Origin of the sequence: Corynebacterium epidermidicanis, assembly GCF_001021025.1 — a bacterium.
GTDB classification, from domain to species: domain Bacteria; phylum Actinomycetota; class Actinomycetes; order Mycobacteriales; family Mycobacteriaceae; genus Corynebacterium; species Corynebacterium epidermidicanis.
In genome coordinates, this window is the sequence record NZ_CP011541.1 from 172,750 (window position 1) to 288,092 (window position 115,343).

Here is a 115,343-nt window from a genome sequence, read left to right on the forward strand (position 1 = left end):
TCCGCCACACGAACACGCGATAAAAGGTGGCGGTAGGCGAGCTGTGTTGCCATTTCTCGGTGAAATGCTGGCTCCAAAGCACGATCGAGTTGGTCAGCGCGCCCAAGGTGAACATGTGGATCAGGGTCCAGCGGTAGCTGGGGATCGCGATGTGGCTTAAACCTGCGATCACCAATGCAATGAGCCACCAAGTGATGAGGCGACTGGTCTTTGAGTGCCAAGTGGCAGGGCGTTTGGTAGAACGAGCACCCAATCGTTTAAACATGCATTTAGCATACATCTTTTCCAAGGGGGATTTTTGCAGGTAGTTGCCTAGTTTGGCTGAGGTGTTCCACGCCACAACCAAGCGCTCAACATCACGATGAGGGCAGCTAAGTCTGCGAGCCAGATGAGCAGCGCTGTCCAGGAATGGTGAAAGAAATACCCGGACAGCCAGCCAAAGAGTGAGCTGCCCACGTAATAGCAAAAGAGGTACATGCTGGACGTCTCCGCACGGTGTGAGGTGGCGGTGAGTCCCACCCAGCCAGAAGCCACCGAATGTAGCGCGAAGAATGCGGCGGTAAACACGAACAAGCCGAGCAGGATGAGGGTGAGGTTTGTGGCGACAAAGAGGGGTATCGTGACGAGCATCAAGGTGGCGCAACCGACAATGGTCGGGCCCTGGCCCCACCTGCGCACGAAATTGCCTGCTCGCGCGGAACTCCACGTACCGGAAAGGTACATGAGGAAAAGGAGACCTACCAGGCCTTCGGAGAGTCCGAACAGCTCGATCATCCGGAAGCCGATGTAGTTGTAGATGGACACCGAGGTGCCAAGCGCGAGCATCGCGATAAGAAACAGGGCAGCCAACCTGCGGTTCATCCAATGGCCGAGCATCACCTGCAGCTCGGTACGCAGCTCGATGCGCCTCGGCCGGAAGTTCTGCTGCGCGGGCAGCAGCACCCACACGCTCAGCGCCATAATCAGGGCGAACATTGCGTTGAGGCCCATTGCCCAGCGCCAGCTGGCGAGTTCCATGATCCCGGCGGGGATGAGTCGTCCGGAAAGACCGCCGAGCGAGTTGCCAGCGATGTAGAGTCCCATCGCGCCAGCTAGATCCCGCTTATCGATTTCCTCCGATAGCCACGTCATCGCCACCGCCGGGGCGCCCGCGAAACATGCGCCTTGCAGACCTCGGAAAACGATGATCCAGGTCATGGAATTCAAGAAGGGGATAGCTAGCCCAAACCCGGTGGCTAGCAGCAGGGATAGGATCAGCATGCGGCCGCGCCCAAACCTTTCGGAAAGCACCGAGGCGGGCACGATCATCAAGGCCATCGTGCCGGTCGCGGCCGATATGGTCAGGGAAGCGGTGGTCGGAGTGACGTTGAATACCGAAGTAAATGTAGGTAGCAGCGCCTGGGTGCAGTAGAGACCGTTAAAGGTCGCCAGTCCGACGGCGAGCATGGCGAGCGTCGCGCGTCGATAAGCGGGGTCGCTCTTTCGGATTCCAGGCATATTTCTATGGTGCCCGGCCTATAATGATTAGTAAAATGTCAAAAGTTGAAACAATAGATACGGAATCGGCATGAATTTTGGGACGGAAGACCTCCGCAGTTTCATCGCAGTCGCCGACGAAGGACACCTCACCGACACCGCCGACAAGCTGGGCATCCCGCAACCGACCCTGTCCCGCCGCATCGCGCGCATCGAATCCGCGCTAGGCACGGAGCTGTTTGACCGCGTCGGCCGCTCCCTCGTCCTCAACACGCGCGGGACTGCGTTCCTAGCCGCCTCGCGACGCATCATCCACGAAGTCGATGCCGCCACCACCGAAGTGCACCGTCTCATGGACCCCGAACTCGGCACCGTCCGCCTCGGGTTCATGCACTCGCTCGGCACCTGGCTAGTCCCGGCCCTGCTGCGCCAATACCGCTCCCAGCATCCGAACGTCCAATTTGAGCTGGTGCAGGCCGACGCCCTCAGCCTCGCCGAAGCCGTGCTTAACGACGCCCTCGACCTCGCATTCGTAGCGCCCGCGCCTCAGCTCGAAGGGGTCGCATGGCACGAAGTGAGCACGCAACAGCTAGCGATCGCGGTACCCGAAGACCATCGGCTGGCCGACGCGAAAAGTGTGTGCCTCAAAGATCTTGAAAATGAACCATTTGTAGGCATGTACCCCGGTTACGGCATTCAAATCCTGCTGGAACGACTTTGCGCTGCCACGGGATTTGCTCCCAAAATAGCGTTCACCACCATGGAAATGACGACCGTCGGCGGATTGGTTGCGGCGGGCCTAGGAATCGCCTTGCTGCCGATGGGAGACGACCGACTCATCCCAGATGGAGTGGCGCTCGTCCCGCTGGAACCCCGAACCGAGCGCGAAATTGGCCTCGTGTGGCGCGAAGCTCAGGCAGAAAACTCGCCGCCAGTGCGGATGTTCAAGGACTTCGTGTTGCGCTCGGGGCGCTGGTAGCAGGCGGGATTTTGATGCTTGGTTGTTGGTGCGATGGCTCGCTAGCTCACGTCGATTGCCTGTGAAGTGGTACAAAATCGCAGGGCGCATTCAACGGCGCTGTTCGTCGCGCCGGCAGGAAAAGTAGAAAGCCCCACCGGAGAGTAGGTCTTTCTACTCACAGGCGGGGCTCGACTCGGCCGATCTTGGCCAGCTCGGCCAGTTTCTGACCGATGTGCTTTTTACTTGGCGGCAGCGTAGCGCTTAGCTACTTCGTCCCAGTTGAAGACGTTCCAAACAGCCTTGACGTAGTCAGCCTTCACGTTCTTGTACTGCAGGTAGAAGGCGTGCTCCCACATGTCGAGGAGGAGCAGTGGACGCAGGTCGATGGAGAGGTTGCCCTGCTGGTCGGTCATCTGCTCGATAACGAGGCGCTCGCCAATGGTGTCCCAAGCCAGGACTGCCCAGCCGGAGCCTTGCAGGCCGAGTGCGGCAGCTTCGAAGTGAGCCTGGAAATCTTCGAAGGAACCGAAGTCGCGCTCGATAGCTTCCAGCAGCTCGCCGGTTGGCTTGCCACCAGCGTTTGGAGCAAGGTTCTTCCAGAACAGGGAGTGGTTGGTGTGGCCACCAAGGTTGAAGGCGAGGTCCTTAGACAGCGCAGTAACGGCAACGCCGATGTAGCCGTTCTTGCGGGCATCTTCCAGCTTCTCCAGCGCCGTGTTGGCACCGTTGACGTAGTTCTGGTGGTGCTTGGTGTGGTGCAGTTCCATGATCTCTGCGGAGATGTGTGGCTCGAGAGCGTCGTATGCGTAGTCGAGCTGTGGCAGTTCGTACTTAGCCATGTGAATTGTCCTTTCCATTGATGGTGTGTCCCCCATGATAGGCGTGTTTGTAGATTTCGCAACGAATTACGCAACTAGACTGTTGTGTATGGGATTTTTGTTTGGACCGAAACCGGAAATGATCACCGCTGAGCAGGCTCTTTCTGGGCGTGATGAATCGATCAATCCGACGCCACAACCGCATGCGGTGCTCAATGTTCCCCTAGATATGCAGGGTGAAAGCGTACTAATTGGCATTGGATGCTTCTGGGGTGCGGAAAAAATGTTCTGGCAGCTGCCAGGGGTGCTCGCCACGTCGGTTGGGTATGCCGGTGGCTACAGCCCTAACCCGACTTACCGAGAAGTGTGTACTGGTCTGACTGGTCATGCTGAAGTAGTCCGAGTTGTCTTTGACCCCGAGCTGACATCGTTGCGTGAGTTGGTGATCGCGGCACTAGAAGCTCACGATCCAACACAGGGCTATCGACAAGGTAACGACGTCGGAACGCAGTACCGATCCATCATCTCTAGCGACAATCCACAGCTCGTCCAGGAATTGGTTGATTCCTACGGGGCAACCCTAGAGCAGCACGGCTACCCTGCGATTACCACAGAGGTGGTCGGACCGGTCACGTACTACTTGGCTGAGGAAGAACACCAGCAATACCTGCACAAAAACCCGGATGGATACTGCCCTGTGCATTCCACTGGCGTGAAGTGCGGCTAGTGTACGCATAAAAATGCGGGGTTAGGTAGGCGAAAGCGTGTCTCTTATTCATGTTTTCCGCAGCGTTGTGGGCCTGAAGCCAGTATTTGTTGTTGTCTGGGGGCCGTAGCTCGCTCGATGTCGTCCCTTCGGTGTAGTCGGACTACCGCTGTGGGATTTTATTCATGAAAAAAACGCTGCTCTGCGTAGTCAGACTACGCCGAGGCGACGACATAGCACTTGTGCAGCAAACCCGCACGGCCGGCGACACGCCGACCGGACACACTGTTCTTTCCTTAACCCAAAATGCGGGTGCCCCGAAGCGTAACTTCGGGGCACCCGCATTACCGTCTTAGGCGGTGAGCTGCTCCATCAACTGGCTGAGCACCACACCGTGGTGGGTGCCTGGCTCAAAGGTGCCGTCGCGGAAATCCGTGTTCAGGTTGATGGATACCTGTGCGCGGACATCGTGCATGGAGAAGTTCGCGAGCACGCTGCGCAGTTGCTCTACGACGCGGATGCCACCGTCGTAGGAGTAGCTGATGAAGCCAACTGGCTTGCCGGTGAGCTCAGGGCCGAGGGAATCGATTGCGTTCTTCAGTGCGCCTGGGATGCCGTGGTTGTACTCAGGCGTGACGAAGATCAGTGCGTCGAACTCAGCGATCTTATCGCCCCATGCCTGCTGGGATGGCAGATCATACTTTCCACCGAGCATCATTGGGGGCATTGGGCTCTCCCAGATCGGCAAGTTGAAAGACTTAAGGTCTACGAGTTCAAATTCGTGGGTGGGATTGGTGGTGAGCTGGGTCATTGCCCAAGCTGCGACCTGTTCGCCGAGGCGAGTGGTGCGGACTGATCCGAGGATTACACCGATTTTCAAGGAAGCTCCCTAGTTTTTGTTGAAGTGTCGCCAATTACTATACCCCTGGGCGCCCAGAAACACGGCACCGAGGAATGCTTCCGCGAAAATGTGTGCGGACTCACTTGGGGAAGGCTGCGCCCCGGGGAGGGTTGCTTCGACAATATCCCTGGTCAACGTGCCTACAACTGCAGGGCCTACGAGGAGGTGTACGAGCGCGGGTAAAGGGAGATCGCGGATCTGGCCGGCAGCAATTTGCTTCTCAAACCACGGCCCAGTCGCCCGGTAAATATGGCGGAGGCCGAGATCGGAATACTTGGCATTTTCAACCAATGGTCGAGTGACTACTTCGGCGAAAATCGCCGGAAGCACCTGCGGTTTCTTTAAAAGCGCCTCGACGTAGACCTCGTAGAAGCCGAAAACTGCTTCGGGGACGTCTTCGGGTGGGTTCGTGAAAAACGCGTCGATTGCACCCAGTGGGCTGTATTTGGCGAAGGTTTCTTCCAGCAGCTTGCTGCGACTACCAAACGTGAGGTAGATGCTTTCCGTTGAGCAGCCTGCGCGTTCTGCGATTGCGCTCATTGGGCAGCTTAGCCCGCGCTCGCTGATGAGGTGGGCGGCAGCTTCGACGGCACGCTCCCGGACTGTGGAGCGACTTGATTTGATCCCTCTCGCAGCTAGTTCCTCATCCAGTGCTTTGCGGGTGCCGCCGAGACGTCGCAATGCTGTGGATCGCGACATGCCTGCTTCCTTGGCGATGGTCGCGATGGGAATGTCGCCGGCGCTGCATCCTTTGCGTAGGGATAGGCGGGTGGCGGCGTCGATAAGCGACTTCATAGGTTTGTGCTTTCCATGATGCTTGCCATCGTAGATAAGAAGTAGTCACCGCGCGCCACTAGGGTAAGGGCATGGCACTTTTCGACGACCTTCCGCGCCCTCCGCTGCATGTTGTGGCCGGTGTCGCCCATATTCCTGGTTTCCTTGACCTGGGGAAACAGGTAGAGATTACCGGGGCGTGTCGTGAGTTGGTGCGCGCGTTCCCGATGATCCAGCCTCGGGTGGCAACAGGCCGGATGAGTGTGCAGATGCGCCCTGCCGGATATGAATGGGTGGGGAATTTGAATAATTATCGGCCGAGCGAGGTGCCGTTGCCGGAGTGGGTGCCACCACTAGCGAATCGTGCGCTGCAGGCAGCGGCCGAGGTTGCGCCGGAGTTGGCCCCGTGGGTGCCGAGTTTTCGTCCCGAAATGCTGCTAGTTAATTTCTATTCCTCGACGGCTTCGATGGGGCTACACCAAGACGCGGGTGAGGAGGCTTCGGCGCCGATCATTTCTCTGTCGATCGGTGATTCGGCACTGTTTCGGCTGGGTAACACGGTTAATCGGAACAAGCCATGGCGAGACCTGCAGCTGCTCTCGGGAGACTTACTGGTCTTTGGTGGCGAACATCGGATGGCTTTTCACGGCGTGCCCAAACTGTTTCCGGGCACTGCGCCCGAGGGGTGTGGGGTGGCGGAAGGCCGGCTAAATCTGACGATCCGCCAAGTTCACCTCTAACCGCTAGCCTGCGTTTTCTGGGTCGGCCGCCTCCGGAAGAGGCTCTTCCCCGACTGGATCCTCAGCGGGAGCTTCCCCAGGCGTAGCAGCGGTCCCGGTGAGGTGGTCACGCGCGAGGTCTTGGGCGCGGTCCACGTGTTCAGCGTGCTTGCCATCGGTTTTCGCGTCGACGGCATCGCCGAGCTTCTCGACGCCGAGATCAACTTTATCTGGGTGCTGAGCAGCGAGGTCTTTAGCAGAGTCAAAAATTCCCATGAGGTGTCCTTTCTCAAGAATTGGTAGGTGGTGGCCAGTGTACGGCTTAGCTAGCTACTTGGTTCGAACATGTGTGCTAGTTTTTGGGGAAGTTGTCGACCCTGCCGGTTACACTTCGGGCCATGACAACTTTTGAATTAACTCCAGCAGGACTCGTACTCGGTGTAGATAATCGCTTGCGTCCCCAGTGGGCAACTACCTCGCAACTTTTGCAAGACTACTACGACTACGAATGGGGAAGACCGCCAAAAACCGAGAGCGAGATGTTTGAACGCATCGTCCTAGAAGGCTTTCAAGCAGGACTTTCGTGGGAGATAGTGCTTAAGAAGCGCCCAGCCTTTCGAGAGGCATTCTGCGATTTTGAGGTCGACCGGATAGCCAGCTTTGGCGAAGCAGACGTTGCGAAGTTACTGGCAAACCCGGACATCATCCGCAATCAAAACAAGATCCGCGCAGCTATCAATAATGCGCAGAGGGTACAGCAACTACGTGCCGAAACTGACTTGATAACATTTCTACAAAACTTCGCTCCGGTGGCCTGGGAACGCCCAACCAGCCTGGAGCAAGCTAAGACGAAATCGGCGGAATCTGCTGCAATGGCAAGAGAGCTACGGAGACGAGGATTCAAGTTCGTCGGTGAAACGACCTGCTTCGCGCTGATGGAAGCCACCGGGATGATCGATAATCGTATCGTCGGGGCAGCAGCGTTGTTGGACGTCCCCGACTCCAATGGGCTGCTGCAAACCTCCTGAGCTTATGTACAAACGGCGCTAAGCTCGAAACCATGACGAAGAAAATAGCTTTAGTAACCGGCGGTTCAAGTGGCATCGGCGCAGCGACCGCTTCAGCACTCGCTAAGGACGGCTGGCATGTCATTGTGGCAGCGCGTCGCGTGGAGAATATCAAAGAGATAGCCGCGGAAATCAATGGCGAATGGCGTGAGCTCGACGTCACCGATGAAGCCGCCGTCGTGGCGCTAGCTGCAGAAATCCCGAAGCTCGACCTGCTGGTTAACAACGCCGGCGGAGCAAAAGGGCTGGACAGCATCGCCGACGCCAACGTTGCAGACTGGCGCTGGATGTATGAAACAAACGTCCTGGGCACGCTCAATGTCACGCGTGCCTTCTTGCCGCATCTGCTCGAATCGGAAGGAACCATCATCAATGTTGGTTCGATCGCGTCATTCACACCCTACCCAGGAGGAGCCGGCTACAACGCCGCCAAATTCGGTGTTCGTGCCATGACAAAAGTGCTGCGACAAGAACTAGAGGGCCAGCCACTACGGATCACCCAGATCGACCCAGGGCGGGTGAAGACCGACTTTTCCTTGGTGCGCTTCAAAGGCGATGCGGAAAAGGCAGAGGCGGTCTATGCCGACAAGCTGAATCTGACCGCTGAAGATATTGCTGAGTCCATCCGCTGGGTGGCCGGCCTGCCTGCGCACATGAATATCGAAAACATGACTATCAAGCCACGCGACCAGCTGTGATTCCTAGAGACAGTAGACTTATCACCCATGGCAACATTTGATGTCGGAATCCGAGACGAATCAATCAAACTCGGACAGTTCGTGAAACTGGCCAACCTTGTTGAAACAGGCGGACAAGCCAAAGAATTCATCGCGGATGGCCTGTTTAGCGTCAACGGTGAAGTGGAGACTCGCCGTGGAAAAACGCTCCGACATGGCGATGTCGTCTGCATCGGAGAACAATGCGCACGGGTAGTTACCGGGGCAATCGAAGGCGACGACGATGACGATTACTTCGACGAAGCCACCGCAAACGACGATTTTGACCCCGAAAAATGGAGGAACCTCTAAACATGCCAGCTTTTAGTGCGCACCACGGAATGCCAATTTGGATCGAGTTATCGACCTCAGACCTGCGCAAATCCAGCCACTTCTATCGAGAGATCCTTGGCTGGGACATCGACGATACCGACAGCTACCGCATCGTTCGCGCCCAAGGCCTGCCTGTCGCAGGACTTGTGGAGCAAGTCGATTCCACGATGCCAGATACCTGGGTAACCTACTTTTACACCGAAAACCTCGACGAAACCGCACTTGCAGTATCGGAGCTCGGCGGCCGGGTGCTGGCGGAACCAACCGATGTCACCCGCGGCCGGGTAGCGCTGTGCGTGGACACCGCCGGCGCACTGTTCGGCCTGATGGAAACCGATGAAACCTTCGTCTCCGGAGGTGAACCGGGCACCGCGGTGTGGCATGAATTAACTGCTACCACCCATTACGCGGAAGTTGGGGAGTTTTACCGCCAGCTCTTCGGGTGGGTCACCACCGACACCGATGCCGACGATTTCCGCTACACCACCGCACTAGAAGAAGGGGCCGCCTTTGCCGGAATCTGGGACGCCCAAGCGCAATTCCCGCCACACATCCCGAGTTTCTGGCAAACCTACCTCGGCGTGAAATCCGCCGACGAAGCCGCAGCCCTGGTGCCGGAACTCGGCGGAGAAATCATGCGCCAACCATGGGATTCCGAGTTTGGGAGGATGGTCATCGTCGCTGACTCAACTGGAGCGACCATCACGCTGGCGGAAACCCCTGAACCAGTGGCGGAAGGGCGTGAAGAAGATCCCCTAGAAGGCATCGACCTCAGCCAATTCCAGTGAGTTCCCCCGAACTGGCTGACCGGGTCCTTGCCATCGTCGCACGCATCCCGCGTGGCCAAGTGATGACCTACGGCGAAGTCGGTGCCGAAGCCGGCTGTGGCCCGCGCCAAGTCGGGCGCATCATGCGCGAATGCGGGAGCGAAGTTGCGTGGTGGCGCGTCGTTCGTGCTGACGGCAGCTCCGCCCTCGCCGAACGCGCCCGGCCACACTGGCTTGCCGACGGGCTTCCGATGCGGGGCGAACGCGTCGACTTACGCAGCTTGGGCCCCGAATCACCGGAATGAGAGCAGCTGAGGCAACTAGTCTTTCATTAGCCTAGCCACAGCCTGCATTTCCTCGCGATAAGCCGCGGGGGTAGCCACATATTGCTGGTCAGGGCGGGTGAGGATCACGGTATCGAACCCAGCGTCCTCAATAAGCGGACAGCCTTCACCGAAACCCCAGCCGATCTCAGCCAGTGGACGAGCATCGGCGACACGCGTCGTCGCTAAAATGCGCTTGCCGGAAAGAGCAGCTACTGCGGCTACCAACGGGAGATAAAAATTATCTGTCGCAGGTCCAGGAGGACGGCCGAACGAAGCTACGACATCGGGCTCGCCCCCGACGCCCGACGGCGCGATGAGAGTACCGAGGGCGTGATCCTGCACGCTGACCCCGGCGGTGAATTCGGTGCCCGGCCACTCGTGCCCGACCGCGCTACCTAACTGCATCATCGCAGCGTGGACGAGGCGATCGGGCAGACGAGCGAGCCAATCCTCCAGATCCACGATCGGGTAATGCTCCTGGAAATACCAGTTGATCTGGTCGAATTGCTGCTGCGGGGTGAGCTCGCGGTCTTGGCCGCCGACCACAAAGTCGTCGTCAGACTCACGCGGAGGTGTTGAAGATGTCATGGCACCAGTCTAAGGACCAACGACACTTAGTGAAGTTTGTCCTTGGCCATTTCCTGGGCCTGATCGACCTGGTCGGAGAACTTGCCCCCGGTTTTCTCGTCAATCACATCACCGACTTTTTCGATGATCTGGTCAACCTTGTCCGGGTTCTGTTCGGCAAGTTCTTTCGCTTTATCAAGCAAGCCCATGAGCTCGTCCTTTCATTGAAGTATCGACGAATAGTGTACTGGCTGATCTGGGCAATGGTGCTAACAACAACAGATTTAGGCATCTGCCACGGTGAAACGGCGACCCTCGAACTGTGGGTTTTCCGCTTCATCGAGCATCGCGACAGCGAAGTTTTCAGTGGTGACGTGCTCGCCTGCAGGGGAGTCGGTGCCGAGTACGTGGCCAGTCGCCGGTCCTGGTTCGATAACAGGCGCAGGGGAAAGCATGGTCCAGTTCAAGCCAGTGGAATTACGGTACAGATCCAGAATCTCCACAAAAGCACGAGCCTCGGCCGCGTAAATTTCCGGGAAGTCGGGCTGATCGACGATCAAGGTGTCGTCGACAAGCAGGGAGCCGGCACCTCCGGTAATGAGGAGGCGCTTGGCAGGGGCGGCGTCGATAAGCGCGCGGTGAGCAGCGATGACCGGTTCCATGGAGCCGCCGGAACGATCGGTCGGCACGGCGATGATGGTGGTGTCGTGGGCATTGATGGCGTCGAGGAGGGCGGCGGTGTCAGTGATGTTCAGGCCGGTGCTGCGCGAGGCGCGGGTGACCTCATGGCCGCGGGCTTCAGCCTCTGCTGCGATGTCCTTGCCGACCATTCCGGTGGCGCCCAGTACGAGAATCTTCATGTCATGCTCCTTGGTTGTAGGGAATGGTTCCACCCTAGACCTGGTTACTCACTGTTGGAAAGTAACGAACCAGGGGTAAGCTACTAACCAAAAGGTATGATTCCAGACCAAGGGGAGATGCGCCATGACTTCTGTGACAAAGCTCACGTTTGATCCATATTCACGAGCCTGCCCGTCCCGTGGATTCCTGAGCCGATTAGGGGAGAAATGGACGGTGCTCGTTGTGCTCAAGCTTGCCGACGGCCCACAGCGCTACTCTGACCTGGCCAAAGAGATCGACGGGATCTCGCAGAAGATGCTGACCAAAACCCTCAAGTCGCTGCAAAGCGACGGCCTGGTGGAGCGGAAAATCTACGATGACTCTCCACCACGGGTCGAGTATGGGCTCACCGAGCGGGGCTATTCCCTACTGGGGCCGTTGCAAGGGTTAATGGATTGGGCTGTCACCCACATGCCTGAGCAGGAAATAAGCTAATGGAAATCTGGGTACAAGCAAGCGACGCCGTGGAGCAGATCAACTTCGGGCCAGCGCCCGAGGGGCATGTGTGCAACGAATTGGCCCGAGAAACCCTCCGGCAGATCGAAGAATACCTGCGCAGACAACGAACAACGTTTGACATTCCCCTGGCGTTGCCCGAGGGCGATGGTTTTCGGGCGCGCGTACAACGCGCGCTTCTGGACATTCCCCGCGGTCAGGCGTGGAGCTATGGTGAACTGGCAGCTCACGTAGGCAATCCCCGGGCGGTTCGGGCCGTGGGCACTGCGTGCGCTAGCAATCCCTTGCCCATTGTTGTCCCGTGTCACCGCGTGGTGCGTGCCGACGGAGCGATCGGCAACTACCTCGGTGGTTCCGAAATAAAACGGATGCTCTTGGGTGTGGAAGGTTACACTACGAAGGTATGACTCGAATTGCAGAAATCCACGACGCTACCCTAGAGCCGTCGAAACAAGAAACAGTTAATGCCTGGCTTCCCGACGTCACGTTGACCGGGGCCTACCGCCTTGTGGATACCGATGGAGAAGTAGGCATCGAAGGACACCTCGCCTCCGACGCGGATGGGCGTCTCGTGCAGATTCCGGTCTCTTATCGAGGCGAATCCCCAGGTTACGAATTTGCCACCATTGAGCATTCCACTCTGGGCACCCGCTATGTGTCCAAGGCGCTCGTCGATCCAGTAGCAGTTGCAGAATATGTCCGGCTTATTCTCTCCGGGGATCGCCACGCGGATTGCTCAGATGGAAAACCTACCGGGCTGGAGCTGCTCGGATCCGGACACAATGACAGCGTCACCGTCACTGACGTTCGTATCGAAGAAACCACCGAAGAGCGTGTACGCGCCAACGGAAAGATCAATGGCGTTTCGCGCTCCTTTGAGCTGCGGATCCCACGCCTGTTGCGGCCGGTCAAGGGAATCGTCGCTTCCCGAGTTCCGTCCGCGCGGCGAATTGAGGGCGTTATTCCGGGGACCGAGGAAAAGCTCCTGGTTGCCGAGTTAATCTGGCGCGACCTATAGAGCGCGCCTGTTAGGGCGCGGTCGCACCAGCACAGCGTCGCGCTTTACCAGATGCGCACCCGGTCCTCGGCCGGGATCGCCATTTCGCCCACCTCAAAGGCTTCGTAGAACTCGTCGATGTTCGCGGCGATTACGTTGCAACGGAATTCGGCTGGGGAGTGCGGATCAATCGCCAAGTATTGCTCCGCCAATTCCGGCCGGATTGCCGTGCGCCAGATCCGAGCCCAGGAGCGGAACAGCTCCGGGAGGTCTTCGCGGGCGCCACCGGACTGCAAGAACGCAGTGACAGCGATGCCGAGACCACCCAAGTCCCCGATGTTCTCACCCAAGGTGAATTCGCCGTTGACGCCACGGATCCCCTCGCGACCAGCCAAAACTGTGGGAACCAAGCCATCGAACTGCGTGACCAACTTAGCGGTCAGCTCAGTGAATGCTTCGCGATCCTCGTCAGTCCACCAAGAATTGAGGTTACCGGCGCCGTCGTAAAGCGAGCCTTGGTCGTCGAAACCATGCCCGATCTCATGCCCAATCACGGCCCCGATAGCGCCAAAGTTCGTGGCAGCGGACGCGTCGGGGTCGAAGAAGGGGGCGCGGAGGATGGCCGCGGGGAAAGTAATGTCGTTGACCACAGGATTGTAAAACGCGTTGACGGTCTGCGGGGTGGTCACCCACTCATCCCGATCCGCTGGTTTGCCCAGTTTAGCCAGCTCATAGTCGTGGTTGAAGGCGCTGGCAGCCCGCACATTTTCGAGCAGGTCGGGGCCGAACTCGAGCCCGGCGAAGGATCGCCACGTATCCGGGTAGCCAATCTTGGCCTTGAACGTCCCGAGCTTTTCCAGCGCGCGTTCCCGGGTTTCCGGTGTCATCCACGCGAGCTGGGAGATCCGATCCCGGTACGCCCGCAGCAAGCTATCGACGAGCTCTTCCATAGCTTCCTTGTGCGACGGCGGGAAATGCTGTGCCACATATTCCTGCCCGATTGCCTCGCCAACCAGAGACTCCGCCAGGGTGACACCGCGCTTCCAGCGATCGCGCTGCTGTGTCGCTCCGGTCAGCCGGCGGCCGTAAAACTCCCAATTGGCTGCGCTGATTTCGGACGTGAGATAGGCCGCCCGAGAATTGAGGATGTGCCAGGTGAGCCACGCTTCCCAGTCTTCGTTTTCGAGCAATTCGTCCAAGGCAGTCAGGAAGGAAGGCATCATGTTTACTACTCGGCCCTCCGGAATACCCGCAGCCCGCAGGATTTCTGCTACGCGAGGCGGCAATTCGCTGAGCTGGCACGGGTTATAGGTCTTCAGGGAATCACGGGCCGCGACCACATCCCAGTGGGCGGCTGCCAATTTCTTCTCCAACGCGATCGCCGCTGGGGCCAGGTCCGCTTTGCCCAAGAAACCCAGCATCCGGGCAACATGCTGCTCATAGGCGGCCAACACTTCGGGATGTTCCCGGTAGTAAGCCTCGTCGGGCAGGCCCAGGCCACCCTGCACCACGTAGAGCACAACTTCTTCCGAGGAAGAATCCTTGGTGATGTATGCCTCCACAGGGGAGGACACCCCGAGGCGGGACAGTTTGCCGAGAGCTTCGGTCAAGGGGAGGGAGAGAAGGGCGAAGTCGTCGTCAAGCGGGGCGATGCCAGCAGCGTCCATCCGGTCGGTGTCCATAAAACTGCGGAAAGCCTGACCCGGCAGGCCTGAGGAGGCTTCGAGGAGCGCGTGGACGTGCGCTTCGGAGTCGTCCCGGAGCTTGTGGAAAGTGCCGTCGACGCCGCGGTCAGCTGGGATGACATGCTCGGCAAGCCATTGGCCGTTTACTTCTTCGTAGAGATTGTCCATGAGTCCCTATAGTAGGCACTATGCCCGAGTATCGACTCAAACCCCGACTCCACCTGTGGCGGATCGGGGGAATCGCCCTGGCCTTGCTGCTATTGCCCGTGCCCATAAATGCGGTGCTGCCCAGCGTCGACGCGAACACCTCGCGGGTTGAGCTCGGCAGTGTCGAGCAAGGCTGGACGCAGGAACTGTCCTGGCCAGACGGCACCGCAATGCAGTGCCAGGAAGACGACGAGGCAGTCCTAGGGGCTGCGTGGGACTGCGACGGTACTTCGATCTCAACCATGGTGCTGGAAGGCTCTAGGGACGAAGCCGAGACTCTGCGTCGTGGAATCCGCACCGTCACGATGGTCGACGTAACAGGCCCCGTTTCGGTCACGCGTGGCGTTGCGCGCCTCCTCGAAACCGAGGACGCCGTGGGAATGTCGGTGGAAGGGCGCGACGACCACGCCGGACAGACTCTCGTCGCGGTGGTCACCGGGCCCAAGCGCCGCGAATACGGTCTCCTGCTGTGGACGACGCTGACCGAACCCGCCAAGCTCGACCGCATCGCGAACCCGATGGAGGAAGCATGAACCGCAGCGTGTGGTGGAAACTTCTCGTGATCTTCGGTCTACCCGCCTCCATCTTGTTTTCCCTCCTCAACGGGCTAGTGTCACCGATCGGCTGGGGGATCGGAGTGCTGTTCGCCGCACTCTATCTGGTGGCCGGCCTGCTGCTCTTTCGCGCCGGGCCGTTGTGGCCGAACGCGGGCGCCTGGTACGTGCTTTCGTGCCTGACCTGGGGGTCAGGCGTCTCGACTGCGCTGGTACTGTGGCCGTCCATGGCATGGTCGGATATCACCACCAAGCTCGGTTGGGATCCACTGCTGGCGTCATTTAGTGGTGCGATCCCCGAGGAACTAGCCAAGGCTTTGGGAGTGGTCCTGATTGTGTACGGTTTCCGCGCGCTCAACAGGCCCTGGCATGGGTTCGTTACCGGCGGGTTGATAGGACTGGGCTTCGAGATCAACGAAAACCTGGTGTACGGCGCAGTGGGCGCACTTTACGACGCCAACTCGGACCTCACCGGCGCCGTCTCCATGTGGGGGCTGCGTTCGCTGGCTGGCCCTGGCATCCACGTCGCCTTGGCGGCGCTGTCGGGCTGGGGGATCGGGCTCGCGATCTTTTGCGTTGGGCGACGTGGGGCCTTGGCCTGGCTGGGCTTTTCGACGTTCATCCATTTCGTCTGGAACATCATCACCACCTTCCCGCTTGAGCAAATGATTCGCCTCGGTGTGCTGATGGTGATTCTGTATGGATCGTTCATTTATGTGTATTGGAAAGCTGTGAGAATGCAGAAAGTTGACAATTCCTACGTGTTGCTGATGTGACTTGTGTGAAAGTTGTGTACTTTTGGGGTTATGTCTCATGCTCGACTTAACCCTGCCCGCCGTACGATTCTTGCCGCCTGTGCGTCGTTAAGCCTGGCTGCCACCCTGCTCATTCCGTCCGCAAATGCGGAACATGCGACCGCGCCTTCTGGCATCGATGTAGCCAGCTGGCAAGGTGCCATTGACTGGCACGGTGTCGCCGGAGCGGAACAGAAATTCGCGTTTGTCAAGGCCACCGAAGGTCTCGACTACACCAACCCCCAGTACCACGCCGACATCACCGCAGCCGACGCATCGGGACTAACCACCGGGTCGTACCACTACGGACGGCCTAACACGGACCCCATCGCCCAAGCGCGACACTACGCAGCCGCCTACAAAGCACACCCGCAAGACCTCCCGCCCGTGCTCGACATCGAGCAAACCGACGGTGTTGGAGTCGGCGAACTACAGAACTGGACGAGGGACTTCCTCGGTGAAGTCGAACGCCAGACCGGCCGCAAGCCGATGGTGTACACCTACCGATACTTCTGGGAACAAGACATGGGCAACACCACCGAATTCGCCCACTACCCGCTCTGGTTCGCCGCCTACCAATCCGAGGTGCCCACCCAACTTCCCGGCGGTTGGCAACAAATGGCCTTCTGGCAGCGCACCGGCGAAGGACGGGTCACCGGTATCAACACCCCAGTGGACATGAACCTCTTCAATGGAACCCCAGGTCAACTGCCAAGTTTCAATGGCTACGGCGGAGTCCTCGTGCCGGGTGAAAAGGTAGCGACTGACCACGGAATGGGAACCTCGGCTCGCGACATCGCGCTCGCGCTACTCGGCCTAGCAGGAGCGATTGGCATCATGCCACCAGAGGTAGCCGGAAACGTGGCGAACCAAGCAGCACTCGCCGCAGGTGTGGACAGTCTGGTTGCCGGCGCGCTCGGAGGGCAAGTCGCCGGGCTCGGTGGAAAATTACCAGTTGCTGAACTCAACCGAATCGTCCAAGGCAACTACTCCATCGGAGACTTGTTGCTGCTTTTGAACGCGGCTGGGCATCGTACCGAAGGGTAGTTTCTCGGCGGTTTCGCGTTGGGAGTGCGTGGCTCGCGGGTGTTGGTGCCTTGACGCCTAGCTTGCGGGCGAAATGAGCGCGGGTTAGGGCTGCAAATCAGCTAGGTGGCACTTCTGAAGCTCGCTCACTCCTGGTGACTAGACGTGGTGGTGTCCGAAAATGCGGTCCTATCGCGAGACGAGGCTGAGTTGAAGATGCTGGGCTCCACAAGTTGGTTCAACACCAACCCGCCAAAGGATAGCCGGAGCGCCGGCCCCTGCTTGGCACGCGGAATCCGCCGCAAATTCTGGACAACTTCAAAGGAAATCCGCGTCTGCCTTCCGGCCCGCGGCTCGCGCCCCAAGCACCATAAGTCACAAAAAGCCTCCCACACCAGCCTTGCGCACGGGTGGGAGGCTTCGCCGATTCAAGAACCTACTCATCGGTCTTCATCGGCCCTGGTGTCCAGAGCCCAGAACGCTGGATTACTTCGTGGTGGATTTCGGCTACGTCGGGGGCTTCGCCACGCAGGTTGGTGCGTGGGTAGTAGCGAGAGATGGAGCCCCAGTCGCGCTGCCAGTCGTTCTTGAGGTAGCCCGGGATCTCTACGGAGGTGTTCACGGCTTCGGTGACGCCGAGTACACCGCCGCCGGCGTAGTCCATCACTGGGGAGAGCGTCACTTTGCCTGGGTGGTCTGGGGAGATGCGGAAGTTCGCCATTTCGGCTACGCCTGCGAAGTGGTCGTAGGTGCGCTGGCATGGGAATTGGAGTGCGACGGCCCAGTCGAGAAGGCCGGCCTGTTCGGAGCCGATCACGTTGTTGAGCGAGTCTAGCTTCGGCACGCGCGGAGGCACGAAGGCCAGCCACTGGTTTTGCTCAAGGTTTTGGTCCTTGGCCACTACTCGCACGACATTGGCGGTTTCGGGGATCCGATCCATCGGGACGCGCAGGTTGCGCCAGGATGGGGTAGGGCCGATGTCGAGAGGTTCGAGTTCGCCAGTGTTGGTGACATTGCCGTCGGCACTGCGGGTGCCGTATTCGACGATGAGTTCCTGGCCGTCTTGCTTTACGCCGTTGATGTCGTGGTGGGCGATCTTTCCGGCGGCGGAGACGATGAGCAGCGGGGTGTCGTCGCTACGCTTAGGTAGGTTGTACCAGGTGGTGGTGGCTTCGGCTGGGAATTGTGGGCCCTCGGTGTAGGAGCCGAGGACTGGAATTTTGTGGAAGTCGAGGCCGAAGGGCAGGAATGCTTTCGAACCGTTGACACCTCGTTCGGTGCGCACGCCACCGGTGTTGCCCGTGGCCTGGCCACCGCCGGCTTCGGTGGTGTCTTCGTTCGAGGTGGCACCACCGATGGAGCCCTGGGAGGATTCCTTGGCTACGCCTTCCACGGCGATGGATTCCGGCACGTTGTTGGCGTCGAAGCCGCGGTGTTCGGTGACGTCGAGCGAAGCGCCGAGGTCGGAGCCGTCGGCAGGCTGGAGGAAGGAATCGTTGGAGTTGGTTTCCAGCATCGCGTCGTTGGCGAGCGCGCAATAGTCGCCTGTCGCTGAACGCAAGTTGCCCAGGCCGACGGAGTACGCGGGGTATTGGGAGACGAAGCCCTTGCCCAGGCTCAGGAAGCAGAACATCACGACGAGAGCGGAGACCACGGCGATAGGGGAGGCCGCGATGCCGTCGAAACGTGCGAGCTTTCGGCGGCGCTCCAGCTTGAGTTCGTCGAGGGTGCCTTGGGATTCGGCGCGGGCGGTGCGCACATCGGATACGAACGATTGGATCGTGCCGATGACCAGCACCAGCAACGAGATCCCCAGCATGACCGTCGAAGCCTCGACGGCCTTGAACTGCACGGTCTTGTCGTACCATGGTACGCCGAAGCTGGAGACGTACCACCAACCGTTAGTTCCGGCGAGGCTGAACGCGAGCACGAACAAAATTCCGCCGAACAGCAGTGTGCGGGATCGCGCCGACTTCAGCGCCATATGCGACAGCGCCACCGCCGCCAGCCCAGCGATCGCCGCGCCGATGCCCGCCCAGACACCGAAGTGGTGGGTCCACTTGGTTGGGGTGAACATCATGAAGAACATCGTGCCCAGGAACGCCAGCAGCAAGCGTATCGACGGCCCCTGCGCCGAACCCGGGACGCGCCCATTGCGCAACATCGACGCCAGCACCAGCGCCACCGATACAAGCACCATCAGCACTGCGAATCGACGAGCGAAGGAGCCATCCACCGTCTGTCCCAACAGCGATTCGTAGCGAACCCATTCCATGTACCACGTGAGCGCAGGGCCCTTGTCCGCGCGGACACGGATTGCTTCCAGCACGGAAGCTGGGGTTTGGTCACCAAAGACTGCCAGCAAGATTGCGGTGCCGGATGCCAGGAACGGTGCCACCATCGCCAACACCGCCTGCCAGGTGGAGCCACCCACCAGCGGGATCCGGCGGTAGATGATGCGAATCAAGCTAGAAAGGGCCGCCAGGAGGGCCGCGACAGCCATCAAACCGGTCGGGCCAGCCCCAAGTGCGAGCGTTGCCACGATGACACCTACAGCAGCCGGAAGTAAGCGAGAGGTAGCGATGGCGCGCTCCATGCACACCCAGGTCAGCAGCGCGCCCAGGGCAATAACCGGCTCTGGGCGGGTGCCGTTGTTATAGACCATCCAGAAGGCCAGGAACGTCAACGCAGCGGTCCAGTGAGCTACTCGACGCCCGGTGATCTTCGCCCCCAGACGCGGCAAGACTTCGCGGCTAATCAACAGCCACACGCACCAGCCGGCGAGCAAACCGGGCAGGCGCATCCAAATGGAGCTGGTGGAGACATACGTCATCAGGGCCAGCAAGTCATAGTACGGAGCGCCGAACGGTGATTCGGGGACACCAAACCAGCGGTAGTAGTTAGCCATGTAGCCCGAGCCGCGGGAGATCCGGGCCATCGTGAGCAAGTAGCCGTCGTCAGCGGTGTTCGCGCCGATGAAGTGCCAGGCCAGAAGGGTGGCGCCGACGATGCCGTCGAGAGGGCGCAGTTTCCACCAGTCTTTGGGGAAGAAGCGTCGGGAGGCACGCCCGTCGAGCTTGTCTAGTCGGTGCAGCGACCAAAGTGCCAGGAGAGTCATCGCGAGCCCCAGCCACATGACCACGTATTTCAGCGGGCTTGGGCTGGAGGTAAATCGGGAGTTGATATCGACATGCGCGTTGATGCCCTGGACCTTGGCATCTCGCGGAAGATCGGTGTAAATGCCGGTCACCTGCGGGCGACGATCGCCTTCCAAAACTTCCTTCTTTGAACCAAGCGTGAGCTCAGTACGCTCAGGGGTGGAGGAGACCTTTAAATCGCCCGATTTTGGCAGGTCTGCCACTGGAATGCTCAGAGGCACAGTGTCCCGGATAATGACATCCAGGCCGGTCTTGGTGTAGCGCACAAACAGACCACGCGTGGTGGCGTCCTTCGAGTCCGCCGGCAAGGTGCCCAGTACCATCCACTCTTTTTCTGGCATGTGCTCCAGAGCGGACATAGGCACCGATACCTCAATCGCATCGGGTGCATAGGACATCAACGGCGCATTGACGCTGTTGAGGCCTTTCTGCGGCCAATCGAAAGACGATTGGGTTTGGTTAACTGGCAGGAATGGAGTCAGTAGGAAGCAGACAAATCCTATGAGTCCGGATACGATCGCCAGCGTTTTGATCGACTGTGGGGCGGGTTTGGCAGCAATTGACACAAGTCATTACTCTACGTCACTGGCTTAACAACTACCACGAACGGACCAATCTGCTTTTGTTCCCAACCGGAAAAAACAGCTGGGTTGAAGTAGACGCCGCGGAAACGAACATTCGGATTATTCGGGAAGATGTCTTCGGCGATGTCGTATTTCCACTTGGCGTTTTCTGCACCTAGTGTGCCCCGGAAGATGAATACCTCCGGCGGGGCCCAGGGGGCGTCGGCAAGCTTGGCTTGGAAAGCTTGAGGGTCGCTGAGCTTGCTGTTGGAATCGACCGCAAGGTTTTCCAAGAAGGCATTGCGACGTTCAAATTCGCCGAGTGGGTTGGCGTAGTGGCTGGTTAAGGCCTGGAAACCCCAGTAGGGGTAGAAGCTGAGGAAGCTTTGTGCGTCGGAGAGTACGACAGTTTCGGATGGGCGATGGCCCTGCGATTGAATGAATTGATCGATTTCGGCGTAGTACTTGGTGGAGTCGGCGGGGAAGCGGTCGGCGCGTTCGCCGTAGCCATCGGTGTCGGTGTAGGCGAGGTCGATAGGCGTGTGGTTTCGGGCGGGGATCGACTGGGCGTAAGAGATGCCGGCGATCGTCACCAGCGTGACCATGATCGCAGTGATGCGAATGTCGAGGCTGCGCAGGCGTTCCGGAGTGAGCCCGGAAGGAAGATAGGAATAGACCCCGCTTAGCCGGAAGTCGGCGAGTCCGAGGACACCAGCGGTGGCAAGTAGTAGCGCAATCACAGTGGAGAGTCGGAAACCGAGCAGGGTCTGGCCGGCTAGTGCCACAATCATTGAGGCGATGATCCAGAGGTAGGCCACCGCGGTGGTGATGCCGATGTTGCGGATCTCCGGGTCGTTGGCACGGAAGACCAAATAGCCCACGCCTATCAGGCACAACGCGCCGATCAGTGTTGGTGAGAGCATCGGCAGGGGCACTTCGACGCCTTGAACAGGCAGGTAGTGAGTGGCGGTGGCCTTGCCCATCGGGGCGCCGCGCAGTACGGCCCACAGGTAAGGTCCCCAAGAAATTGCGGCGATGGCCATCGAGCCGACACCAATCACAATCAGGCGAGCGATCGGCTGTACTTTCCGCTGGCCAAAAACTGCCATCAAGCCGGCTACGAGCACCACGCTGAGCGCGATGAAGGCGGTGAATACGGTGTAGGTGGCGGCAGAGAACCCGAGGTAGACAATCATGAAAGCGATGGCGGCCTTTGAGCCGCGCAACGCGCGACTGAGCATCGCCGCGGCTACCGGGGCACCGATTGCCACGATGCCTGAGTAGGGCTCCTCGGGGCTCATCACGAGGAAAATTGCCGTGCTCACTAGTGCGATTGCCGCGGCGACTGGTAGCGAAGACGTAAGACGTTGCCACAGCGGCACCAGTGTGCATGCCATCATGGAAATCGACACTAAGGCCCACGGCTGGTAAGTCTCCCAGCCGCTCAGTCCGAGCAGGTTGCCGAAGCGCCCGCCCAGCCAGAACCACATCGCCGGGTAGTAGGCCGGGATGTCTCGGTAGTTCATGTCGTGCAGGTGCCAGTCGGAGGTCAGTCGCGTGAGGTACTGGGTGCGGAAGCCCTGGTCGACGGTCACGCCGTCGAGGTAGAGCTTGGTGGCGGCCAGCGGGATCGCTAGGGTCGAGACCACTAATGCTGCGGGGGCTAGGTAGGAGACCGCGTACGTCGCTAATCGACGCCACCGTGGTGGCCTTGCGTCTACATGCTGGTCACGGATCCACATGAACACCAAAAAACCCAAGGTCAGCAGGAGCAGGCTGGAACCTGCCGTCGCTAAGCCTCGGGTGAGGTTTGAGCCGCCGAAAGCTGGCAGGTTGGTCGCTTTGAGGACGAACCAACATGCCAGCGTGAAGAGACCGCCGACGAGCGGTGCTGCGAACGTCGCGAGGATCGTGGTGCGGATGGAGATTGCATCGGCCGTGTAATGCTCGTCGACGTTCATAAACTCTTCTCTACAGTGGCAGCTTTCGGAAAATTGGTTTCGGAATGTGCTGCAGCACCAGCATCACCGCTTGGAAAGCTGGGTGGACCCACAGCTCCTGCTTACGGTTGTGTACTGCATCGACCACTGCCTTGGCCACGTCTTCGCGGTCAACGGTCAGAGGTGCTTCCTTAACTCCTGCGCTCATCTTAGTGCGAACCTGTCCTGGGCGAACAACCAACACGTTCACACCGAACTCGCGCAACGCCTCGCCCAGCTGGGTGAAGAAGCCATCGAAGCCAGCCTTAGTGGAGCCGTAGACAAAGTTGGAACGGCGGACCTTCACGCCAGCCACGGAACTCAGTGCCACGATTGTGCCGTGGCTTTGAGACTTCATCCGCTCGGCAAGTAGCACGCCCACAGACACGGCGCCGGTGTAGTTGATCTGCGCAGCCTGAACAGCCTTGGCCTGGTTCTGCCACTGCTCCTCGTTATCGCCCAGCACGCCGAATGCCACGATAGCGACGTCGATATCGCCCTTGATCTGCTCAAAGATAGCGGGGTGGGAGTCAAAATCGGTGGCATCGAACTCGATGAAAGTGGCGGTGCCGCCGGCCTTTTCGATGGTCTGGATCGCCGCGGTTGGCTCCGTGCGATTGAGCAGGGTTACGTTGATCGGGCCCTTGGTCAGGTATTCCTCAACGATGGCCACACCGATGTCCGAGTTGCCACCAAAAAGGGCGATGTGCTGGGGTTTTCCTACAGCGTTTAGCATTTACTTTCCTCCCAATTCGAGGCGACGAGACATATCGGATGCGAATACGCCGGTGGGGTCAATCTCATTGCGGATACGGAGCCAATCCTGCAGGCCTGGGTACATCTGGTGGAAGTTCTCCGCGCTGGTGCGGGATTCCTTGGCCAGGTAGAGGCGACCGCCGAATTCCATGACTCGCTTGTCCAGGTCGTCCAAGAAGGCGCCGAGGCCTGGTTTGATCGGGAAGTCTACGCAGACGTTCCAGCCGGGCATTGGGTAGGACAGCGGAGCCTTGTTGCCTTCACCGAACAACTTGAACACGTTCAGCGCGGAGTAGTGGCCCGACTTCTGAATGTCTTTCACGATGTCCTTGAACGGCTCAACTGCTTCGCGTGGAACCACGAACTGGTACTGCAGGAAGCCCTTCTTGCCGTAGCCACGGTTCCACTCACCGATGAGGTCTAGTGGCTGGTAGAACTGCGTGAGGTTTTGCACCTGGTTTTTGTAGGTGCCGGACTTCAACCACCACAGTTCGCCGATGGCGATCATGGAGAGCTTGTTCATGGTGAAGCTTGGGAAGATGTCCGGCACGGTGACCAGCTGCGGAGCGTTGAACTTCAATGGGTCCTTGGCCAGTTTTGGATTCAGTTCTTCCAGCTGGGCCAGGGTAGCCAGCGAGCCGCGGGAGATTGCCGCGCGACCGAGCTTTGGCTCTGGGGAGATCGCGTCAAACCACGCCGAAGAGTAGGTGTAGTTGTGCTCGGAGCCATCGGAGTGAAACTCGATGGTCTCGTCCAGGTTTTGGGTGAGGTCGCCGTCCGCGATGAAGTAGGCCGTCTCGGTGCGCGTCATCTTGATGCGGGCGCGCACGATGATGCCGGTCAGGCCCATGCCGCCGACGGTGGCCCAGAACAGCTCACCCTTTGGGTCGTCTGGGGTGCCTTCTGGTTCGAGGTGGAGGATGCGCCCGTCGGCAACCAGCAGTTCCATCGACACCACGTGGTTGCCGAAAGATCCAGCGGAGTGGTGGTTCTTGCCGTGGATGTCTGGGCCGATCGCGCCGCCGATGGTCACCTGACGCGTGCCCGGAAGCACGGGGACCCACAGGCCGTATGGGAGGGCGGCCTTCATCAATTGGTCTAGGGTGACGCCGCCGTCGACGTCGACGATGGCGGTCTCAGTGTCGATCGAGTGGATTTGGTTGAGCGGCTGCATATCGACAACCAATCCACCGGCGTTTTGCGCAGGGTCACCGTAGGAACGACCCATGCCGCGGGCGATAACACCGCGGTCATTCTTCTCGGCAGCTTCTTTGACTGCGCGGATGATCTCGTCGAGATCAGGCGTTGAAAGCACGCGCGCAGTGGTCGGGGCAGTGCGGCCCCATCCGGTCAATACTTGATTTTTAGTCACGGCACCAAGGCTACCCGCTTTTCCGGGCCACTGAGCTACCCCTAATGTGGGGGTGCTCACAGTGGCGCCGATTGAAAGGCTATTTCTTCCAGTTGACCACCGATTTGTAACGAAATCCGCACCCAACTTTATTTGATCTGACTATTCACAGGCTCCTTTCGCTGGAAGGCGCACTGTGGCAACACTGGAATGCGTACGAGCAACCAAACAACGAAAGGAAACCATCATGGATTTCATGCAGCTTTTCGACGGCGTCATCAACTTCGTTCAGGGCCTGTTCAACACTGCAATCGGTTCCACCGAGTCCGTATTCGGTGGTGTCAAGGGTCTCTTTGACAACACCTCGTCTGCCCTGGGTTCCTAATAGGACCCGCTAGCGCGGATTAGCGTGGTGGCAACATGAAATGCATGTTGTCACCACGTTTTCGTGTTGGGGTCGTGTTAGAGATCCATGATCTGCTTAATTTCTGCTGGCAGATCTTCTTGAGTCATGATCGTCGGGCCGTCGTATTCCTCTAATATCTGATAGACGCGCACCCGGTCGGCGGAGTCGAGCAAAGGTAGTTCTTGCGCCATCATCATGGTGACCGCATTGCTAAGTGGGGTATTGGTCTGTTCCGCTGCCAAATGTCCAGGGGCAGCCTTGCGCTTTTTGAAGCCAAACATGTCCGCCATCGTAGTACTTGAGGCTTGTGGTTAGTTGGGTTAGTGACTCTCGGTGCTCGGGGTGCGGGGGTTGCCTTTGCGATTGCACTCTTTTGCGGGCATTATCTCCCATCCTCGAGCTGTAATTGCGAATGCGTAGAGCGCGACAGCTGCGAACAACAACCGACAATGAACTCTGAGAACCGCCGAGGCGCCGGCCTTACGACAAGCCATTGCCACCAGGCATTTCCGTGGCCGCTATCCCGAGCTCGTTGCAATTCGAGCAAAACCAGTCGACCGTAACAACCGCTAAGAACACTTTTTCATTCGATAGGCCAGCTATTTGTGGTTACGGCATACTAGGAACTATGACTCAAGGTTCTCCTGCTGCTCAATCGCAATTCACTAACCACCTGGATGACGCTATTTTGGCGGTGGCCGTCGGGACGAGCGCTGCGCTGCGTAAACCGGTCCAGCGTTTAGCTGTACTCGCTGCTGGGGTTGGCGCGGTAGCGGTGATAAATTCGACTGATGATGACCCGGATAATGATCCCGCTGTGATCGTTGATCGGGTGCGGCATCGTCTTGGGGATGTCGGCGAGCGCCCGGGACCGGCGTCGGATATGCCGGCCGGGGATTTAGGCTCGCCTGCGCGTACCTGGGGAGTAGTAGCAGGTGTGGTACTTACTGTGTTGGCGATTGCGCGCTTTGAGCAGCGAGTTCTGCGCTCGGGGTGGTCGCGGTGCGTGGAAGGGGTTGCGGTTGGGGCTGCGACCTATCAATTGTGTCGACATGCGAGGTAGCTGTAAACGCTTTAGGGTCTAATGCGTGAGCTTTATTCCCGTGACTGATCCGGCTTTGCAGCGACCGCTGCGTCGCATCGAGCCGACCCCAGAGCGTTCGTATCTGGTGCATGCCTCGAGTGGCGAGGTGTGGCGTCGGCTGCGGGTGCCCAGTTCGGTCGGGATGGAGCGTTTCGCGCGGATCCTGCAACTTGCCTTCGAGATTAATTCGGCCGAGCACACTTTCATTCAGCAGGATGGCAATGTTGAGAACGCGCCGGTCATCATGCCCGCCCAGACCCTGGTTCGTTTCGATGCCGCTGGCACGCCTTCGGAGACTGTCACCCTGTCTGAGGTCCTCCCGGTCGCTGACCTGCATTTTCTTTCCAATTTCGGTGAGCCTACCGACATTAAAATCACGCTGGTGGGTGCTTCTGAGCAGCTCCCGGCCGTCGAGACGCTGTGCATTGATGGTTCGGGTAGCCTGGGTAACCTGTCGTTTTCGCTGGCGGCGATCAACCGGGAGTTGGATGCTGAGCGGTGGGTCTTCGCGAAGCTTTCGCTGGTCAAGGAGGGTTTGCGAGATCTTATTTTCCGGACGGGCATGTGGGAGACCGCCCAGTTGGTGGCCTACCTGGACACGGAGCAGGAGGTGGCGGTCTCGGCGGAAGAAGCTGCGGTCATGGTGGGGCCCGTGCTTGCCGACGCCCACCTCTCGCAACTCCTCGAGCTGCACCGGGTAGAGGCGGATCCCTTGGCTCAGTGGCGTCACATCGCGCACAAATTGCCACTGGAGCGCGATACGCGCGGAAACGACGCCGCTTGGCTGCGCATCATCGCGTTGATTTCGGCAATGCCGTATGGTGCGGAGACATTCTTGCTGGAGGGGATGCAGTGGGCTGGGCATCCGACGACACTGGCGGAAGTCGATAAGTTGACTGCCAACACGATGCGGGTGCTGTCGCTGCTGGGCGTGGTAGACGGCGACACGTTGGTGCTGGGTGGGCCTCTGTCGAAGCCACACCGTGAGTTCCTCCGGATGATCTTGCGGGGTTCGCAATAGGTGGGCTCGTCCTGGGCGCGCCGAAATCTCTAGAATGGGGCCATGCGTTCCCTGATTATTAGGGCAGGGATCCGCGGCACGGATGTGTATCGCCACATTGGGGTCGACGAGCAACTCTCGCTGGGAGAGCTGCATGAAGTTCTCGATGTGTGTTTCGGATTCGAAGGCGGGCCCTGGTCCTTTCCCGACTTCGATTCCGCCGACCCCATACCAGACACCTGTTCTTACCGTTGGGGCCTGTGGGAGGTTGATTTGCAGGTTATCGACATATACCCGCGCGACCGCGGCACTCCCCGGGCGCTGTGCATCGGTGGTTCTGGTGCTCTGGGGGACGCAACTTTCGATCTGGCCGCCATCAACCGGGACCTCACCGGCCGGGCGACGATCGAAGAAGTGCTATCCCTGACGAAACCCCAGCTGCGCGCGATGATTGAGCGGGCCGAACTGTTTGATTTCGTGCCGCTTCTGCAGGCTCTCGACCTCACACAGGCCCGGCATCATCTTGATTTGCCGTTGCCGCTCGAGCGCGACCCGGCAGGTAGAGACGCCTTTTGGTCGCTAGTTTTGGTGCTGTCTTGCTTCGCGGAACCGGACGTTACCGATAATCTCCTCGAAACCACGATGGCCACCCTCGGCTGGGTCGAGGATGACGGCACGCCCCTGCGTGCTCCCGCGATCCGCGCGCTCTGCGCTGAATCCTTGCAGCAGCTCGCGCGGGTCGGTGCTTATGGGCGCCACGCAAAGTCTCCGGTCGAGCGCCTCGACATCTATCGCGAGCTTCTGGCTGGGTAGGGGCCGGTTGGGAGCGTGGCGAGCTTCAAATCAACTAGGACTACTACTTAGAACTTATGCAGCTTCCCGGCCAACCATTACCAAGCCCTGCCAACCGTCGGATCCCAGCTCCAACGGGGTAGGCTACTCAGACGTGGATATGAAAACTCAAGGTTTCCGCTTCATTATCTCCGGTCTGGTCTCCGCTGTAGTCGACTGGGGCTTTACCGCGTTGACCCAGTTCCTCTTCGGGTTCTCAGCTGGCAAAGCCCGCCTTGTGGGCTTTATCTTCGGCACGATCACTGCCTACGCGATTAATCGACGCTGGACCTTCCAAGCCGACCACTCCTGGAAGCGCCTGATCTACGTTGCGATTCTCTACACCATCACCGGCTGGCTGAATATGACGCTATACGCCTGGGGTTTCCACCTGCTCGAGCCGAGCGTGCCCCGTCTCGCAGCGTCCATCGGTGCGTTCGTTTTCGCGCAGGGCATCGCGACGGTGCTGAATTTCTTCGCCCAGCGGATGTTTATCTTTAAGGCCTAGTATCTCCCTTAGCGGTGACTTCGATATTTCTGCATTCCAAGCCGTGAAATATGCTGGTCATCCATTAGCCGTGAGCAAAAATATCGAATCCTTCGCTAAGTAGTTTTCGTCGTAATCGTTCAGCCTCGCGGAGAAATCGGCCTGTTGCGATGTCTTCGCTGGTTACAACGATTGTTTTGAATCCTGCATTGCCGAACTCGGCAATGATTTCGGGGTCGCATAATGCCCGATCAAAGATTGCAATTCGTTCGTTGATACAGAGTGGAACGATCACTGGTCTGGCCGGTTGACCGATGTAAATCGTGCTGGCAACTTCGATTCTTTTGAAGTGGGCGTCGATAAGCGTGGCGCGGGCGCGGGAAACCGCGGGGCTAATACTGGCATCAGTGGCAAGTATCAGTGCGCGGCGTGCCTGTCGGGTGCCCCGAAGGGGATGCTGCGGAATTGTAATGTCGATTCCGCGGGATCGAGCAAGATCGCACGCGGCGAGCGCGTCGGGAAATGAGCTGAGTCGCGCGATATCGAGGACTGTTTGCGCCTGTGTCGCTGTTCGGATTCCGAAAATTTCCTCCGTTTCAATCCGGGATCGCTGTACAAACTTCACTCCGCGAGGCCATTGGCGCCGAGGCGGAGTCGTAGGGACAGCAAAAACTAGGTGGGTATCGTGGAAGTCAGGCCAGCCATGCAACGATGCCGCAGTCTTATCGACAGCAACGGCGAAGGAATAATGGTTTCCTAACGCAATCGCCCGGTACTGAATACGAGCCCTGGGGCTCAGCGAACCGAATACTTCCCGCTCGATGGCCACTGAAGGAGCCAAAAATACAAAGTCATCGCCGTGCGCTGCAAGCCAGCGTCGTCGGTCCCCTCGGGAAAATTTACGCAAGAAAACCAGATTTACTATCGAAGATTCCCCCAAATCCACAGAAATGAGGATAGCTATCTCCAAAGGAAAGTGCAGGAGTTGTTGGCTTGGTGCCTAATCGCGAGTTCGATATTTTTGTCAATCGTATTGTTAACACCCATGGTCTGCGGGCCGAAGGGTGCAAGAATATCGAAGTCGATGATAGGGCCGATCGTGCCCTATCTTTCCTCCCTCTAAGGTCGCTCAAACCTCTCGTTGCGCCCCATGCGGTGCAGTCGCAGCCATTCCTTGAAGCCGGCCATATCCCGCTCCTGCACGAGGAAGAACCACGCGAAGCGTGCGTATTCCTGCGGCAGGAGCTTGCGCATGCCGGGCTGGTTCATGAGGTAGCCGCGGTTGCGGTAGGTGAAGAAGCGCTTGGATTCCGATGATGGGTACTGGGTGTGCATGCGCCCGCCGAGGATCGGCTTGAATTCGTCGGAACCGTTCGGGTGCAGGTAGGTGCAGGTCAGGCAGGTGCCGAAGGCGAGTCCGGAGCGGACGAGGCGGCGGTGGTATTCGACTTCGTCGCCACGGATGAACAGGCGGTAGTCTGGCACGCCGATCTTTTCCATCGCCGTAGCCGAAATTAGGGCGCCATTGAACAAGGACGCGATGCCCGGCAGGAAACCAGTGCCCAGCTCAGCGCGGGTCCTACGCCAAGTCAGACCCCGGCGCAGCGGAAACGCCAACCGAGCAGGGGCAGCCTTATCGACGACCACCGGCGAGACCTCATCCAGCCCGTGTTCGATGGCGCAGTCGTAGAGCGAAGCCAGGACGTGAGAATCTTCCGGCTGGCCGTCGTCGTCAGCGCACCAGATCGCGTCTGCACCTAGAGCCAGTGCGGTCAGGAAGCCGTAGGCGAAGCCACCGGCCCCGCCGAGGTTGGTGCGGGATGGCAGGTAGACGCCACGGGAGCCGCAGATTTCGGCCACCAAGGAAGCGACGGCGTCTTCGCAGCCGTTGTCCACCACGATGATCCATTCGACTGGGCGGGTCTGCGACGCCACAACTGACAAAGAGGCACGCAGCATCTCCACGCGTTGATGCGTGACGATAACAGCTGCGACGCGGTCGGAGCTGGATAGAGCCATTACTCTTCTCCCTTTTCCAGTCGGGACATGAGGCGTCGAACGTGGTCGCCGGCACCCTTTCCTTCGTATGCCTCCACGATATCGGGGATCGAACCGGCTTGTCGGATCGTGCCGTGATCGACCCAGAGGGCGGTGTCGCAGAGCTGGGCGAGGAAGTCGTTCGAGTGGGAGGCGAAGACCAGAATGCCGGATCGCTGCACGAGCTCTTGCAAGCGGGTGCGGGCCTTGGCCATGAAGGCGGCGTCGACGGCGCCGATGCCTTCGTCGAGAAGCAAAATTTCGGGCTCGATCGACGTGACCACGCCGAGGGCGAGGCGGATGCGCATGCCGGTGGAGTAGGTGCGCAGTGGCATGGAGAGGTATTCGCCCAGCTCAGAGAAGTCAGCGATTTCGTCCATCTTGGCGCGCATCTGCTTGCGGGTCTGGCCGAGGAAGAGGCCGCGGATGATGATGTTTTCGTAACCCGAGATCTCCGGGTCCATGCCCACACCCAGGTCAAAGACCGGGGCAACGCGGCCACGGATGTGTGCGGAGCCGCGGGTGGGCTCGTAGATGCCGGAGAGCAAGCGGAGCAGGGTGGACTTGCCGGCGCCGTTGTGGCCGACGAGGCCGACGCGGTCACCTTCGCGCAGGTGGAGGTTCACGTCCCGCAGCGCCTCCACGACCACGGTGTTGTTGGCATTGCGGCCGATGGCGCCGCCAGCGGCACCGAGGAAGGCCTTCTTCATGGAGCGGGACTTGGCGTCGAAAATAGGGAAGTCGACGCAGGCGTTATACGTATCAATGGAAACCATCTTTTTCCAGCTCCTAAACCCAGTAGCTGACGCGGTAGCGCCATTGTTTCATGGCCAGCAACGCCAGCCCAAGGCCAACAAAGGTGCACCCGAGCACCACATACCAGTGGTAAGCCGGCAGCGGAGCGCCAATCAACGGCGCGCGCACCACTTCCATGTAGTGGTACAGCGGGTTCAGCTCAACGATCCGGGCGCGCGTGTGCATCTCGGGGCCCGCGTCCCGCAGGGTAGCAGTGGTCCACACGATTGGAGTGACATAGAACAGCAGCTGCACTAGGGCTTCGAGCAGGGGCGCGACATCGCGGTAGCGCGTGGCGATGATCCCGAAGAACATCGCCACCCACACGCCGTTGACAACGAGGAGGATCAGCGCCGGGATCGCCAGCAGCAGGTCCCATCCGAGGGGACGTGGGAAGATCAGCATCAAAACCAGCCAGATCACCATGTTGTGAGCCAGGAACAGAGTTTGGCGCCACACGAGTCGGTACACATGCACCGACAGGGCCGAAGGTAGCTGCTTAATCAAGCCTTCGTTGTCGATAAAGATGTCCGAGCCTTCTTTGATCGCCCCGGAGATAAAGCCCCACATCACGAGGCCGACGGTCACGTGCGGCAGGAACTCCGCCAGCGGGATCTTGAAGAGCAAGGAGTACAGCAATCCCAGGGCAAGTGCCATCACACCAGTGGCAATGGTGATCCATAGTGGGCCCAATACCGAACGCTTGTAGCGTTGCTTGATGTCCTGCCACCCGAGCTGTAACCACAGCTCACGCTGGTTAAACCCGCGTACGAGGTCTGCCCACGCCGCAGCGAAGGTTTGGGACTGGGAAGGGGGAGAGTCGATGTCGTCGACACGCGTTATGCGTGCACATTTCTCGGCAACGGTTTCCCCGGGAGCGCTAGCTTTTTCTGACACTCCTATGAGCCTAGTGGGGAGGCTATGCTTAGCGTGGTAAGCGGTGGCCGAAACGTGGTTATATTGTTGGGTCACCCGTCGGGATCGATAGCTGGACAGGAGAGGTTCATGGTCTTTGATGTCGCATACGCGCGAGGGTTGTACGTCTCGCTGAGCGACGGCTGGACCTACCTCAACGCCCACGATCGAGCGCAAATCCCGGAGCGAGTCTCGTCAGCGGTGTCTTCCGCGTTCCGATCTTCTGGCCTCCTGATGGATCAAGCCCCCCTGACGGGTACACATGGCCGCCAGCCCGAGGTCGGTGAGACCGTCGGGCTACAACATGTGGCGTCGGCGCGGGTCGCTGTCGCCGATCTGGTGGGGGCGACGCCCGACCGGGTGGTGTTGGGGCCGAGCAAAGAGGTGCTGCTGCGCAACCTTGCCGAGGCAATGCGCCCCCGACTCCGCAGGAGCACCCAAACCGTCCTCACGCGTGTCGACGATGTCCTGGTCACCAGCCCGTTTTCCACCACGGATTCCGCGGTTGTGTGGGCCGAACCTGACCTTGGCACGGGCGAACTGCCGAGTTGGCAGTTCAACAAGCTTGTCGACGGCTCCACCCGGCTCGTCGTGATCCCTGCGGCTCACCCCTACCTCGGCACCGTCACGGATGTGGCGGCTATCTCCGAGATTGTGCAGGAAAAGTCCCGGGCCTGGCTGCTTGTAGACGCCAGCGCATATGCCCCGTACCGCAGCATCGATATGGATGCCTGGGGTGCGGACATCGTGGTCGTCGAGTTTTCCCCGATGGGCGGGCCTGCGATGGCAGCACTTGTATTTAGGGACACCACCATGTTCCCGCTGCTAGCCGCGGTCAACCCGTTGGCGGACCCTGCCTCGGCGCTGAAATTGGAGTTGGGTAGAAATTCCGCAGGTTTGGCCGGTGGCGTCACCGCAATTGTGGAGCACTATTCGATCCTCGATGAACGCCTCGGCGGGACTCGAGCTACCCGTTTGCGCCGGTCATTTGCAGGTTTGGAAAGGCACGGCCGCGAGCTCACGCGCCACTTGATCAATTCTCTGCAGGGACTGCCCAAGGTGCACATCCTTGGCGTTAGTGGCGAGGCGGCAGGATCGGGGGCAGCGAAGCTGGATCGCATCCCACGGCTGTCTTTCCTGGTGACCGGCGTGCCGGCCGCGACTGTGCATCGACGCCTATTGACCAATGGTCTGGTCACTACCCTCAGCCCGTGCAACCCGCTGCTAGAAGCGATGGGCGTTTTTGACGGCGGGGGAGCCATCACGATTTCGTTGTCCCCCTTCAACACCCTCGGGGACATCGATCAGTTGACTCGCGTGCTCGCTTCCCTGGCTTAGCCTGATTTTTGCCGACCGCTGTACGCGCATCCACCAGGTCAGGGCTACTCCGAGCATCACTACGAGCAAGATGTTGCGGGTGACCAGTGGCACGACACCATCGAATCGCACTACTCCGCCAATGAGGTCGCCGTAGTGCTTCGGGAAAACCAAATAGGTGAGGTAGGAGCACAACACGCTGAGGCCCGCGAGCAGGTTGAGGATCTTGTCCCGCGACCGGCTCAGCGCCACCGCCAGCAACGGCCCCAGCCACGTAAGGTATTGCGGCGACAGCACCTTATTGGTCACGAGCAGCGCCAACACCAACACCACGGCCAGCGCCATTGACTCTTGCGGATCCCAAGGCCGCCCCACCAAGCGTCGAACGACCTCCAGCGCTGCGAGCAGCACCACCGCGTACAGGGCGTAGGAGGCCACCCGCTCGCCAACCGCTACGCCGGGGCCGGTGATCTCAAAGCTTTTCGACGCCGCGTAGCTCAACTGGTAGCTGCCATGTTTAAATCCTTCCATGAGCATGAAAGGGGTGGCTGCCACCGACTCAATCTGCAGGCCACGCACATTCTGGTAGTCCAGCGGCGACAACAACCGATCTAGTCCTTGAGTAAGGACAGTAAAACCAGCCAACGCCAGCAGCGACACCCCAAAAGCGCCAATCCGAACCCAAGTGGCAAGCTGGCGAGCTGGCCCGACGAGCGAGGTGGCGAGCACCCCCGGCCACAGCTTCATGGCGGTAGCTAGCGCCAACAAGAAGCTCGAGAACCGCGGATGCGAGACGAGGAAAACCGCGAACAGCCCTACCAGCATGCCGGGAACGAGATCGAGACGCGAGATGAAAATTGGGCCTGAGACCAGGCCGAACAGTACCCAGAACCACGATCCGCGCCAGTGTTTGCCTCGCATCAGGGCGAGGAGGAAGATGGCGTCGAGAAGCAGGACGAAGCCGGTGTAGGTTGAGTTGGCAGGCCAGCCGGTGGCGTCGATAATGCGGGAGAGCGGGCGGAGGATCCACAGGTTGGCCTCCGGGTATTCGCGCAAGGCGGGTTTGCCGTGTGCCTTGTTGATGATCTCGGAGAAGTAGTAGGAGACATCGCCGAAGATCCAATCGCGGCGGTGGAACGCCTCACGGACGATCAACCAGCGGGTCACCGCCCATGCCAACAAAAGCAGCGGGTACTGAAGGATTGTGCGCACCCGAACTAGCTTAGGCGACGCTGAGGACGATTTTGCCCGTGACGTCGCCGTTTGCGAGAAGTTCGTGCGCCCTGGCGGCTTCTGCAAGCGGAAGCGTCGTGTGGAGTTGGTGCTTGATGCGGCCGTCGACAAGCAGGGGCCAGACTAGGCGTTCGGTGTCGGCGACGATGCGGGCCTTATCTGCCAAGTCGCGGGCGCGCAGGGCCGTGGCGGAAACGCTGCCGCGTTTGGAAAGCAAGCGGCCGATATTGAGTTCGCCCTTCACCCCGCCTTGCATGCCAATGATGACGAGGTGGCCATCCATCGCGAGGGCCCGCACATTCTGATCGAGATACTTCGCGCCCATGATGTCCAAAATGACGTTGCATTTGTTTTTGAGTAGCTCCGCGAAGTCCTCCTCGCGATAGTTGATGAGGATGTCCGCCCCGAGCTGTCGACAAAATTCCAGCTTTTCCGCACTGCCCGCAGTCACCGCGACCGTTGCCCCCAGAGCCTTCGCGTACTGGATGGCGAAGCTACCGATGCCACCAGCACCACCGTGGACCAAAAGGGTGTCGCCAGACTTGAGTCCCGCTAGCTGCATATTTGAGACGACTGTGCAGGCAACCTCGACGATGCTCGCCACTTCAGCGGGAGACCAGCCGGAAGGAAAGCTCAACAGTTGCCCCTCCGGCACCGCGACGTACTCGGCATAGCCGCCTCCAGCGAGTAGGCAACCCACAGGAGTGCCAGGTTGTTGGTTGGTGGAGCCCGCGTCCACGATCACGCCTGCACATTCCAGGCCCATAATTTCGCTTGCGCCGGGCGGTGGTGGGTAATGTCCCGCGGCCTGCAGCAAGTCACCGCGATTAACGCCGGCGGCTTGCACCCGCACCAAGACCTCGCCTTCACGAAGCGTAGGGGTCGGGACTTCTTGCAGCTCAAGCGAAGTTTTGTCCTGAGGATCAGTGAGCCTGATCGCACGCATGGAAGCGGGAATTTCGCTAAAAGTGTTCGTGGTCATGACACTAGGCTAGGGCAAAATAGCGCTTCCGGCGCACGATCAGTTATTATTCTTCCATTGCGTTTTCGTTGGGTGAGCCATGTGGCACTAATTCCTGATGAAACGTAAGTGCCTGTATGTGCCACCGCAGTGGCGCGGCTAGGTAGTTGGAAGTGTGGCAGAGCGGCCGAATGCACTGGTCTTGAAAACCAGCGATAGGAAACTATCCGGGGGTTCAAATCCCTCCACTTCCGCAGTTGCGAAAGCCCCGTGATTCCGATTCAGGTCGGTGTCACGGGGCTTCGTGGTTTTGGGGTAACGGTGAGCCAAGTAGCGGGTTAAGTAAAGAAAAGTGTGTCCGGTCGGGGTGTCGTCGGCGGTGCGGGTTTGCTGCACAAGTGCTATGTCGTCGCTTCGGCGTAGTCTGACTACGTAGAGCAGCGTTTTTTAGTGAATAAAATCCCACAGCGGTAGTCCGACTACACCGAAGTGACGACATCGAGCGGGCTACGGCTCCCAGACCACAGTAAATACTGGCTTCAGGCCCACAACGCTGCGGAAATCACGCAGCAGAGACACACTTTTCTTTACTTACCCCAAGTAGCCACGGAATGCGCCTCATTTTTGGGCAATCTCAAAGGCAATCGGACGCCTGGAGCGCAGACGCTCAGCGCCCTGCGTCCCGCACGTGCTCTAGCGCTCGAGAATCGTGTCTGCCTCGTCGGGGAAGAACATCTTGTAGGTCACGCCTGCGATCGCAGCGCCGAGTAGCGGGGCGACAAAGAATGCCCAGACCTGCGTTAATGGTTCGGCACCTGCGTAGACGGCCACGCCGAGGGAGCGCGCAGGGTTGACGGAAGTGTTGGAGATAGGAATCGAAACGAGGTGGATCAGGGTCAGCCCCAGCCCGATGGCGATGGGGGCGAAGCCTTCTGGTGCGCGTCGATCAGTAGAGCCCAGGATGATGTAGAGGAAAATTGCCGTCAGAACAGTTTCGGCGATCAGGACCGCAACCAGCGAGTATCCATTAGGGGACAGGTCGCCGTAGCCGTTTGTTGCGAAACCGGACTCCGCTGCGGAAAAGCCCTGCTTGCCGGAGGCGATAGCGTACAGCACGCCACCTGCGGCGATGCCTGCGACGAGTTGGGTGATCCAGTAGGGGAGGACCGACTTGGCGTCGATACGCCCGGCGAGGAAAGCGCCGAGCGTGACTGCTGGGTTGAAGTGGCCGCCCGAGATGTGGCCGACGGCGTAAGCCATGGTCAGTACGGTGAGGCCGAACGCGAGCGAGACGCCGACGAAACCGATGCCCATGTTGACGGCTTTGTCGTCGGTAAGGACGGATGCAGCGAACACCGCGGAGCCGCAGCCACCAAACACGAGCACAAAGGTGCCGAGCAACTCAGCCAACAGCCGAGCAGAAAGTTTTGAATGCATGTGACCCACGCTACCTGTCCCCGGCCAAAACCGCTCTCAGAAGCAAGCTTATCGACGCCTGCCTCGCCTCGAATCGCCACGCCGAGGGCACGATAATCTGAGGATTTGGGAGTTAGCGCGTTGCCTGGGTAAGATACCAAAAGGTTTTCGTGCGATCTGTTCGCAGCTCGATCGATAACTGTGGAGATGTGCCAGAGTGGCCGAATGGGGCTCCCTGCTAAGGAGTTGTCCCTCCGGGGACCGCAGGTTCAAATCCTGTCATCTCCGCTCACTTCCGATTTTCGAATCGGGAGGGTTTCACCGGGCCTGGTGGAATTTGCGCCCGTAGCTCAACGGATAGAGCATCTGACTACGGATCAGAAGGTTGGGGGTTCGAATCCCTCCGGGCGCACAAGCGAAAATGTGTCACTACCTCACTAAACACTGATCTTTGCAGTGTGGCGGGGTGGTGATTTTTCATTGGTGGCTCACAAAGTGTCGCACGCGGTCTTCGGTGCATATTCCGGCTGCTATCGCACTGTGGTGAGTTGCGGCAGGTCAAAGGTTCTCAGGCGGGACGAGGAAACACCGTGCGCCCATCGGATGGCTGGGGTTGATTTTGTCCTCCCCCTGGATCTTGGCAGAGTTAGCGCACTTGACCAGCTAGTTTGCTTAATCTTAACCTGGGTGTGTAGAGTAACTCTTCGTTGCAAAGCGCACCGCACGGTGTGAAGCGAACAATGCGCCCGTAGCTCAACGGATAGAGCATCTGACTACGGATCAGAAGGTTGGGGGTTCGAATCCCTCCGGGCGCACCAGCAAAGACCCAGGTAAACACACTGTTTGCCTGGGTCTTTTTCGTGTTTCTGGGTGTGCGACACTGTTGCGAGTTGTTGCAGGTCGTTGGTTCTCAAACGGCACGTAGACGGAACATAGAGGGAACGGATACGGAACGAGAATAGGCGCTGAAATATCGCTGAGTTTGTTGCGTTGGAAGGATATAGTGCTGATTAGGAAGGAGGCGAGCAGTTTTGGCAGTCGAAGTTACAATTCATCCGGAAGTTCTGGAATGGGCATTGAAGCGGTCGGGGCTATCTGAAAATGAGGTCGAGAAACGATTCCCCAAGTTGGAGGAATGGAAGTCAGGTACGAAGAAGCCCACGCTTCCACAAGCTAAGAAAATTGCGGAAGCTGCTCGTCTCCCGCTTGGCCGGCTCCTTCTGTCAGTCCCGACCCCGGATGAAATTGCGATCCCGGACTTCCGTACTGTTCGCAATGCCAAGGTTGATTCGTTCGGAGCCAATCTTCGCGAGGTGATTCAATCCGCAGAACAGCGTCTCGGCTGGTACGCGGAATATGCCTCCGAAATTGGAATGGAGCCACCCGAGGTTCTCGGCATCGTATCGCCGTCTACGTCACCTAAGGAAGCCGCTGAAATCGTTCGAGAGGCGCTGGGATGGGATTCCATGGGCCACCCTAAGGGGGTGGATAAGGTTATGGACCTGGTTAACCGGATGGAAGATCATGGTCTTCTCGTAATGCGAAATTCCATTGTTGGAAATTCGACTGCACGGCGACTGGACATACACGAATTCCGAGGATTTACTCTTCGTGAAGGATCATATGCGCTGGTATTTGTAAACTCATCTGATAGTAAGACGGCCCAGCTTTTCAGTCTCGCTCATGAGCTGGGACACGTTGCGATGGCAGCTCCAGGGCTGTCTGGTGACCAAGGAAAGAGCAATGCCGTCGAGCAGTGGTGCAACAAATTTGCTGCGGCTCTATTGATCCCAGAGACGGCCATCAGGAAAGTGTCATTTGATATTGAGAGCCTGGAAGGGCAGCTTGCAGCGACTGCAGTCAAATTTGGCGTAAGCAAAGAAGCATTGCTTTGGCGTCTAGTCGAACTGAAATTGGTCCAAAAGGCCGATGCTGACCGAGTTGTTGGCCTAATTAAGGGCGAGAATGTTGTGCAAAAGGCTAAAACAAATGGTGCACCACCGTTTTCCGTTTTGGTACGTTCACGGGTTGGACGCAGATTTCTAAGTACTGTTACCGAGGCAGCGCTCTCAGGTGACCTGCCAGAACCTACAGCTGCTGAATTCTTGGGGATCCGAAACAAGAAGACTCTGCAAAAGGTTATGGCCTTCGTGGATGAGGCCGTTTAGTATGTACCTAATTGATTCGAATATTGTGATTGGTACATGGAATACTTATCCACCCGAGATTTTTCGGACGTTATGGACTGAGTTCGCTGATCTCATTCCGGGTGGTGATTTGTACTTCCACAAGGAAGTGAAAAAAGAGCTAACCGCTTGGTCTTCTGAGCAGAGCGATTGGTTCACCAACAATGTCCCTGATGATAGGGTGCTAGAGCCAACTCAGTCTGAAGTCGAGAAGTACATCGAAGTGTCACAGTGGGCGCAGCTTGAGAGAATTCCGAAGTTTAAGCAGAAGGCAGTGGATGATTTTCTCAATGTTGCAGACTCGTGGCTTGTGGCTTGCGCCATGGCTCATGGCGCAACCATTGTTTCCGACGAGAAACCTGCGCCTCAAAGCACTTCAAGAGTGAAGTTGCCGGATGCTGCTGCACATTTTGACGTGGCGTATTTGGATTTCTTGGGATTTCTCAGGGTGAAGAATCTATCATTCTGATAAATTACCTCTTAACCAATCACCTTGAACCGCGCCCGCCCGCGCTCCGCCTCCGACATCTCCCGCGACGCCACTTCGGATGCCAGGCGCTCCCGTCCCTTTGCTATGAGCGCGTCCACCGCATTGCGGTGGAGGGGGTCTTTTTCAGGCCTGGGAATAATTAGCGCTCCGCGCGGTGTCGCTTGTGTCAGCCTAAACAGGATGAATGACACCTATGCGGCTCGAAGTTTGAAAAGCCGTAGTTCGGCGGTCTTTCGCTTTAGTCACTGATTGGCGTAGACCTACGCCTGCTAATTCATGCGTCTCCGATATGAAATTGAAATGTTTATTCACTTGTGCGGAGTTTCTAGCTCGCTACAATGGGCTCTGGTATTGACAAAGGAAGCCGATAGTGGAGCTATGATTGGGGCGTTTTGAAGAAATATTTTGCATCGGCGATGGTGCTCGCCACTACTCTAGTTGGAGTACCGGCCCAGGCCGCCTCTAACTTGGCAGACAGCAAAGCCCCTAATCAGATCTCGAATCAATCGGAGGAAACCCCGAAATTCAATATTGATCAGGCGGGCGAACTGGGGTATACGGCGCACGTGGAAAACGCCAAAGCTACTCAAAACCAAGATGGGACCGTTTTAATCACCAACGCACAAGGAGAAACAGTAGGTTTTCTCAAGCCTCAAATCGAAACTGTCTCTGGAACTACCCACAAGGTTTCTTACAGCGTTAGCGGCAATCAAGTAAAGGCTACCTACTCCGATCGCCTAGTTCCCATTGTTAATAACGGAGACAGAGGTGCGGATGAAAACTTTGACTGTGCTGTCGGTGCAACAGCTACTGTTGCAGGGGCACTCGTAGCAGGCGGCACCGTTGTTACGGCTGCTCCAACTTTCGGTGGTTCACTCCTCGTCGGGGGAGCGATACTTGGGTCTCTAGCAACAGCGGCAGCGGGAGGTAAAGCCTGTGCAGAAGCAGCCAACGCGTAAAGGTTCCGATTCCATAAATCCTATCCACATTGTGTTGATCGGGCTAGTAGCAGCAATTCTTGCTAGTTTTACTACCGCATACTATGTGGCTGTGGGAGAACAATTCTCAATACGGTTCATGCTCAGCCTCGGTATCTTACTCGGTGCGATAGCGCTAGTCGTCGTAGGACAAAAGCGCAGGGTAGACCAAGGGCGATGTCGCAAAACCCGGTGACTTGAAAAGTGGTGATAGCTCAGCGTGTGACGAGGATCTGTGACCTTACTGGCTGCAAAGTCGCTTCTAATGCCCCTAGCCATTTAGGCCCATGTGTCCGATTTGAATTCCTGATTGGACAGGTGATTACGATGTTGAGCTGTATCCCAGTTGGGATTAGTGAAGGGCCATGAGGGAACATTAAGGGGGAAGGCAAAGCTAGAAGGCCATTCCATTTTGACTACGGATCAGAAGGTTGGGGGTTCGAATCCCTCCGGGCGCACAGTTGTGAAAGTCCCGAAACACCGAATGCGGTTGGTGTTTCGGGACTTTCTGCGTTGCTATCTAGAACGCCGGGTGCCGTTCAGCTTGTTCAGTTTTGCGGGCAGCTTCAAAGGCAATCGACAAGCGCTAGCCACACGCAAAACGAACGCAACCCCTAAAACACCTCGATGCGCGCTCCCAGCCCTTCGGCTTGCTCAAGTGTGGACAGCCACCCCGCTGCACCAGGGTGTAGTCGCAGTACAGGGCGTGCGGAAATCCCCAGCGGGCTTGTCCCGGAGCGGGCTTCGTATCGGATCCGTGAGCGGTATCCAGCGTCGATGAGTTCGCTGAGTGATTTTTCGGGGGAGGAGAGGTGGGCGCGGGCGTCGTCGAGAAGCTTGCGGGCTTCGTCGAGGGCGACGAGCAGGGCGTCCCGGTTGGTTTCGCACATGGCTTGCACGAGCGAGGGGTTCGTGCCGGCCACTCGGGTGCCGTCGCGGAAGGAGCCGGCGGCGAGGGAGAGGGCGAGGGCGCCGCCGTTGTCGCCGACGATCGCGAGCGTTTCGGCGAGGATGTGCGGCAGGTGGGAGATGCGGGCGACGGCTTCGTCGTGGGTGGCTACGCGCGCGGGGATGACTTCGGCGCCGACGGATGCGGCCATCGTGACGACGTCGAGCCACAGTTTTAGCCAGTCCTCGCTGGGGTCTTCGTAGGCGTGGTCGAAGGTGATGACCCAGGCGGCGCCACGGAAAAGATCATTCTGGGAGGCAGTCCATCCGGAGTCTGCGGTGCCGGCCATGGGGTGCCCGCCGACGTAGCGGTCGGTCATGCCTCGCGAGCGAACCAAGTCGTAGACCTCGCCTTTCACGCTGACGACGTCGGTGAATCCGCAGTTCGGGGCGTGTTCGTTGAGGGCGTCGAGGAGCGTGGGGAGTGCGGGCATGGGGGTGGCAAGCACGATGAGAGCGTCGTCGGTGGCGGCGCGCTGCAGGGTGGCGACGAGGTCGCCAGAGACGTCGAACCCCTCTTTCGCGGCCGCGGATGCGCCGGAGGGGGAGCGGTTGAATCCATAGACGGTGGTTGTCGTGGTGGCGAGGTCGCGCAAGAGCGAGCCGCCGATGAGGCCAAGGCCGAGGATGCAAACGGGTCGAGAAATCTTATGGATCGTCACCTGTTAAGTGTGGCACAACTACCCCAAAAAAGACTACGGTTACAGGTTATGAGCACCAATGATGAGCAGAGCTTCGCCGTAACCGTCACGGCCATCGACGGCAAGTGGCGCGTCGCGGAATTCGACGACTCCCTCGCCGACATCGACACCAGCATCAAAGCTGTCCGAAGCCTGCGCGCCGAAGGCGTCTCCTTTGCCATGCTGTGCATTGACGACGACTACCTGGCGCTGGCCCGCCCGACGCCCACCGGTGTCAAACTGCTGATTTCTGACGCCACCGCCGCCCTGGAAGACGATTTCGCGGCGTCTATCCTCGACAAGTTGGGTGCGGAGTACCCCAGCGAGGGAGACGGCCCATACGCCGAAGGTGATTTTGACATGTTCGAAGACCTTGGCCTCAATGAGCAGGTCCTCTCGGTGATCTGCGACGATGAGGAAGCCTGGGCCTCCGAGCAAATCCTCGCGATCGCCGAGGAACTCGGATTTGCGGAACAGCTCGCCGACCTTCTCGACCTGGACTTTTAGTGGGCGCTTTGCCTCGCGCCTTGCGCGATGTCGAGGACGAAACCCGCATGAGGCACGCCCTGGAGGTGGCACGTCGCACCCCGCCTGATGACATCCCAGTTGGCGCCGTCATTTATGGCCCCGACGGCGCGGTACTTGGGGAAGGCGTTAATCGTCGAGAAGCGGACGGCGACCCCACCGCGCACGCTGAGCTGGTCGCGATCCGTGCGGCCGTGCGCACTTTCGGAGACGGCTGGCGTCTGACCGGCTGTACCCTCGTGGTCACCCTCGAACCCTGCACGATGTGCACCGGCGCGATCCTCGCCGCCCGCCTGGCCCGCGTCGTATTCGGCGCGTACGAGCCCAAAACTGGCGCGTGTGGATCGCTCATCGACGTCCCCCACGCCCCGGGCCAACTCCATCCCCTCCAGCTCCGCGGCGGAGTGCTTGCCGACGACTGCGCGGAACTACTCACGACATTCTTTTCTTCAAAAAGGTAGCCTGGGCCCACACTCCCAATTGAAAGGAAAAGTCAATGTCTGATTTTGAGAACAAGGTGACCGACCTGGGTGGCAAGGCCAAGGAATCCGTAGGCGAGGCAACTGGCAACGAGAAGCTTGCCGACGAGGGGCGCGCCGACCAGACCAAAGCCGACATCAAAGACGCTGCCGAGAAAGCAAAGGATGCGGTAAGCGACACCGCAGACAAGGTGCTCGGCTCCTTCCAGAAGGACAAGTAGCCACAACTCGCCTCTGTCCGACTCGTACTTGCTGGACTGGGGCGATTTGGTTTTGACCATGGGCACCCGCTAATCTTGTTCGCGGTGGCGTGTCCGAGCGGCCGAAGGTGCTCGCCTCGAAAGCGAGTGTTGGGTAATCCCCAACCGCGGGTTCAAATCCCGCCGCCACCGCCATGTGAAGTCTCGAGACATTGTTCCTATGTGATGTCTCGGGGCTTCTTTGTTTTTTCGGGGTTGGTTTTTGGGTTAAGTACCAAAATGTGTGTCCGGTCGGGGTGTCGCCGGCGGTGCGGGTTTGCTGCACAAGTGCTATGTCGTCGCTTCGGCGTAGTCAGACTACGTAGAGCAGCGTTTTTTAGTGAATAAAATCCCACAGCGGTAGTCCGACTACACCGAAGTGACGACATCGAGCGAGCTAAAGCACCCAAACAACAACAAATACTGGCCTCAGGCCCACAACGCTGCGGAAAACACGCAGCAAAGACACGCTTTCGCCTACTTAACCCTGCGCCGGCATCGGTGCCTCGTGTGGTTTATTCGTGGCGCAGTGTGAGAATGCGGTCAATGATGTGGGGGTCGATTGACCTGGTGCTGACGTTAAAGACGGCGGCTGCTTCGGTTTGGCTCATCCCGGTGGTGAGGAGGGTTTCGATGATGACTTTGTTCGACGTTGGTTTCTTCGCCATAGTTGGCACGCTAAGACCGGAAGTATGTCTCGAGACATCCGGCGCGGCGGTGCTGGGTCAGAAACATTGATTAGTGGCGCGGTCTGTGGACAATCGGAACGATGTTGTGGCACATCAGGGGCCTGACAACCGGAAGGATGTCGTGAGACATACCGGAACTATGTCGCGGAACCAGACACCTCCGCCACCGCCAGAGAACCCCATCTTCATTCCCTGCTTTGGGAGGGGATGGGGTTTTGTTGTGAGCAGCTCAGCGCGCGGGTCGGTTCGGCGGGCGCAGGCAAAGCACCGGCGGGCGCAGGCAAAGCGCAGGCAAAGCACCGGCGGGCGCAGGCAAAGCACCGGCGGGCGCAGGCAAAGCACCGGCGGGCGCAGGCAAAGCACCGGCGGGCGCAGGCAAAGCGCAGGCAAAGCACCGGAGACGGTGCTTTTTGATCACAGGTGAAATAATCTGGAACACTTGAAAGCCTAGGTATCCGGAGAAACCGCGAGGAGCATCGCAGACACTATGGCACAGCTATTGTTTAAGGTCGGCCGTTGGTCGTATCGGCGTCGCTACGTGGTGATTGCGCTTTGGCTCGTCGTTTTGGTGGGGTTGGGTGGCGCAGCGATCACCCTCCAGAAGGGGTTCAACGATAAGTTTGCGATCCCAGGCACCCCGAGCCAGGATGCAGCCGAGCTGCTGATTAAGAACTTCCCGGATCAGAAGAACCCGCTGGATAATGCAGGTGTCAATATCATTTTCGCGGCACCACCAGGGCATACTTTGAGTGAGCCGAAGTACGTCCAGGCGATGGATGACGTGATCGCCTACCTCGATCAGCACCTCCCGGACATCGGGGATCGCACCCGTTTTGGCAACCCGGTGACGTATAACCCGGTTTTCCAAGAAGGGATCATTAAGCAGGAGGTGGACAGCGGGCTACCTGAGGACACGGCCCGTCGTGATGCTCAAAATCTCAGCTTGCTGAGCGAGGATGGCCGCATTGGTTATACAACGTTGTCGTTGAATGTTCCGAGCCCCACGGATGTGACCGATGAGCATCGGCAAGCGATCAAGGATGCCCTAGAGATTGGCCGGACTGCTGGCCTGACCGTTGAAGGTGGTGGCGCTGCTTTTGGCGATCCGCTGGAGATCCGAACGACGTCGGAAATGATCGGCCTGGCGGTGGCGTTCATCGTGCTTATTTTTACTTTCGGTTCGGTGATTGCAGCCGGGTTGCCGCTGGTTACGGCCGTGTTGGGTATTGGTATCGGTTCGGTTTCGATCGTGTTGGCAACGCGCTTCGTCTTCCTGAACAACACCACCCCGGTCCTGGCGGTGATGCTGGGCCTCGCGGTGGGTATTGACTACGCTTTGTTCATCCTCGCTCGCTACCGGACCGAATATAAGCGCACGTCGCGGGAAGATGCGGCGGGGCTTGCGGTGGGTACGGCTGGTTCGGCTGTCGTGTTCGCGGGTCTGACGGTGATCATCGCGCTCCTTGCGTTGTCGATCGTGCGCATCCCGTTCCTGACGTATATGGGCTTGGCGGCTGCGTTCACGGTGTTCGTGGCGGTCTGTGTTGCACTCACTTTGGTGCCGGCGTTGTTGGGCGTGATGGGTAAATTCGCGTTCGGGTTGAAGATTCCGGGACTGGCTGGGTCGAAACCAGTGCACATCGATGAGGTTTCAGATCAGCCGCGTGCCCGCCGTTCGAAGGGGCGCGCATGGGTGATGTTTGTGCATCGCTACCCGGCGCTGGTGCTGTCCGTGGTGATTGTAGCTTTGGGCCTGCTCACCATGCCTGCTCTGCGGCTCGAGTTGGCGCTTCCTAATGACAGCACGTCGTCGTTAAGCAGCACCCAGCGCAAGTCCGCGGACCTCATCACGGAAGGCTTCGGCGATGGCCGCAACTCTTTGATGCTCGCTGTTGTGGATGCGGCGGGGGTCGATCCGAAGGCACCGGCGCTGGAGCCGATGGTGCGGGCGCAGCGCGATATCGCTAAGCAGAAGGGGGAGGCGTTCGATGAGAATAAGGCTGCGACGACCGCGGCGTTTACCTATGTCGCGGAGCGGTTTGCTACGAACGCGGACGTTAAGCATGCGCAGCTGGTGGGTGTGAATCCCACAGGCACCGCAGCGCAGCTGATGATCACCCCTTATGCTGGCCCGAACGATCCGATGACCACGAAACTCCTGCATTCACTGCGAGCTTCGCAGGCTGAAGTGGAATCGGCCACCGGCGTCACAATCGGTATCACTGGCCTCACCCCGATCCAGCGCGATGTCACCCAAAAGCTTTCCGACGCCCTCCCGCTCTACCTATCCATCGTCGTAGGTCTCGCGTTTGTGCTGCTCTTGCTCATTTTCCGTTCCATTTTGGTGCCACTAGTGGCTGGTATTGGCTTCTTGTTGTCCGTGGGCGCTGCGTTTGGCGTGACGGTACTGTTTTGGCAGGAAGGCCTGTGGGGGCTGGTGGAAACACCGGGTCCGCTGATTTCCTTCATGCCGATCTTCCTCATCGGCGTCACCTTTGGCTTGGCGATGGACTACCAGGTCTTTTTGGTCTCCCGCATGCGGGAGCACTTCACACACCACCGCGGGTTGGCAACTCCGGGCTCACGTTTCAATGCCGTCGACGAGTCCGTCATCGAGGGCTACACCCTGGGCTCCCGCGTGGTGACCTCCGCAGCACTCATCATGATCGCGGTGTTCGTCGCCTTTATTGACCAGCCGCTGCCATTCATTAAGATTTTCGGTTTCGCCCTCGGCGCGGGCGTGCTTTTCGACGCCTTCTTCATCCGCATGGCTCTCGTTCCGGCCTCGATGTTCCTCATGGGGCATTCCACCTGGTGGCTCCCGCGCTGGCTTGACCGCATCCTGCCGACCCTCGACATCGAAGGCGCTGCCCTGGAGGAAGAGTGGGAACACAAACGTGCAGCGGCCGATGAGGAAGCGGAACGAAAAGTGGCCCAACTGGCGGCCCGGAGCAACTAACCTGGGTGGGGTAGTTATTTTCGTCTGAAAGAAGGACCCCATGCCTGTGTCGTTGAGTGGCCGCCACTTCCTCAAATTGTTGGATTTCACCCCGGAGGAAATCCGCCACCTCATTCGGCTTTCTCATGAGTTCAAGCGCCTGAAGGCTGCTGGCGTGCCGCACCGGCACTTGGAGGGCAAGAACATTGTCCTGCTGTTTGAGAAGACTTCCACGCGCACCCGCTGTTCCTTTGAAGCAGCTGGTCACGACCTCGGCATGGGCGTTACCTATCTTGATCCGGGTTCCTCACAGATGGGCAAGAAAGAGTCGATTCCGGATACCGCCCGGGTGCTCGGCCGGATGTATGACGGTATCGAGTATCGCGGCTACGGCCAGGAGGTCGTCGAAAAGCTGGCCGAGCACGCCGGGGTGCCGGTCTGGAATGGGCTGACCACGGAGTTCCACCCCACGCAGATGATCGCGGACATGATGACCATCGAGGAGCGCTTCCCGGACGGCCTCAAGGGCAAGAAGCTGGTGTACATGGGCGATGCGCACAACAATGTTGCGAATTCGCTGATGGTGGCGTGTACGAAGCTCGGGATGCATTTCGTGGCGTGCGGGCCGCAGCAGCTGATGCCGGAGGCGGACCTCGTCACCACGTGCCGCGAGCTCGCCGAGCAGTCCGGCGGTTCGGTCACCCTCACTAGCTCGGTTGCGGAAGCTGTTATCGACGCCCACGTGATTTACACTGACGTGTGGGTATCCATGGGGGAACCCGACGAGGTTTGGGCGGAACGTATCGAGGCGCTCGCGCCCTACCAGGTGAATTCGGAGATGTTTAGCACTGCGGATCCGAACGCTATTTTCATGCACTGCCTGCCGGCGTATCACGATCTTGGTACGGACGTGGGGCGCGCCGTCGCCGAGAAGTTCGGCATGACCGAACTGGAATGCACTGATGAGGTCTTCGAATCGGCGCGCTCCGTGGTGTTTGATGAGGCCGAGAACCGCATGCACTCGATCAAAGCGATCATGTATGCGACCTTGAAATAACGGCGCCGCTAAATCGTGGCGGCCCAGGTTTTCCGGGCAGATACCGTCGGGTCCCGAGGTAGCCAAAAACGTAGGTGAGCGGCGACATTCTTCGAGATGCCGATCCTCGGGCCGCACACAATCGTCGGCCGTTCGGGCGTGAGGGCGAGGGAGAACTCGGCTCCGGGAAGCAATGAAACCGGCCGGCCATTATCACTGATGTCCAAACCCATCGCTTTGCCGAAATTGCCCGGCCCGGACGCGAGTTTGGCGGGGACAATTGGCTTTGCCGGGTCAAGCGTGCGACGTTGGCTCGCCAGCTCGATGCCAGATACCACTTCACCTGCGCGGAGCAACACCCCGCCAGAGCGGCCGGGTGGGTGCGCGACGATGTTTCCCGCCTTGTGAATCCCGTAAGAATGATAGACATACATGTGTCCCGCCGGGCCGAAGAGTGCAGCGTTTGACCTGGTAGGGCCCCGGAAAGCGTGGGAGGCTTCGTCGTCGGCGCCGAGGTAGGCCTCTACCTCCGTGATGCGGATGGACACCCCGTCGTGAGTGAGCACTGCGCCGAGGAGATCGCAGGCGACTTCATCGGTGGGACGTTCAAAGAAGGGGACGGCCATCAGGGCACCTTTGCGCCGGTTGGGCAGGCGGGAGTGGTGTTGTAGCTGACCAGGCTTAAACTAGAGCGCATGACAGACACCTCTTTCTCGCTTGTTTCGCGACTCGAGCAGACGAAGCATGGGCGCACGGGCACGATCCACACGCCACATGGCGATATTCAGACCCCGGCGTTCATCCCGGTCGCCACAAAAGCGACGGTGAAGACCCTCACCCCCGAGCAGATTCGTGAGACGGGGGCGCAAGCCATCCTATCCAACGCCTACCACCTCTACTTACAGCCCGGGCCCGATGTGGTCGATGAGGCTGGCGGTGTGGCCACCTTTGAAAACTGGCACGGCCCGACCTACACCGACTCGGGTGGATTCCAGGTCATGAGCCTCGGCGTTGGATTCAAGAAAGTGCTGTCCATGGACGCAAACATCGCCGAAGGCGAGGTGAAGGCCCGCAGCAAGGACCGCATGGCGCACGTCGATGAGGATGGTGTCGACTTCCGCTCCGTCATCGACGGCTCCAAGCACCGCTTCACCCCGGAAGTCTCCATGCAGATCCAGCACCAACTGGGTGCCGACATCATGTTCGCCTTCGACGAGCTCACCACACTAGTGGACACGAAGGCCTATCAGGAAGCGTCCGTCGAGCGCACGCATCGTTGGGCGCAGCGCTGCCTGCTCGAGCATGACCGGCTCACCCACGCCCGCCCAGGCAAGCCCCTGCAGTCGCTGTGGGGCGTGGTGCAGGGCGCCCAGTACGAAGACCTGCGACGTAAGGCGGCCCGCGGGCTCGTGCAGCTTAGCGACGCCGCGACCGCCGAAGGCCGCCGCGGTTTCGGTGGCTACGGAATCGGTGGAGCACTGGAGAAGGAGAACCTGGGCACGATTGTGGGCTGGGTGAATGACGAGTTGCCCGTCGATAAGCCGAAGCACCTACTGGGAATCAGCGAGCCCGACGACATCTTCACCGCGGTCGAGGCCGGCGCCGACACCTTCGACTGCGTGGCGCCCACCCGGCTGGGGCGACGCGGTGGCGTCTACACCCTCGACGGGCGAATGACGCTCACCAACGCCCGCTTCAAGCGCGACTTCACGCCTATCGACGCCGAGGTGGGCGGTTACGTCTCGGAAAACTACACCCGCGCCTACATCCACCACCTGCTCAAAGCGAAGGAGTTCCTCGCCGGAACGCTCTGCACCATGCACAATTTGTACTTCATGATCCAGCTGGTGGATAAGATCCGCGCCACCATGGAAAGTGGCGACTACTGGGCCTTCAAAGAGGAGTTCATGGGGCGGTACTACCGCTAAAACTCCTTGACCAGCACCGCGTGCCCCTCCCGAACGATGCCGGTGTCCTGGAAACCAAGATGAAGATACAAGCGGTGCGCCCGGGCATTATCCGGGTGCACAGAAAGCGAAATGCCAGCGTAGCCCAGCTCACCGGCTAACTCCGTGGCGCGATTGAGCAGCGCAGTGCCCAGGCCCTGGCCCTTGTAGCGTTCCTCCACGGCGATCGCGACCTCGGGAATACCTTCACGCACATGCCCGAAGCCGTGCCGGTCGTCGGTGCCCGGGCGCAGCCAGGCGCCACCGGCCGGGATCGCGCCACGCCAAGCGATCACAGCGCCCTGCTCGGGCTGCCATCCCTGCACGTAGTAGACGAATTCCTCCTCGAAGTCTTCGCCGATGGTGCCGTGCTCGTCCCCGAAGGTTTCGGTGAGAAAATTCAGCCTGGCGATGTAAGTACGATCCGATTCGGTAGCAATCCGCAGGTCAAGGACATCTTCTTTTGAGCTCATATGGGCCGATTGTAGTCCGGGTTGGTTTGGCGCTGCTGGTCGCCGATTGCCGTCGAGGTTGCTCAAAACTTGCGGCGCATTCTAGGGCGCCGACTATGCCTTACTTGCGCACGGATTCGCATCGGGAACTCGCTTTCGACCATATCTGTGTGTAGAGGTCCGTGTGGACGAGCTTCAGAAGTGATGGCTAGCAGGTTTGCAGCACAAAACCGCGAGCGCCAGGAGCCAACCGCCCAAGAAACGCAGGGTTAAGTAGGCGAAAGCGTGTCTCTGATGCGTGTTTTCCGCAGCGTTGTGGGCCTGAAGCCAGTGTTTACTGTTGTCTGGGAGCGTTAGCTCTCTCGATGTCGTCCCTTCGGTGTAGTCGGACTACCACTGTGGGATTTTATTCATTAAAAAACGCTGCTCTACGTAGTCGGACTACGCCGAAGCGACGACATAGCACTTGTGCAGCACACCTGCACGGCCGGCGACACCCCGACCGGACACACATTTTGGTACTTAACCCCAAAACGAACGGCGGATTCTAGTGGTCGTGGAAACACCTGATTGTTGTGAGGTGTTTTCATGGGGTCGGTATGGGATCCTGATCCGGTTGTTGTTGACAGGTTTTCCAGCTTGGTACGAGCTGGTAGCTCGGTTCGCGCGGCAGCGCGTAGTACTGGGTTGCCTGATAGCGTGGCGTATGCGTTGGCGCACCGGTTGGCGCTACCTGTTCGTTCACGGGTTACTACGTCGTCTAAACAATACGAGCAGATTGCTTCGTTGTGGCTTCGAGGCTGGGCGCCGATGGATATAGTCCGTCACTGCCAGCTGGGCAGCTCGGTTGTCTACCGAGTGGGCATCGATCTGGGGTTATGGACGCGTAATCCTCATGGGCGGCGTGCTGCGGCAACCTCGCGCCGGTGTGCTTATTTGCAGCTTCGAATTGGTGCGTTAGGGCGAAAAGATGCCGCTGATGCGTGTGGAATTCATCTACGTGATGCGCGTGATATCGACAAAGGCGTCATCAAGGTGGGGCGGCAGCGTGTAGCGTTCATCCCGGATGGGCCGGATGCGGCCTTGTATAACAGGCTTATGCAGTTGCTTGACTATGTTGACGGCCGGCAGTCGTTGCCGATTGCTATCGTCCCCCAATCGCGTATTGATCAGCGGATTTCACCGCGTTATCTCTGTATTGAAGAACGTGAGCTTATTTTCGACTTGCATCGGCAAGGCTTCGGTGTGCGTGCCATCGCCCGGCGGTTAGGGCGCGCACCGTCAACGATCAGCAAAGAGCTACGCCGTAACCAGGATGATTTCGGCCTGTATTTACCCACCCATGCACAGCGCACATCAACGCTTCGCAGATTCCGGCCGAAAAAACGCAAGATCGACCTCGTCCCAGGTTTATGGGAGACCATCTTTGCCATGCTGCGTGACAAGCTCTCTCCGGAACAGATCGCAGGGAGGTTGCGCAAAGACTATCCAGACGATGACACTATGCACGTGTGTGCTGAAACTATCTACCAAGCATTGTTCTTCCAGGCTAAAGGCGAGTTAAAGAAAGAAATCGCAGCATGCCTGCGACAAGGGCGCACAGTGCGTAAACCTCGCGGGCAGCGTATCCCTCGGCGGCGATTTGTTGACCCTATGGTCATGATTTCCGATCGGCCAGCCGACGTAGAAGATCGAGCTGTCCCAGGGCATTGGGAAGGTGACCTCATCTTAGGTAAAGGAAACACATCAGCTATCGGCACCCTCGTGGAAAGATCCACCAGGTATGTCATGCTATTGCACCTACCCGATGGACATGACGCCGTAGCAGTAAGAAACGCACTGGTTACAGCGATCAATGGGCTACCTGAGCATCTCAAAGGCTCGTTAACCTGGGATCAAGGAAGTGAAATGGCAGGACATAAATCGTTTACCATCGCCACAGATTGCCCAGTGTATTTCTGTGACCCAGCCTCACCCTGGCAACGCGGCAGCAACGAAAACACCAACGGGCTCCTACGCCAGTACTTCCCTAAAGGCACAGACTTAAGCGTCCACACCGCCGAAGACCTGGAATTCGTTGCCATGCAGCTCAACAGACGACCACGAAAAACACTCAACTTCGATACCCCCGCAGAACGCATGGCACAATTGCTAGACAAAGAAACCTAGACCGTGTTTCCACGACCACTAGAATCCGCCAACCCTGAAAAAACAAAGAAGCCCCGAGACATCACATAGGAACGATGTCTCGAGACTTCACAACTGCGGAGGATAAGGGATTTGAACCCTTGAGGGGCGTTAACCCCGCACGCGTTCCAGGCGTGTGACATAGGCCGCTAGTCGAATCCTCCAGCGAAACAAACATTACTGTTTGCTACCCGAAGAACTTTACTAAATCTCAGTGGGGATAACAAAACCCCAGCTCAATGCTGGCAGTTTGGCCTGTTTGCGCCCTAACGGCTAAGGTTTATTTCCAGGATCCCGTGTGGCGATTATCTTGTGAACTCCCCCAGGGCAGGAATGCAGCAAGGGTCAGCGAGCTCTGTCGGGTGCGCGGGGTCCCCTTAACTCGCAGGGTCCCCTTAACTGTCAAGTCCTATTCCAGGCCCTTTCATTTCGGCGCCATTGCAGCGCTAAAGCAAATCCAAATTCTTGCCCCTTCTGTCTCACGGCGTGCCTAAACCGTCTATTCTCGATAACGGTAAATCGCTTATTGGATTAAGCGAGTGTCGCGAGGAAGGGTTCACACCGTGTTGTTGCAAGATTTCAACGCTGAGCAGCTAGCTCAGCTCAAAGCTGACATTCTTGGCGAGTATGCGGAGTTGAAGTCGCGAAACCTGAAGCTTGATTTGACCCGCGGTAAGCCGTCGGCTGAGCAGCTCGGGTTTGCGCAGGCTGTTTTGCACCTACCTGGCGATGATTTCATCGCCCCCGACGGCACGGACTGCCGCAACTATGGCAACCTGATTGGCTTGGATTGGATCCGTGAGATTTGGGCCGAGGTGCTGGGTATTGAGATGAAGTCGCTGGTTGCAGGTGACGCTTCCTCCTTGAACTTGATGTTTGACATGATTTCTTGGGCTTATATCTGGGGCACGAATGATTCCGAGCGTCCGTGGGGTCGTGAGGAGAAGGTGAAGTGGATCTGCCCAGTTCCGGGCTACGATCGCCACTTCGCAATCACGGAGCGCTTCGGTTTTGACATGCTCACGGTGCCGATGACGGCGACCGGTCCAGACATGGATCGGGTGGAGGAGCTCGCCAAGGATCCGCAGGTCAAAGGCATGTGGAATGTGCCGATTTTCGGTAACCCGACGGGCATCACGTACAGCCGCGAGACAGTCGAGCGCCTCGCCACGATGGAGACCGGCGCGCCTGATTTCCGCATTATCTGGGATAACGCCTACGCGGTGCACACGCTTACCGACGAGTTTCCCGAGATCATCGACGTGGTGAAGCTGGCAGCAGAATCTGGCAATCCAAACCGATTCTGGGGATACTCGTCGACAAGCAAGATTACGCAGGCGGGTGCGGGCGTGGCCTTCTTGAACACGTCGGATGAGAACCTGACCTGGTACAACAAGCATGCGTTGGTGCGGGGGATCGGGCCGAACAAGATTAATCAGCTGGCGCATGCGCAGTTCTTTAAGGATGCGGCTGGGGTGCGTGCGGTGATGGCGCAGCATGCGGGGTCATTGCGTCCGAAGTTTGAGATGGTGCTGGAGATTTTGGAGTCGCGGCTCGGTGAGTATGGTGTGGCGCAGTGGCTGAACCCGACAGGTGGTTACTTCATTTCGATTGATGTGGTGCCGGGGACGGCGAAGCGCGTTGTGGAGCTGGCGAAGGACGCGGGCATTGTATTGACGGCGGCCGGTTCGACCTACCCGCTGAAGAACGATCCGGAGGATAAGAATCTGCGTTTGGCGCCGTCTTTGCCGCCGGTGGAGGAGCTGGAGCTTGCGATGGACGGTGTAGCTACCTGCGTGCTGCTCGCTGCTATCGAACGCAGTGAAGCCCAAGCTAATAACGCCTAACTGATGAATTTTGAAGAAACCGCCCACTGGGTTTCTGGGTTGTTTCCGGGGGAGATGATGGTGGGCGAGCTCGGCCCGTGCCGAGTGGCCACCTTCGCGAACCCGCCGGAAAATATTGCGTGCACGTTGAATTTCGGCCAAGTAGATACGGGGCTGACCGCTGAGGGTATGGACGTGCGCAGTGAGCTGTTCACTGTCGCCACGCAGGCGGAGGCCGCCCCGATCTTAGTGGCCGCTGCCTACCAAATGCTTGTCGACGCCGCCGGCCGAATCCTCGCTCGCCCGGGAGAATTACTGCCTGGTTTGGCTACCCTTGCGCTCCAGCACGACCTCACTGCGAAGCATGGCGTGTTGACGGTGCCTTATGTGTGGGGTGGGGACGTTCCACACTTCCGTGAACCCGGTAAGCAGACCTTGATGCTCCAGGTGATTTTCCTTACTGATGATGAGTTTGTGTATCTGAACACATACGGCCTACCGGCATTGCAGCAGGAGATTTCTAAGAACAGTATTAATATTCATGACCTGCGCAGATAGTAATCAAAATGAGACGCGTCGAACTTTGTGATCCGACAACTAACTGGTTAAGTTGAATGAAGTTCCCTTAGGTGGGGGACCGCCCGTTTTTTGGGGGAAGCTTCAATAATCAAGGATCTAATCAAACATGATCGAGCACCCTATGACAGTCGCCAAGTCTCATGCGTGGCTCATTCCAGCAACCATGGCTTCGGTAGCCGTAGTTGCTTCGTTGGGCTTGGGCACGATGGGCGCTATGACCGCCTCTGTCACCAATGATGCAAACACTGCTGGTGCGGGCAAACTCGTCATGCAGGAAGCTGGCATGGAGCCAGGCTCGGTGAGCTGTACTTCCTCGGATGATTCCAGCAACTCAGCTGTGTGTTCCAGCATGAATAAGTACGGTGGCAATCTTCAGATGACCCCTGGGCTCACTGAGATCACCACTTTTAAGCTCAGCAATATCGGCAGCGTGGCTGCCTCCTCCTTCACTTTGACTGCTGGTCAGTGTGAAAGCGTTCCTGTCACTTCGGACATGTGCAACCACATGAACATTGCGATCATGGATGAAGGCCATCAGGTCTTCGCCGGTACCGCTGCCGAGCTGTCAAACCAGGCTTTTACGTTGGCTGCTCCGGTTAAACCGGGTGAGGGCCGCGCGTTTACCATCTCCACGACTCTATCTAAGGATGTGCCGAACTCGGCACAGGGCGGTTCTATTAAGCAGCCACTGACCTGGACTTTCACTGCCTAGGCAGCCAGGATTCTTAGGTAGATAGGGTTAGGACGATGGGCCATAGGTTGGCCCCCATAGGCATGGGGCTATTCGCCATTTTCTTGGTGACCTTTGTCCTTGGCTTGGGTACCGGCTACCGCACCCACGTCCTCACTACGCCCTCGATGGGAAAAGCGCTTCCTGTCGGCACGATGATTGTCACGAAGCCAACTCCAGTGTCAGATGTTGCCGTGGGCGATATAGTGACCTACCGAGTTGGCGGCGACATGACGCGAACCCACCGCGTGGTAGCAACCTCTCCATCGAGCCTGACCACCCGTGGTGATCTCAACGGCTCCAACGACCCTGCCCCGGTCAAACAGAGTGACCTGGTGGGCAAAGTTATCTTCTCTTGGCGTTATGGTGGCTGGATTCTAAGGACGCTGCCCTATGCAGCCGGCGGCTGGCTGCTCATGCACGTCGCTTCTCGACGCCTCCCGGCTCCCGCGGAAAGATCCCGCTATCGATCCCTCGGGGTCTTTTGCGGCATTTCCATTGCATTGGCCCTGTATAAGCCATTGTTCGGGGTGGAGATGCTCACCATGAAGATGGACGGGGAAGGCGCGCATGCGACAGCGACGGTACATGCCGTTTCCACTGGCATGTTGCCGATCCAACTCGACGGGGTAGGGGATAATTCGACGCCTTCGGAGGTTTTGACCACTGCAGGTGCGGATGGTTTCGCGGTGGCTCGGACTCCGAATGACGCTGGTAGGTTTGAGTTTCGCCCGAAGCCAGTGTTCTCGCCGTCGATGATTGCTTTGTTGGTCGCTGCTGCCGGCGCTCCTTACGTGTGGTTCTATGGGTTGCATCTGTGGCACCGTCGCCATGTTTCCCAGGCGTCGCAGCGTCAGAAGAGCGCGGTTGGGGCCTTTGCGCATCCTGGATCGGGGGCGCATCGTGCTTAAGCGTTTTCAGTCGCCCCGCCAGCTGTTCATTTTGCTGATGGCGGTGGTTGTGATCGTTGGCGTCCGGCCATCGGATACTCTGGGTGCTTTCACTGCGAGCTTGCAGTACTCGACCAACACTGCGGGTTATGCTGCTGCGAAAGCCACGGTAACTTTGGTGCCGGCACCTACTCCGGGGACCTCGACTAGTCAGACTCCAACCACCACGCCACCTAGTGTGTCGGGGGATGGCACCTGTGCGTCGTCGATAAGCGCTTCGGTGCGGGACCAGGGCATTTTCGCCTATGAGTTTGGTGGCGATCATAGTGGGGACCTGGTGAAAGACCGGTCGGCAAACCAGTTTGACGCCGTCAATCGTTTGGAGCGGGCGCGGTCGATTTACGCGTCGCCGTGTGCGGCGGAGAACCTGGCGGCGTTGAGCTTCGTGGCGGATAAGGCGATGGTCTACACGATGCAGCCGACGATTTTCAACGGTGGTAGTTTCGCGGTGGAGACGTGGTTCCGGACAGATCATGGTGCCGGCACTTTGGTGGGTATGTACCCGGAGTCGCAGCCGACTGAGGCGCGCTTGTTGCCGTCGTTCAAGCTGGATGTCGTGCCGAAGACTGGCGGTTTGGTGTTTAGCACCTTGGCGGATACTCCGGGTGCGATCGAGTTTGACTCGGTGTCTACGAATCGAAGCGTGCGGGATGGCAAGTGGCACCACGTGGTGGCCATTCGCGATGAACTTACCAACGAGCTGCAGATTTATCTCGATGGCCAGTTGGAGGCGTCCGCCCCTGCGACGCACGAGATGGTGGATCAGTTGGGCTACTTCCGTTTTGGTTGCGATAACATCCCGGATTGGCCGGAGTTGGGCAGCCAGTCACAGTGTTACGGTGGCGATATGGCCTGGGGTGCCGCTTATCGACGCGCGTTGACCCCAACCGAAATTAGCGAGCACGTCGAGGCTGCGCATTAATAGCGGTAGTGTCTTTAGGTGTGGCTCTCTATCGCAAGTACCGTCCGGCGAGCTTTTCGGAAGTTGTCGGCCAAGAACAGGTAACTAAACCGCTGTCCGTCGCGTTGGACAGCGGCCGGATCAATCATGCGTATCTGTTCTCGGGTCCCCGTGGTTGTGGCAAAACGTCCTCGGCTCGTATTCTGGCGCGCAGTCTTAACTGCGTCCAGGGGCCGACTTCGCAGCCGTGTGGCGTGTGTCCTTCGTGTGTGTCTTTGGCTCCTGGAGGCCCGGGCAATCTCGATGTCACGGAGTTGGATGCGGCCTCACATAACGGTGTTGATGAGATGCGTGAGCTGCGCGATCGGGCCTATTTCGCGCCGGCGGAGTCGCGCTACCGGGTGTTCATTATCGACGAAGCGCACATGATCTCCAACGCGGGCTTCAACGCGTTGCTGAAGATCGTGGAAGAGCCCCCAGAGCACCTGATTTTTATTTTTGCCACTACGGAACCGGACAAGTTGATCGGTACGATCCGTTCCCGCGTGCATCATTACCCATTCCGGCTGCTCACCCCACCGGATATGCGCATGCTGTTGGAACGTACCTGCGCCGCCGAAGGCGTCCAAGTCGAGGATGCGGTGTATCCGCTGGTCATTAGGGCTGGTGGTGGCTCGCCCCGCGACTCACTTTCGATCCTCGACCAACTCCTCGCTGGTTCCGGCCCCGACGGCCTCACCTATGCCGAGGCCGTGCCACTACTCGGGGTGACCGACGCATCGCTTATCGACGCCGCGATTAATTCCTTCGCGGAGAAGAACCATGCCTCGTTGTTCACCTGCGTCGATGACGTGATCAATGCAGGCCATGACCCGCGTCGTTTCGCCACGGATCTTTTGGACCGGCTGCGCGACCTGATGATCTTGCAGTCAGTACCTGATGCACTTTCGATGGGCTTGGTCGATGCCCCGGCGGATCACCATGAGGAACTGCAGCGCCAGGCCCGGCTATTCGATTCGCGGACCATTGCTGCGATGGCCGGCCAGCTCAATGACCAAATCGAAGAACTGCGCGGGGCGACCTCGCCGCGCTTGCTGCTGGAGATCATGTGCGCGCGGATGATGTTGGTGGCAGCGGGACAATCGTCAGCTGCGCCAGGTGCTCAGGCCGTAGTTGTTGCTTCGGAGACGGATGCGCCCGCCCCAAGTGGTGCGCCGGGTTCCAGGCCACGCTACCAGCGGAAATCTACGGCCCAAGCAGCTCCGGCCCCCGCACCTGCAGCGCCGACACCAGCTACCGAGGCACCGTCGCGGCAGGTAGCGCCACCTCCTCCTCGCCCGGCGCAGGCGCCTGCTGAACAGCCACGTCCGGTAGAGGTGCAGCGGCCTGCCGAGACTGCTAGCCCGGCTGAGCCACCTCGTCCGGCCGAGCCTGTGCGCGAAGCGGAGCCAGCGCGTCCGGCTGTGCAGGAATCTCCGCAGGTAGCCGCTGAACCGCCAACTAACAGCGAAGATCCCGTGGCTGTCGTTCGCGCTCGCTGGGCAGAGATCCGCCGAGTGGTGGGCAAGACTAATCAGGTTGCCGAGATCATGCTTACCGAAGCTAGAGTGCTTGGCATCAATGGTGATGAGCTGGTGATCGGGCACAATACCGGTGCGCTCGCCGAGCGGTTGAATGCGACCGGAAATAATTCCTCGGTGGCCAGTGCCGTTGCTGAGGTGACCGGGCACAACTACTCGGTGCGGGTGATTGTCGGGACGAATCCGGCTGCGGCGGGTTTGAAAGGTGCGCCGAATGTGGCTCCGCGGGCGCAGTGGGATCCGCGCCGGGAGGCTCGTCGCCCAGAAGGGGAGCAGCGGGTATCAGGTGCTGCTGAGCCGGAACCTGAGCCGGAGCGAGCCCGAAAGCCGGATGCGCAGCCCTTGAACCGGCCGACGCGTGCCGAGGTGCAGCAGCCGTCAGCGGGAGGGTGGGGCAAGCCTGCCCCTATCGGTGGGCAGGTACCGCCTCAACCAGCCCCGGAGAAGGCGGAGCAGGTTCCTGCACAGGTCCCGGAAGAGCAGCCAACGCCCCAACCGGAGGCGATCCCGAGGTGGAAGCAAGCAGCGGAACGTGGCCGGGCTGCGCGTGAGCAGCAGCAAGCGCACACATTCGGCGACGGTGTGCCGTTGCCTCCCGAACCGGACGATGAGGATCCGGGCGATGTCGAGGATGGTTATTCGCCGGGAGTGCCGGAGCAGGTGGCGTCGATAAGCGAGCGCGATGAGGAAGAGGAGATGATCCAGGAGGCGGCGAAGGAGCCGGCGAATTATGATCGTCGGGACGCGCGGACCATCGCGATGGAGATGTTGCAGTCGGAGTTGGGCGCGCGGCAGTTGTAGTCGCTAAACTGGTTCGAAGCAATTAATCAACGAAGTAGAGGAAGGCCGAAAATGTCTCAGCCAGATATGTCCCAGCTCATCGCCCAGGCGCAGCAGATGCAGGCTCAGTTGCAGCAGGCTCAGCAGGAGCTCATCGCTACCACGGTTGTGGGTCAGGCTGGTGGCGGTCTGGTGAAGGTGACTCTGCAGGGCTCTGGCGACGTTACCGGCGTGGAGATCGACCCGAAGGTCGTTGATCCGGAAGACGTAGAGACCCTCCAGGACCTGGTCCAGGGAGCGTTCCTGGATGCGCACGCGCAGATCGGCAAGGTTGCGGAAGAGAAGATGGGGCCGCTGTCTCAGGGCATGGGACCTGATATGGGTGGCCTGTTCGGCTAAGCCCGCGCTTTTCGACGCCCGCCGGTGCCTCTTCGTGGGGCGCGGCGGGCACTTTTGTATGCTTAGGGCTTGGGCTGGGCGCGGACAAGGAGCACACAATGTTTGAAGGACCATTGCAGGACCTTATCGACGAACTGTCGCGCCTACCCGGAGTCGGGCCGAAGAGCGCGCAACGGATCGCCTTCCACCTGCTCAATGTCGAGCCGGAAGATGTAGCCAGGCTCCAATCCGCGCTGGCGCGGGTGCAGGAAGGCGTGACGTTTTGTCGCATCTGCTGCAACATTTCCCGCGACGAGGTGTGCCGAGTGTGTGCAGACTCGGGCCGGGACAAATCACTCATCTGCGTCGTTGAGGAACCCAAAGACATCCAGGTTATCGAGCGGACAGGGGAATATCGGGGACGCTACCACGTGCTTGGGGGAGCCCTGGATCCGCTAGCCAACATTGGACCGAAAGATCTGCACGTTACCGAATTGCTGCAGCGCATCGCGGGCGTGCTACCCGACGTCGAAGGGGGCGAAGCGCCCGACATTACGGAAGTAATCCTGGCCACCGACCCAAACACCGAAGGTGAAGCCACCGCCTCCTATTTGGCACGCTTGCTGCGTGATTTCCCATCGCTAACGGTGTCGCGTCTGGCCTCCGGCATGCCACTGGGTGGCGACTTGGAATTCGTGGATGAGCTCACGTTGTCTCGGGCGTTGAGTGGGCGGTTGAGGTTGTAGGGCGGAAGCAATTCTGGGTACAGCTGTGGTTCACCACGCTTTGTCATTGTTTCGCCGGGGTTCTAAGTTTCCGGGTGCGGGGTTGCTGAAGTGCCACAAGTAGATTGTGATCAGCGGGTGTGTAGGGCTATTCAAGCTGGCTATTCCACCATTTGGGTTATAGCCCCCATAGTTTGGGTTCCTCATCAAGTCGACGTGTGGTTCTAGAGAGCTTCCTTCAATACTGGTGCATTTGATGGTAATCAGCGGTTTGTGTCCGAAGTAAGTATTCGATCGAGTCAAACCAAAGCGGGAGACGCAGGTTAGGCCGACTTTTCGACTAGTTGTTCTGCTCTGCGACGTGGATAGCTTACAGGTCGTAGTAGCAGAGCTAACTGAACCATCGGGGCACCTACTTCTATTACAATTTGGTAAAAGAATTCGGAAGACTGAACCTATGCCCAGGTGAAGAGCGGGACACTGCAGGGCATTTGTAGAGAATATGGGCGAAAACTTAACTTTCCGCATGGAACCTTTCGCGAACTGCAAGGCAACCTGATGAAAAGCTAAATAAGTGTGGTAGTTTAGGGAGTGTTATGTGTGAACCGGCATCTCTCCGTCTTGATGTCCGGTTCTGAACTACCTATGGCAATTGGAGAAACCGTGCCCATACAAACCTTTGCCTCAGATCGAAGGCCAAACTTTATAGTGAGAACCACACTTTCCGTATTAGCTACTTGCGCGCTTCTCTTAGGTGCAGTGGCAATTCCGATTGGTGGAGATGATTCTCGAACAAGCTTCCTGCCGACGGCAGAAGCGCAGACTGCAAGCTTGCTTGCGAACGTAACGCAAAATGCTTCTGGTCAATGGACCGCGAACTTCTTCCTAAATAGCGGATCGAATACTTTCAATCAGATCCGGCTGACGGTACCTGCGCAAGCGAACCAGTTTCCTGCAAGCGCCACCTACTCCTACACAACTGCTTCTCAGGGTTCTGGCCAGGTGACCGGAACCTCCGATGATGGAACGACATTGGTCCTGCAATTTCCGCAGGAAATAACAGTTACAGGTATAGAGCAAAGATTACAGGTTACATTGCAGGCGACCCCTGGTACCATGCCTACCGGCGCGGGAACCTCCGGAAACAGCAATGTTACTGTTACCACCGCGATTGTCAGTCCAATTGACCCTAACAAAACACCTTCTGGCGGGTCTGATCCTGTTTTGAACATCACTCCCGACCAGTGTTTAGCGTCGGTCTCGACAACTTCCGGTGCGAGTGTATGGGTTGCTAAGAGTGATCCTAGTGGTTCCGAGCGTGATCATACCCAGCTCTTTCGTCAAGACTGGGGAAATCCCGAGTTTATCCCGGTCGGTGATGTGACTAACTGGGTCTATAATTCGATTGCCTATAATTCTAAAGACGGCTACATTTATGCGATCTCCCAAAATCGCCCTTATGCTGGTGGAAACAATGAACCGGCCTATCCTATGGGCCATTTGCTAAGGATTAGCCCGGTCGATGGCACCATTGCTGATTTGGGGCAGATTGATCCCGCTGTAGTCGCTTCAATCGATATCAGCTCGGGAATGACAAACGGTACCTTTGATCTCAACGGTGATTATATCTTCGCCAACAACTCGTCAGGGGGTACTAATGCTATTTACAAGATTTCATTCGGCGCCGACGGGAAATCTCCACAACTGACGGCTTCTGGCGCATATTTCGCTGTTACAAACGTAGGTAAGGTTGCGGATAAGCCAACGAGTGCGAATGACTGGGCAACCGTTGGTTTTGACTCAACGCCGTACGTTTGGTCATTGACTACGACTGCTCCCAACCACAGAGGTATTCCAACTCTCTATCGGATGAACACCTCTACGGGCGAAGTGAAGACATTTGAAGTTCCTAATCTTAAGACCGCTTCGGGAGTTGGCTTTCAAACCTCTGGCGTGTATGGCACGGCATGGACTTATGGAAACGGCAACCTCGGGTTCGGTCATAATGCTGGAGGGTTTGCCTATCAGATTAAGGTGACCAATCCCGACTCGGATAATCCTGGGTTTGAGTTGGTTTCGGTCACGCAGGCCCCGACTCAATATAATAATGACGCGACATCAAACGCGTATGCCATTAATGAGTTGGTGAAAAAGACGGCTGAGCTTTCCATCAAAAAAGAACTCATTACCGCTCCTGATGGACAGGTTGCCTGGCGGGTGACGGTGTCCAATGATTCGGATTGTCCAGTTACCGGTTTTACGGTGTCTGACTTAGTTCCAACAGCTGCCTACGAGCCGGGTTCGGTAACGCTGAAGACTGAAACTTCTGGGTGGGATGTTGTAAATGTCATACCAGCTACGGATAAGACCAATGTCACTATCACGCATGGAAGTCTCGCCGGAGGTAAAACCGCATCATTTGTTTTGACGGCTACCCCAACGCAAAGTACTGAGTGTGTAGAGAACACCGCAAGCCTCGTTAGTAATGAGAAAGAATCAGATCTGACTAACAACATTTCCAGTGATGAGAAGTGTCTTCCGCGTTTTGCCGTAAAGAAGGAAACTGTAGATTCAGAGCTTGCACTCGCGCGCGGTGCCACAACGGTTGTTACGCACTACACCGTCACTGTCACTAATACTGGAAAGGTGGATGCCACTTCAGCTCAGGTTATCGACGTTCCTCAAACTCCTCCGGGCTTTACGATTGATTCTGTAAAGGTTGATGGAAATCCTGTCGTCGCACCATACGTGGTTACTGCTGGTGATCAGCTTGCAGTAGGTGCTTCTAAAGAACATGTAGTCGAGGTGACCTTTAAGGTTGATCAGACGCAGATCACCGATTGGGCTTCCCTCGGGACTTGTGATGCTGCTAATGGTGCCGGGGATCCATCAAAGGGCCTGTACAACCTTGTGACAATGGACGGCGATACCGATGGTGTTGAAAACAATGATGCTTGTATCCCTGTCGTGAAGGATCCTGCGTTTGAGGTTGTTAAGGTTGCGGATGCTGCGGCTGCTGTGCAGCAGGCGGATGGTTCGTTTGATGCGTCGTACGCGGTGACGGTTAATAACACCGGTGGTGTTGATGGCACGTTCGGTAAGTTGACGGATGCTCCGCGGGTTGTTCCTGGTTACACGATTGCTGAGGTCAAGGTTGACGGCACGGTTGTGACTGCGGATGATAATGGTGCTTACCTTGTTTCTAAGGGTGAGGCGTTGGCTAAGGGCGCTAATAAGGCGTTCAAGGTTGTGGTGACTTACACCAAGAATGCTGATGCGACGGATCAGCAACTTGCTGATGCTGCGAAGTGTGAGCCGGTTGATGGTACGAATCCTGCGTCGCCTACTGGTGCGTACAATGCTGTGACTTTGGTGGGTGAGGACCCTGCCAAGGTTTCTGATAATGATGCGTGTGTGACGATCCCTACACCTGGCACACCTGCTGCCTCGATCGTGAAGAAGATTAACGGCCAGGACGCCAACAATGTAGCCGTCGAGGTGCCTGTCGGCTCTGACATGGTGGTCACTTTCGAGGTGACAAATACGGGCGACGCTCCACTTTCTCCTGTCACTGTGACGGATAACGTGCTCCCTACGAACATGATTGTCCCCCCTAACCAGAAGTTGAAGACTGATGGTTCCTGGGCTCAATGGGATAACATCCTATTGCCTGGTGAGTTTGCGGTGTTCACCGCTACCTGGAAGGCTCCGGCTGCAGGTACACAGCATGTCAACGTAGGTACTGCACATGTGACGGTACCTCCGACCACGGTACCTGCGACGACGGTTCCGGGAACGACCCGTCCTGAAATCCCGGTTCCGGGTACGACTGTTCCAGGTTCGACGGTTCCGGGTACGACGGACGCAACTACCACATTCCCAGGCACCACTGTGCCGCCGATTACGGTTCCACCGACCACTGTTCCAGCGACGACGATTCCGGGTACCACCAAGCCGGAAATCGTCATCACCTCAACGACGTTGACCCCGACGGATCCTGCGACGGCTACGGTCACGACCACGCCGGTTGAGCCTGGTGTTCCTGGTTTCAGCATTGTGAAGAAGATCAATGGTTTTGACGCGGATACTGTGGATGCGGCTGCGGTTGTTGCTGTGGGTTCGGATATGAATGTCACGTTTGAGGTGACGAACACGGGTACTACGGTTCTTCGTGGTGTCACTGTGACGGATGACAAGATTGCGGCTGATCAGATTAAGTGTGATGACGACAATGTTGTTGATGTGTTGATGCCGGGCGCGTTGGTGACGTGTTCTGCGACGTTTAAGGCGCCGGCTGCTGCTGGTGGTTCGCATGTGAATGTGGGTACTGCGGCTGTGACGGTTCCTCCGACGACGGTTCCAGGTACGACTGATCCGGGGACGACTGTTCCTGGTACGACGGATGCGACGACGACGGTTCCGGGTACGACGCGTCCTGGTACGACTGTTCCTGAGTCGACTGTCCCTGCGACGGTTGTGACGACGACGAACCCTGCTAATGCTGTGGTTCCGAAGGTTGAGATTAAGAAGTACGTCAAGGATGCTGCTGGTCAGTGGGCGGATGCTAATGATGTTCCTGCTGCTGTTGCTGGTGAGAAGATGGACTTTAAGTTTGTGGTGACGAACTCTGGTCAGAAGGATCTGACGAATGTCACTGTTACGGACGATAAGGTTGCTTCTGGTCTGATTCAGTGTGCGCCGGATAATACGAATGTTGTTCCGTTGGTGAAGGCTGGGGAGTCTGTTGACTGCTTTGCTACTGCTGCGGTTGATGTTCCTGCTCCGGGTGCAACGCACGTGAATGTGGGTACGGTTGCTGGTGAGGTTCCGCCGACGACGATTCCGGGTACGACTGTTTCGGAGTCGACGATTCCGGGTACGACGCTTCCTGGTACGACGGTTCCTGGTACGACGGATGCGACGACGACGGTTCCGGGTACGACCTACCCTGAGACGACGGTTCCTGCGACGACGGTTCCGGGTACGACTAATCCTGGTACTTCGGTTCCGGGTACGACGTTGAAGACGACGGATCCTGCGACGGCTACGGTCACGACCACGCCGGTTGAGCCTGGTGTTCCTGGTTTCAGCATTGTGAAGAAGATCAATGGTTTTGACGCGGATACTGTGGATGCGGCTGCGGTTGTTGCTGTGGGTTCGGATATGAATGTCACGTTTGAGGTGACGAACACGGGTACTACGGTTCTTCGTGGTGTCACTGTGACGGATGACAAGATTGCGGCTGATCAGATTAAGTGTGATGACGACAATGTTGTTGATGTGTTGATGCCGGGCGCGTTGGTGACGTGTTCTGCGACGTTTAAGGCGCCGGCTGCTGCTGGTGGTTCGCATGTGAATGTGGGTACTGCGGCTGTGACGGTTCCTCCGACGACGGTTCCAGGTACGACTGATCCGGGGACGACTGTTCCTGGTACGACGGATGCGACGACGACGGTTCCGGGTACGACGCGTCCTGGTACGACTGTTCCTGAGTCGACTGTCCCTGCGACGGTTGTGACGACGACGAACCCTGCTAATGCTGTGGTTCCGAAGGTTGAGATTAAGAAGTACGTCAAGGATGCTGCTGGTCAGTGGGCGGATGCTAATGATGTTCCTGCTGCTGTTGCTGGTGAGAAGATGGACTTTAAGTTTGTGGTGACGAACTCTGGTCAGAAGGATCTGACGAATGTCACTGTTACGGACGATAAGGTTGCTTCTGGTCTGATTCAGTGTGCGCCGGATAATACGAATGTTGTTCCGTTGGTGAAGGCTGGGGAGTCTGTTGACTGCTTTGCTACTGCTGCGGTTGATGTTCCTGCTCCGGGTGCAACGCACGTGAATGTGGGTACGGTTGCTGGTGAGGTTCCGCCGACGACGATTCCGGGTACGACTGTTTCGGAGTCGACGATTCCGGGTACGACGCTTCCTGGTACGACGGTTCCTGGTACGACGGATGCGACGACGACGGTTCCGGGTACGACCTACCCTGAGACGACGGTTCCTGCGACGACGGTTCCGGGTACGACTAATCCTGGTACTTCGGTTCCGGGTACGACGTTGAAGACGACGGATCCTGCGACGGCTACGGTCACGACCACGACTGAGGTTCCGGCTCCTGCTGTTGAGATTAAGAAGTATGTGTTGGACGCGTCTGGTGCGTGGGCTGACGCTAATGATGTTGCGGCGGGTGTTGCTGGTGACGCGATGGACTTTAAGTTCACGGTTACTAATACCGGTGGTGTGGATTTGAAGGATGTTGTTGTCACGGACGATAAGGTAGCTGCTGAGTACATTGTGTGTAACGGTTCCACCAATAATGTTGTTGGTGAGCTGAAGCAGAAGCAGGTTGTGGATTGCTTTGCTAAGCAGGTACTGAAGGTTCCTGCGGTGGGTGAGACGCACGTGAATGTGGGTACGGTTGAGGTGACGGTTCCGCCGACGACTGTTCCTGGTACGACTGTTCCTGGCTCTACGGTTCCGGGTACGACTGGTCCGTCGACGACGGTTCCGGGTTCTACGGTTCCGCCGACGACTGTTCCGGGTACGACTGTTCCTGGTACGACGTTGAAGACGACCGATCCTGCGACGGCTACGGTCACGACCACGACTGAGGTTCCAGCTCCTGGTACTCCTGGTATCAAGATCATCAAACTGATCAACGGCGAAGACCATAATGAAAAGCCAGGCGCTCTTGTAAAGACCGGTGAGCTGATGGACGTCACCTATAAGGTAAAGAACACTGGTGATGTCGAACTTCATGATGTGAAGGTTTCGGACACGGTGTTTAAGTCTGAAGGTAACGAAGATGTTCAGGTGACCTGCCCGAAGACCGATTTGGCTCCGGGCGAGGAAATGACCTGTTCTGCGAAAATCATGGCGCCTGAGCCAGGCGTTGGCCACTACGACTTGGGTCGAGTCGAAGGAACTCCGCCAAGCGATCCTTCGAACCCTAATCCGCCTAAGGTGACGGATGAGGATCCTGAGTTTGCTCATGTGGATTCGCCGTCGAGCATCAAGATCGTGAAGAAGATCAATGGCGATGACGCCAACAGCACTCCAGGTGTGATCGTTAATCCTGGAGAGCCGATGGACGTGACATTTGAGGTCACGAACACCGGTGCAACCACGTTGACCAACGTTGTCGTGACCGATGACAAGGTGCCTGCAGATAAAATTCGTTGCGAGAATGGTGATGGCAACAAGGTCGCCGAGCTTGCACCGGGTGCATCGTTTACGTGTTCTGCAACGATCCCGGCTCCGGCGGCCGGCGAGCAGCATACAAACACCGCGAAGGTAGTAGGAACGCCACCTCCATCAGGTGGAGTCTTCCCGACACCTACCCCGACCCCAGGTACGACTGTCCCAGGAACCACGATCCCAGGTACGACTGTTCCGGGAACCACGATTCCTGGCACGACGAATGCTACGACGACCGTTCCAGGAACGACTGTCCCAGGCACAACTGTTCCGGAGACCACGATTCCAGAAACTACAGTTCCAGGTGAGCCATCGGTGACGACGACTCCGCAGGTTCCGGAAAATCCACCAGTCGTGGAGGACCATGATCCAGCGAATGCCGTGGTTCCAGGAATCAGCGTTGTCAAGAAGATCAATGGCGATGACGCAAATACAGCTCCAGGTGTAGCGGTTGCTCCGGACCATGACATGACCATTGAGTTTGTGGTGACCAATACTGGTTTGACCAAGTTGGTCGATGTTCAGGTGACGGACAAGGCCCTCAATGCCGATACCGTGGCTGCAGAGAACATCACTTGCCCTAAGACTGAATTGGCTGTCGGTGAGACTATGACCTGTGTCGCAAAGGTAAAGGCTCCAGGGTCCGACAAGGTTCACAGTGACCTGGCTACGGTTGAGGGCTCGCCACGAAATCCTGATGGAAGTACTCCGAAGGATAAAGATGGCAAGGAGATTGAGAAGGTGACCTCGGAGGACCCGGCGCATGCACACAGCAAGCCTGGTATTCCACCGTGGGTACCATTGATCCCACTCATTCCGTTGATCCCGGGTGTTATTGGATCGTCGGATCGTCCAGGTTCTTCTGGAAATAATCCTCCGGCACCAGTAGTCACCACCCCACCAGCGCCACAAGACCGAGTTCTGCGCATCCAAGACACGCCTAAGAATGACGTCCAAGGTCTCCAGAAAGCCCCTCGCAAGGGAGGCACTCTGGCTAAGACTGGCGCGAGTGTTATCGGACTCAGCCTCGTTGCTGGACTCATCCTCCTGCTTGGTTTCGTACTCGTACGACGCCGCAAGGACGGAGAAGCCTAAAACAGCTAACTAGCTGATCCGAGTTCCTCGGGAAAACCACACAACCCTCGTTCCACCCCACACCAAAGGGAGGAACGAGGGTTGTCCCATATCCGCCGCTACACCCCACCCAGGATCAGCCAAGCCTAAGCAAACGGAGAATATAACCCCACTACAAAACAGGAACACCCCGAAGGCTGTGACTAAGGAAACAAGTCATGAGCATTCTTATCGGTGGTATTCCTGCACATCCGCTCATCGTCCATGCCGCCGTGATCCTCGTCCCCATCGCAGCGCTCGTAGCTGCCTGGGCAGCGACCAAACCCAGCTGGCACCGCAACCATGCCTGGCTCACCAGCATCCTCGGAGTGGGAACGGCCGCAATCGTAGTCATCAGCAACAACACCGGTGAAGGACTCATGGTCGCCAAAGGCGCCACCGAGGCGAATCCTGGCATATACGGCGATCACGCCATGAAAGCAAAATTCGTGCTGATCGCCGCTACGGTGGTTGCCATTTCGGTCGTCGTAAAGCACTTAGCGTTGAAGTTCCCGCAGGTCCCAGTGATAGCAGTAACCGCCGCGCGCGTCCTGGCTATCGTGGCAGCAGTTGTGGCTGTGATTAGTGTGATTCTCACTGGACATGCTGGAGCAGCCCTCGTCTGGGACAACTAAAAAGGGCCCGGCTATTGAACTGGGCCCAAAACATTTCTAAGCTAGCGCAGCCGTTCAGCGCGCAATTTGTCCACAACAGGCAAATCTAACGGGGCAAGGGAAGCGAGCTCGACACCCATTGCGCGAGCCAACAGTAGGTCGGCAAGCTCGGGGTTACGAGCCAAAGCCGGGCCATGCATATACGTCGCGATGACAGAGCCCTGGACTGCGCCCTCCGCAAGCTTCTGCTCCGAAACAGACACAGAACCGCCCTCAACGGCTCCCAGAGCCGCCAAATCCGTATTACCCACCCCACGGGTCACCGAACCCAACGGAGACGCATCTGGCCCCAGAATCGTGGCGCCCATGTGGTTTTCAAAACCCGTCAGAGGAGCGCTCAGTCCCGGCAAGACAGGAGTGGAGACCACTTCGCCGATGGCGCGCTTGGAGAGGGAGGCGGTGGTGGCGTCGATAAGCCCGACGCCATCAACGACGCGACCCGACGCTCGGAAGGATTCACCGAGGACCTGCAGGCCCGCACAAATCGCGAAGATGGGCCGTCCAGCGCTGGCCGCGCGCGTCAGACCGCCGTCGGCGATGAGGTGCTCAGCGGCGAGGATCTGCGCGGTGTCCTCACCACCGCCGAGGCAGTAAACATCCAGCGTGGAAGGGACCGGATCGCCGAGCTTCACGCGCACGATCTCCGCCTCCAAGCCACGCATGCGGGCGCGCTGACGCAGAACGAGTGCGTTGCCGTCGTCGCCGTAGGTGCCGAGGACGTCGGGGAGGATGAGGCCGATGGAAATCATGACAGAGCCTTCTTAAGGTCGCGGAACGCAGTGTAATTGGCGAGCACCTCTACCCGACCCGGCGGGCAGGAACGGATCGCTGCCAGTGGGGAATCGTGCAAGTCATGCGAGATGGAGGCGTAGGTGAGGCGAACGGCAAGGTCGGTACCACGCTCGCCAGCAGCGTGAACGTGGGAATCAGTGAAGTCCTCAAAAGACACGTCCCACAGCCAGGACAGATCCTCCCCGTCCGCAACCTGGCCATTGACCGCAATGACCAGGCCATCAGCGGTGCGATCCACCATCGACAGAGCTTCCTGCCAACCAGCCGGGTTCTTGGCCAGAATCATGTGGACATCCCACTGCTCAAAACGGATCGTCGAATAGCGGCCGGCGACATTATCCACGGCTTCAGCGGCCCGGAGAGCTTCAGGAAGCGACACTCCAAAAGTTGTGGCCGCAGCGATCGCCTGGGTGGCGTTGCCACGGTTCGCGTTGCCCGGCAACGCCAAATGCAACGGGGTAATGGTGCCGTCATGCGTCACGCCATCAGCACTAATCTCCCAGGTCGGGGTGGGGCGGCGGAACTCGCGGCCGTCGGGAAGCGGTTTGACCGCATACCAGTCCGCACCATCGCGCACCACATGGCCACCGGTGCGTGGACAGGAGACGGAATCGCCAACCCAGCCCGCACCAGCAGACACCCAAATGACATTGGGGGAGTCGAATGCGACCGAGGTGACATGAACATCATCGCAGTTCGCGATCACGGTCATCTCTGGGTGCTTGTTTACCGCAGCCCGCAGCGTCCGCTCAATCTTGTTGATCTCGCCCACCCGATCCAGCTGGTCGCGAGTCAGGTTCAGCAACACAAGAGCGCTTGGCTTCAACCGGTCAGCTACCGCCGGAACGTGCAGCTCATCGCACTCCAAGACAATATGGGACGCGTCCTTGCCTTTGAGCAATGCCGCGATGATGCCGGCGTCCATATTATCGCCACCATCATTAGTAGCGACGCTGAACTTGGTGCGCAGTGCGCCGACCAACATCCTGGTGGTCGTAGACTTGCCGTTCGTGCCGGTGACCAGCGCCACCGGACGCCCGCCACCAAGATACGCCATGATGTTCGGGTCGATCGCGTTGGCGACCAAACCACCAATCATGCCACCGGCGCCACGTCCGGAGAGCTGCGAAGCCTTCGTAGCCGCGGCAGCTGCGGTGGCTGCCAGCGCCGTGCGGGCACGTTGCAGAGGAGACGGTAACTTCATTCCTCAAATTCTAGCGCCTGCCCGGCGCAACTCGACTTCCTGCCCGGCGCGACTCGGCTTCTCGCCCAGCGCGGCTAGGCTTCCTGCTGCGGTGCTCGGTTCGTTTGCCCCGCTCGGTTTGGTTTGTTGCTGCGTGAGCTCCGCCTGCGTCCGCGCGGTTTCGGCTTCTGCACCGTTACCGGGGAAGCGGTACGCGTAGGAGCAGCTTGCTTCGTGACGCTTACCCCGGGTGCCACATCGGCGAGGAGTTCGAGGAACGTCGCGTCGTCGATAAGCGGGATGTGCTTTCGATCCGCGTGCATGGCCTTTCCGCGCAGGATAGAGGTCATGTTGCACACCACCACGCTGGACTGCCTGGTTACCTTCTCGCCGTAGGACAGGCCTTTGGCGACGCCCGCCGCGATCACCGAGTCGGGATCCATTTCAATGTCCGGGCTCACCACAAACTCCATGCCCTGCACGAGTCGTGTTCCGGGCTCGTAAACCCCTGGGTTTTCGAATGCGCTCGGGGTATCCATGGCTTCCACTCGTGTGATGGAGCGTTGTAGCCCGAACCGGTCAGCTTTCAAATTGTTGGGCTGGTACTCGGCGGCGTGCTCGCGCAGCCGGAAGAAGATCTTTCCGATCAGCTGCGCGGTCTCCACGCTGACCTCCTGCGCCGGGCGCTGTGCCCGCTCGACCGAAGCTACGGCCGACAGCTCGCTGACTCCCAACTCGGTGGCCACGGCGCGCACCCGGGAATCCGTGAGCGGTAATCCGGCGCGACGTGCGGAGGCCAAGGTATCCACGAGCAACGCTGGGCGGGCTACCCGCCCGACGCGACGTCGGCCTCGACGGTTCCGAGTCCGATTCCGGGCCCGCTTCTGCGCATTGCGCAAGGCCAGCTTCGACTCGGCGTAAACAAAACCCCAGGTGCGAGGCATGTTGTGCATGATGAGGGTTCGGCCGTCGAGAAGCCCGTTGACCTGCCGGAGTGTCTTGCCGAAGCTCGGTTGATCCGCAATGTCTGCCGGCGTGAGCCCGTGCAGGTGTTGCGGGCCGATGTCGGATTCGGAGTCAAAGACCTGGTAAAACGTCTCCACGACGTCGCCGGTTGGGCTGAGCAGCACGATAGTGAGCGCCACCATCCGAGCTGTCGACGGGTGGATGCCCGAAGAATCGACATGGACCACGGCAAATGGCGCGGCGACGAGTTCGGCCTCCCGCTGGGAACGGTCTTGGTGGCGATCCTGATTGCTCGCGGAGCCTGCCGATTCACTCTGGGCGGGGTCGGCAGGCGGCTGCGTGGTGTGCTCGATAGTCATTAGTGGCTTATTCTACCTGCTTAAGCGCCAAGATCAGACACGCCCGCGGCCACGTGACTAGCAGCATGACTAGAGCGCTCGATTGACCGCGGAAGTAACCGCAGCGATGGAAGCATTGGTGATCGACGGATCGATGCCACAACCCCACACAAGGTCACCATTGACGTTGGCGAGCACGTAGGCGGCGGCTTCGGCGTCGTCACCTGCGGAGCGAGCGTGCTGCGTGTACTCCTGGATTTCGACGTCGATTCTCAGCGTTTCCAGCGCGTTCGCGTAGGCGGCCAGCGGGCCGTTTCCAGTGCCGCTGAGGGAGTACGCGGTGCCACGGTATTCGACATCGGCGCGGACGCTGAACTTACGGCCGTCGGAGCTTTCATCGTCGTTGACATGCACGGACACCAGCTCAAGTGGGGAAGTGGAGTCCAGGTAAGTGGTGGCGAAAATGTCCCACATCGCCTTGGAACTTACTTCGCCACCCTCGGCATCAGTGACGGCCTGCACCACCGAGGAGAACTCCACCTGCATCGCCCGGGGCAGCTGGATGCCGTGGTCCGTCTTGAGGATGTAGGAGACACCACCCTTGCCGGACTGACTGTTGACGCGGATGACCGCTTCGTAGGTGCGTCCCACATCCTTCGGGTCGATCGGCAGGTAAGGCACCTCCCAGATGTCCGAACCGGAGGCGCGCAGGGCATCGAAACCCTTGTTGACGGCATCCTGGTGCGAACCGGAAAACGCGGTAAAAACCAGGTCGCCACCGTAGGGGTGGCGTTCCGGGACGCGCAGCTGGTTGCAGTATTCGACCGTGCGTCGGATCAGGTCAATGTCGGAAAAGTCCAGGCAAGGGTCCACACCTTGGGTCAGCATGTTCAGGCCGAGGGTGACCAGGCAGACGTTGCCGGTGCGTTCGCCGTTGCCGAACAGACAGCCCTCGATGCGGTCGGCACCAGCCATATAGCCCAGCTCGGCTGTTGCGACGCCGGTACCACGGTCGTTGTGCGGGTGCAGAGACAAGATGATGGCTTCTCGCCTGTCTAGGTGGCGGCTCATCCACTCGATGGAGTCCGCGTACACGTTGGGAGTGATCATTTCCACCGTCGACGGCAGGTTGATGATCAGCGGTTTCTCCGGCGTTGGTTCCATCACGGCGGTCACCGCGTTACATACCTCGAGCGCGAACTCCACCTCGGTCCCGGTGTAGGACTCTGGCGAATATTCCCAACGCCAGTTCGTATCCGGGTAGTCCTGGGCAATCGTCTTGATGAGCTCCGCGGCGTCGGTAGCCAGCTTCTTGATCGTGGCCTTGTCCTTGCGGAACACCACATCGCGCTGCAGTATCGACGTCGAGTTGTAGAAATGCACGATCACATTCTTCGCGCCCGCGCAGGCCTCAAATGTGCGTCGAATCAGGTGCTCGCGCGCCTGCACCAGCACCTGGATAGTGACGTCTGCGGGGATCATGTCCTTCTCGATGATCTCGCGGACAAAATCGAAATCCGTCTGCGAAGCACTAGGGAACCCGACCTCGATCTCCTTGAAACCCATCTGCACCAGCAGATTAAACATCCGCCGCTTGCGCTCCGGGCTCATCGGATCAATCAACGCCTGGTTGCCGTCGCGCAGGTCCACAGCACACCACTGCGGGGCCTTCGTGATGCGTTTCGACGGCCAAGTGCGGTCCTCCAGCTGGAAATCCTGCACCTCGACATCGTAAGGCTGGTAGCGGTTCACGGGCATTGCCGACGGCCGCTGCTTATTCCAGGCGGGCTGGCCGGCCGGAATCTCCCCGGCAGGCTTGGTCAATTCTGCGGGAGCTGTAATGAAAGAATCGGTGGCAGTGGTCATGAGGGCTGTTCTCCTTTGGGGTGGTGGGCAGGCCGGCGTCGACAAGCTCCGCGACGGGGAGCCGGCCACAAGAGACCTAGAACCCGCCGCGGCAAAGAAGGAGAAGTGCGCGCTGCATGAAAGCCATGTAACGCAGGTTACACTCTTGCGGGGCTCGCGTCATGAAAATCCCCCAAATGGGCTAATCTATTCGCCATGACCGCACCCGCTGCACCTCGACAATCCCTTCCGCGAATCCACCCCGACTGGTTCTGGGCGGCCGGGGTGTTCCTGGTTACGAGCGCGGTGCGGCTGCTAGTTGTCCTGCTGCTTGCCGACGAACGTGGCAAGTCACTGACCAGCGTCTTGGACCGGTGGGACGCCATGCACTACCAAGCGATCGCGCGCGGCGGCTACTTTGAAACCGGGCCGGGGATTCCGGCGAATGACTTCGAGACGAGACTCGCTTTCTTCCCGCTGTTCCCATTCACGATGCGACTAGTCAGCGAAATCACGGGGCTGTCGCTGTTCCAGGCCGGGATCCTCATCAACGTAGTGGCCGGCACGGCACTGGTTGCAGCGGCGATGTTTATCGCAGGGCACATGGGGGCAGGACTTCGGGGGCGCATCGCGGCCGGAGTACTTGTCGCGGGAGCGCCGATGGCGCTGACCTACAACATGACGTACACCGAAGCGATGTTCGCGGCCTTCGCCTACTGGGCACTGTGGGCGATGCTGCAACGACGCTGGTGGCTGGCTGGAGTGCTGGTCTTCTTCACCTGCCTCACGCGACTTACCGGCATCGACCTGTTCATTGTCTTCGCGATCGTCGTCCTAGCGTGGGGGCGCACCCGTCTGTCAGCCTGGATCGCGCTCGTGATTTCGTCACTGGGACTCATCAGCTACCTCGGCTTCGTGCAGAGCCACACCCGCGACATCGGAGGATACTTCGGACTACAGAAGAAGGGATGGAATTCCACCTTTGACTTCGGTGAATCCGTCCTGAGGTTTTTGCGCTGGGGCTTCTCCGGCACCTCTGACTCATGGGTGGTGATCTGCGGATTCTTCATTCTTGCGACAGTGGTTTGTCTGCTTGCTACGCTGCCGAGCGCGTTGGGATCGGTGCGTTCGGGTGGTGGTCTTGGTCAGGTTGGCGGTGTTGCCGGTGTTGGGGAGAGTGCGTTGCCGTGGCCGGTCTGGCTGTTTAGCGCTGGAGTGGCCGCCAACATTCTGCTTTCCGATGGAGTGCTTACTGCCCGACCCCGACTACTTCTACCAGCAATAATCTGTCTCCTACCAGTGGCTTTGGCTATTTCGCGGGGTTTTGTTGGTGATGGTGTTGAGACTGGTTCTGGTGTTGCTGCTGATGGTTCGCCTGATGAGATGCGGGTGAGTGGCGGGCTGAGCACAGCTCTTAGAGTGATGAGCTACCTCAGGTGGGGATTGTTGCTGCTCAGCTGGGTAGTTTTTGGTGCCCTGATTTCTGGACACCCGTTGATTGCCACGAAGTGGGCGATTTAGCCGGAGTTCGCGGATTGGGTAGTTTTGTGCAGTTTGGTGCACCGTAGCTGACGTCCTGTAGGTGTGGTGTCATCGAGGGTGCGTGAAAGTGCTGGAATGGGTGGGTTTTGGGTAGTTTTGTGCAGTTTGGTGCACCGTAGCTGACGTCCTGTAGGTGTGGTGTCATCGAGGGTGCGTGAAAGTGCTGGAATGGGTGGGTTTTGGGTAGTTTTGTGCAGTTTGGTGCACCGTAGCTGACGTCCTGTAGGACGCCGCAACCGCCACCAACCGCCACCAACCGCCACCAACCGCCGCAACCGCCACCAACCGCCACAGCCGTCACAGCCGGCGAACATTAACCAACGCCACGTCGGGAAAGCATGACGGTGGAAAAGATCATGAGGAAGGCGGCGATCGCCATCCATAGCCATTCGAGGTCGGTGGCCTGGAACTTTTCGCCTAGGATGAGGTAGGAGAGGGTGAAGGCGAAGACGGGTTCGCCGCTTTTCATGGCTGGGAGCGAGTTCTTCAGTGCGCCTGCGTTGAAGGATGATTGTTGGACGACAGTCCCGATGGTTGCTGCCGCGACCAGTGCGTAGGTTTCCCAGTTGGTTAGTAGCCCGAGGGGGCCGTAGAGGCGGAAGATGTCGGCGACTGCTTTGGAGAAAACTGCCACGAAGCCAAAGGTTCCGCCACAAACGATCCCCAAGAGTAGGGCTTTTTCGCGGCGGATCTGTCGGTAGGCGAACCGGTCTAGTGCAAACAGGATCAAGATGCCGATCCCGCCAGGGATGAACCACTTTTCCAGGGGTGGGTGGGAATCGCCGGGTAGGGGGCGTCCCAGTAGAACAAGCACGGAAACTGAGACGGTGAGTATGGAAGCCCAGGTCATTTCGCTGACTGTGATGCGTCGGCCGTCGTAGTGTGCGGATAGTGGCAGTGTGAACATCAGTGACATCACCAAGATGGGCTGCACCACCAGCAACGGCCCAAAGCCTAAGGCAACGACTTGCAGTACGTAGGCGATGATGGCGGTGGACATGCCCGCCCACCACAGTGGCCGCTTCATAGCGGCGAGGATGGCGGCGTTACCTCCTTGGGGTGCTGCTTCTGCGATGCGATGGCGCACCACGGTGCCCCAAGCGATCGTAAGTGCGGACGCGAGCGCGAACAGCACAGCCAGAAGATTACTTTGCACGGTGTCAACGCTACTTGAAAGTGCGCTCTACCTGGCAACCGCAACACTTAATGAAGCAATGCTAAACTAGCTTTAGCTAAGCTTCACCACGCCGTATAAAATACATTCGAGTGAATGATATTGTGATCTATTAGTCACTATTGGCGTCGGTAAGCGCGGTAGAGCACAGTAGAATGAAACGGGCAAAGAGTCGAGAAGCGCGAAAGGGGTAGCAGATGGCACTCATCGTGCAAAAGTATGGCGGTTCTTCGTTGGAAACCGCAGAGCGAATTCGGGCTGTGGCGGAGCGAATCGTCGCGACCAAGAAGCAGGGGCATGACGTCGTGGTGGTGTGCTCGGCAATGGGTGACACCACTGATGAATTGCTGGATCTGGCTGCCCAGGTCAATCCAGTGCCGCCGGGCCGGGAAATGGACATGTTGCTGACGGCCGGCGAGCGAATTTCGAACGCGCTGGTAGCTATGGCGATCGAGTCGTTTGGGGCGAAGGCGCAGTCGTTTACCGGGTCGCAAGCTGGCGTTATCACCACCGAGAAGCACGGCAATGCGCGCATCGTGGAGGTTACCCCGGGACGAGTGCGGGAAGCGCTGGACAAGGGCCGGATCTGCCTCGTCGCTGGGTTCCAGGGCGTGAACCGTGAGTCGAAAGACGTCACCACCCTTGGGCGCGGCGGCTCGGACACTACCGCCGTCGCGCTGGCTGCCGCGCTGAAGGCCGACGTGTGCGAGATTTACTCTGATGTCGACGGCGTCTACACCGCCGACCCGCGCATCGTGTCCAACGCCAAGAAGCTAGAGAAGCTCAGCTTCGAAGAAATGCTGGAGCTCGCAGCAGTCGGCTCGAAAATTTTGGTGCTGCGCAGCGTGGAGTATGCCCGCGCATTTGGAGTTCCGATGCGCGTCCGTTCGTCGTATAGCAATGACCCCGGCACCCTCGTCGCCGGTTCTATGGAGGATATCCCAGTGGAAGAAGCAACGCTCACCGGTGTAGCAACCGACAACTCTGAGGCAAAGATCACCATCGTTGGCATCCAGGATTCCCCTGGGGCGGCGGCGAAAATCTTCCGCACCGTCGCGGATGCCGAGATCAACATCGACATGGTGCTGCAAAACGTCTCGGCAATCGAGAACAATCTCACCGACATCACTTTCACCTGCCCTCGCTCGGAGGGGCCGCGTGCTGTCGAGATGCTGAAGAAGATTCAGGAGGCCGAGGGGTGGGCCAACGTGCTTTACGACGACCAAGTCGGCAAGGTATCCCTCGTGGGCGCAGGTATGAAGTCCCACCCAGGAGTGACCGCAACCTTCTGCGAAACGCTGCGTGACCACGGCATCAATATTGAACTCATCTCCACCTCCGAGATCCGTATCTCTGTGCTGATTCGCGAATCCGAGCTCCCAGAAGCGGCCCGCGCACTCCACGCCGCCTTCGAGCTTGGTGGCGATGAAGAGGCAAAGGTCTACGCTGGAACCGGACGATAGGAGAATCACCATGACCACAGTTGCAGTCGTAGGCGCCACCGGCCAGGTCGGCCGCGTGATGCGCGCAATCCTCGAAGAGCGAAACTTCCCTTGTGATGACATCCGCTTCTTCGCCTCGGCGCGCTCCGCGGGCAGCACCCTGCCTTTCCGGGGCAAGGACATCACCGTGGAAGACCTCGCCGAGGCCACCGAAGAGTCCCTCCGCGGTATTGATATCGCCCTGTTTTCCGCAGGTGGTAGCACCTCCAAGCAGTACGCACCGATCTTCGCTGCTGCCGGGGCCATCGTCGTGGATAATTCCTCCGCATGGCGTAAAGACGACGAAGTTCCCCTCATCGTCTCTGAAGTTAACCCGGATCAGGCGGAGAACCTGGTCAAGGGCATCATCGCGAACCCGAACTGCACCACGATGGCAGCGATGCCAGTCCTCAAGCCACTGCACGACCGCGCGGGGCTGCAGCGACTGCACGTATCGAGCTACCAGGCCGTCTCCGGATCCGGCGTGGCTGGGGTGGCAGCTCTGGCCGGCCAGGTCGGAGAACTTGACGACCCGACCGTGCTCGCACACGAAGGCTCGCAGCTCGCCCCCGCTGACTTGGGCCCATACGTCGCCCCGATCGCCTTCAATGCCGTGCCCCTGGCCGGCAGCCTTGTCGACGACGGCTCCCTAGAAACCGACGAAGAACAAAAGCTACGCAACGAATCCCGGAAAATCCTGGGGATCCCTGAACTCAAAGTTGCAGGTACCTGCGTGCGCGTGCCAGTTTTTACCGGGCATACCCTCACGATTCACGCCGAGTTCGAGCGCCCGATCACCGTTGAGGAAGCGAAGACGCTGCTCGCAGACGCACCCGGCGTGAGCTTGGTCGACGTTCCCACGCCGCTCGCAGCGACCGGAATCGATGAATCCTTGGTTGGGCGTATCCGCCAAGACCAAACGGTCGATGACAACCGCGGCTTGGTGCTCGTCGTATCCGGCGACAACCTGCGTAAAGGCGCTGCGCTGAACACGATTCAGATCGCGGAGTTGTTGGTTTAGTAGAACCCGTTCTCCCTTTAGTCCCCGGCTGTTTAGCCGGGGACTTCCGCGTTAATTCTCAATCGCTTTGCAGGGAAGCTAGAATGTGGCGGGCTGATGTGTCGAAGTGGTCCGAAACACTTCTCCAGAAACTAAAAGTTTGCTAAGATTATCCTGTATCTCACTCAGCTTTGCTCCTTAGGTGGGGAAACCGCAGTTCATGAACCATGCTCGCGCGCGATTGCTGGGCTTCTCGACGCTCGCGTTGACAAGCCTTACTTTGGCGCACCCAGCGTTAGCCCATGAACACGCAGTCACTTCTGCCGCGGGCCATTCGTCTATGACTGGCACGTCGTCTTCGTTGACTACCGCGCCCCTGGCCGTCTCTCTGCAGGAGACTGATCCTGAAAATGGCGGGATGGTCAGTATCAACAACGAGCCGGTCCCGGATCAAGCGGTTCCAGAAACACCCACCGACCTGTTGAAACCATATTTGTCGGATGATGAATTCACTGAAGGTTTGGATCCCAATTGGGCCGACCGGGCCGTACCCGGCGCAGGATTCTCTTTGGGCGAGATGGGCTGGGCTGGGGATGATTCCGCGCGGAGCGACAACGACGACGTAACCCCCACTGTCGCCCCGTCAGCCCAGTTACGAGTTGGCCCGGCACAGCCCCAGAATGCGGGGATGCAGTCAGTGGAGGAACTGCGAAAGCTGCAGGAGAAAGCTGTAGATGAGCTGCATTTTCATGCCATCGATGTGATTGCTAGTGTCTTTGGCCAAAAGGTTCAGGGCAATTCCGAGGAGCGACGGAACCGGGTGATGGCACCGCCGGTGCTTGACCAATATCGTGCACCACAGGACACTAGCGTGCAGATCCGTGCGGGCGAAGTTATCGAAGCCACAGATAGTTTGAATGGGGCGCCATCGGAGGTGTCAGTGGTAGGTGAGTCGCCTGCCCCGGCAAGTGACAGCGGTGCTACGGCAAGTAAGGAAGGGGAGTCTGGTTCGCCAATTCCATGGGCTGGCGTTATTTTGATAGAGGATCAATCCGCGTCAAAAGGCCAGCATTCTGGAGTGCAAGATCTTCACGCCGCGGTGCAACCCGAAGTGGCTGCCAGCCAGACAATGCAACCCACGTCGAATGCCCGTAGGGGCTCGGGATTAGGCGCATTAGCAGCCATTATGGCGGTCTGTATTATTGCCGGCGTCCTTTTGGTCGCGCGTTCACGCCGCCAGTTCCTACCACAAGTGCCCTAGTTAAAGTTACATGGCGCGCAGGCCGTTGCGCTGCTGACTTTGCAACCCCGCGGCTTCGATCATGTCGGCGCGTGCACGGGCAACTCGGGATCGAATGGTGCCGAGTCGGACATCGGCAATCCGGGCAGCTTCCTCATAGGAATAGCCCAACACCTGCGTCAAAATGAGAGCCTCACGACGCTCCGGAGAGAGCGAGTCGATCAGCATACGGGCGTCAATCCATTCTGTCCAGGAGCTAGAAGATTCGGTGTCTGCGGTGTCTTCGAGGGCTGCGTTGGCTTTGCGGGGCCGCGCCATGTCGTGGCGGATGTTGTCGACCCATACGCGACGCGCAAGTGACAGCAGCCAGGTGCGCGCGGAAGATCGAGCAGAAAAGCGGGGGAGTGCTCCAATTACGCGCAGATAGGTTTCCTGGGTTAGGTCGTCGGCAATGTCGCGCCCTCCGAGGTGGGCAAGGAGTCGCCAAACGTCACCTTGGGTGGCTTCGATAAATTCAGTCAGGGCGGCGCGGTCGCCTTTCCCTGCTAAAAGTGCCAGCTCAGTGACGTATTCGTCGTTGCGATCCTTGGAGTACTTCACGCCTAGTGAGCCTACCACCTTCATTGGTTCATCCTAGGTATTGCCAGACCCATAACTTAGGGGTAAGCTATATTTGTAAGTACCACCAATAAGGAGAGGTTATGACTGAAAAAAGCAATGAAGGGTTGATTCCATCAGTTGATGGGGCGACGACCCGACTTGGGGGATCCCCTGTAGCCAGCGAGAATCACTCGGTGACCAGCGGTGAACAAGGCGGAAACATCCTCAATGATTTCCAATTGATTGAAAAGCTCGCGCATTTCGACCGTGAACGCATCCCAGAGCGCGTCGTGCATGCCAAGGGTTCCGGCGCGTTCGGTGAGCTCCACATCACCGAGGATGTGACAAAGTACACCAAGGCAGCCCTGTTCCAGCCAGGCACCGTCACCCCCATGTTGGCTCGCTTCTCGACGGTTGCCGGCGAGCAAGGTTCTCCCGACCTGTGGCGCGACGTCCGCGGTTTCTCGCTGAAGTTCTACACCACTGAGGGCAATTACGACATCGTTGGCAACAACACCCCGGTGTTCTTCATCCGCGATGGTATTAAGTTCCCTGACTTCATCCATTCGCAGAAGCGTTTGCCGGGTTCCGGTCTGCGTGATGCGGATATGCAGTGGGATTTCTGGACGCGCACTCCAGAGTCCGCTCACCAAGTTACGTACCTCATGGGTGACCGAGGTATTCCAAAGGGCTTCCGTCATATGGACGGCTTTGGATCGCACACCTACCAGTGGATCAATGAAGCAGGCGAGCCGGTGTGGGTCAAGTACCACTTCAAGACGCAGCAGGGTTGGGAGTATTTCACCAACGAAGAATCCGCGGCAATTTCCAACGCTGACTACTCCCGTCAAGACCTGTACGAAGCCATCGAGCGTGGGGACTTCCCACGTTGGGATGTCAAGGTGCAGATCATGCCTATCGCTGACGCCGAAGACTACCGCTGGAACCCGTTCGACCTGACCAAGACCTGGTCGCAGAAGGACTACCCGCTCATTCCAGTCGGATACTTCGAACTGAACCAAAACCCGCGCAACTTCTTCGCCCAAATCGAGCAAGCTGCGTTCTCGCCATCAAACCTGGTCCCAGGCGTGGGCTTCTCCCCAGACAAGATGCTGCAGGCCCGTGGCTTCTCTTACCCAGACACCCAGCGCTACCGTCTGGGCGCAAACTTCGAGCAGTTGCCGGTGAACCGGCCAGTGTGCCCGGTAAATTCCTATGCTCAGGATGGCGCCGCGACCCACCAGTTCAACGACGCTGACCAGCCGGTGTATTCGCCGAACCGCCACTCGCGGGCGGCAGGCTACCTTGACGACGGCACCTCCTCGGCAAGCGGAGTAACCTATGGGCCGGCCACCGACCTCTACGTCAACCCGGACCCGCACGGCCGGGACCTGATGCGCGCAGCCTACGTACATCACCGCGACGATGATGACTTCATTCAGGCCGGTATCCTCGTCCGCGAAGTGCTTGACGACGCCGCTCGCGAGCGACTCGCGAACAACATCGCCGACGCGATGGATGGGGTATCTGACCAGGTAGAGTTGCAGGTCTATGAGTACTTCAACCGGGTCGATGGCTGGCTCGGCAACCGGGTGCGCGAGATCTTCACGGCGCGCAAGTAGCGGTTTGTGCCACACTGGGTGACATCTGATCGCAACAAGGAAGGAAGATTTCATGTCTGAAGTTCTCTACACCGGTTCTGTGACCTCCACTGGTGGCGGCCGTGACGGTCATGTCACCTCCACCGATGGGCACATCGACTTCGATGTTCGCCCACCAAAGGAGCTCGGTGGTTCTGGCGAAGGTGTCAACCCAGAAACCCTGTTCGCAGCAGCGTGGTCTGCATGCTTCAACGGTGCGCTGCACAAGATCATGAAGGATGCCGGCGTGGATGCCACCAAGTTCGCACCAGAGGTTACCGCCGTGGTTTCCCTCAACAAGGTGGAGACCGGTTTCGGAATCAGCGGGGAAATCCAGGTTGCATTTGCAAACCAGGATGAACTCGAAGACGCAGCAGCTCTCGTCGAAAAGGCACATGAGTTCTGCCCATACTCCCGTGCGCTGCGCGGTGATTGCGAGATTTCCGCTCGTTTGGCTTAAGTTTCGGTAGATATATGGAGCGCTAGCTATGTGGCTAGAAATCGCCCGGTTTGTCCCTTTAGTGGGGATTGGCCGGGCGATTTTTCGCGTTTTGGTACTTGTCAATCGAGATATATTCACAATGCTCATCGTGTTGATCGCGTATTGGCGAAAGTCTCGATAGGGCCATAATGGTGTGTTTTGAAGCATAAAGAGATCATTTCTTGGATGCGTTTTTCTTTAACTTGCAAAATGACAGGAATGTTATTTTCAGGTAGCTAAATCTCGTATGGTAGTTACCCTATGCATTTGTTAAGGTTTGAAAGATTAACGATCGATCTTTAAACCCCAAGGGTGGCTTCAAATGCAAAAAATCCTCAGCAGTAGCGGGGCGAAAATACTGGCAGTGCTGGCGACAGTCGCACTGGTCTTAGGTATCGCATCGCTCATGCCGTCTTCGGCGGCTAATGAGCCGTTTACCGCAACAGTAGGCAACTCTGCGAGTGTCGGCACCAACTCGGTTGCTCGATTCCCGGTGACGGTGAACTGTCGTCAAGACACCGGCTGTGCCGGAGCCACCATTACCTTTAATCGCCCAACCGATGCCAATGGCAACAAGCTGACCGGCCCCATGGTCGTTGGCCTGGCGTCTGGCTCCAACCCAGCGATTACGTACACCCTGACCGGGGCGGACACGGATACCGTTACCCTTACATTCACGCGTTTCGACGCCCAGGTGTCGCAGGTATTCGATGTTTCCTGGCAGACGCGCGACCCATATGTCCTCCCTGGTACATATAGTTCGCAGTGGCAGGCTGCGTTCCCAGAGGCGGGATACACCACCTCGGGCACTATGAGCGTCCCCGTTACTGGTACTCCGCAAGTAAGCCTTAACAAGACCGATATCACTGGTACTTCCTCTGCCTTCGTCGGGCAGATCCGTACCTTCCGAATTAACTGGAACCGCGCCCAGTACTCCCTCACTCCAAACCTGACGGGTGTGACCACCACTCTGGTTGACCAGCTGCCGGCTGGATACGAATTCGTTGGATTTAACGAAACTAATATCCCTGCTGACCGATACTTCCGCAACGCCGATGGGTCGGTAACTAATGCAGACGGTACGCAGGTCTATCGTTACGATGCCGCCAATCGTCAGATCATCGTGGAAATTACCAAGTCCGTTGACCAGTACATCACGCTCCGAAATCCAGGCAATACCCAACTTAACTACACCGTTCGTGTCACCGGTAGGGATGCGAACGGAGCGGCTCTCGCGGATAAGTCGCCAATCACAAACACGCTCAAGGCAGTCAACCCAACATCTTTGGACGGTAAGCCGGTAACTGTTGCTCCGGCCTCGACCACCTCGACGTTTACTGCCAATCGTGTGGGCACCTTCGGCAAGAGCCGTGTTGGTACCGAGTACCTGACAACTCCGTCGGATGCGAACAACACCCCACTGACGGTTCAGTGGGCGTTGTCTGCATCGAACCCGGGTTTTGCTCCCGCGCAAATTGTAATGTCGGATACCCCAAGCTGGTCCGTGCCTTTGGCGCTTAACGACGCAGCTCACGAGGACATTCGTTATGTCACCAGTGTGAAGCTCAACCCAGTCGTTTATAACGATGGCAACGTTTCCTACCCCGCGACCGTGATCGGCTATAAAGCTGACGGAACCAAGGTGACGTACGACCTGCGTACCGATGCGACTCTCGCTATCCCGGTCACGGACAAAATCGTCCGGGTGGATATCGTCGTTGACAATGTCCGGCCAACAGACACGAATCCCGGCACTATTTCCAATGGCGTAGTGGTAGCCACGATTACCCAATCTGTAGCAATCAAGACGGATCAGATTACTGCATCGACAAAGAAGTCAGACATCCTTTTGAATAACTCTGCCACGTTCTCCGTCGGTGGCGTTCAGGTTGCATCCGGTAAATCCTGGTACACCATTCGTGGTAAGCTGCCAAACATCTATCCGCAGCTCGGTGTAGTGAACACCGGCGCCAACCTGAACTTGCAAAACGGTGACACTTTCCAGATGAAGATGGGTCTGGGTGTCTACTCTGATTCAGGGCTTTCCCGTCCAGACGGATACCTCACTTTGCCACAAGGGTTCACGCTGGGAACTAACCCAACGTTGACGCCATTGCCAGGTGTCATCAACTGTCAGTCACAGCCATCGGATTGGATCATTACCAAGACCGCCGGTTATGCCGGTGGTGAGCAATGGCGCTTCCAGCTCAAGCCTGGTGTGGTTCTTGATCCAGCTAAGGGTGCTGCTGTCTTTTGTTGGTCCTTGCCGGTAACGGTGAACAATGCACTGTATGGCACCTATGACAAGCCAGTTCCTACTGATCCTTTGCACAGTTTCCGGCTTGATGTTCGCGAATCTCCAAATGCTGCTGGCCAGGACGTACTAGCTAACGCAACGATGACCGCAGGTGACACGTGGGACATCAACTCCGACGGCAACCGCTTTGGTCAATGGCGCACTGCCACCATGTTTGCCTCCGTTGCTCAGACCACCAGCATGCAGGTCGCTAAGACGGCAAAGGGCGATATCGAAAGTCGCGTCACCTCGTTTATTCCAGGTACCAAGGAAGAGGTATCGCTGGCAAAGGACCGGGTGGACTTCCAAGTTACCGCGTCGACCACGGGTACCAGCCCAGTCCAGAACATGGTCATGTACGACATGTTCCCAACCAACTCGCGCTCGAATTCTTTGGTAGAGGGCCTGTCGGTGAAGGAAAACAGCGCAACGACTTTCAGGCCAACGCTTGCAGGCCCGGTCTCGGCTGTTGGGCACAACAAGAGCTTCACCGTTTGGTACACCACCGCTATCGATCCGTGTCGTCCTGAGCTTGCCTCTGATACGTCTTACCCTGGCGACTCGTGTACCACCTTTAATGCACAAAATCAGTGGTCGACTGCAATTCCTGCGGACTTGTCGACGGTTACCGGCGTGCGTATTCAGTTCAATGAAAAGGTATTCGGGTCGTACGGATTCAACATTCCGATGAACATGCCGGACCTTGCTATCAACGGCCAGCCGGTCAACACCACTGACATTGCGACCAATCTGGTTGCTGTAGGTGGCATGACCGAAGGCGGTGCAAAGATTCCGTTCGTTGGACCTGCCTACGCTCGCGTTGCGCCAAAGGGCGATGTCATCATCAACAAGTACGCGGTAATTAAGGACGTCAAATACGACCTCAACCAGGCTGACACTCCACCATCAATTCGTCGCGGTGAAGAATTTACCTGGGTCATCGAAGCTACCGCGGACCCAACAGGTGCGGGCCTGCCGGATCCGGTACTCAAGGAACAACTGCCACACGGCATCGACTTTGTCTCTGTCGATGCGGGCACGGATGGCACCTTCGATCCTGCGACTGGCGATTGGAAGCCCGGCCGAATGGACCCAGGTGCAAAGAAGTATCTCTACCTGAAGGTAAAAGCTTCAAATATCGGTGCAGGTGACATGACCAATATGGTTGCCTACGACGATCCACTCGTCCCGGGTTCACCAACCCTTGCTGACTGCGTGGCTGTGACCAACAACGCGACCAACTGTGATTCCTCGATCGTCCACATCGACGCTGGTAACTCTGCCATCACGGGCCAATACCTGACCGACGTCAACCGCAACAATCTCCAGGACGCTGGGGACATCCCGCGTGAAGGCCTGATGGTCCGTTTGAAGGAAGTCACCAAGGACGCAGCTGGCAATGAAGTTCTGCGCTCCGTGGCGCAGACCTACACCGACGCCAACGGCAACTACAAGTTCACCTCGCTGCCGGCCGCAAATTACAAGGTCCTGTTTGAGATCGTTCCGTCGACAACTTTTGCCACCCCACTCGTGGGCAGTAACTCTGCGGTGAACTCGGATCCGGTAGCGCCGGTTACCGTTCCTGCTGGAACATACCAGGCCACCAACACCTTTGCGGTTGCTGAAAATAGCACCACAAACGACATTGACGCCTTGGTTTACTCCCTGGCCACCATCTCCGGCCGCGTGTTCGACGACGTGGACGGCGACGGCAGCCGTGTTGACCAGACCGATAAGGATCTTTCCGGTATCAAGGTGGAGCTACTTCGTCCAGACGGCTCGGTAGCAGCAACAACAACTACCAACACGGATGGCACGTATTCCTTCGTCGGCTTACCAGTGGGTACCTACTCGGTGCGCATTCCGGCGCCACCAGCTGGCTACACCTACACCAAGAAGACCGGCGATGACTCGGCTATCAACGTTGCCGATCTATCCGACATCTTGGGCAATGGACAAACCACCTTGTTCAAGGCAGTCGAAGGCCAAAACCCAAACATTGACGCTGGTCTGCAGCGTACCGCTGATCTCGGCGGCTTTGTGTTCTCGGACGGCAATGGTGACGGCCTCGGCGATGGGGAGAAGCCTCTCGCGAACGTGACGGTGGCTCTGTTCGATGCAGCTGGAAACGAGCTCGGTACCGCTACGACCGGTGCTGATGGGCGTTACGCCTTCAACGGAATTACCCCGGGTGACTACTATGTGATAGTCCGCAAGCCAGGTGCGATTTACACGACTGAATCGGCAACCTCAGATGCGAATAAGGTCGACGGTTCCGACGTCACTTCCGACGGTGTCGGTGCAGTAAGCCTGGCTCCGGGACAGAAAGCCACCAACCTCGATGCCGGTATTCTGCCTACTTCCACTATCTCCGGCAACGTCTTCTACGACGACAACGATAACCAACTGTGGGACACTACCGAGCCCCGGAAGGAACGCCCACTCACGGTTCAGCTCTACAAGGTCGGGGATGACCAAAACCCGGTCGCGACGACTGACACCGTTTCGCTGGCGCAGAAGGGCACCTATGAGTTCACCGGTGTGACACCGGGGAACTACTACGTAAAGTTCATCAACCCGTTCTCGGGCAACTACCAGGTGCAAACGGCTGATACGGACATCACCAAGCCTCGCCTCAATGACGTCGATGCCACCGGTGTCACCCGTGGCTTTACCGTGGCCAATGGCACCGCAGTGCCAAATGTTGACGCCGGAATTATCCGCAATCAGCAGGTGGACGGCTACGTCTGGCAAGATGTCAATAACAACGGCCTCTGGGATCAGGGTGAAACCCCACTAGCGGGTGTTACCGTCACCCTGACCAATGCTCGTGGACAGGTAACTCAGCGTGTTACTGACGACAACGGCTATTACAAGTTTGACGCCGTAATGGCGGGCCAGACGACGGTGAACGTCGTCAAGCCTGCTTCCACCACCAACTCCCCGAAGGTGGGCGATACCTCCACCCTCGCAGGACTGGAGGAGCCGAACAAGTCGGACTTTGACTCGAACAGCACGGTGACCTTTACCGTGGTCGGTTACACCGATCCTGCGTATCCAGAAGCCGGCGACGTCAACCGTGTTGATGCGGGCCTCGTGCCACAGACCAAGGTCTCAGGTGTGATGTTTGTGGACGCAAACCGTGACGGCAAGAACGACGTCACCGAAGCGCCATTAGCAGGTCAAACGGTGACCTTGTACCGTGCAGACGGCACTGTAGTAGCAACCACCACGACTGCTGCCAATGGGGCATACACTTTCAATGATGTGATTCCGGGCGACTACCAGGTGGGCTTCGGTAAGCCGGATACTGCCATCTTCACGACCCTCACTCCAAAGGGTGCCGAAGGTGTGCTCGATACATCCGTAAACGACGCCGATAGCACTGGCCGGACCGCCACGTTTAGCGTGGGCACTACTCCGGTAACCACCGTTGACGCCGGCGTCATCACCACCGCTAATGTCTCCGGCCTAGCGTGGGCGGACACCAACGACGATGGTCGTCGTAGCAGCGATGAACTCGCTCGTGCAGGTCTGCCAATCGAGCTTATCGACGCCAATGGCAACGTAGTTGCCACCACCTACACGGGTGCTGACGGTTCTTACACCTTCAAGGATGTTGCGCCTGGTGACTACCACGTCCACGTCGGTACGGTTCAGGGCGCCACGATCTCTGGCACTCAGCCAGACCCAATTCTCGGCAACCCTGATGCGAACGACATCGATCGCGCAACTGGCAACAGTGCCAGCTTCACCGTGGCAGCGGGAACAGACGTAGTCAATATCGACGCTGGTATCACCCCGCTGGCTGGTCTGTCTGGCGCTACCTTCCAGGACTACAACGGCGATGGCAAGCGGGACTCTGGTGAGCCTTCGCTACCGGGCGTGAAATTGACCATCTACCGCACGGATAATTCCGCTGCTCCGGTTGAACTCACCACCGATGCAAACGGCACCTGGGCCTACGCGGCCGAGCCTGGGCATGACTACTACGTCGTGTACTCGCCAGTTGATGGTGCGGTTTACAGTGAGTCATCCGACCTCAGCCGTGATGTTCTCCTCCCTGGTTTCTCGGACATCGATGCCAACGGCAAGACCAATGCCGTCAGCGTTGAAGCAGGCAAGGTGTACCCGAACATCGCTGCGGGCTACAAGACCACAGCCGATATTTCCGGTGCGACCTTCAACGATGTCAACAACGACGGCCTTCGGGACGCGAGCGAAACAGCTTACCCAGGTGTCACCGTTGAGCTCATCGACTCTGCGACAGGCGAGGTCAAGGCGACCACGACGACGGATGCTGACGGCACGTATGTCTTTGCCAACCTGCAGCCGGGCGCTTACCAAGTCCGGGTCATGCTGCCTAACACCGGCGAAGCCTTCACCACTGATGGCACGAACCATGTGCTCTCCGAGCCGAACATCAGTGACGTCACCAAGGACGGTCTTTCTGCGCCAATTCAACTGGTTGCAGGTGGCAACGTGCCTAACGTGGATGCCGGTATCGTGGCGCTCTCCAGCATCTCGGGCATGGCTTTCACGGATTACAACCGTGATGGTCTCAAAAATGACATCTCCGATCAGCCACAAGAGGGCATGCAGGTGCAGCTTCTCGACGCCACCGGCAAGGTAGTAGCAACTACCACTACTGACGCCGAGGGTAAGTATGTCTTCAACGATTTGGTTCCAGGTTCCTACCGCGTAGCATTCACCACCCCAACTGGGGCAGTGGTGACCACGATGGGAGCAGGCTCTGATCCTGCCTTGAATTCCGACATCAACCCAGATGGACGGACAAATGTGATCGATGTGACTGCTGGTTCCGCCACGACCAACGTCAACGCAGGTTACCTCGTTGACGCTGCTATCCGTGGCTTTGCGTTCCTTGATTCGAACAACAATGGTTTCTGGGACGACGCCGAGCAGCCGCGGGCGCAAGCCACTGTCGAGCTACTCGATAGCAATGGCACGGTTGTTGCGACAACCTTGACCGACGGCTTGGGTGGCTATGAATTCCTGCACCAAATGGCAGGAACCTACCAAGTTAGGTTCGTAGCGACCGCTCCAGCTGCACTGTCGCCGTTGACTGGAAACGATGCAATTGGTGCTGCGCGCCTTTCCGACGCGGACCCAACCACTGGCACGACCATGGCCTTCAACCTCGTTGCTGGCAAGGATCAAAACTTCGTCGACGCCGGCTATGTCGAGCTCACCTCGATTTCGGGCGTGGCATTCTTTGACTCAAACTACGATGGTTCCAAGCTTGATGAAAAACCACGCCAAGTTGAAGTTGTGCTGTACGACAAGAACGGCAACGAAGTTGCTCGTACCACCACCGACCCAACGACGGGTGCCTACACCTTCACGGATGTTCATCCAGGCAACTACACGGTTGGATTCCAGACCTTCACCGGCGAAGTATTCTCGCCACAAGGTAAGGATTCCCTTGTTGGCCAGGATGGTCGGACCAGCGTAAGCGTCGAATCTGGTACTCCGGTCGAAGGCGTGGATGCTGGTTACATCACCACGGCTCGAATCTCCGGGCTTGCCTTTGCCGACTACAACGGTGACGGTGACTATGGCGATGCCACCACTCCGGTTCCTGATCCGGCAGCTGACGTCGTGGTCGAGCTCGTGGATGCCGACGGCAACTCCCTGCCGACCCCGATGGTCGTCAACGTGGGTGCAAACGGTCGCTACACCTTTGATGTGGCGCCGGGAACCTACCGTGTGAAGTTCCTCAATACGTTGGGTAAGGACATCAGTCCTTACGCTGGCAAGAGCAAGGCCATCACGGATATGTACTGGAACGACGTCGACCCAGCTACGGGTATGTCGGCTCCGGTCCAGGTCAATGCCGGAGAGATGGTTCCTAACGTTGACGCTGGCGTGATTCCGCAAGGAACTATCTCCGGACGCGTGTTCCTAGACAGCAACTTTGACTCGCTTAAGGTTGCTGAGCCAGGAATCGGCGCGACCGTACAGCTGGTAGACGCCAACGGCACTGTCATCCAAACTGTCCAAACGAACGCCAGTGGCGAATACGAGTTCACCGGTATCAAGCGTGGTGACTACACCGTTCGATTCGTCGGAGTGACTGGATACGCGATCACCGACGGTGACTCGAAGATCAACGCGGACCAGGAAATCAAGGTTTCCCTGGCAGCAGACCAGACCCTGACTGATCAGGATGCTGGCTACCGCCAAGGCGCGGAGATCCGCGGTATCGCGTTTGCTGACGAGAACAACAACGGCATGCGCGAAGCCAACGAGCCACCGGTTGCTGGCATGCTCGTTCAGCTGCTGGACGAGAATGACCAGGTGATCACCACGGTGGCGCCACAGCGCACCGCGGCGGATGGTTCCTACCTGTTCTCGGCGATGCCGGGCAACTACAAGGTGAGGTTCGTTGCCGAGCCGAATGGCGTCGACATGTTCTCCACCACCAAGGCCGGGAACATTGATGCCGCCCTAGGCAACGACGTTGACGAAAACGGCACGACTGACCAGTTCGAGCTGGTTGCGGGTCAAACTAAGGCAACTGTCGACGCCGGTGTCATCGCCGCCGGATCCATCGAAGGCACCGCCTTCCTGGACCCAGCAGGCCAGGGCATCCAAGCCGATGGCAAGCCGTTGTCTGGAGTTGTGGTTTCGCTGTACCGCGATGGTCTGTACATCGGCGAGCGCCTGACTGACGCCGATGGCAACTACAAGTTCCAGATCGTCGCGCCGGGCAATTACGAAGTTCGCTTCGCTCCTGCGACCGGAAATACCTTCTCCGCACAGGGACACGATTCGCTGGTTAACACCCAAGGTGTCATCGCCGTGAAGGTGGATCCACGCCAGGCGGTTACGAATATTGACGCCGGCTATGTCCTACCGGCCGGCACGATCTCCGGTAACTTCTGGCAGGATGTGAACACGGACAACGTTGCGGACTCCAATGTCCCAGGCGTTATGGTCGAGCTTCTCGACGCCCAAGGCAATGTCCTCCAGACGACGTACACCAACGAGCAGGGGCACTACGCCTTCACCGGTCTTGCCGCTGGAGATTACAAGGTGCGCTTCACCAAGCCGGATGGCACCGTCTACGCGCCAAACCAGAAGGACGTTCTAGACGTCAAGCTGGTCGTTGGTACCCCATCGGTGGATAACGACTCTGGTATCCAGTACTCGTCGCTAAGCGGGCACGTGTTCTACGACCCAGAAAACGACGGCAAGTATGCAGGTACTGAGGAACTGGGGACCAGCGCAGTCGTTACCCTGACGGACAAGGACGGTAACGAGATCCCAGGCACCGTTGGTGGCGGGCTGTTCGACTTCCCAGGTTTGAAGCCGGGCGAGTACACCTTGACCATCGTGGTTGATGATAAGACGTACACGCAGACGGTGACCGTGCCGGCAAATGGTCGCGTTACTGTCGACCAGCCGATTCCGGTGCCGACCACGACGACGTCGCCGACGCCATCGCCGACGACATCGGTCTCTCCAACTCCGGAGCCGACCCCGGCAGTCACCGTCACGGTCACGGTCACGGAGACGGTGGGAGTGACCCCGACGCAAACTCCAACCTCGGAGCCAACGGCTACGACCACTCCAACGCCGGGTGAAACGGTGACGGTCACGGTTACAGTGACGCAGACGCCGACCAGTTCGCCGACGCCGGAGCCGGAGCCGACGCCTACGCCGACCGCTACAGCGACGCCTACGCCGACCGCTACAGCGACGCCGACACCGGTAGCAGAGGTGGGCGTGATTGCTGGCGTGATCTGGGACGATGCGAATCGCGATGGTGTGATTGCCGCTAGCGAAACGCCACTCTCCGGGGTAACGGTTACGTTGACTGGACCTGGTGGCACGTTCACGACGACCACTGACAAGGATGGTCATTACCAGTTCCCTGGCCTCGCAGAAGGTGACTACACCGTTACGGTGACTAGCCCTGCAGGTAAGGAGTTGACGTACTCTTACGGCAAGCTCACTATTGATCCGCAGCGTACCGCGCAGGTGGGGCTCGTAAAGGGCGGTTCTGTCCAGAATGTGAACTTCGGTTACGCGGATCCGGAGCCTACCCCGATCCCGGATCCGACCGGGTCGATCGCAGGTAAGGTCTACCGCGACACCGCCCACCTGGGCACTGTCGACAGCGGTGAAGCCGGTGTCGGTGGCGTGCGGGTAATCCTGCACCTGCCGGATGGCACTACCCTGGAAACCCGCACGGCAGCCGATGGCTCTTGGGCGTTCAATGGTCTGAAGCCAGGCAACTACCGGGTGGAGATCGATGAGGCATCCTCGCCGTTCAAGGATGCGCTGCACCTCGTGTCTGATCCGAAGGGCGCGACCGGGACGGCGGCGTCGTCAAGCTTCGGCCTGACGCTCGGCGAAAACGAGTCCATCACCGACGTCAACTTCGGTCTCGATGCGGACGAGGTCGTGCCTCCTGAGGAGCTCGGCTCCGTCACCGGTCGCCTGTTCCATGACGATGACCGCGACGGCACTGTCGATCCTGGCGAGGAGTTGTTGGCTGGCGTAAAGGTCCAGCTTGTCGACGCTACCGGTCGCGTGGTCGCGGAGACCACGACGGATGAGAATGGCTTCTACACTTTCCTGGATGTGAAGCCAGGCAAGTACACGGTGAAGCTCCCTGCTGAAATTGATGGTCTTGGTAAGGTCACTGGTTCTGGTCGCGAGATCGATGGTGTCATTGTTAGTGACGAGTTGGTAGTCGAAGGCGGCCTGAATGCCCATGCCGGCGACACCGGCTACGACCGTGACGAGCAGACGACGCCTCCAACGACGGATCCTACGACGGATCCTACGACGGAGCCGACGGTTGAGCCGACCACCGAACCGTCGGAGCCTTCGGAGCCGACGAATGAGCCGCATCCTGGCGGTTCTGTCGACGGGTCGTCGGGTGCTGTGATCGGCAGCTCGCTGATCGGCGGATCTTCGGCCGTCGGGTCTTCTGCAGGATCGTCTGCAGGAAGCAAGGCCCCGACTGGAGCCCCAGTTCCGAGCCCTGCGCCGAAGCCAGAACCTACGCGTTCCGGCGAGGGCCAAGCAATAACCCGGGCAAAGCAAGCACTGGCCTCGACCGGTGCGAACATCCTCGGTGTAGTTGCCGGAGCTGCAGTCCTGACTGCTCTCGGAGTCTTCTTGATCCGACGCTCTAAGCGCAAGTAGTCAGCACACAAAAGATGCCCGGAGGCGATGAAATCATCGCCTCCGGGCTTTTGGGTTCAGCAAAGAAGTGGTGTTTCTTGATTTGGATACTGGCCGGGTGCGGGTTGTCGTTCAGCGCTTGGGGCTGCACACCTGCTAGTCAGTACTTCTGAAGCTCGCTTACCCAGCACCCCGGAAGCCCACCCATCAGCGGCGAAATTAACCCCTCGAAACCGAACGAACTAGAGGCTTTCCACAGCGTCGTGAATAGCGCGGGCCATGTAGAACGACGAGACAGCCGCCACGATCCACAGTCCGCAAATCACGAGTACGACTCGGACCACTGAGTTCGCATCGACGGGACCAGCTGCGAAGTCTTCGAGCAGCTTTGCCACTGCAAGCAGCGGCAGCGCCACTCCGGTGGTCGGGCCCATGACATTGATGCGGGTCAGGGCGTCGGGCGCGCGCCAGAGCGCGATCACAGTGCCGAGAATGAACAGGGCGGCAACAATCTGCAAAATCATGGAAACTGTGGTCAGCATCAGCGACGCCCCTTCGACAGGATTCGTGACACAGAGACCGTCGATAGCAGGCCTAGCAGAGCACCCAGCAGAAGAACCTCGTAGACGATAGAGGTGTCATTCAGGATCGCCCAGCCGATGTAGAAGGCCAGCATGAGGTAGAACACCATGTCGGCGAGTACTGCGCGCGTTGCGTCATCCTTGGTGGAGATCAGTAAGGCGAGGTTGGCGATCATCGACACCGCGCACACGCCCAGCAGAATGTAGGTGACCATTAGCGTTCCTCCGTTGTGTAAGGGCCGTAGTTCGTGTCGGAGTGTCCGGCCACGAAGGTGGAGTGGAGCGGGTTACCGGGGCCTTGGCCTGGCGCGCCGCGGTCGATGTCGCGGATGGAAGGGACGAGGCGTTCTTCCATGTCTGCAAGTCCTGCGAGGACCTCGCCTGGATCCGCTCCGTACACGGCGTGGACCAGGAGGCGGTCGTCGCGAAGCCCGAGCGAGAGTGTTCCCGGCGTGATGGTGATGCAGGTGGAGAACCAGAAAATGTCGCGCTCGGAGGTCACTCGGAGGGGGTAGGACACGATGACGGGCTGCATGGCGTTACCGGGGGAGAAGGAATCTCGAACGATAACGACGCCACCGACGAAGATCTGCCCAATCAGCCAGGGGATGAATTTCAGCAAGTGCATTAGCGGACCACTCCTACCGGATTATCGCTCAGGATCATTGAGCTGTAGCCAGAGACGTTGAACAGGTCGTGGGTGCCGTGCAGGATGGCGTCGGTAAGCGGGCCGGCGGCGAAGAACATCACCACAGACACAGCTAGCAGTGCGGCGCCGGGGGCGAGCTTTGCCCACGGGACGACGAGCGTGACGGGGTACTGCTCGGGCGGGCGACCCCAGAAAACTTTGCGCCAGAGGCGGAGCATCGAGAATAGCGAGCCTATCGACGCCACGATGATCGCCGCGATCACGACCCAGGACCGGGCATCACCCTGGCGGGCCGCCTCCAACACTAGGAACACTTTGCCCCACATGCCGGAAAATGGCGGGAAGCCAACGATAGAGAAGGATGCCGCCGCGAATACCGCCGCAACCCAGGGATCCCTGCGGGCCAAGCCAGAGAGCTTAGAAAGTGTCCCTGTGCCGTAGGTTTCCTCGATGGCGCCACCGGTGAGGATCAGCGCTCCCATCGTGATCATGTGGTGCACGGTGTACAGCAGGCCAGCAGCCAGCGCGTTTTCCGTGCCGAAAGCAAGCATGACCAGAATGAATGGCATACCGCTGACCATCTGGTAGGCCAAGACCCTGCGAATGGTGCGTTCCGCCAGGCCAGCGAAAGAACCAACCAGCATGGCTACCACCATCACGACGATGATGAACCAGGTCCAGCGGGGGTTGCAATCGAAAATGACCACGTAGATCCGGAAGAGGGCGTAGACCGCCACCTTGGTGTGTAAGCCGGAGAAAAGTCCCATCACCGCAGGGGACGTCGCCGGGTAGGTACGTGGCAACCAGGTGTGCATGGGGAAGACGCCGGCTTTGATGACCAGCGCGATAACTACCAGGCCGAAGGCCACCACGAGTGGGCCGGAGTCAGCTGCCCCGGCCAGCGCGGCGATGTTTACGGTGCCACTGACACCGTAGACAAAGCTCACGCCGAGCAGCAGCATCGTCGATGCCAACAGGTTGGAAAGCACGAAAGTTCGTCCAGCTGCGAGTCGGGAACGGGTGCCGGTCATCGCCATCAACCCGTAGGAAGGCAGCAGCATGACCTCTACCATGACGAACAGGTTGAACAGGTCGGCGGTCAGCAGGGCGCCGTTGACACCGCCGAGCAGCATCAAGGTGAGCGCCGGGTAAAAACGGGCGCGCGTCTCACCGGCGGCGGCTGCGAACCAGTTGCTGGTGAAAGTGACAATACCGGTGGTTACGATCATCACCGCAGAAAAGGCGTCAGCCGCGAAGGGGATCGCCACCCCGCCTACGTAGAGACCCACCGCGTGGGCTTGCGGGCCCTGCTGGAAGAGCCAGACACCCCCGGCGATGCTTGCTGCAGGAAGCAGTAAGGAAAGCGCGGTGGCAAAAATGCGGTTCGGGAATAGGACGGACAGGGCTGCGCCGAGCAGCGGGATTGCGAGGAAAAGGGGGAGGATCACTTGGCACCGCCGTCGAGAAGCTGCTGGTTGTGGATTGCCCGAGGGTCGTCCGCAGGCACCGCGTAGGCATTACGCGCGGCGGTGACCAATTGGTTCGTGTCCACCTCGTTGGCGTGCTGGGAGGCAGTGTCGTCATTTCGTCCCACCGCAGCTAGAGCAAGCATGAACGTGGTGGTGGCCATCGCGATCACGATTGCTGTCAGCACGAACGCCTGTGGGATAGGGTCGGCGGCTTGGTCGAGCGGGGTGTCGGAGAAGGGCTCGCTGCGCCATGCGCCGATACCGGCGGCCAAAATGATCAAGTTGGTGGCGTGGCTAATCAACGACATGCCGATAACGATGCGGTACATCCCGCGCTGGAGCACCAGGTAGACGCCACCGGCCATAAGGATTGCGATGCTCAAAGCAATAATCACTTGAGGTCCTCCTTGGTTGCGGCCTGTGCTTGGGCGAGTTGCAGTGCGGTCTCCACATTTCGGGCACGTTGTCGATCATGCTGATCAGTTTTGCGCTCCCGCACCGTCGGGGGCGGGACGGGTGTATCGGCAGGCCGGTCATAAGGTAGCTCGTCGGCGCCGGGTCGACTCTCCCCGCCGAGTGCGTTGATGCCCAGGCTCACCATTCCTAGCACTGCGAGGTAGACACCGGCATCGAAAATCATCGAAGTGGTGAGGTGTTGTCCCAGGAAATGGCCGTGGATGGCATACAAGAAAGAGCCGTGGGTCATGCCGATAAAGCCCGCTACCAGCGCTGTGGTCACGCCAACGCCGGTCAAAATGAACGGCACCCGCTTGGGAACCACGGGGGCGTCGGCTGGCTTGGCTAGATACACCAGCATGAAACCCGAAGCCGCCACCAGCGCGGCGATGAAGCCACCGCCGGGGGAGTTGTGCCCGCGCATAAAGATAAACAGGCTGAGCAGTCCCAAAACCGGCAGCAGCAATCGCTGCAAGTGGCGCAGCGGCAAGGCATTGCGTTCCGGCTCAAGCAGTGGCTGCGTATCGACGCCCCGTTCCCGCGGAATCGACGCGACTACCGCAGCAATCACCACGGCAGCCATGCCCAGAACGGACAATTCGCCCATCGTATCCAGAGCACGGAACTCGACCAGGATGGTGTTGACGACGTTCGCGCCTCCGGAAATGCCCGGCGCCTCCTGCAAGTACCACATCGCCAGCTTAGGGCGCTCGTGTCGGCCAAGTAGGGTGTAGACCCCGAAGAACGTCACCACGCCGGTCGCAGCCGCGATCGCCCCCGACCAGTATTTACGGCGCGTGCGCACCGGGTGGAAACCACGTGGCTGATGCCGCAGGACCATCATGATCATGACGATCACCAGTAGCTCCACCAGGAATTGCGTGAGGGCAACATCCGGGGCGCCCAGCATGAGGATCTGCAGCGTGACGCCAACGCCGACTGCGGAGAGCAAAATCGTGGCGCTAATCCGCGAACGGGTGCGTAGCAAGGACAACACGCAAGCGACGATGATTGCGAACGGCAAGAGATCCATCACGCGATCAGTGTTGGCTACCCGAGGAGCTAGGCCGGCACCGTCCATGCCGGTGACTGCGGCAGCAACACCAAGTGTGATGACTGCGGCAAATGGCCAAGCCAGGTGGCGGGCAGGAGAGAAGGAGTTTGCAACACCTGCGCCGAGCCGGCCGTAGCGTTTTGACGCCTCGGTTACAGCATGGAGAACCGAAGCCCCCGTAAACGGAAGCAATTGCTTACGCTCAATCGGGGCGAGCAACGGCTTGCGGAAGTACACACCGATGCAACCGATTACTAGCACCGCCAGCGAAATCAGGAACGGGGCGTTGATGCCATGCCACAGCGCGAGATGCGAATGGGATTCCAACCCAATTGCCGCCACTGCAGCGTCGACCGGAGCATCCAACCAAGGCAGAGCGAATGCAACTGGGATCGACAAAAGGCCTGGCAAAGCCGCAGGAAGCCACAAAGAAACCGGCGCTTCCTTGACGTGCGACATATCGCGCGGGCCATCAATGAAGGAGCCGAAAATGATCCGTGCGGAATAGGTGAAGGTCAACAGCGCTCCGAAGGCGGCGACTGCAAGGAGCAAGGGAGTAAACACGGGGTTGCCGAACGTTTCGCTGCTCTGCTCCAAGGCTGCGAGCATGCCTTCCTTTGAAGCAAAGCCAAACAGTGGTGGCACAGCCGCCATGGACAGCGCACCGACCACCATGGATCCGAACGTGTAAGGCATTCGACGAACCAGTGGGCCCAGGCGACGAATATCGCGGGTGCCGGTCTGGTGATCCACCACACCAATCAACATGAACAAGCTTGACTTAAACAGGGCATGCGCCATGGTGTGTACCAGCGCAGCAGCCAGCGCCAGGGGAGTTCCCACCCCGATCGTGGCCACCAACCAGCCCAAATGGGACACCGTGGAATAGGCGGTGAGCTGCTTCAAGTCGGTCTTCTGGATGGCAAAAAGCGCGCCCATCACGGCGGTGGTCAAGCCCACCGAAATCAACAGTGCGTTCCATACGGGCTCGGAGTGGAAAATTCCGGAAAAGCGCAGCAGCACATACACACCTGCCTTCACCACCGCAGCGGCGTGCAGGAAGGCTGACACCGGAGTGGCAGCAGCCATGGCTTCGGGCAGCCAGAAGTGGAAGGGGAACTGGGCAGCTTTAGTGAATGCCGAGACCGCGATGAGAATTGCTAACAATTCGGTCAGCCGGTGGTTGGCCCAGATGTCGTTAGCCAAAATCTCGGAAAGGTTGGTCGTTCCTGCTTGCGTTGAGGCGATCGCCACTGCGGTGAGCAAGGTGAGGCCACCGACAAACGTGAGGATCAAAGTACGCACGGAGCCATCCTGGCCGCCTGATCCCGAACGGGCGATGAGCAGGAAAGATGCGATCGAGACTAGTTCCCAGCCGACGAAGAGGGTGATGACGTCGTCGGCAAGCACCAGCAGCAACACCGCAAACATGAACGCCGACATGATCACGTAGAAACTCGTGTTTCCAGTGCGTCGGGGCAGGTAGGCTGCGGAATAACAGAATACAACTGCGCCGACCAGCAGGGCGAGCAAAGCAAAGAAGGTGCTTAAGGAGTCGGCTTTGAGGGCGAAGTGCGCGCCGAGGGCCCAGGGGACGTCGATCGACGCGGGCGACTGCGTCATGATCACAGCGGCGGCCACAAAGAGTGCGGCTAGTGGCCACCCTGCTTTCCGGTCAAGGGTCTTAACGAGTAGTGGGGATGCCACTACTGCCGTTCCTGCCAGTAGCAGGACGAAAAGCAGGGTCACGTGTAAATCACACCTTGGGCTGTCGATTTTCCTTATAAGTCCGGCCTGTTGGGCCACTGATCATCACAGGTCGCTCGGGGTGTTGAGCGCGTAATAGTAAGCGATTTTAGCAGCCACAATCACTGTTCTCCCATTCTTTCTGCCTGCATTTCCGGTGCGTCCACAGCCAAAATGGCACTCGAGTGACCTAAATTCTTCTGTATGCGCCCCATTCGCCGTCTTCTTTTTGCCTTGCTACTCGTGCTGCCGTTGATCGGCGGTGCGGCGTATTCGATTGCTACGAATTCGGATCCGTCCGCGGCGTGGTCGTCACCAGACGAGCCTTCGGCAGCCCCCGGAGCAGCGGATTTAGTGCCGGCGCGCCGGGCAGCTGGCGAGGCCAGCTCTCAGGCAGGCTTTTTGATCGGCGGTACCAAGGAACTCAGTAGCGGTGCAGGACAACTCGCCGACGGGACCGGGAAACTCGCCGAAGGAGGGCATACCGCGGCCGGGGCAGCCAACGAGCTCTCTAACGGTATGGTGCAGCTCCAGGCTGGCACGGGTCAGCTTGGCGACGGCGCGGTGAAGGTAGCCGACGGCGTTCAACAAGCCGTCGACCAGGTGCAGGGCATCGGCTTGATCCAAATGCAGATTGTTCGCGAAATCGACCGGGTTTCCGCCGAGTTGGAGAAAGACAAGTCTCCGGAGGCTGCGGAGTTCCGCAAGCAACTCGCGGGCTTCCGTACCCAGGTGGAACAGTTCAAATTGGATGGGGCGATGGTTGATCAGCTCAGCCAGCTGCGTACTGGTTCGCGGGAAATCGCGAACCAGCTGGCCGTCCCTGGATATGGATTCCACGACGGTATCTACTCCGCCACCAAAGGCTCAAAAGAGCTGGCCACCGGCCTCGCGGAGCTTGACGCCGGCCTGGCAGAGGCTTCAAACGGGGCCAACCAGCTTCGCGACGGCGCGGTGAAAGTCGACAACATGGCTGCCAAGAACAAGGAGAAGATTGGTGCCGTGCAGCGGGCGCTGCCAGCCGACGTTGCTCCAGCTGCTGAGGAGCCAATGCCCACCTTGATCCCGCTCCTAGGTTTCCTGATTTCCGCGCTCGTGATGGTGGGATGCTCGCTGACCTCCCGTTTCGGCTTCGTGGCAGTCCTGCTTATGGGGGCGCTCGCAGCACTTGTGTTGGCCACGGATCTGACCCCGGTGGTGGGAGCTGGTTTGGTGGCGACAGTAATTCTGGCCGGTCTAGCGGCCGGTTTCCTCGCCCGTGGACTCGTGGCCGTCTTCGGTCCCCGCTGGGGCAGCTATGTCATGTGGGCAGGGCTATTAGTGCAGATTGGCGCAGTGGGATTTGTGTGGAAACTCGCCTCCCGTGCGGACATTTCCCCAGTGCTCGGCGCAGTTTCCGCCTTCATGCCCATGCACTACTCGACGGGCGCGTTGACCTCAGCGGGTAATTCGGGATCCACCACGGTGCTCGGAGTGTCCCTCGGAGTGCTGGCAGCTACCGCAGTGTGTGGATTCTTGGTGAGCAAGTTTGCTGGTTATTCGGCGTCTGTGGGGCCGGAAGAGAACAACTCGGTTTCATAGCTCACCTGCGCGTCGGGCGCGTGCTTGTGTACTGCGCAGGCGATGTGCACGTTGATGAAACTGGCGATTTCCGCCTCCGCCTGGCTGCTCATGGCAGATACTTCCAAGGTGTGGCTGCTTATCTTCCGAGTGACTACTCGGTTGCGGACAATTGCGGAGCCGGCTCCGGAAGAGAGCGTTTGAGCAAGTCGGTCCCATACTGTGGCTAGGTCATTCTGAGTGCTGGAGTTGACGCATACTCGCAGGTGCTGCGCAGTTTTGTGTTCAGGGTCTGATGGTATGGTTGCGGGTTGCTGGTCGGGGGCGGTGGTCGGTGGATTTCCTCTCCGGAGGGCATCAGGAAGCTGCCAGAATTTCATGCAGCTTATCGTAATGGCGAATTTTCTTTAAGTGAAACCTCTTAATAGATTATTGGCCGAACCTTAGTTTATTAACATTAGCGCTGCTTATCTTTCGATACTTAGTTAGTATTCCTATTTATTTGGTGGTTAAAGACATCGCTCAAACTTCACCACACTGAAACGTCAGTAGACAGCGGGGTTAAGTAGTCGAAAGCGTGTCTCTCATTCATGTTTTCCGCAGTGTTGTGGGCCTGAAGCCAGTATTTACTGTTGTCTGGCAGCCGTAGCTCGCTCGATGTCGTCCCTTCGGTGTAGTCGGACTACCGCTGTGGGATTATATTCATTAAAAAACGCTGCTCTGCGTAGTCGGACTACGCCGAAGCGACGACATAGCACTTGTGCAGCACACCCGCACGGCCGACGACACGCCGACGAGACACACTTTTCTTTACTTAACCCAGACAGCGCGTATTTGGTGCTACGGTGTGGTGAAGTTTGGTTCGGGGTGTTTGCTGCCTTCTCCGGGGGTGAGGGCTGCCTTCTCCGGTTGCCTTTCAGGTGGTACAAAACTCGAAAAGTGAGCAGTATCAAAGGCATTCAACGGCGTCACGACAACGAAGAAGGAGGGTTTCCCGCCAAAACTTACTGGGAAACCCTCCTCAAAGAGTCGGGATAACAGGATTTGAACCTGCGACCCCGTCGTCCCGAACGACGTGCGCTACCAAACTGCGCTATATCCCGATAAATTCACCATAGACCCGCACCGGCAACGGAAACAAAACGCCTGTTCAGAGTGGTGGCAACTGATCTTACGCGGCAGTCACATGAATGAGTGTCGCGGAAGGCGCGCACCACAAGCGAAACGGGACATACTTCGACGTGCCGAGACCATTGCTGACGTGCATCCACATCTTCCCGAAGCGGTGCAATCCGGAGGCGCGTTTGCGGTCGATCCCACAGTTGGTGACGATGGTCCGCTCGCCCGGCAGGCACAACTGTCCACCATGTGTGTGCCCAGATAGCGAGAGCTGGTAGCCGTCGGCTTCAAAGGAAGCGAGTACTCGCGGCTCGGGGGAGTGGGTGAGGGCGAGCGAGAGGTCCGCGTCAGCGTTCGGGGCACCTGAGATAAGGGAGTAGTCGTCGAGGTCGTGGTGGGGGTCGTCGACACCGGCGGCAGCAATCCGCACATCTCCAACCTTGAACTCGACGCGCTTGTGGGTGGCGTCGTGCCAGCCGCGTTCGATGAAGGCGGCGCGCATGCCCTCCCACGGCAACTTTTCCTCACTGACTTTGCGCTTTTTGCCCAAGAGATATTTGACGGGGTTGACCGGGCGTGGCCCGAAGTAGTCGTTAGTCCCAAATACAAACAGGCCGGGGCGGTGGAGGAGCGGGCTGAGTGCCTGCAAGACCGCGGGGACGGCATCGGCGGAGCCTAGGTTATCGCCAGTGTTGATGACAAGGTCCGGGTTCAGCGCATCGAGTGAGGATACCCATGCTTGCTTTGCCCGGTGTGAAGGCAGCATATGCAGGTCAGAGATGTGCAGGATAGTAAATTCTTTGTCCACTACCCCTGGGTCCAGCACCGGCACCGTGACGTGCTTGAGTCGGAAATCGGTGAGAGAGCGGTAGCCATAAGCGGCGAGCCCCAAACCGGCTACAGAGCCGGCAGCAAGAGCGGACAGGGAAAAGCGGACGAGTTTTGACACATCATCCATGGTAGACGGTGCGTATCCTGGAAACCATGAGTGACCTCAAGAACCAAATTCGAGCCGATCTAAAAGAAGCCATGAAAGCCCGTGAGAAGGAGCGCACCGCCACCCTGCGGATGCTGCTGGCTGCTATTCAAACGGAGGAAGTTTCCGGAACGAAGCATGAGGCAAGCGATGCGGACATCGTGAAGCTGATCGCGCGGGAAATCAAGAAGCGCAACGAGTCTGCGGAGGTCTATGCAGCCAACGGACGCCAGGAGCTTGCGGACACAGAACTCGCCGAGGCCAAAATCCTCGCGGACTATCAGCCAAAGCAACTCAGCGACGATGAACTCGCTAGCCTCGTCCATTCAGCAATCGCAGAGGCGGGTCCGGAAGCGAAGATGGGCCCTGTCATGCAGCTAGCGACTCAGGCTGCAGCGGGCAGGGTGGACGGCAAACGCTTATCGACGGCCGTCCGCAACGCCCTAGCGGCGCAATAACTCTATAAGCCGTTTTGGCGAAGCAAGTTTTGAATAATTGCTCCTAGATCGGGTGGCGAGTCCGGAGTAGCCGGCTCCTCCTCGTAGGTTTGGGACGGAACTACCACGGGCGCCGGCCGCTGCGAACCATCGGAAATCTGCAGCGTGACCGGCGGGTTTGCCCCTTGTAGATTGTCGAACCGGGCTGAAACTACCGTGCCTCGGTTGTAGGCAGGGCCGGGAACAGATTCAATTTTCACCTGGTGGCCGCGGGACTCCAGGAGTTGCTTTGCGGTGGCTTGAGGCTTGCCCACCACTTCGTCGATAAGCGCTTGTGTCTTGCCCTTGACCTGCTCAGGGGCGGCTTTACCGAGAGACCCGCTGGCTGCACCTGGGGTGTTGCGGGCGACATCGAACCAGGCGCGAGCCGGCTCCATACCGCCATAGAGGTTGCCATTGGCACATTGGCGCAGCGGGGACGTGCACAGTGAGGCGGTGGTGGTGCCGTCGTTGTAGACGTACGGCGCGGCTGCGAAATTTGAGTTGAAGCCGAGGAAAGCAGCAGATTGATGAGACTCGGTCGTGCCAGTCTTGGCCGCGGTTGGTGCCGACCAACCAGCGGCACGGGCAGCGTCGGAGGCCGTACCATTCTTGACATCATCAGAGAGGGCTTCGCCCAGGGCGGTAGCTACTTTGGCGTCGACAGCCTGCTCGCACGGTGTGTGTTTGACCTCGACTTTTTGGCCAAAACGATCGGTGACTGACTCGATCGGGTTTGGCTCACACCACATGCCTTCGGACGCGATCGTGGCGCCCACGTTGGATAGCTGCAGAGGATTTACGGCCATTGGTCCCAAAGTGAAGGAGCCCATATTGTGGTCCTTGACGTATTGGGCGATCGACGCCTGGCCGTCGAAGCTGCCCTCATCGGTGTAGTCTCGCAGCCCAAGGCGCACTGCCATGTCGACGGCCGCTGGAACCCCGGTCTGCTCGATGAGCTTCACGAAAGTGGTGTTGGGGGATTGCGCCAACGCCTGCTTCAGTGACATTTGCGGGCGATACACTCCGGCGTTCTCCACGCAGTAGGCGTCAGCTGGGCAGTTTTCGGCTCCGCCGTGGCCCATGCCACGCATCTCCACCCGGCGAGGAACATCAAGGACAGTTTCGATTCCCATCCCTTGTTCGATAGCGGCGGCCGCCGTGAAAATCTTAAAAACAGAGCCGGCGCCATTGCCGGATCGAGAAGCGGGCTGGGCGAGCACGGTTTCGCTGGCCTCGGGGTTGAGGCCGTAGGTTCGTGAGGATGTCATCGCCAAAATTCGACGAGAGTCCTTCCCCGGCTGCACCACGTTGAGCACTTCGGCCACGCCGGTAGCTTGCGGGTTAGCTTGACGCGTAACCGCGTTGTGTGCAGCCTCTTGAACTGACGGATCTAAGGTTGTCTTGACGGTCAGGCCGCCATGTGTGAGCTGTTCCTTCGATACGCCGTGTCCTTGGAGATACTTAATGGCGTAGTCGCAGAAGAAGCCATTGTTGCCTGCCGAAATACAGCCGTTGGGCAGTCGCTTCGGCTGGTCGAGCACCCCAAGAGGTTTCGTCTTGAATTGGGCGGCTTGCTCGGCAGTTAAATGCTGGGACACCACCATCGCATCGAGTACCTGGTTGCGGCGTTCCAACATTCCGTTTGGATTGGTGTACGGGTTCAATGCCGAAGACGATTGCAGGATGCCTGCCAGCATGGCTGCCTGATCGACGCTGAGGTCAGCTGCAGAAACGCCAAAATAGGTGGAAGCCGCAGCTTGGATACCGAAAGCACCGTTGCCATAAGGGACAATATTTAGGTAGCGGGTGAGAATTTCGTCCTTGGAAAGGTGCTTTTCCAAATCGGAGGCCATCCGCATTTCGCGAAGTTTGCGAGCCGCTGAAGTCTCAATAGCAGCCGCTTGTTCTTCCTCGTTTTGTGCGTCAACAAGGTAAAGATAGTTCTTTACATATTGCTGATTCAGTGTCGAAGCGCCCTGGGAAACACCCCCGGAGGTGACGTTAGCGACCATCGCACGTGCCGTGCCACGCCAATCCACGCCGTCGTGTTCGTAGAAACGGCGATCCTCGATGGAGACGATAGCTTGCTTCATGACGTCGGCAATTTGCTCCGATTTAACGTCTAGGCGGTATTGGTCATACACCCAGGCAATCGGCTTGCCTTGACTGTCGGTAATGGTGGTGACACCAGGGGAAACACCATCAGTCAGGTCAGTGAGATCCGACTCCATTGTGCGTTCGGTTTGTGCGATTGCAACACCGGACAAACTCGCGACAGGAGCAAGGGCGGCAGCACTGACTATGCCGGCGGCGATAACCGCGGCAAGCGCTTTAAGCGATGATTGGAACTTAGGCACGCTATATACCCTACGCAATATCTCCCAGTTGTCAGTCCCCCATTTGTGTGACGCATTCGACAATGTGCAAAGTGTGTGAATACACTTACAGCTGTTAGTGAGAGTTATCTCGACCAAAGGGAGGCCAGGAAGCCGTGACCGCATCACTCTTAAATGAGAAGCAGTTGGTAGAACGAGGCGAATGGGTCACCTTGGCAAAATGCCGCGATGGGGATCCGGACGCGCTATTTGTCCGCGGAGCAGCACAGCGTCGAGCGGCAGCCATTTGTCGGCATTGCCCAGTTATGCTGCAGTGTCGGGCAGATGCACTGGATAACCGTGTGGAGTTCGGGGTCTGGGGAGGGCTGACTGAGCGGCAACGTCGAGCACTCTTGCGCAAGAACCCCCATGTGACTTCCTGGGCAGAATATTTGGCTAATGGTGGGGAACTGGTCGGAATCTAACTAAGCTAGATTTCATGAAAACTTGGGAATATGCATCTGTGCCACTCTTGACGCACGCGACCAAACAAATCCTGGACACCTGGGGTGAGGATGGCTGGGAGCTCGTATCTGTAGTTCCTGGCGCTAATTCGGAGCAACTCGTTGCGTTCATGAAGCGGGAAAAGCAATGATTAGCAATCGATTAGCCGAACTGGGCATTGAACTTCCGGGCGTCGCTAAGCCGGTTGCGGCCTACGTGCCGGCGCTGGCAGTCGGCAACCAGGTGTGGACCTCAGGGCAGCTGCCGATCGTTAAAGGCAACCTGGAAGTGACTGGGAAAGTCGGCTGGGATGTCTCCACGGAGGTCGCCTACGACCTTGCTCGCACTGCTGCGCTCAACGCGCTCGCGGCTATTGACGCGGTTGCTGGGATCGACAACGTCACGCGGGTTCTCAAAGTTACCGGCTATGTGGCTAGCGCGGACGGATATACCGATCAGCCGAAGGTAGTCAACGGTGCATCTGAACTGCTTGGAGAAATTTTTGGCGAGCGGGGAACCCATGTGCGCTCAGCCGTAGGTGTTGCCGAACTGCCACTTGGCGCGCCGGTGGAAATTGAGATTGTGGTTGAGATCGCCAGCTGAGGATCGCAACTTCCTGCCCATTAAAGGATAAGATTGTGACTATGGAGCACCCTGCTTACAGTCAGTTACGTCCAGTTACCGAATCCGCGGCCGTCGTGCTTTGCCCAAACCCCGGGTACAGTTCGCTTGAAGGCACCAATTCGTGGATCATTCGCGGACCCGAGGACACCGTGGCGGTTGTCATCGATCCGGGCCCAGAGGACGAAGGCCACCTCAACGTTCTGCAGCAAAAGGCAGGACATGTCACGTTGACTCTTATCACTCACCGTCACCACGACCACGCCGATTCCATTGATCGATTCCGCCAGCTCACCGGCGCACCAGTACGTGGCTTCGATGCCACCTACTGCCGAGGCGGGGAAAAGCTGGTAGACGGCGAAATCATCACCCTCGATGGCCTCTCCCCGCAAATCGAGGTCGTTCACACGCCGGGCCACACTAGCGACTCTGTGTGCTTCTTCATCTGGAGCGGTGAGGCTGGAAAATCCACCCTCGAAGGCATCATCACCGGAGACACCATCGCCGGACGGCACACCACCATGATTTCCGAGACCGACGGCGACCTCGGAGCTTACCTCGAATCCCTGCGCCTCCTGGAAGATCGTGGCGCAGGCATCCCGATGCTCCCAGCTCACGGGCCAGAGCACGGTGACACCGCCGAATTGGCAGCCAAGTACATCGAGCGCCGCGAGCATCGCCTGGAGCAGGTCAAACAAGCCCGCCGCAAGCTTGGCGACGACGTCTCCATCGAGCAACTCGTCGACGAAATCTACACCGATGTAGATCCCGTTCTGCGGGGCGCTGCTGCGCAGTCCACACGCGTGACCGTGCGGTACCTGGATTCGCTGGGATAGGGGCTAGGCGCTCTCATGCGCCGAACCCAGATGCATGGGTTAGTAAACAGCCCGGGTCTTAGTTCACTGAACTAAGACCCGGGCTCCTTGCTTTCGGCAGTGACGCTTAACGTGCGCGCTTGGCCAGGTGTTCTGCGTCCGAGATGAGGACGGACTTGCCTTCCAAGCGGATCCAGCCGCGCTGTGCGAAGGTGGCGAGCGCCTTGTTTACCGTCTCGCGGGATGCGCCGACGAGCTGCGCGATTTCTTCCTGAGTGAGGTCATGGTTCACGCGCAGGGCGTTGCCCTCCTGGGAACCGAAGCGGTTAGCCAGTTGTAGCAGGGTCTTTGCCACGCGACCTGGCACGTCGGTGAAGATCAAGTCGGCCAGTGAGGCATTGGTGCGACGCAGACGACGTGCGAGGACGCGGAGCAGCTGCTCGGAGATCTCAGGATGATCGGAGATCCATTGGCGCAGCATTTCTGAGTTCATAGTGGCGGCTTGCACTTCGGTCACGCATACTGCGGAGGAAGTGCGGGGGCCTGGGTCGAAGATGGACAGCTCGCCGAACATGTCGGATGGTCCCATTACTGTCAACAGGTTTTCGCGTCCGTCGTTAGCGTGGCGTGCGAGCTTCACCTTGCCTGAGGTGATGATGTACAGGCGATCGCCTGGTTCGCCTTCCTCAAAGATGGTGGTGCCTCGCGGGAAACGCACGGTTTCTAGGTCGCGAATGAGGTTGTTAACAGCGATTGGATCTACACCCTGGAAGATCCCTGCTCGGGATAGGATGTCGTGTACGCCTTCCAAATCACTTCTCCTTGTGAAACGAAACAAAATCGGAAATATAACCGTTCAAATGCGGCGTGCACAGTTCACAATCCGTTAGCAAGCAACTGCGCGATCAGCTAGGCCGCACCCTTAAAGACTCTACATGGGTTTAGAATCAATTGGGGCGAAATGCTGTGATATGTGCAACTTGGCTCGGCTAATGTGAGCAAATTTTTGAATGAAATGGCTTACAAACCCTAGTTTTCTGCTTCAACGTCAGGCGCACCCTGCGCTGGGGTAGACCGGTGTCGGGTGGAAAAGGCCTCAAACTTTTCCATTTGGATGGCGAAAATAGCCAGGACGACGGGGGTCAGCACAGAGAAGAAGATGCTCATTACTCCCAATATACTTAAAGCCTAATTTCTCCTCGCGCCTAAAGTGGAAAACATGAAGAATTGGACAGCGGAAACTCCGCTGGGGAAGAAACGTCGAGCGCGCAGGATCAATCGTGACTTGGCGCTGGCATATCCGCAGGCTCGGGCGGAGTTGGACTTCACCTCGCCACTGGAACTCTTGGTGGCTACGGTGCTTTCTGCCCAAACAACCGACGTTCGGGTTAACCAGGTAACCCCACAGCTTTTTCGGCGCTATCCAACGGCGCAGGCATATGCGGATGCGGTCCCCGAGGAGCTCGATGCCCTCATCAGGCCGACGGGGTTTTATCGCAATAAGGCCACCGCGCTACGTGGGTTAGGTGAGGTGCTGGTCACGGAATACGGAGGCCAGGTTCCGGCCAAACTTGAAGATCTCGTTAAACTGCCAGGCGTCGGACGCAAGACTGCAAACGTGGTGCTCGGGAATGCCTTCGGTGTGCCTGGGCTCACCGTGGACACCCATTTTGGGCGTCTGGTGCGTCGGCTAGGGCTTAGCGACGCCACCGACCCAGTAGCCGTTGAAAAGGAAATCATGGTCCTCATTGAGCGCAAAGAGTGGACAATGTTTTCGCATCGGTTGATTTTCCATGGTCGGCGAGTGTGTCATTCTAGGCGGGCTGCTTGTGGCGCATGCTCGATCGCTAAACTGTGTCCGAATGCAGGGATAGTCGGTCCCGCTGATCCACTAGAAGCGGCAAGATTAGTCAAGGGCAGCGAGCGGCCGCACCTGCTGCAGTTGGTGGGATTGAGCGATGTCGCCAACGAGGCGGGCCTAGTAAAGAACAAGGGTACTGATGAATAACACAGTGAAGTGGTCGATAGCTGGCAGCGTCGTGGTGTTAGCTGTGGTGCTGGCATTGCTTCCTGGGATGCTGCGTAACACTGGGCCAGCGGGAGTGGAAGAGACGGGCGTCGATAAGCCTGCGGTGGCGCAGGTAGATCCTCGCCCGGATTGTCCGGAAGCGGATGTGGCCGGGGTGTCCTTGGCGTGTTTGGGTGGGAAATCTGTCGGCCTGGCAGGCAAACCGACCGTAGTGAACGTGTGGGCTTGGTGGTGCGAGCCATGTCGGGCGGAGTTGCCTGTCATGGACGCTTTTGCGGCGGCTCACCCGGAGTTTTCCGTGGTGGGGGTGCATGCGGACCCGAATGCTGCAAATGGGGCGGCCATGCTGAATGACCTGCAGATCAAGCTGCCCAGCTATCAAGACAATATTGGTGTTTTCGCAGGTAAATTGGCGCTGCCGAACGTGGTTCCTATCACGCTCGTGGTGCGTCCTGACGGCACCGTGGCACGCACATTCCCGCGGACATTTTCAACATTGGCGGAATTGGAAGCCGCGGTTAGTGAGGTGACACTCTAAATGGGAAACAATACGAGTTTGCGTCCAGAGGCGGCGCCGCTATGGATGCACCAGCTTGTCAGCCGGGCGACCGACGGTAGCCTACACAGATCCTTACCGGAGCGCAGCATGAGTGGCGCCGACATGCAGCGCCAGGCCGCGGTGCTAATTTTGCTGGCCGGGGCGGAAACCACCGCGTCGTTGCCCAATGACGCCGAGGTGCTCCTGACACACCGCACCCCACGCATGCGCTCGCATTCGGGGCAGGTGGCGTTCCCTGGGGGTCGACTGGATCCGACGGACACCAACCCCGTCGACTGCGCCCTACGGGAGGCATGGGAAGAAACCGGGCTGGACCGCCAAATGGTCACACCGCTAGCGCAGCTCGATCAGGTGCATATCCGGAGAACGGGCTACCCAGTGCATCCAGTCTTAGCGCACTGGCACACCCCCAGCCCGGTGCGGGTGGCTAGCCCGGACGAGACTGATGACGTGTTTACTGCCCCGTTGCTGTCGCTGATTGACCCGCAGAATCGATTGATGGTGGGGTGGAACGATTGGCAGGGGCCGGCGTTTAAATTCAATGACTACCTCATCTGGGGATTCACGGGCGGTCTCCTAGCCGCGGTCATCGCCTCCGCAGGCTGGGAGCAAGAATTTGACCCCACGGTTCATGACCTCCAGGCTGAGCTGAGCAAGTCCCGGAATCAGGAAAATCAGCTGCTGCGTTAGAATAATGAGTCTTAACCAATAATCAGCCGAGGAGACCACAGGCATGCTTGTCGACGCCGTCATTGCCGTCATCGTCCTTGGCACCCTAATCACGGGTTGGCGCCAAGGCGCCCTGGCTTCGGTGTTGGCCACCGTTGGAGTGATCGCCGGACTAGTTTTGGGTGCGGCAGCGGCTCCGTGGGTGATGAGCTACACCGATTCCACAGCGTTCCGCTTCCTGCTGGCGATCGCTATGGTTGTTCTGCTCGTCGGTGTGGGCAACATGGCTGGCGGGATTGCTGGCAACGCGTTGCGGAACCGGATGAAGCTGCGATCTACGCAACGCTTTGATTCCGTTTTCGGGGCGTTGTTTCAGGCGCTAGCAACGCTAGTGGTGGTCTGGTTGGTAGCCATCCCGTTGGCTACGGTAGCCAGCGGAAGTTTTGCGCAACAACTGCACAACTCCCGGGTGCTGCGTGAGGTTGATCGTTACGCGCCGTCGCCACTGCACTCGTTGCCAAATCAAATTTCGGCGATGCTGAATGAGTCCGGGCTGCCACCGCTAACGTCGCCGTTCAACCCGCAAATCAAGGCGAACGTACTAGCACCGAAAGTTGAGGTGGCTCACCCTGAAGTGGTGCAGGAGATTCGACCGTCGGTGGTGCATGTGCTCGGTCAGGCGTCGCAATGCCGGCACCTGCTATCCGGCAGCGGTTTTGTAGTCTCTGATGACTATGTGTTCACGAATGCACACGTCGTGGCGGGTACCGAGGCAGTGAAGCTCGATACGGTATTGGGTGTCAAGCCGGCTACCGTGGTGTTTTACGATCCTGCTATCGACATCGCGGTCCTTCACGCGCCCGGGTTAGGTCTTGCTCCCTTGACGTGGGCGCCACAACCCGCGGAAAGCGGTGTGGACACCGTCATCATGGGTTTCCCGGGTTCCGGCCCTTTCACGGCCACCACGGCCCGGGTTCGCGAGCGCATCACCATCAACGGGCCGGACATCTATGCACTACATCGAATTGATCGTGAAGCGTACACCATTCGTGGCGAAGTTCGTCAAGGAAACTCGGGTGGCCCAATGGTCACCGAGGATGGTCAACTGCTCGGTATGGTCTTCGGAGCTGCAGTGGATTCCTCCGATACTGGATACGCGCTGACCGGAGAACAAATCCAACGGACCGTGGGGGATTACCAGCAGAAAACGGAGCCGGTAGCTACCGGTGAATGCGTGGCCAAATAGGTTATCCCAGCTCTATTAGACTTGGATGATTGTTGCTGCGCATTCTTCCGGTGAGTACCACTGTGGCATCCCGTGGAGTGTGCTCGTCGGCTGTTGCGCTGTACTGTGCCAGTTTATGGGGAGAGGTGCCAGTGGAAGGCGTGTGTGTTTTAGCCGGGCAGCGTGTGTGCCGCCGACCTGATAAGCCAGGGATCGCAGTTCTACCAGCTCGGATGATTCAGTTGGATCGAGGAGTGATTTGCGTGCGACACGCTGGGGGACTCGACTGCTCACGCGCGCCAGCGCTTGGTTGCGACGCACCGTCCACAGGTTGTTGCGGCCCAAGGGGTCGATCAGAATGAGACGTTGGACGCGCTCGGGGTAATTTGCGGCCAGCGTGGTAGCTGCCCGGGTCGCACTGCCATGAGCTACAACCACGGCATCTTCGTGTCCGAGCGCCCCGATGAGCCCGGCAGCGTCACCTACAGCGAAACGGATTGTGTAGCCGCTGGGTGGCTTATCGCTTTGGCCAA

General features: G+C 58.5%; 102 protein-coding genes, 7 tRNA genes and 1 other RNA gene (2 of these 110 only partly in view). 64 read left to right on the top strand and 46 right to left on the bottom strand.

The features are described 5' to 3' along the window. Both CEPID_RS00820 and CEPID_RS00825 read right to left on the bottom strand, forming a co-directional pair. Nucleotides 1–265, bottom strand: partial view of a multicopper oxidase domain-containing protein gene (locus CEPID_RS00820; protein WP_052843259.1) — the 5' end (the start) only. It extends 2,222 nt beyond the left edge of the window; 265 of the gene's 2,487 nt are visible here — the first part of the coding sequence; the start codon lies at nt 263–265; the stop codon falls past the left edge of the window. Nucleotides 266–312: 47 nt separating this feature from the next. Beyond that, nucleotides 313–1,497, bottom strand: coding sequence for an MFS transporter (locus tag CEPID_RS00825; protein WP_047239353.1), 1,185 nt, complete (start codon nt 1,495–1,497; stop codon nt 313–315). Nucleotides 1,498–1,567: 70 nt separating this feature from the next. Between CEPID_RS00825 and CEPID_RS00830 the strand changes: the two genes are divergently transcribed. Further along, nucleotides 1,568–2,455: a LysR family transcriptional regulator gene (locus CEPID_RS00830; protein WP_047239354.1), complete on the top strand. Its 888-nt coding sequence runs from the start codon at nt 1,568–1,570 to the stop codon at nt 2,453–2,455. 221 nt (nt 2,456–2,676) lie between these two features. Here CEPID_RS00830 and CEPID_RS00835 read toward each other — a convergent pair whose 3' ends face one another. Then, nucleotides 2,677–3,276, bottom strand: a complete 600-nt coding sequence (locus tag CEPID_RS00835; protein WP_047239355.1) for a superoxide dismutase — start codon at nt 3,274–3,276, stop codon at nt 2,677–2,679. Nucleotides 3,277–3,364: 88 nt separating this feature from the next. Here CEPID_RS00835 and msrA point away from each other — a divergent pair, with 88 nt between their 5' ends. Continuing rightward, complete coding sequence (gene msrA, locus CEPID_RS00840) at nt 3,365–3,982, top strand: peptide-methionine (S)-S-oxide reductase MsrA (protein ID WP_047239356.1); 618 nt, start codon at nt 3,365–3,367, stop codon at nt 3,980–3,982. A 331-nt stretch (nt 3,983–4,313) separates the two neighbouring features. On the opposite strand, the gene CEPID_RS00845 is transcribed toward msrA, so the two are convergent. Together CEPID_RS00845 and CEPID_RS00850 are read right to left on the bottom strand one after the other, a co-directional pair. Beyond that, the gene (locus CEPID_RS00845) at nt 4,314–4,841 is read right to left on the bottom strand and encodes an NADPH-dependent FMN reductase (protein ID WP_047239357.1); all 528 of its coding nucleotides are present in this window, start codon (nt 4,839–4,841) and stop codon (nt 4,314–4,316) included. Between the two features lie 9 nt (nt 4,842–4,850). Beyond that, a complete protein-coding gene (locus CEPID_RS00850) occupies nt 4,851–5,657 on the bottom strand; it encodes a TetR/AcrR family transcriptional regulator (protein WP_047239358.1) in 807 nt (268 codons plus the stop codon). Nucleotides 5,658–5,728: 71 nt separating this feature from the next. Between CEPID_RS00850 and CEPID_RS00855 the strand changes: the two genes are divergently transcribed. Continuing rightward, nucleotides 5,729–6,376, top strand: coding sequence for an alpha-ketoglutarate-dependent dioxygenase AlkB family protein (locus CEPID_RS00855; protein ID WP_047239359.1), 648 nt, complete (start codon nt 5,729–5,731; stop codon nt 6,374–6,376). A 3-nt stretch (nt 6,377–6,379) separates the two neighbouring features. Here CEPID_RS00855 and CEPID_RS00860 read toward each other — a convergent pair whose 3' ends face one another. Continuing rightward, complete coding sequence (locus tag CEPID_RS00860; RefSeq protein WP_047239360.1) at nt 6,380–6,631, bottom strand: antitoxin; 252 nt, start codon at nt 6,629–6,631, stop codon at nt 6,380–6,382. Between the two features lie 122 nt (nt 6,632–6,753). On the opposite strand from CEPID_RS00860, the gene CEPID_RS00865 reads away from it, so the two are divergent. The 5 genes from CEPID_RS00865 to CEPID_RS00885 are packed head-to-tail and all read left to right on the top strand — an operon-like array spanning nt 6,754 to nt 9,543. Further along, nucleotides 6,754–7,383: a DNA-3-methyladenine glycosylase I gene (locus CEPID_RS00865; protein ID WP_047239361.1), complete on the top strand. Its 630-nt coding sequence runs from the start codon at nt 6,754–6,756 to the stop codon at nt 7,381–7,383. A 32-nt stretch (nt 7,384–7,415) separates the two neighbouring features. Then, nucleotides 7,416–8,120, top strand: coding sequence for an SDR family oxidoreductase (locus CEPID_RS00870; protein ID WP_047239362.1), 705 nt, complete (start codon nt 7,416–7,418; stop codon nt 8,118–8,120). Between the two features lie 27 nt (nt 8,121–8,147). After that, the gene (locus CEPID_RS00875) at nt 8,148–8,450 is read left to right on the top strand and encodes an RNA-binding S4 domain-containing protein (protein WP_047239363.1); all 303 of its coding nucleotides are present in this window, start codon (nt 8,148–8,150) and stop codon (nt 8,448–8,450) included. A gap of 2 nt (nt 8,451–8,452) precedes the next feature. Next, entirely contained in the window at nt 8,453–9,259 is an 807-nt protein-coding gene (locus tag CEPID_RS00880; protein ID WP_047239364.1) for a VOC family protein, read from the top strand. Further along, on the top strand, nt 9,256–9,543 hold the full coding sequence (locus CEPID_RS00885; protein ID WP_236684268.1) for an MGMT family protein: 288 nt from the start codon (nt 9,256–9,258) through the stop codon (nt 9,541–9,543). The genes CEPID_RS00880 and CEPID_RS00885 overlap by 4 nt, the downstream gene beginning before the upstream one ends. 15 nt (nt 9,544–9,558) lie before the next feature. On the opposite strand, the gene CEPID_RS00890 is transcribed toward CEPID_RS00885, so the two are convergent. The 3 genes from CEPID_RS00890 to CEPID_RS00895 form a co-directional block, all read right to left on the bottom strand. Further along, nucleotides 9,559–10,152 (bottom strand): hypothetical protein, encoded by a 594-nt coding sequence (locus CEPID_RS00890; protein ID WP_052843262.1) that lies wholly within the window; start codon nt 10,150–10,152, stop codon nt 9,559–9,561. Nucleotides 10,153–10,178: 26 nt separating this feature from the next. Continuing rightward, a complete protein-coding gene (locus CEPID_RS12700) occupies nt 10,179–10,340 on the bottom strand; it encodes an antitoxin (protein ID WP_083984317.1) in 162 nt (53 codons plus the stop codon). A gap of 75 nt (nt 10,341–10,415) precedes the next feature. Then, on the bottom strand, nt 10,416–10,991 hold the full coding sequence (locus CEPID_RS00895) for an NAD(P)-dependent oxidoreductase (RefSeq protein WP_047239366.1): 576 nt from the start codon (nt 10,989–10,991) through the stop codon (nt 10,416–10,418). A 124-nt stretch (nt 10,992–11,115) separates the two neighbouring features. Here CEPID_RS00895 and CEPID_RS00900 point away from each other — a divergent pair, with 124 nt between their 5' ends. The 3 genes from CEPID_RS00900 to CEPID_RS00910 are packed head-to-tail and all read left to right on the top strand — an operon-like array spanning nt 11,116 to nt 12,505. Then, nucleotides 11,116–11,466 (top strand): winged helix-turn-helix transcriptional regulator, encoded by a 351-nt coding sequence (locus tag CEPID_RS00900; RefSeq protein ID WP_047239367.1) that lies wholly within the window; start codon nt 11,116–11,118, stop codon nt 11,464–11,466. Then, complete coding sequence (locus tag CEPID_RS00905; protein ID WP_047239368.1) at nt 11,466–11,894, top strand: methylated-DNA--[protein]-cysteine S-methyltransferase; 429 nt, start codon at nt 11,466–11,468, stop codon at nt 11,892–11,894. Before CEPID_RS00900 ends, CEPID_RS00905 begins: the two co-directional genes overlap by 1 nt. Beyond that, nucleotides 11,891–12,505 (top strand): CG0192 family protein, encoded by a 615-nt coding sequence (locus CEPID_RS00910; RefSeq protein WP_047239369.1) that lies wholly within the window; start codon nt 11,891–11,893, stop codon nt 12,503–12,505. The genes CEPID_RS00905 and CEPID_RS00910 overlap by 4 nt, the downstream gene beginning before the upstream one ends. Before the next feature lie 44 nt (nt 12,506–12,549). Here the strand turns inward: CEPID_RS00910 and CEPID_RS00915 are convergent, their stop codons facing one another. Beyond that, nucleotides 12,550–14,337: a M13 family metallopeptidase gene (locus CEPID_RS00915; RefSeq protein ID WP_047239370.1), complete on the bottom strand. Its 1,788-nt coding sequence runs from the start codon at nt 14,335–14,337 to the stop codon at nt 12,550–12,552. A gap of 20 nt (nt 14,338–14,357) precedes the next feature. Here CEPID_RS00915 and CEPID_RS00920 point away from each other — a divergent pair, with 20 nt between their 5' ends. From CEPID_RS00920 to CEPID_RS00930, 3 genes are read left to right on the top strand one after another with little or no spacing between them, the layout of a single operon-like run. Beyond that, nucleotides 14,358–14,909 carry a hypothetical protein gene (locus CEPID_RS00920; protein ID WP_047239371.1) on the top strand — a complete coding sequence of 184 codons (552 nt, stop codon included), beginning with the start codon at nt 14,358–14,360 and terminating at the stop codon, nt 14,907–14,909. Continuing rightward, nucleotides 14,906–15,706 (top strand): PrsW family intramembrane metalloprotease, encoded by an 801-nt coding sequence (locus CEPID_RS00925; protein WP_047239372.1) that lies wholly within the window; start codon nt 14,906–14,908, stop codon nt 15,704–15,706. The genes CEPID_RS00920 and CEPID_RS00925 overlap by 4 nt, the downstream gene beginning before the upstream one ends. Before the next feature lie 30 nt (nt 15,707–15,736). Continuing rightward, nucleotides 15,737–16,771: a glycoside hydrolase family 25 protein gene (locus tag CEPID_RS00930; RefSeq protein WP_047239373.1), complete on the top strand. Its 1,035-nt coding sequence runs from the start codon at nt 15,737–15,739 to the stop codon at nt 16,769–16,771. Between the two features lie 415 nt (nt 16,772–17,186). On the opposite strand, the gene CEPID_RS00935 is transcribed toward CEPID_RS00930, so the two are convergent. From CEPID_RS00935 to CEPID_RS00950, 4 genes are read right to left on the bottom strand one after another with little or no spacing between them, the layout of a single operon-like run. After that, complete coding sequence (locus CEPID_RS00935; RefSeq protein ID WP_083984318.1) at nt 17,187–20,474, bottom strand: arabinosyltransferase domain-containing protein; 3,288 nt, start codon at nt 20,472–20,474, stop codon at nt 17,187–17,189. An 11-nt stretch (nt 20,475–20,485) separates the two neighbouring features. Next, nucleotides 20,486–22,432, bottom strand: a complete 1,947-nt coding sequence (locus tag CEPID_RS00940) for a galactan 5-O-arabinofuranosyltransferase (RefSeq protein WP_047239374.1) — start codon at nt 22,430–22,432, stop codon at nt 20,486–20,488. A 10-nt stretch (nt 22,433–22,442) separates the two neighbouring features. After that, nucleotides 22,443–23,186 carry a decaprenylphospho-beta-D-erythro-pentofuranosid-2-ulose 2-reductase gene (locus tag CEPID_RS00945; RefSeq protein WP_047239375.1) on the bottom strand — a complete coding sequence of 248 codons (744 nt, stop codon included), beginning with the start codon at nt 23,184–23,186 and terminating at the stop codon, nt 22,443–22,445. Next, nucleotides 23,187–24,578: an FAD-binding oxidoreductase gene (locus CEPID_RS00950; RefSeq protein WP_144413401.1), complete on the bottom strand. Its 1,392-nt coding sequence runs from the start codon at nt 24,576–24,578 to the stop codon at nt 23,187–23,189. 226 nt (nt 24,579–24,804) lie between these two features. Between CEPID_RS00950 and CEPID_RS13255 the strand changes: the two genes are divergently transcribed. Further along, nucleotides 24,805–24,942 (top strand): hypothetical protein, encoded by a 138-nt coding sequence (locus CEPID_RS13255; RefSeq protein ID WP_158408001.1) that lies wholly within the window; start codon nt 24,805–24,807, stop codon nt 24,940–24,942. Between the two features lie 77 nt (nt 24,943–25,019). On the opposite strand, the gene CEPID_RS00955 is transcribed toward CEPID_RS13255, so the two are convergent. Continuing rightward, entirely contained in the window at nt 25,020–25,244 is a 225-nt protein-coding gene (locus CEPID_RS00955; protein ID WP_047241243.1) for a hypothetical protein, read from the bottom strand. A 347-nt stretch (nt 25,245–25,591) separates the two neighbouring features. On the opposite strand from CEPID_RS00955, the gene CEPID_RS12350 reads away from it, so the two are divergent. The 4 genes from CEPID_RS12350 to CEPID_RS00975 all read left to right on the top strand — a co-directional run bounded on the left by CEPID_RS12350 (nt 25,592) and on the right by CEPID_RS00975 (nt 28,386). Further along, the gene (locus tag CEPID_RS12350; protein WP_052843264.1) at nt 25,592–26,026 is read left to right on the top strand and encodes a hypothetical protein; all 435 of its coding nucleotides are present in this window, start codon (nt 25,592–25,594) and stop codon (nt 26,024–26,026) included. A 25-nt stretch (nt 26,027–26,051) separates the two neighbouring features. After that, entirely contained in the window at nt 26,052–27,068 is a 1,017-nt protein-coding gene (locus CEPID_RS00965; protein WP_047239377.1) for an IS1096 element passenger TnpR family protein, read from the top strand. 42 nt (nt 27,069–27,110) lie between these two features. Further along, nucleotides 27,111–27,860, top strand: a complete 750-nt coding sequence (locus tag CEPID_RS00970; protein WP_047239378.1) for a hypothetical protein — start codon at nt 27,111–27,113, stop codon at nt 27,858–27,860. 139 nt (nt 27,861–27,999) lie between these two features. Then, nucleotides 28,000–28,386 carry a GtrA family protein gene (locus CEPID_RS00975; RefSeq protein ID WP_083984319.1) on the top strand — a complete coding sequence of 129 codons (387 nt, stop codon included), beginning with the start codon at nt 28,000–28,002 and terminating at the stop codon, nt 28,384–28,386. 64 nt (nt 28,387–28,450) lie between these two features. Here CEPID_RS00975 and CEPID_RS00980 read toward each other — a convergent pair whose 3' ends face one another. The 4 genes from CEPID_RS00980 to wzm form a co-directional block, all read right to left on the bottom strand. Beyond that, nucleotides 28,451–29,272, bottom strand: coding sequence for a hypothetical protein (locus tag CEPID_RS00980; RefSeq protein WP_144413402.1), 822 nt, complete (start codon nt 29,270–29,272; stop codon nt 28,451–28,453). A gap of 212 nt (nt 29,273–29,484) precedes the next feature. Continuing rightward, the gene (gene glfT1, locus CEPID_RS00985; RefSeq protein WP_047239381.1) at nt 29,485–30,384 is read right to left on the bottom strand and encodes a galactofuranosyltransferase GlfT1; all 900 of its coding nucleotides are present in this window, start codon (nt 30,382–30,384) and stop codon (nt 29,485–29,487) included. After that, nucleotides 30,384–31,178 carry a galactan export ABC transporter ATP-binding subunit Wzt/RfbE gene (gene wzt / locus CEPID_RS00990; RefSeq protein ID WP_047239382.1) on the bottom strand — a complete coding sequence of 265 codons (795 nt, stop codon included), beginning with the start codon at nt 31,176–31,178 and terminating at the stop codon, nt 30,384–30,386. The genes glfT1 and wzt overlap by 1 nt, the downstream gene beginning before the upstream one ends. 13 nt (nt 31,179–31,191) lie before the next feature. Beyond that, nucleotides 31,192–32,094 carry a galactan export ABC transporter permease subunit Wzm/RfbD gene (gene wzm, locus CEPID_RS00995; RefSeq protein ID WP_047239383.1) on the bottom strand — a complete coding sequence of 301 codons (903 nt, stop codon included), beginning with the start codon at nt 32,092–32,094 and terminating at the stop codon, nt 31,192–31,194. A 108-nt stretch (nt 32,095–32,202) separates the two neighbouring features. Here wzm and CEPID_RS01000 point away from each other — a divergent pair, with 108 nt between their 5' ends. Beyond that, complete coding sequence (locus CEPID_RS01000; protein WP_047239384.1) at nt 32,203–33,450, top strand: aminotransferase class V-fold PLP-dependent enzyme; 1,248 nt, start codon at nt 32,203–32,205, stop codon at nt 33,448–33,450. On the opposite strand, the gene CEPID_RS13045 is transcribed toward CEPID_RS01000, so the two are convergent. Beyond that, nucleotides 33,337–34,641, bottom strand: a complete 1,305-nt coding sequence (locus CEPID_RS13045) for a hypothetical protein (protein WP_144413403.1) — start codon at nt 34,639–34,641, stop codon at nt 33,337–33,339. The genes CEPID_RS01000 and CEPID_RS13045 overlap by 114 nt on opposite strands. Before the next feature lie 10 nt (nt 34,642–34,651). Then, nucleotides 34,652–35,608 (bottom strand): NAD(P)H-quinone oxidoreductase, encoded by a 957-nt coding sequence (locus tag CEPID_RS01010; protein WP_047241246.1) that lies wholly within the window; start codon nt 35,606–35,608, stop codon nt 34,652–34,654. Between the two features lie 184 nt (nt 35,609–35,792). Between CEPID_RS01010 and CEPID_RS01015 the strand changes: the two genes are divergently transcribed. Then, nucleotides 35,793–35,877 (top strand) — tRNA-Ser (locus tag CEPID_RS01015). 439 nt (nt 35,878–36,316) lie between these two features. Here CEPID_RS01015 and aqpZ read toward each other — a convergent pair. After that, entirely contained in the window at nt 36,317–37,060 is a 744-nt protein-coding gene (gene aqpZ / locus CEPID_RS01020; RefSeq protein WP_083984320.1) for an aquaporin Z, read from the bottom strand. A 182-nt stretch (nt 37,061–37,242) separates the two neighbouring features. On the opposite strand from aqpZ, the gene CEPID_RS01025 reads away from it, so the two are divergent. The 6 genes from CEPID_RS01025 (at nt 37,243) to CEPID_RS01050 (ending at nt 40,674) form a co-directional block, all read left to right on the top strand. Further along, a tRNA-Ser gene (locus CEPID_RS01025) sits at nt 37,243–37,327 on the top strand. 51 nt (nt 37,328–37,378) lie between these two features. After that, nucleotides 37,379–37,451 (top strand) — tRNA-Arg (locus tag CEPID_RS01030). A 330-nt stretch (nt 37,452–37,781) separates the two neighbouring features. Then, nucleotides 37,782–37,857 (top strand) — tRNA-Arg (locus tag CEPID_RS01035). Nucleotides 37,858–38,070: 213 nt separating this feature from the next. Next, entirely contained in the window at nt 38,071–39,207 is a 1,137-nt protein-coding gene (locus CEPID_RS13535) for an ImmA/IrrE family metallo-endopeptidase (protein ID WP_047239385.1), read from the top strand. Nucleotide 39,208: 1 nt separating this feature from the next. Continuing rightward, nucleotides 39,209–39,694, top strand: coding sequence for a DUF4411 family protein (locus CEPID_RS01045; protein ID WP_047239386.1), 486 nt, complete (start codon nt 39,209–39,211; stop codon nt 39,692–39,694). Nucleotides 39,695–40,107: 413 nt separating this feature from the next. Then, nucleotides 40,108–40,674 (top strand): hypothetical protein, encoded by a 567-nt coding sequence (locus CEPID_RS01050; RefSeq protein ID WP_144413404.1) that lies wholly within the window; start codon nt 40,108–40,110, stop codon nt 40,672–40,674. 632 nt (nt 40,675–41,306) lie between these two features. On the opposite strand, the gene CEPID_RS01055 is transcribed toward CEPID_RS01050, so the two are convergent. Then, nucleotides 41,307–42,302, bottom strand: coding sequence for a prephenate dehydrogenase (locus tag CEPID_RS01055; protein ID WP_047239388.1), 996 nt, complete (start codon nt 42,300–42,302; stop codon nt 41,307–41,309). A gap of 48 nt (nt 42,303–42,350) precedes the next feature. Here CEPID_RS01055 and CEPID_RS01060 point away from each other — a divergent pair, with 48 nt between their 5' ends. From CEPID_RS01060 to CEPID_RS01075, 4 genes are all read left to right on the top strand, one after another. Continuing rightward, nucleotides 42,351–42,827, top strand: a complete 477-nt coding sequence (locus CEPID_RS01060) for a tRNA adenosine deaminase-associated protein (RefSeq protein ID WP_047239389.1) — start codon at nt 42,351–42,353, stop codon at nt 42,825–42,827. A gap of 47 nt (nt 42,828–42,874) precedes the next feature. Continuing rightward, the gene (locus tag CEPID_RS01065) at nt 42,875–43,306 is read left to right on the top strand and encodes a nucleoside deaminase (RefSeq protein WP_083984479.1); all 432 of its coding nucleotides are present in this window, start codon (nt 42,875–42,877) and stop codon (nt 43,304–43,306) included. A gap of 35 nt (nt 43,307–43,341) precedes the next feature. Beyond that, nucleotides 43,342–43,545, top strand: coding sequence for a CsbD family protein (locus CEPID_RS01070; protein WP_047239391.1), 204 nt, complete (start codon nt 43,342–43,344; stop codon nt 43,543–43,545). A gap of 83 nt (nt 43,546–43,628) precedes the next feature. Continuing rightward, a tRNA-Ser gene (locus CEPID_RS01075) sits at nt 43,629–43,719 on the top strand. Nucleotides 43,720–44,078: 359 nt separating this feature from the next. On the opposite strand, the gene CEPID_RS13260 is transcribed toward CEPID_RS01075, so the two are convergent. Then, nucleotides 44,079–44,231 carry a helix-turn-helix domain-containing protein gene (locus CEPID_RS13260; protein ID WP_158408002.1) on the bottom strand — a complete coding sequence of 51 codons (153 nt, stop codon included), beginning with the start codon at nt 44,229–44,231 and terminating at the stop codon, nt 44,079–44,081. 228 nt (nt 44,232–44,459) lie between these two features. On the opposite strand from CEPID_RS13260, the gene CEPID_RS13410 reads away from it, so the two are divergent. From CEPID_RS13410 to argF, 3 genes are all read left to right on the top strand, one after another. After that, nucleotides 44,460–44,666, top strand: a complete 207-nt coding sequence (locus CEPID_RS13410) for a hypothetical protein (protein ID WP_047239392.1) — start codon at nt 44,460–44,462, stop codon at nt 44,664–44,666. Between the two features lie 73 nt (nt 44,667–44,739). Further along, nucleotides 44,740–47,211 (top strand): MMPL family transporter, encoded by a 2,472-nt coding sequence (locus tag CEPID_RS01085; protein ID WP_047239393.1) that lies wholly within the window; start codon nt 44,740–44,742, stop codon nt 47,209–47,211. 40 nt (nt 47,212–47,251) lie between these two features. Then, nucleotides 47,252–48,247 (top strand): ornithine carbamoyltransferase, encoded by a 996-nt coding sequence (argF, locus tag CEPID_RS01090; protein ID WP_047239394.1) that lies wholly within the window; start codon nt 47,252–47,254, stop codon nt 48,245–48,247. Between the two features lie 8 nt (nt 48,248–48,255). Here argF and CEPID_RS01095 read toward each other — a convergent pair whose 3' ends face one another. After that, nucleotides 48,256–48,852, bottom strand: coding sequence for a DNA-3-methyladenine glycosylase (locus CEPID_RS01095; RefSeq protein ID WP_047239395.1), 597 nt, complete (start codon nt 48,850–48,852; stop codon nt 48,256–48,258). Between the two features lie 69 nt (nt 48,853–48,921). Between CEPID_RS01095 and tgt the strand changes: the two genes are divergently transcribed. Continuing rightward, on the top strand, nt 48,922–50,154 hold the full coding sequence (gene tgt, locus CEPID_RS01100; RefSeq protein ID WP_047239396.1) for a tRNA guanosine(34) transglycosylase Tgt: 1,233 nt from the start codon (nt 48,922–48,924) through the stop codon (nt 50,152–50,154). On the opposite strand, the gene CEPID_RS01105 is transcribed toward tgt, so the two are convergent. Then, complete coding sequence (locus CEPID_RS01105) at nt 50,151–50,645, bottom strand: GNAT family N-acetyltransferase (RefSeq protein ID WP_047241248.1); 495 nt, start codon at nt 50,643–50,645, stop codon at nt 50,151–50,153. The genes tgt and CEPID_RS01105 overlap by 4 nt on opposite strands. A 1,155-nt stretch (nt 50,646–51,800) precedes the next feature. Between CEPID_RS01105 and CEPID_RS01110 the strand changes: the two genes are divergently transcribed. Continuing rightward, on the top strand, nt 51,801–52,793 hold the full coding sequence (locus CEPID_RS01110; RefSeq protein WP_169747268.1) for an IS30 family transposase: 993 nt from the start codon (nt 51,801–51,803) through the stop codon (nt 52,791–52,793). 96 nt (nt 52,794–52,889) lie between these two features. Here the strand turns inward: CEPID_RS01110 and CEPID_RS01115 are convergent. After that, nucleotides 52,890–52,975 (bottom strand) — tRNA-Ser (locus CEPID_RS01115). A 121-nt stretch (nt 52,976–53,096) separates the two neighbouring features. On the opposite strand from CEPID_RS01115, the gene ffs reads away from it, so the two are divergent. From ffs to CEPID_RS01165, 11 genes are all read left to right on the top strand, one after another. Continuing rightward, nucleotides 53,097–53,195: signal recognition particle sRNA small type (gene ffs, locus CEPID_RS12620), an RNA gene on the top strand. A gap of 182 nt (nt 53,196–53,377) precedes the next feature. After that, the gene (locus CEPID_RS01120; protein ID WP_407921610.1) at nt 53,378–54,658 is read left to right on the top strand and encodes an aminotransferase class I/II-fold pyridoxal phosphate-dependent enzyme; all 1,281 of its coding nucleotides are present in this window, start codon (nt 53,378–53,380) and stop codon (nt 54,656–54,658) included. Between the two features lie 3 nt (nt 54,659–54,661). Then, nucleotides 54,662–55,195 (top strand): suppressor of fused domain protein, encoded by a 534-nt coding sequence (locus CEPID_RS01125; RefSeq protein WP_047239399.1) that lies wholly within the window; start codon nt 54,662–54,664, stop codon nt 55,193–55,195. 127 nt (nt 55,196–55,322) lie between these two features. Then, on the top strand, nt 55,323–55,928 hold the full coding sequence (locus CEPID_RS01130) for a hypothetical protein (protein WP_052843266.1): 606 nt from the start codon (nt 55,323–55,325) through the stop codon (nt 55,926–55,928). A 35-nt stretch (nt 55,929–55,963) separates the two neighbouring features. Continuing rightward, entirely contained in the window at nt 55,964–56,857 is an 894-nt protein-coding gene (locus CEPID_RS01135; RefSeq protein WP_047239400.1) for a signal peptidase I, read from the top strand. Then, nucleotides 56,850–57,818 (top strand): LamG domain-containing protein, encoded by a 969-nt coding sequence (locus tag CEPID_RS01140; protein ID WP_158408003.1) that lies wholly within the window; start codon nt 56,850–56,852, stop codon nt 57,816–57,818. Before CEPID_RS01135 ends, CEPID_RS01140 begins: the two co-directional genes overlap by 8 nt. Nucleotides 57,819–57,838: 20 nt before the next feature. Further along, nucleotides 57,839–60,178 carry a DNA polymerase III subunit gamma and tau gene (locus tag CEPID_RS01145; protein ID WP_047239402.1) on the top strand — a complete coding sequence of 780 codons (2,340 nt, stop codon included), beginning with the start codon at nt 57,839–57,841 and terminating at the stop codon, nt 60,176–60,178. A gap of 51 nt (nt 60,179–60,229) precedes the next feature. Continuing rightward, complete coding sequence (locus CEPID_RS01150) at nt 60,230–60,556, top strand: YbaB/EbfC family nucleoid-associated protein (protein WP_047239403.1); 327 nt, start codon at nt 60,230–60,232, stop codon at nt 60,554–60,556. A 98-nt stretch (nt 60,557–60,654) separates the two neighbouring features. Further along, nucleotides 60,655–61,281 carry a recombination mediator RecR gene (gene recR, locus CEPID_RS01155; protein ID WP_047239404.1) on the top strand — a complete coding sequence of 209 codons (627 nt, stop codon included), beginning with the start codon at nt 60,655–60,657 and terminating at the stop codon, nt 61,279–61,281. Nucleotides 61,282–62,376: 1,095 nt separating this feature from the next. Next, the gene (locus CEPID_RS01160) at nt 62,377–69,552 is read left to right on the top strand and encodes a DUF7507 domain-containing protein (RefSeq protein ID WP_407921611.1); all 7,176 of its coding nucleotides are present in this window, start codon (nt 62,377–62,379) and stop codon (nt 69,550–69,552) included. Nucleotides 69,553–69,749: 197 nt separating this feature from the next. Next, nucleotides 69,750–70,205 (top strand): DUF2231 domain-containing protein, encoded by a 456-nt coding sequence (locus CEPID_RS01165; RefSeq protein ID WP_047239406.1) that lies wholly within the window; start codon nt 69,750–69,752, stop codon nt 70,203–70,205. 41 nt (nt 70,206–70,246) lie between these two features. Here the strand turns inward: CEPID_RS01165 and CEPID_RS01170 are convergent, their stop codons facing one another. From CEPID_RS01170 to leuA, 4 genes are all read right to left on the bottom strand, one after another. Then, nucleotides 70,247–70,993: a type 1 glutamine amidotransferase gene (locus CEPID_RS01170; protein WP_047239407.1), complete on the bottom strand. Its 747-nt coding sequence runs from the start codon at nt 70,991–70,993 to the stop codon at nt 70,247–70,249. Continuing rightward, nucleotides 70,990–72,240, bottom strand: coding sequence for a MurT ligase domain-containing protein (locus CEPID_RS01175; protein WP_047239408.1), 1,251 nt, complete (start codon nt 72,238–72,240; stop codon nt 70,990–70,992). The genes CEPID_RS01170 and CEPID_RS01175 overlap by 4 nt, the downstream gene beginning before the upstream one ends. A 74-nt stretch (nt 72,241–72,314) precedes the next feature. Further along, nucleotides 72,315–73,544 (bottom strand): DNA polymerase III subunit epsilon, encoded by a 1,230-nt coding sequence (locus CEPID_RS01180; RefSeq protein WP_236684269.1) that lies wholly within the window; start codon nt 73,542–73,544, stop codon nt 72,315–72,317. A gap of 69 nt (nt 73,545–73,613) precedes the next feature. Next, entirely contained in the window at nt 73,614–75,389 is a 1,776-nt protein-coding gene (gene leuA / locus CEPID_RS01185) for a 2-isopropylmalate synthase (RefSeq protein WP_047239409.1), read from the bottom strand. 195 nt (nt 75,390–75,584) lie between these two features. Between leuA and CEPID_RS01195 the strand changes: the two genes are divergently transcribed. After that, the gene (locus tag CEPID_RS01195; RefSeq protein ID WP_052843270.1) at nt 75,585–76,889 is read left to right on the top strand and encodes a glycosyltransferase family protein; all 1,305 of its coding nucleotides are present in this window, start codon (nt 75,585–75,587) and stop codon (nt 76,887–76,889) included. 334 nt (nt 76,890–77,223) lie between these two features. Here the strand turns inward: CEPID_RS01195 and CEPID_RS01200 are convergent, their stop codons facing one another. After that, entirely contained in the window at nt 77,224–78,066 is an 843-nt protein-coding gene (locus tag CEPID_RS01200; RefSeq protein WP_047239411.1) for a DMT family transporter, read from the bottom strand. A 215-nt stretch (nt 78,067–78,281) separates the two neighbouring features. Between CEPID_RS01200 and CEPID_RS01205 the strand changes: the two genes are divergently transcribed. The 3 genes from CEPID_RS01205 to CEPID_RS01215 all read left to right on the top strand — a co-directional run bounded on the left by CEPID_RS01205 (nt 78,282) and on the right by CEPID_RS01215 (nt 81,826). Then, a complete protein-coding gene (locus tag CEPID_RS01205; RefSeq protein ID WP_047239412.1) occupies nt 78,282–79,547 on the top strand; it encodes an aspartate kinase in 1,266 nt (421 codons plus the stop codon). 10 nt (nt 79,548–79,557) lie between these two features. Next, a complete protein-coding gene (locus CEPID_RS01210; RefSeq protein WP_047239413.1) occupies nt 79,558–80,586 on the top strand; it encodes an aspartate-semialdehyde dehydrogenase in 1,029 nt (342 codons plus the stop codon). Between the two features lie 199 nt (nt 80,587–80,785). Continuing rightward, nucleotides 80,786–81,826 (top strand): hypothetical protein, encoded by a 1,041-nt coding sequence (locus CEPID_RS01215; protein WP_047239414.1) that lies wholly within the window; start codon nt 80,786–80,788, stop codon nt 81,824–81,826. A 6-nt stretch (nt 81,827–81,832) separates the two neighbouring features. Here the strand turns inward: CEPID_RS01215 and CEPID_RS01220 are convergent, their stop codons facing one another. Then, entirely contained in the window at nt 81,833–82,429 is a 597-nt protein-coding gene (locus tag CEPID_RS01220; protein ID WP_047239415.1) for an RNA polymerase sigma factor, read from the bottom strand. 77 nt (nt 82,430–82,506) lie between these two features. On the opposite strand from CEPID_RS01220, the gene CEPID_RS01225 reads away from it, so the two are divergent. The 3 genes from CEPID_RS01225 (at nt 82,507) to CEPID_RS13050 (ending at nt 96,005) form a co-directional block, all read left to right on the top strand. Further along, nucleotides 82,507–84,027 (top strand): catalase, encoded by a 1,521-nt coding sequence (locus CEPID_RS01225; protein WP_047239416.1) that lies wholly within the window; start codon nt 82,507–82,509, stop codon nt 84,025–84,027. A 52-nt stretch (nt 84,028–84,079) separates the two neighbouring features. Continuing rightward, on the top strand, nt 84,080–84,505 hold the full coding sequence (locus CEPID_RS01230) for an Ohr family peroxiredoxin (protein WP_047239417.1): 426 nt from the start codon (nt 84,080–84,082) through the stop codon (nt 84,503–84,505). A gap of 343 nt (nt 84,506–84,848) precedes the next feature. After that, the gene (locus CEPID_RS13050) at nt 84,849–96,005 is read left to right on the top strand and encodes an SdrD B-like domain-containing protein (protein ID WP_047239418.1); all 11,157 of its coding nucleotides are present in this window, start codon (nt 84,849–84,851) and stop codon (nt 96,003–96,005) included. Between the two features lie 221 nt (nt 96,006–96,226). Here CEPID_RS13050 and CEPID_RS01240 read toward each other — a convergent pair whose 3' ends face one another. Genes CEPID_RS01240 through CEPID_RS01265 form a run of 6 tightly spaced genes read right to left on the bottom strand, consistent with a single transcriptional unit; the run spans nt 96,227 to nt 101,942 of the window. Beyond that, entirely contained in the window at nt 96,227–96,526 is a 300-nt protein-coding gene (locus CEPID_RS01240; RefSeq protein WP_047239419.1) for a Na+/H+ antiporter subunit G, read from the bottom strand. After that, the gene (locus CEPID_RS01245) at nt 96,526–96,780 is read right to left on the bottom strand and encodes a monovalent cation/H+ antiporter complex subunit F (protein ID WP_047239420.1); all 255 of its coding nucleotides are present in this window, start codon (nt 96,778–96,780) and stop codon (nt 96,526–96,528) included. The genes CEPID_RS01240 and CEPID_RS01245 overlap by 1 nt, the downstream gene beginning before the upstream one ends. Continuing rightward, nucleotides 96,780–97,193, bottom strand: a complete 414-nt coding sequence (locus tag CEPID_RS01250; protein ID WP_047239421.1) for a monovalent cation/H+ antiporter subunit E — start codon at nt 97,191–97,193, stop codon at nt 96,780–96,782. Before CEPID_RS01250 ends, CEPID_RS01245 begins: the two co-directional genes overlap by 1 nt. Continuing rightward, nucleotides 97,193–98,662, bottom strand: coding sequence for a monovalent cation/H+ antiporter subunit D family protein (locus CEPID_RS01255; RefSeq protein WP_047239422.1), 1,470 nt, complete (start codon nt 98,660–98,662; stop codon nt 97,193–97,195). The genes CEPID_RS01250 and CEPID_RS01255 overlap by 1 nt, the downstream gene beginning before the upstream one ends. Beyond that, a complete protein-coding gene (locus tag CEPID_RS01260; protein WP_083984324.1) occupies nt 98,659–99,078 on the bottom strand; it encodes a cation:proton antiporter subunit C in 420 nt (139 codons plus the stop codon). Before CEPID_RS01260 ends, CEPID_RS01255 begins: the two co-directional genes overlap by 4 nt. After that, nucleotides 99,075–101,942, bottom strand: coding sequence for a DUF4040 family protein (locus CEPID_RS01265; RefSeq protein ID WP_083984325.1), 2,868 nt, complete (start codon nt 101,940–101,942; stop codon nt 99,075–99,077). The genes CEPID_RS01260 and CEPID_RS01265 overlap by 4 nt, the downstream gene beginning before the upstream one ends. Nucleotides 101,943–102,143: 201 nt before the next feature. Between CEPID_RS01265 and CEPID_RS01270 the strand changes: the two genes are divergently transcribed. Then, nucleotides 102,144–103,520 carry a hypothetical protein gene (locus tag CEPID_RS01270; protein WP_047239423.1) on the top strand — a complete coding sequence of 459 codons (1,377 nt, stop codon included), beginning with the start codon at nt 102,144–102,146 and terminating at the stop codon, nt 103,518–103,520. Here the strand turns inward: CEPID_RS01270 and CEPID_RS13055 are convergent. The 3 genes from CEPID_RS13055 to CEPID_RS01280 all read right to left on the bottom strand — a co-directional run bounded on the left by CEPID_RS13055 (nt 103,475) and on the right by CEPID_RS01280 (nt 105,576). Beyond that, on the bottom strand, nt 103,475–103,879 hold the full coding sequence (locus CEPID_RS13055) for a hypothetical protein (protein WP_144413407.1): 405 nt from the start codon (nt 103,877–103,879) through the stop codon (nt 103,475–103,477). The two genes, CEPID_RS01270 and CEPID_RS13055, sit on opposite strands and share 46 nt — an antisense overlap. Nucleotides 103,880–104,528: 649 nt before the next feature. Then, nucleotides 104,529–104,602, bottom strand: a tRNA-Pro gene (locus tag CEPID_RS01275). Between the two features lie 68 nt (nt 104,603–104,670). Beyond that, nucleotides 104,671–105,576, bottom strand: a complete 906-nt coding sequence (locus CEPID_RS01280; RefSeq protein WP_047239424.1) for a metallophosphoesterase — start codon at nt 105,574–105,576, stop codon at nt 104,671–104,673. A 26-nt stretch (nt 105,577–105,602) separates the two neighbouring features. On the opposite strand from CEPID_RS01280, the gene CEPID_RS01285 reads away from it, so the two are divergent. Beyond that, complete coding sequence (locus tag CEPID_RS01285; protein WP_047241254.1) at nt 105,603–106,052, top strand: GatB/YqeY domain-containing protein; 450 nt, start codon at nt 105,603–105,605, stop codon at nt 106,050–106,052. Between the two features lie 2 nt (nt 106,053–106,054). Here CEPID_RS01285 and CEPID_RS01290 read toward each other — a convergent pair whose 3' ends face one another. Beyond that, the gene (locus CEPID_RS01290; RefSeq protein WP_047239425.1) at nt 106,055–108,430 is read right to left on the bottom strand and encodes a transglycosylase domain-containing protein; all 2,376 of its coding nucleotides are present in this window, start codon (nt 108,428–108,430) and stop codon (nt 106,055–106,057) included. A gap of 134 nt (nt 108,431–108,564) precedes the next feature. Between CEPID_RS01290 and CEPID_RS01295 the strand changes: the two genes are divergently transcribed. From CEPID_RS01295 to CEPID_RS01305, 4 genes are read left to right on the top strand one after another with little or no spacing between them, the layout of a single operon-like run. Beyond that, complete coding sequence (locus tag CEPID_RS01295) at nt 108,565–108,873, top strand: WhiB family transcriptional regulator (RefSeq protein WP_047239426.1); 309 nt, start codon at nt 108,565–108,567, stop codon at nt 108,871–108,873. Nucleotides 108,874–108,887: 14 nt separating this feature from the next. Then, nucleotides 108,888–109,043, top strand: coding sequence for a DUF4177 domain-containing protein (locus CEPID_RS13060; RefSeq protein WP_144413408.1), 156 nt, complete (start codon nt 108,888–108,890; stop codon nt 109,041–109,043). Then, entirely contained in the window at nt 109,040–109,495 is a 456-nt protein-coding gene (locus CEPID_RS01300) for a RidA family protein (RefSeq protein ID WP_047239427.1), read from the top strand. Before CEPID_RS13060 ends, CEPID_RS01300 begins: the two co-directional genes overlap by 4 nt. A 41-nt stretch (nt 109,496–109,536) precedes the next feature. After that, a complete protein-coding gene (locus CEPID_RS01305; protein ID WP_047239428.1) occupies nt 109,537–110,349 on the top strand; it encodes an MBL fold metallo-hydrolase in 813 nt (270 codons plus the stop codon). Between the two features lie 106 nt (nt 110,350–110,455). On the opposite strand, the gene glxR is transcribed toward CEPID_RS01305, so the two are convergent. Both glxR and CEPID_RS13265 read right to left on the bottom strand, forming a co-directional pair. Continuing rightward, nucleotides 110,456–111,139 carry a CRP-like cAMP-activated global transcriptional regulator GlxR gene (gene glxR, locus CEPID_RS01310; RefSeq protein ID WP_047239429.1) on the bottom strand — a complete coding sequence of 228 codons (684 nt, stop codon included), beginning with the start codon at nt 111,137–111,139 and terminating at the stop codon, nt 110,456–110,458. A 218-nt stretch (nt 111,140–111,357) separates the two neighbouring features. Continuing rightward, entirely contained in the window at nt 111,358–111,495 is a 138-nt protein-coding gene (locus CEPID_RS13265; RefSeq protein WP_158408005.1) for a hypothetical protein, read from the bottom strand. Between the two features lie 52 nt (nt 111,496–111,547). Here CEPID_RS13265 and nth point away from each other — a divergent pair, with 52 nt between their 5' ends. From nth to CEPID_RS01330, 4 genes are read left to right on the top strand one after another with little or no spacing between them, the layout of a single operon-like run. Then, nucleotides 111,548–112,336 carry an endonuclease III gene (gene nth / locus CEPID_RS01315; protein ID WP_047239430.1) on the top strand — a complete coding sequence of 263 codons (789 nt, stop codon included), beginning with the start codon at nt 111,548–111,550 and terminating at the stop codon, nt 112,334–112,336. Next, nucleotides 112,329–112,895, top strand: a complete 567-nt coding sequence (locus CEPID_RS01320) for a TlpA family protein disulfide reductase (RefSeq protein WP_047239431.1) — start codon at nt 112,329–112,331, stop codon at nt 112,893–112,895. The genes nth and CEPID_RS01320 overlap by 8 nt, the downstream gene beginning before the upstream one ends. Next, a complete protein-coding gene (locus tag CEPID_RS01325; protein WP_047239432.1) occupies nt 112,896–113,606 on the top strand; it encodes an NUDIX hydrolase in 711 nt (236 codons plus the stop codon). It abuts the gene before it with no gap. 43 nt (nt 113,607–113,649) lie between these two features. Continuing rightward, a complete protein-coding gene (locus CEPID_RS01330) occupies nt 113,650–114,831 on the top strand; it encodes a MarP family serine protease (protein WP_047239433.1) in 1,182 nt (393 codons plus the stop codon). A gap of 15 nt (nt 114,832–114,846) precedes the next feature. Here the strand turns inward: CEPID_RS01330 and CEPID_RS12355 are convergent, their stop codons facing one another. Beyond that, nucleotides 114,847–115,343 carry the 3' portion of an alpha/beta fold hydrolase gene (locus CEPID_RS12355; RefSeq protein ID WP_052843274.1) on the bottom strand. Its footprint extends 223 nt past the window's final position, so 497 of the gene's 720 nt are visible here — the last part of the coding sequence; the start codon falls outside the window, past its right edge — the gene reads right to left on this strand; the stop codon is at nt 114,847–114,849.

Excerpts from the sequence above, each read along its gene's own strand:
- CEPID_RS00970 (WP_047239378.1), top strand. The coding sequence starts at position 27,111 with ATGCGTTCCCTGATTATTAGGGCAGGGATCCGCGGCACGGATGTGTAT.
- CEPID_RS01215 (WP_047239414.1), top strand. The coding sequence starts at position 80,786 with ATGAACCATGCTCGCGCGCGATTGCTGGGCTTCTCGACGCTCGCGTTG.
- CEPID_RS00865 (WP_047239361.1), top strand. The coding sequence starts at position 6,754 with ATGACAACTTTTGAATTAACTCCAGCAGGACTCGTACTCGGTGTAGAT.
- CEPID_RS00875 (WP_047239363.1), top strand. The coding sequence starts at position 8,148 with ATGGCAACATTTGATGTCGGAATCCGAGACGAATCAATCAAACTCGGA.
- CEPID_RS01240 (WP_047239419.1), bottom strand. The coding sequence starts at position 96,526 with ATGCTGACCACAGTTTCCATGATTTTGCAGATTGTTGCCGCCCTGTTC.
- CEPID_RS01060 (WP_047239389.1), top strand. The coding sequence starts at position 42,351 with ATGAGCACCAATGATGAGCAGAGCTTCGCCGTAACCGTCACGGCCATC.
- CEPID_RS13055 (WP_144413407.1), bottom strand. The coding sequence starts at position 103,879 with ATGAAATTCTGGCAGCTTCCTGATGCCCTCCGGAGAGGAAATCCACCG.
- CEPID_RS13060 (WP_144413408.1), top strand. The coding sequence starts at position 108,888 with ATGAAAACTTGGGAATATGCATCTGTGCCACTCTTGACGCACGCGACC.
- CEPID_RS00930 (WP_047239373.1), top strand. The coding sequence starts at position 15,737 with ATGTCTCATGCTCGACTTAACCCTGCCCGCCGTACGATTCTTGCCGCC.
- leuA (WP_047239409.1), bottom strand. The coding sequence starts at position 75,389 with ATGACCACTGCCACCGATTCTTTCATTACAGCTCCCGCAGAATTGACC.
- CEPID_RS01300 (WP_047239427.1), top strand. The coding sequence starts at position 109,040 with ATGATTAGCAATCGATTAGCCGAACTGGGCATTGAACTTCCGGGCGTC.
- CEPID_RS01320 (WP_047239431.1), top strand. The coding sequence starts at position 112,329 with ATGAATAACACAGTGAAGTGGTCGATAGCTGGCAGCGTCGTGGTGTTA.
- CEPID_RS01045 (WP_047239386.1), top strand. The coding sequence starts at position 39,209 with ATGTACCTAATTGATTCGAATATTGTGATTGGTACATGGAATACTTAT.
- CEPID_RS01095 (WP_047239395.1), bottom strand. The coding sequence starts at position 48,852 with ATGGCCGTCCCCTTCTTTGAACGTCCCACCGATGAAGTCGCCTGCGAT.
- CEPID_RS00915 (WP_047239370.1), bottom strand. The coding sequence starts at position 14,337 with ATGGACAATCTCTACGAAGAAGTAAACGGCCAATGGCTTGCCGAGCAT.
- CEPID_RS00860 (WP_047239360.1), bottom strand. The coding sequence starts at position 6,631 with ATGGGAATTTTTGACTCTGCTAAAGACCTCGCTGCTCAGCACCCAGAT.
- CEPID_RS01225 (WP_047239416.1), top strand. The coding sequence starts at position 82,507 with ATGACTGAAAAAAGCAATGAAGGGTTGATTCCATCAGTTGATGGGGCG.
- CEPID_RS00940 (WP_047239374.1), bottom strand. The coding sequence starts at position 22,432 with ATGAACGTCGACGAGCATTACACGGCCGATGCAATCTCCATCCGCACC.
- CEPID_RS01165 (WP_047239406.1), top strand. The coding sequence starts at position 69,750 with ATGAGCATTCTTATCGGTGGTATTCCTGCACATCCGCTCATCGTCCAT.
- CEPID_RS01150 (WP_047239403.1), top strand. The coding sequence starts at position 60,230 with ATGTCTCAGCCAGATATGTCCCAGCTCATCGCCCAGGCGCAGCAGATG.
- CEPID_RS00870 (WP_047239362.1), top strand. The coding sequence starts at position 7,416 with ATGACGAAGAAAATAGCTTTAGTAACCGGCGGTTCAAGTGGCATCGGC.
- CEPID_RS00925 (WP_047239372.1), top strand. The coding sequence starts at position 14,906 with ATGAACCGCAGCGTGTGGTGGAAACTTCTCGTGATCTTCGGTCTACCC.
- CEPID_RS00910 (WP_047239369.1), top strand. The coding sequence starts at position 11,891 with ATGACTCGAATTGCAGAAATCCACGACGCTACCCTAGAGCCGTCGAAA.
- CEPID_RS01285 (WP_047241254.1), top strand. The coding sequence starts at position 105,603 with ATGAGTGACCTCAAGAACCAAATTCGAGCCGATCTAAAAGAAGCCATG.
- CEPID_RS01330 (WP_047239433.1), top strand. The coding sequence starts at position 113,650 with ATGCTTGTCGACGCCGTCATTGCCGTCATCGTCCTTGGCACCCTAATC.
- CEPID_RS00905 (WP_047239368.1), top strand. The coding sequence starts at position 11,466 with ATGGAAATCTGGGTACAAGCAAGCGACGCCGTGGAGCAGATCAACTTC.
- CEPID_RS00890 (WP_052843262.1), bottom strand. The coding sequence starts at position 10,152 with ATGACATCTTCAACACCTCCGCGTGAGTCTGACGACGACTTTGTGGTC.
- CEPID_RS01130 (WP_052843266.1), top strand. The coding sequence starts at position 55,323 with ATGATCGAGCACCCTATGACAGTCGCCAAGTCTCATGCGTGGCTCATT.
- CEPID_RS01205 (WP_047239412.1), top strand. The coding sequence starts at position 78,282 with ATGGCACTCATCGTGCAAAAGTATGGCGGTTCTTCGTTGGAAACCGCA.
- CEPID_RS01175 (WP_047239408.1), bottom strand. The coding sequence starts at position 72,240 with ATGAAGTTACCGTCTCCTCTGCAACGTGCCCGCACGGCGCTGGCAGCC.
- glfT1 (WP_047239381.1), bottom strand. The coding sequence starts at position 30,384 with ATGGCTCTATCCAGCTCCGACCGCGTCGCAGCTGTTATCGTCACGCAT.
- CEPID_RS00835 (WP_047239355.1), bottom strand. The coding sequence starts at position 3,276 with ATGGCTAAGTACGAACTGCCACAGCTCGACTACGCATACGACGCTCTC.
- CEPID_RS00850 (WP_047239358.1), bottom strand. The coding sequence starts at position 5,657 with ATGAAGTCGCTTATCGACGCCGCCACCCGCCTATCCCTACGCAAAGGA.
- CEPID_RS01245 (WP_047239420.1), bottom strand. The coding sequence starts at position 96,780 with ATGGTCACCTACATTCTGCTGGGCGTGTGCGCGGTGTCGATGATCGCC.
- CEPID_RS01010 (WP_047241246.1), bottom strand. The coding sequence starts at position 35,608 with ATGCGTGCGATCAGGCTCACTGATCCTCAGGACAAAACTTCGCTTGAG.
- CEPID_RS00920 (WP_047239371.1), top strand. The coding sequence starts at position 14,358 with ATGCCCGAGTATCGACTCAAACCCCGACTCCACCTGTGGCGGATCGGG.
- CEPID_RS00825 (WP_047239353.1), bottom strand. The coding sequence starts at position 1,497 with ATGCCTGGAATCCGAAAGAGCGACCCCGCTTATCGACGCGCGACGCTC.
- CEPID_RS01220 (WP_047239415.1), bottom strand. The coding sequence starts at position 82,429 with ATGAAGGTGGTAGGCTCACTAGGCGTGAAGTACTCCAAGGATCGCAAC.
- CEPID_RS01160 (WP_407921611.1), top strand. The coding sequence starts at position 62,377 with ATGCCTACCGGCGCGGGAACCTCCGGAAACAGCAATGTTACTGTTACC.
- msrA (WP_047239356.1), top strand. The coding sequence starts at position 3,365 with ATGGGATTTTTGTTTGGACCGAAACCGGAAATGATCACCGCTGAGCAG.
- wzt (WP_047239382.1), bottom strand. The coding sequence starts at position 31,178 with ATGGTTTCCATTGATACGTATAACGCCTGCGTCGACTTCCCTATTTTC.
- CEPID_RS01230 (WP_047239417.1), top strand. The coding sequence starts at position 84,080 with ATGTCTGAAGTTCTCTACACCGGTTCTGTGACCTCCACTGGTGGCGGC.
- CEPID_RS01195 (WP_052843270.1), top strand. The coding sequence starts at position 75,585 with ATGACCGCACCCGCTGCACCTCGACAATCCCTTCCGCGAATCCACCCC.
- nth (WP_047239430.1), top strand. The coding sequence starts at position 111,548 with ATGAAGAATTGGACAGCGGAAACTCCGCTGGGGAAGAAACGTCGAGCG.
- CEPID_RS01000 (WP_047239384.1), top strand. The coding sequence starts at position 32,203 with ATGGTCTTTGATGTCGCATACGCGCGAGGGTTGTACGTCTCGCTGAGC.
- CEPID_RS13265 (WP_158408005.1), bottom strand. The coding sequence starts at position 111,495 with ATGAGCATCTTCTTCTCTGTGCTGACCCCCGTCGTCCTGGCTATTTTC.
- CEPID_RS01180 (WP_236684269.1), bottom strand. The coding sequence starts at position 73,544 with ATGACTATCGAGCACACCACGCAGCCGCCTGCCGACCCCGCCCAGAGT.
- CEPID_RS00895 (WP_047239366.1), bottom strand. The coding sequence starts at position 10,991 with ATGAAGATTCTCGTACTGGGCGCCACCGGAATGGTCGGCAAGGACATC.
- CEPID_RS01325 (WP_047239432.1), top strand. The coding sequence starts at position 112,896 with ATGGGAAACAATACGAGTTTGCGTCCAGAGGCGGCGCCGCTATGGATG.
- CEPID_RS01105 (WP_047241248.1), bottom strand. The coding sequence starts at position 50,645 with ATGAGCTCAAAAGAAGATGTCCTTGACCTGCGGATTGCTACCGAATCG.
- CEPID_RS13050 (WP_047239418.1), top strand. The coding sequence starts at position 84,849 with ATGCAAAAAATCCTCAGCAGTAGCGGGGCGAAAATACTGGCAGTGCTG.
- CEPID_RS01065 (WP_083984479.1), top strand. The coding sequence starts at position 42,875 with ATGAGGCACGCCCTGGAGGTGGCACGTCGCACCCCGCCTGATGACATC.
- CEPID_RS01070 (WP_047239391.1), top strand. The coding sequence starts at position 43,342 with ATGTCTGATTTTGAGAACAAGGTGACCGACCTGGGTGGCAAGGCCAAG.
- CEPID_RS00880 (WP_047239364.1), top strand. The coding sequence starts at position 8,453 with ATGCCAGCTTTTAGTGCGCACCACGGAATGCCAATTTGGATCGAGTTA.
- CEPID_RS01085 (WP_047239393.1), top strand. The coding sequence starts at position 44,740 with ATGGCACAGCTATTGTTTAAGGTCGGCCGTTGGTCGTATCGGCGTCGC.
- CEPID_RS00945 (WP_047239375.1), bottom strand. The coding sequence starts at position 23,186 with ATGCTAAACGCTGTAGGAAAACCCCAGCACATCGCCCTTTTTGGTGGC.
- CEPID_RS00900 (WP_047239367.1), top strand. The coding sequence starts at position 11,116 with ATGACTTCTGTGACAAAGCTCACGTTTGATCCATATTCACGAGCCTGC.
- CEPID_RS01305 (WP_047239428.1), top strand. The coding sequence starts at position 109,537 with ATGGAGCACCCTGCTTACAGTCAGTTACGTCCAGTTACCGAATCCGCG.
- CEPID_RS13260 (WP_158408002.1), bottom strand. The coding sequence starts at position 44,231 with ATGGCGAAGAAACCAACGTCGAACAAAGTCATCATCGAAACCCTCCTC.
- recR (WP_047239404.1), top strand. The coding sequence starts at position 60,655 with ATGTTTGAAGGACCATTGCAGGACCTTATCGACGAACTGTCGCGCCTA.
- CEPID_RS00855 (WP_047239359.1), top strand. The coding sequence starts at position 5,729 with ATGGCACTTTTCGACGACCTTCCGCGCCCTCCGCTGCATGTTGTGGCC.
- CEPID_RS12350 (WP_052843264.1), top strand. The coding sequence starts at position 25,592 with ATGACTCAAGGTTCTCCTGCTGCTCAATCGCAATTCACTAACCACCTG.
- CEPID_RS00830 (WP_047239354.1), top strand. The coding sequence starts at position 1,568 with ATGAATTTTGGGACGGAAGACCTCCGCAGTTTCATCGCAGTCGCCGAC.
- tgt (WP_047239396.1), top strand. The coding sequence starts at position 48,922 with ATGACAGACACCTCTTTCTCGCTTGTTTCGCGACTCGAGCAGACGAAG.
- CEPID_RS01210 (WP_047239413.1), top strand. The coding sequence starts at position 79,558 with ATGACCACAGTTGCAGTCGTAGGCGCCACCGGCCAGGTCGGCCGCGTG.
- CEPID_RS01170 (WP_047239407.1), bottom strand. The coding sequence starts at position 70,993 with ATGATTTCCATCGGCCTCATCCTCCCCGACGTCCTCGGCACCTACGGC.
- CEPID_RS01135 (WP_047239400.1), top strand. The coding sequence starts at position 55,964 with ATGGGCCATAGGTTGGCCCCCATAGGCATGGGGCTATTCGCCATTTTC.
- CEPID_RS01280 (WP_047239424.1), bottom strand. The coding sequence starts at position 105,576 with ATGGATGATGTGTCAAAACTCGTCCGCTTTTCCCTGTCCGCTCTTGCT.
- CEPID_RS13255 (WP_158408001.1), top strand. The coding sequence starts at position 24,805 with ATGGATTTCATGCAGCTTTTCGACGGCGTCATCAACTTCGTTCAGGGC.
- CEPID_RS12700 (WP_083984317.1), bottom strand. The coding sequence starts at position 10,340 with ATGGGCTTGCTTGATAAAGCGAAAGAACTTGCCGAACAGAACCCGGAC.
- CEPID_RS01270 (WP_047239423.1), top strand. The coding sequence starts at position 102,144 with ATGCGCCCCATTCGCCGTCTTCTTTTTGCCTTGCTACTCGTGCTGCCG.
- CEPID_RS00975 (WP_083984319.1), top strand. The coding sequence starts at position 28,000 with ATGAAAACTCAAGGTTTCCGCTTCATTATCTCCGGTCTGGTCTCCGCT.
- CEPID_RS01125 (WP_047239399.1), top strand. The coding sequence starts at position 54,662 with ATGAATTTTGAAGAAACCGCCCACTGGGTTTCTGGGTTGTTTCCGGGG.
- aqpZ (WP_083984320.1), bottom strand. The coding sequence starts at position 37,060 with ATGCATTCAAAACTTTCTGCTCGGCTGTTGGCTGAGTTGCTCGGCACC.
- CEPID_RS00955 (WP_047241243.1), bottom strand. The coding sequence starts at position 25,244 with ATGTTTGGCTTCAAAAAGCGCAAGGCTGCCCCTGGACATTTGGCAGCG.
- CEPID_RS13410 (WP_047239392.1), top strand. The coding sequence starts at position 44,460 with ATGGGGTTTTGTTGTGAGCAGCTCAGCGCGCGGGTCGGTTCGGCGGGC.
- CEPID_RS01250 (WP_047239421.1), bottom strand. The coding sequence starts at position 97,193 with ATGCACTTGCTGAAATTCATCCCCTGGCTGATTGGGCAGATCTTCGTC.
- argF (WP_047239394.1), top strand. The coding sequence starts at position 47,252 with ATGCCTGTGTCGTTGAGTGGCCGCCACTTCCTCAAATTGTTGGATTTC.